Origin of the sequence: Paenibacillus sp. FSL R7-0204 (assembly GCF_038002225.1) — a bacterium.
GTDB lineage: Bacteria > Bacillota > Bacilli > Paenibacillales > Paenibacillaceae > Paenibacillus_AQ.
The window spans coordinates 634387-749729 of the sequence record NZ_JBBOCA010000001.1; the positions used below are offsets into that span (position 1 = coordinate 634387).

At 54.0% G+C, this 115343-nt stretch carries 93 protein-coding genes and 1 pseudogene (2 of these 94 only partly in view); 63 read left to right on the forward strand and 31 right to left on the reverse strand.

The features are described from left to right. The 3 genes from MKX42_RS02960 to MKX42_RS02970 all read right to left on the reverse strand — a co-directional run. Nucleotides 1–170 carry the 5' end (the start) of a DUF72 domain-containing protein gene (locus tag MKX42_RS02960; protein WP_340751097.1) on the reverse strand. The gene continues 676 nt to the left of window position 1, outside the view, so 170 of the gene's 846 nt are visible here — the first part of the coding sequence; its start codon is at nucleotides 168–170; its stop codon lies beyond the left edge, outside the window. Between the two features lie 265 nt (nucleotides 171–435). After that, nucleotides 436–2028, reverse strand: a complete 1593-nt coding sequence (locus MKX42_RS02965; RefSeq protein ID WP_340751098.1) for a histidine kinase N-terminal 7TM domain-containing diguanylate cyclase — start codon at nucleotides 2026–2028, stop codon at nucleotides 436–438. Then, nucleotides 1934–2923: a hypothetical protein gene (locus MKX42_RS02970; protein ID WP_340751099.1), complete on the reverse strand. Its 990-nt coding sequence runs from the start codon at nucleotides 2921–2923 to the stop codon at nucleotides 1934–1936. Before MKX42_RS02970 ends, MKX42_RS02965 begins: the two co-directional genes overlap by 95 nt. Before the next feature lie 352 nt (nucleotides 2924–3275). Between MKX42_RS02970 and MKX42_RS02975 the strand changes: the two genes are divergently transcribed. From MKX42_RS02975 to MKX42_RS03000, 6 genes are all read left to right on the forward strand, one after another. Then, nucleotides 3276–4058, forward strand: coding sequence for an ABC transporter ATP-binding protein (locus MKX42_RS02975; protein ID WP_340751101.1), 783 nt, complete (start codon nucleotides 3276–3278; stop codon nucleotides 4056–4058). A 2-nt stretch (nucleotides 4059–4060) separates the two neighbouring features. Next, nucleotides 4061–4873, forward strand: a complete 813-nt coding sequence (locus MKX42_RS02980; protein WP_340751103.1) for an ABC transporter permease — start codon at nucleotides 4061–4063, stop codon at nucleotides 4871–4873. Beyond that, a complete protein-coding gene (locus tag MKX42_RS02985) occupies nucleotides 4873–5727 on the forward strand; it encodes an ABC transporter permease (RefSeq protein WP_340751105.1) in 855 nt (284 codons plus the stop codon). The genes MKX42_RS02980 and MKX42_RS02985 overlap by 1 nt, the downstream gene beginning before the upstream one ends. Nucleotides 5728–5814: 87 nt before the next feature. Further along, on the forward strand, nucleotides 5815–6924 hold the full coding sequence (locus tag MKX42_RS02990) for an ABC transporter substrate-binding protein (protein ID WP_340751107.1): 1110 nt from the start codon (nucleotides 5815–5817) through the stop codon (nucleotides 6922–6924). A 100-nt stretch (nucleotides 6925–7024) separates the two neighbouring features. Then, nucleotides 7025–8488: a CoA-acylating methylmalonate-semialdehyde dehydrogenase gene (locus tag MKX42_RS02995; RefSeq protein WP_340751109.1), complete on the forward strand. Its 1464-nt coding sequence runs from the start codon at nucleotides 7025–7027 to the stop codon at nucleotides 8486–8488. Nucleotides 8489–8519: 31 nt separating this feature from the next. After that, the gene (locus MKX42_RS03000; RefSeq protein WP_340751112.1) at nucleotides 8520–9887 is read left to right on the forward strand and encodes an aspartate aminotransferase family protein; all 1368 of its coding nucleotides are present in this window, start codon (nucleotides 8520–8522) and stop codon (nucleotides 9885–9887) included. Here MKX42_RS03000 and MKX42_RS03005 read toward each other — a convergent pair. After that, nucleotides 9853–11541 carry a PucR family transcriptional regulator gene (locus tag MKX42_RS03005; RefSeq protein WP_340751114.1) on the reverse strand — a complete coding sequence of 563 codons (1689 nt, stop codon included), beginning with the start codon at nucleotides 11539–11541 and terminating at the stop codon, nucleotides 9853–9855. The two genes, MKX42_RS03000 and MKX42_RS03005, sit on opposite strands and share 35 nt — an antisense overlap. Before the next feature lie 303 nt (nucleotides 11542–11844). Here MKX42_RS03005 and MKX42_RS03010 point away from each other — a divergent pair, with 303 nt between their 5' ends. Genes MKX42_RS03010 through MKX42_RS03025 form a run of 4 tightly spaced genes read left to right on the forward strand, consistent with a single transcriptional unit; the run spans nucleotide 11845 to nucleotide 16225 of the window. Beyond that, nucleotides 11845–13236: an NAD(P)-dependent oxidoreductase gene (locus MKX42_RS03010; RefSeq protein WP_340751115.1), complete on the forward strand. Its 1392-nt coding sequence runs from the start codon at nucleotides 11845–11847 to the stop codon at nucleotides 13234–13236. Nucleotides 13237–13268: 32 nt separating this feature from the next. After that, nucleotides 13269–14558, forward strand: coding sequence for an NAD-dependent dihydropyrimidine dehydrogenase subunit PreA (gene preA, locus MKX42_RS03015; protein ID WP_340751117.1), 1290 nt, complete (start codon nucleotides 13269–13271; stop codon nucleotides 14556–14558). Between the two features lies 1 nt (nucleotide 14559). Then, nucleotides 14560–15987: a dihydropyrimidinase gene (gene hydA, locus MKX42_RS03020; RefSeq protein WP_340751119.1), complete on the forward strand. Its 1428-nt coding sequence runs from the start codon at nucleotides 14560–14562 to the stop codon at nucleotides 15985–15987. A 1-nt stretch (nucleotide 15988) separates the two neighbouring features. Next, the gene (locus MKX42_RS03025) at nucleotides 15989–16225 is read left to right on the forward strand and encodes a hypothetical protein (protein ID WP_340751121.1); all 237 of its coding nucleotides are present in this window, start codon (nucleotides 15989–15991) and stop codon (nucleotides 16223–16225) included. Between the two features lie 211 nt (nucleotides 16226–16436). Here the strand turns inward: MKX42_RS03025 and MKX42_RS03030 are convergent, their stop codons facing one another. Further along, the gene (locus tag MKX42_RS03030) at nucleotides 16437–17111 is read right to left on the reverse strand and encodes a cohesin domain-containing protein (protein ID WP_340751122.1); all 675 of its coding nucleotides are present in this window, start codon (nucleotides 17109–17111) and stop codon (nucleotides 16437–16439) included. A 412-nt stretch (nucleotides 17112–17523) separates the two neighbouring features. On the opposite strand from MKX42_RS03030, the gene MKX42_RS03035 reads away from it, so the two are divergent. From MKX42_RS03035 to MKX42_RS03045, 3 genes are read left to right on the forward strand one after another with little or no spacing between them, the layout of a single operon-like run. Continuing rightward, nucleotides 17524–18447: a YrpD family protein gene (locus tag MKX42_RS03035; RefSeq protein ID WP_340751124.1), complete on the forward strand. Its 924-nt coding sequence runs from the start codon at nucleotides 17524–17526 to the stop codon at nucleotides 18445–18447. Nucleotides 18448–18478: 31 nt separating this feature from the next. Further along, nucleotides 18479–19852 (forward strand): WG repeat-containing protein, encoded by a 1374-nt coding sequence (locus MKX42_RS03040; protein WP_340751127.1) that lies wholly within the window; start codon nucleotides 18479–18481, stop codon nucleotides 19850–19852. 33 nt (nucleotides 19853–19885) lie between these two features. Beyond that, nucleotides 19886–20599, forward strand: a complete 714-nt coding sequence (locus MKX42_RS03045; protein ID WP_340751128.1) for a DsbA family protein — start codon at nucleotides 19886–19888, stop codon at nucleotides 20597–20599. Nucleotides 20600–20775: 176 nt separating this feature from the next. Here MKX42_RS03045 and MKX42_RS03050 read toward each other — a convergent pair whose 3' ends face one another. Both MKX42_RS03050 and MKX42_RS03055 read right to left on the reverse strand, forming a co-directional pair. Next, the gene (locus MKX42_RS03050) at nucleotides 20776–21912 is read right to left on the reverse strand and encodes a response regulator (RefSeq protein WP_340751130.1); all 1137 of its coding nucleotides are present in this window, start codon (nucleotides 21910–21912) and stop codon (nucleotides 20776–20778) included. Next, nucleotides 21909–25043 carry an ATP-binding protein gene (locus MKX42_RS03055; RefSeq protein ID WP_340751132.1) on the reverse strand — a complete coding sequence of 1045 codons (3135 nt, stop codon included), beginning with the start codon at nucleotides 25041–25043 and terminating at the stop codon, nucleotides 21909–21911. Before MKX42_RS03055 ends, MKX42_RS03050 begins: the two co-directional genes overlap by 4 nt. Nucleotides 25044–25223: 180 nt before the next feature. Here MKX42_RS03055 and MKX42_RS03060 point away from each other — a divergent pair, with 180 nt between their 5' ends. Further along, nucleotides 25224–25862, forward strand: a complete 639-nt coding sequence (locus MKX42_RS03060; RefSeq protein WP_340751134.1) for a TVP38/TMEM64 family protein — start codon at nucleotides 25224–25226, stop codon at nucleotides 25860–25862. Here the strand turns inward: MKX42_RS03060 and MKX42_RS03065 are convergent. Beyond that, a complete protein-coding gene (locus MKX42_RS03065) occupies nucleotides 25848–27359 on the reverse strand; it encodes an aminotransferase class V-fold PLP-dependent enzyme (protein WP_340751136.1) in 1512 nt (503 codons plus the stop codon). The two genes, MKX42_RS03060 and MKX42_RS03065, sit on opposite strands and share 15 nt — an antisense overlap. 180 nt (nucleotides 27360–27539) lie before the next feature. Beyond that, the gene (locus MKX42_RS03070; RefSeq protein ID WP_076080972.1) at nucleotides 27540–28016 is read right to left on the reverse strand and encodes a DsrE/DsrF/DrsH-like family protein; all 477 of its coding nucleotides are present in this window, start codon (nucleotides 28014–28016) and stop codon (nucleotides 27540–27542) included. A gap of 241 nt (nucleotides 28017–28257) precedes the next feature. Between MKX42_RS03070 and MKX42_RS03075 the strand changes: the two genes are divergently transcribed. Then, a complete protein-coding gene (locus MKX42_RS03075; protein ID WP_340751138.1) occupies nucleotides 28258–29358 on the forward strand; it encodes a GGDEF domain-containing protein in 1101 nt (366 codons plus the stop codon). Between the two features lie 46 nt (nucleotides 29359–29404). Here MKX42_RS03075 and MKX42_RS03080 read toward each other — a convergent pair whose 3' ends face one another. The 4 genes from MKX42_RS03080 to MKX42_RS03095 all read right to left on the reverse strand — a co-directional run bounded on the left by MKX42_RS03080 (nucleotide 29405) and on the right by MKX42_RS03095 (nucleotide 35330). Beyond that, on the reverse strand, nucleotides 29405–29728 hold the full coding sequence (locus MKX42_RS03080) for a hypothetical protein (protein ID WP_340751140.1): 324 nt from the start codon (nucleotides 29726–29728) through the stop codon (nucleotides 29405–29407). Between the two features lie 83 nt (nucleotides 29729–29811). Continuing rightward, on the reverse strand, nucleotides 29812–31956 hold the full coding sequence (locus MKX42_RS03085) for a bifunctional diguanylate cyclase/phosphodiesterase (protein WP_340751142.1): 2145 nt from the start codon (nucleotides 31954–31956) through the stop codon (nucleotides 29812–29814). 258 nt (nucleotides 31957–32214) lie between these two features. Then, complete coding sequence (locus tag MKX42_RS03090) at nucleotides 32215–32838, reverse strand: acetate uptake transporter (protein ID WP_036692138.1); 624 nt, start codon at nucleotides 32836–32838, stop codon at nucleotides 32215–32217. A 122-nt stretch (nucleotides 32839–32960) separates the two neighbouring features. After that, a complete protein-coding gene (locus tag MKX42_RS03095) occupies nucleotides 32961–35330 on the reverse strand; it encodes a bifunctional diguanylate cyclase/phosphodiesterase (protein ID WP_340751144.1) in 2370 nt (789 codons plus the stop codon). Between the two features lie 171 nt (nucleotides 35331–35501). Between MKX42_RS03095 and MKX42_RS03100 the strand changes: the two genes are divergently transcribed. From MKX42_RS03100 to MKX42_RS03115, 4 genes are read left to right on the forward strand one after another with little or no spacing between them, the layout of a single operon-like run. Then, nucleotides 35502–36422 carry a prenyltransferase gene (locus tag MKX42_RS03100; protein WP_340751146.1) on the forward strand — a complete coding sequence of 307 codons (921 nt, stop codon included), beginning with the start codon at nucleotides 35502–35504 and terminating at the stop codon, nucleotides 36420–36422. A gap of 40 nt (nucleotides 36423–36462) precedes the next feature. Next, a complete protein-coding gene (locus MKX42_RS03105) occupies nucleotides 36463–37236 on the forward strand; it encodes a DUF6081 family protein (protein ID WP_340751148.1) in 774 nt (257 codons plus the stop codon). A gap of 32 nt (nucleotides 37237–37268) precedes the next feature. After that, a complete protein-coding gene (locus tag MKX42_RS03110) occupies nucleotides 37269–38222 on the forward strand; it encodes a 1,4-dihydroxy-2-naphthoate polyprenyltransferase (protein ID WP_340751150.1) in 954 nt (317 codons plus the stop codon). A gap of 14 nt (nucleotides 38223–38236) precedes the next feature. Continuing rightward, nucleotides 38237–39232, forward strand: a complete 996-nt coding sequence (locus MKX42_RS03115; protein ID WP_340751152.1) for a Gfo/Idh/MocA family protein — start codon at nucleotides 38237–38239, stop codon at nucleotides 39230–39232. Nucleotides 39233–39338: 106 nt separating this feature from the next. On the opposite strand, the gene MKX42_RS03120 is transcribed toward MKX42_RS03115, so the two are convergent. Next, on the reverse strand, nucleotides 39339–40709 hold the full coding sequence (locus MKX42_RS03120; protein WP_340751154.1) for a dicarboxylate/amino acid:cation symporter: 1371 nt from the start codon (nucleotides 40707–40709) through the stop codon (nucleotides 39339–39341). 234 nt (nucleotides 40710–40943) lie between these two features. Here MKX42_RS03120 and MKX42_RS03125 point away from each other — a divergent pair, with 234 nt between their 5' ends. From MKX42_RS03125 to MKX42_RS03135, 3 genes are all read left to right on the forward strand, one after another. Continuing rightward, nucleotides 40944–41744 carry an ABC transporter ATP-binding protein gene (locus MKX42_RS03125; protein ID WP_340751157.1) on the forward strand — a complete coding sequence of 267 codons (801 nt, stop codon included), beginning with the start codon at nucleotides 40944–40946 and terminating at the stop codon, nucleotides 41742–41744. After that, a complete protein-coding gene (locus MKX42_RS03130; RefSeq protein ID WP_340751159.1) occupies nucleotides 41737–43401 on the forward strand; it encodes a hypothetical protein in 1665 nt (554 codons plus the stop codon). The genes MKX42_RS03125 and MKX42_RS03130 overlap by 8 nt, the downstream gene beginning before the upstream one ends. A gap of 225 nt (nucleotides 43402–43626) precedes the next feature. Further along, nucleotides 43627–45636, forward strand: a complete 2010-nt coding sequence (locus MKX42_RS03135) for a putative bifunctional diguanylate cyclase/phosphodiesterase (RefSeq protein ID WP_340751160.1) — start codon at nucleotides 43627–43629, stop codon at nucleotides 45634–45636. Nucleotides 45637–45727: 91 nt separating this feature from the next. Here the strand turns inward: MKX42_RS03135 and MKX42_RS03140 are convergent, their stop codons facing one another. Beyond that, nucleotides 45728–47422, reverse strand: a complete 1695-nt coding sequence (locus MKX42_RS03140; RefSeq protein ID WP_340751164.1) for a methyl-accepting chemotaxis protein — start codon at nucleotides 47420–47422, stop codon at nucleotides 45728–45730. A 251-nt stretch (nucleotides 47423–47673) separates the two neighbouring features. Here MKX42_RS03140 and MKX42_RS03145 point away from each other — a divergent pair, with 251 nt between their 5' ends. After that, nucleotides 47674–48105, forward strand: a complete 432-nt coding sequence (locus tag MKX42_RS03145) for a MarR family winged helix-turn-helix transcriptional regulator (protein ID WP_340751166.1) — start codon at nucleotides 47674–47676, stop codon at nucleotides 48103–48105. A 66-nt stretch (nucleotides 48106–48171) separates the two neighbouring features. Here MKX42_RS03145 and MKX42_RS03150 read toward each other — a convergent pair whose 3' ends face one another. Next, on the reverse strand, nucleotides 48172–50034 hold the full coding sequence (locus tag MKX42_RS03150) for an LTA synthase family protein (RefSeq protein ID WP_445669293.1): 1863 nt from the start codon (nucleotides 50032–50034) through the stop codon (nucleotides 48172–48174). A gap of 281 nt (nucleotides 50035–50315) precedes the next feature. Here MKX42_RS03150 and MKX42_RS03155 point away from each other — a divergent pair, with 281 nt between their 5' ends. Together MKX42_RS03155 and MKX42_RS03160 are read left to right on the forward strand one after the other, a co-directional pair. Then, complete coding sequence (locus MKX42_RS03155) at nucleotides 50316–52631, forward strand: ATP-dependent DNA helicase (RefSeq protein ID WP_340751171.1); 2316 nt, start codon at nucleotides 50316–50318, stop codon at nucleotides 52629–52631. Between the two features lie 52 nt (nucleotides 52632–52683). After that, nucleotides 52684–53652 (forward strand): Gfo/Idh/MocA family protein, encoded by a 969-nt coding sequence (locus tag MKX42_RS03160; protein WP_076159248.1) that lies wholly within the window; start codon nucleotides 52684–52686, stop codon nucleotides 53650–53652. A 27-nt stretch (nucleotides 53653–53679) separates the two neighbouring features. On the opposite strand, the gene MKX42_RS03165 is transcribed toward MKX42_RS03160, so the two are convergent. Then, nucleotides 53680–54360, reverse strand: coding sequence for a CidB/LrgB family autolysis modulator (locus MKX42_RS03165; RefSeq protein ID WP_340757604.1), 681 nt, complete (start codon nucleotides 54358–54360; stop codon nucleotides 53680–53682). Then, nucleotides 54360–54731 carry a CidA/LrgA family protein gene (locus MKX42_RS03170; protein WP_036728241.1) on the reverse strand — a complete coding sequence of 124 codons (372 nt, stop codon included), beginning with the start codon at nucleotides 54729–54731 and terminating at the stop codon, nucleotides 54360–54362. Before MKX42_RS03170 ends, MKX42_RS03165 begins: the two co-directional genes overlap by 1 nt. A gap of 112 nt (nucleotides 54732–54843) precedes the next feature. Here MKX42_RS03170 and cidR point away from each other — a divergent pair, with 112 nt between their 5' ends. The 7 genes from cidR (at nucleotide 54844) to MKX42_RS03205 (ending at nucleotide 64983) form a co-directional block, all read left to right on the forward strand. Next, a complete protein-coding gene (gene cidR, locus MKX42_RS03175; protein ID WP_340751173.1) occupies nucleotides 54844–55761 on the forward strand; it encodes a cidABC operon transcriptional activator CidR in 918 nt (305 codons plus the stop codon). A 114-nt stretch (nucleotides 55762–55875) separates the two neighbouring features. After that, a complete protein-coding gene (locus MKX42_RS03180) occupies nucleotides 55876–56160 on the forward strand; it encodes an aspartyl-phosphate phosphatase Spo0E family protein (RefSeq protein ID WP_340751175.1) in 285 nt (94 codons plus the stop codon). A gap of 154 nt (nucleotides 56161–56314) precedes the next feature. Next, entirely contained in the window at nucleotides 56315–57709 is a 1395-nt protein-coding gene (locus MKX42_RS03185; protein WP_340751177.1) for a DNA-binding protein, read from the forward strand. Between the two features lie 406 nt (nucleotides 57710–58115). Further along, on the forward strand, nucleotides 58116–58502 hold the full coding sequence (locus MKX42_RS03190; RefSeq protein ID WP_339251986.1) for a MarR family winged helix-turn-helix transcriptional regulator: 387 nt from the start codon (nucleotides 58116–58118) through the stop codon (nucleotides 58500–58502). Continuing rightward, nucleotides 58495–60255 carry an ABC transporter ATP-binding protein gene (locus tag MKX42_RS03195; protein WP_340751179.1) on the forward strand — a complete coding sequence of 587 codons (1761 nt, stop codon included), beginning with the start codon at nucleotides 58495–58497 and terminating at the stop codon, nucleotides 60253–60255. The genes MKX42_RS03190 and MKX42_RS03195 overlap by 8 nt, the downstream gene beginning before the upstream one ends. Continuing rightward, the gene (locus MKX42_RS03200) at nucleotides 60252–62150 is read left to right on the forward strand and encodes an ABC transporter ATP-binding protein (protein ID WP_340751181.1); all 1899 of its coding nucleotides are present in this window, start codon (nucleotides 60252–60254) and stop codon (nucleotides 62148–62150) included. Before MKX42_RS03195 ends, MKX42_RS03200 begins: the two co-directional genes overlap by 4 nt. 604 nt (nucleotides 62151–62754) lie before the next feature. Next, on the forward strand, nucleotides 62755–64983 hold the full coding sequence (locus tag MKX42_RS03205; RefSeq protein WP_340751183.1) for an MMPL family transporter: 2229 nt from the start codon (nucleotides 62755–62757) through the stop codon (nucleotides 64981–64983). Between the two features lie 69 nt (nucleotides 64984–65052). Here MKX42_RS03205 and MKX42_RS03210 read toward each other — a convergent pair whose 3' ends face one another. From MKX42_RS03210 to MKX42_RS03220, 3 genes are all read right to left on the reverse strand, one after another. Continuing rightward, on the reverse strand, nucleotides 65053–65373 hold the full coding sequence (locus tag MKX42_RS03210) for an antibiotic biosynthesis monooxygenase (RefSeq protein ID WP_340751184.1): 321 nt from the start codon (nucleotides 65371–65373) through the stop codon (nucleotides 65053–65055). A gap of 39 nt (nucleotides 65374–65412) precedes the next feature. Next, a complete protein-coding gene (locus tag MKX42_RS03215) occupies nucleotides 65413–66132 on the reverse strand; it encodes a 3-ketoacyl-ACP reductase (RefSeq protein ID WP_340751186.1) in 720 nt (239 codons plus the stop codon). Nucleotides 66133–66305: 173 nt separating this feature from the next. Next, complete coding sequence (locus tag MKX42_RS03220; protein WP_340751188.1) at nucleotides 66306–67859, reverse strand: FAD-dependent oxidoreductase; 1554 nt, start codon at nucleotides 67857–67859, stop codon at nucleotides 66306–66308. A gap of 158 nt (nucleotides 67860–68017) precedes the next feature. Between MKX42_RS03220 and MKX42_RS03225 the strand changes: the two genes are divergently transcribed. The 15 genes from MKX42_RS03225 (at nucleotide 68018) to MKX42_RS03295 (ending at nucleotide 84331) form a co-directional block, all read left to right on the forward strand. Then, nucleotides 68018–69385, forward strand: a complete 1368-nt coding sequence (locus tag MKX42_RS03225) for a spore germination protein (RefSeq protein ID WP_340751190.1) — start codon at nucleotides 68018–68020, stop codon at nucleotides 69383–69385. Then, on the forward strand, nucleotides 69385–70485 hold the full coding sequence (locus MKX42_RS03230) for a GerAB/ArcD/ProY family transporter (protein ID WP_340751192.1): 1101 nt from the start codon (nucleotides 69385–69387) through the stop codon (nucleotides 70483–70485). The genes MKX42_RS03225 and MKX42_RS03230 overlap by 1 nt, the downstream gene beginning before the upstream one ends. Continuing rightward, nucleotides 70482–71600 (forward strand): Ger(x)C family spore germination protein, encoded by a 1119-nt coding sequence (locus MKX42_RS03235; RefSeq protein WP_340751194.1) that lies wholly within the window; start codon nucleotides 70482–70484, stop codon nucleotides 71598–71600. Before MKX42_RS03230 ends, MKX42_RS03235 begins: the two co-directional genes overlap by 4 nt. A gap of 72 nt (nucleotides 71601–71672) precedes the next feature. After that, nucleotides 71673–72074, forward strand: coding sequence for a Fur family transcriptional regulator (locus MKX42_RS03240; RefSeq protein WP_340751197.1), 402 nt, complete (start codon nucleotides 71673–71675; stop codon nucleotides 72072–72074). A 230-nt stretch (nucleotides 72075–72304) separates the two neighbouring features. Further along, nucleotides 72305–74359: a methyl-accepting chemotaxis protein gene (locus MKX42_RS03245; protein ID WP_340751199.1), complete on the forward strand. Its 2055-nt coding sequence runs from the start codon at nucleotides 72305–72307 to the stop codon at nucleotides 74357–74359. 91 nt (nucleotides 74360–74450) lie between these two features. Further along, nucleotides 74451–75263: a uroporphyrinogen-III synthase gene (locus MKX42_RS03250; RefSeq protein ID WP_340751201.1), complete on the forward strand. Its 813-nt coding sequence runs from the start codon at nucleotides 74451–74453 to the stop codon at nucleotides 75261–75263. 48 nt (nucleotides 75264–75311) lie between these two features. Beyond that, nucleotides 75312–75944 (forward strand): ThuA domain-containing protein, encoded by a 633-nt coding sequence (locus tag MKX42_RS03255; RefSeq protein WP_340751203.1) that lies wholly within the window; start codon nucleotides 75312–75314, stop codon nucleotides 75942–75944. A gap of 116 nt (nucleotides 75945–76060) precedes the next feature. Continuing rightward, complete coding sequence (locus tag MKX42_RS03260; protein ID WP_340751205.1) at nucleotides 76061–76429, forward strand: phasin family protein; 369 nt, start codon at nucleotides 76061–76063, stop codon at nucleotides 76427–76429. Next, nucleotides 76430–78100 (forward strand): ABC1 kinase family protein, encoded by a 1671-nt coding sequence (locus MKX42_RS03265; protein WP_340751207.1) that lies wholly within the window; start codon nucleotides 76430–76432, stop codon nucleotides 78098–78100. It abuts the gene before it with no gap. Between the two features lie 343 nt (nucleotides 78101–78443). Next, nucleotides 78444–80330: a DEAD/DEAH box helicase gene (locus MKX42_RS03270; RefSeq protein ID WP_340751208.1), complete on the forward strand. Its 1887-nt coding sequence runs from the start codon at nucleotides 78444–78446 to the stop codon at nucleotides 80328–80330. 237 nt (nucleotides 80331–80567) lie between these two features. Beyond that, on the forward strand, nucleotides 80568–81401 hold the full coding sequence (locus MKX42_RS03275) for a M15 family metallopeptidase (protein WP_340751210.1): 834 nt from the start codon (nucleotides 80568–80570) through the stop codon (nucleotides 81399–81401). 147 nt (nucleotides 81402–81548) lie between these two features. Next, nucleotides 81549–81887: a DUF3243 domain-containing protein gene (locus MKX42_RS03280; RefSeq protein WP_340751213.1), complete on the forward strand. Its 339-nt coding sequence runs from the start codon at nucleotides 81549–81551 to the stop codon at nucleotides 81885–81887. A gap of 192 nt (nucleotides 81888–82079) precedes the next feature. Then, on the forward strand, nucleotides 82080–82679 hold the full coding sequence (locus MKX42_RS03285; protein WP_340751215.1) for a methyltransferase family protein: 600 nt from the start codon (nucleotides 82080–82082) through the stop codon (nucleotides 82677–82679). Between the two features lie 36 nt (nucleotides 82680–82715). Next, nucleotides 82716–83738 carry an LLM class flavin-dependent oxidoreductase gene (locus MKX42_RS03290; RefSeq protein ID WP_340751217.1) on the forward strand — a complete coding sequence of 341 codons (1023 nt, stop codon included), beginning with the start codon at nucleotides 82716–82718 and terminating at the stop codon, nucleotides 83736–83738. Between the two features lie 116 nt (nucleotides 83739–83854). Further along, the gene (locus tag MKX42_RS03295; protein WP_340751219.1) at nucleotides 83855–84331 is read left to right on the forward strand and encodes a glutathione peroxidase; all 477 of its coding nucleotides are present in this window, start codon (nucleotides 83855–83857) and stop codon (nucleotides 84329–84331) included. Between the two features lie 124 nt (nucleotides 84332–84455). Here MKX42_RS03295 and MKX42_RS03300 read toward each other — a convergent pair whose 3' ends face one another. After that, the gene (locus tag MKX42_RS03300) at nucleotides 84456–85451 is read right to left on the reverse strand and encodes an RNA-guided endonuclease InsQ/TnpB family protein (protein WP_340757605.1); all 996 of its coding nucleotides are present in this window, start codon (nucleotides 85449–85451) and stop codon (nucleotides 84456–84458) included. 72 nt (nucleotides 85452–85523) lie between these two features. Beyond that, a pseudogene (tnpA, locus tag MKX42_RS03305) lies at nucleotides 85524–85912 on the reverse strand (IS200/IS605 family transposase); the annotation flags it as partial. Between the two features lie 373 nt (nucleotides 85913–86285). On the opposite strand from tnpA, the gene MKX42_RS03310 reads away from it, so the two are divergent. The 7 genes from MKX42_RS03310 (at nucleotide 86286) to MKX42_RS03340 (ending at nucleotide 94245) form a co-directional block, all read left to right on the forward strand. Further along, complete coding sequence (locus tag MKX42_RS03310; protein WP_340751221.1) at nucleotides 86286–87920, forward strand: formate--tetrahydrofolate ligase; 1635 nt, start codon at nucleotides 86286–86288, stop codon at nucleotides 87918–87920. A gap of 341 nt (nucleotides 87921–88261) precedes the next feature. Further along, nucleotides 88262–88585, forward strand: coding sequence for a hypothetical protein (locus MKX42_RS03315; protein ID WP_340751223.1), 324 nt, complete (start codon nucleotides 88262–88264; stop codon nucleotides 88583–88585). A 265-nt stretch (nucleotides 88586–88850) separates the two neighbouring features. Further along, complete coding sequence (locus MKX42_RS03320; RefSeq protein ID WP_340751224.1) at nucleotides 88851–90215, forward strand: FAD-dependent oxidoreductase; 1365 nt, start codon at nucleotides 88851–88853, stop codon at nucleotides 90213–90215. A 275-nt stretch (nucleotides 90216–90490) separates the two neighbouring features. Further along, nucleotides 90491–91318: a formate/nitrite transporter family protein gene (locus MKX42_RS03325; protein WP_036690401.1), complete on the forward strand. Its 828-nt coding sequence runs from the start codon at nucleotides 90491–90493 to the stop codon at nucleotides 91316–91318. A 474-nt stretch (nucleotides 91319–91792) separates the two neighbouring features. Continuing rightward, nucleotides 91793–93019: an MFS transporter gene (locus MKX42_RS03330; protein WP_340751226.1), complete on the forward strand. Its 1227-nt coding sequence runs from the start codon at nucleotides 91793–91795 to the stop codon at nucleotides 93017–93019. 46 nt (nucleotides 93020–93065) lie between these two features. Further along, nucleotides 93066–93590 (forward strand): GNAT family N-acetyltransferase, encoded by a 525-nt coding sequence (locus tag MKX42_RS03335; protein ID WP_340751227.1) that lies wholly within the window; start codon nucleotides 93066–93068, stop codon nucleotides 93588–93590. Beyond that, nucleotides 93580–94245 (forward strand): MOSC domain-containing protein, encoded by a 666-nt coding sequence (locus tag MKX42_RS03340; protein ID WP_340751229.1) that lies wholly within the window; start codon nucleotides 93580–93582, stop codon nucleotides 94243–94245. The genes MKX42_RS03335 and MKX42_RS03340 overlap by 11 nt, the downstream gene beginning before the upstream one ends. Nucleotides 94246–94610: 365 nt before the next feature. Here the strand turns inward: MKX42_RS03340 and MKX42_RS03345 are convergent, their stop codons facing one another. Continuing rightward, complete coding sequence (locus tag MKX42_RS03345) at nucleotides 94611–95159, reverse strand: GNAT family N-acetyltransferase (RefSeq protein WP_340751231.1); 549 nt, start codon at nucleotides 95157–95159, stop codon at nucleotides 94611–94613. Nucleotides 95160–95201: 42 nt separating this feature from the next. Continuing rightward, the gene (locus MKX42_RS03350; RefSeq protein ID WP_036690395.1) at nucleotides 95202–95447 is read right to left on the reverse strand and encodes a DUF2164 domain-containing protein; all 246 of its coding nucleotides are present in this window, start codon (nucleotides 95445–95447) and stop codon (nucleotides 95202–95204) included. Nucleotides 95448–95727: 280 nt separating this feature from the next. Here MKX42_RS03350 and MKX42_RS03355 point away from each other — a divergent pair, with 280 nt between their 5' ends. Beyond that, nucleotides 95728–97431: a glutamine--tRNA ligase/YqeY domain fusion protein gene (locus tag MKX42_RS03355; protein WP_340751233.1), complete on the forward strand. Its 1704-nt coding sequence runs from the start codon at nucleotides 95728–95730 to the stop codon at nucleotides 97429–97431. A gap of 145 nt (nucleotides 97432–97576) precedes the next feature. Here MKX42_RS03355 and MKX42_RS03360 read toward each other — a convergent pair whose 3' ends face one another. Then, the gene (locus tag MKX42_RS03360; RefSeq protein ID WP_340751236.1) at nucleotides 97577–98794 is read right to left on the reverse strand and encodes an MFS transporter; all 1218 of its coding nucleotides are present in this window, start codon (nucleotides 98792–98794) and stop codon (nucleotides 97577–97579) included. Between the two features lie 240 nt (nucleotides 98795–99034). Here MKX42_RS03360 and MKX42_RS03365 point away from each other — a divergent pair, with 240 nt between their 5' ends. From MKX42_RS03365 to MKX42_RS03375, 3 genes are read left to right on the forward strand one after another with little or no spacing between them, the layout of a single operon-like run. Further along, nucleotides 99035–100900: an ABC transporter ATP-binding protein gene (locus MKX42_RS03365; RefSeq protein WP_340751237.1), complete on the forward strand. Its 1866-nt coding sequence runs from the start codon at nucleotides 99035–99037 to the stop codon at nucleotides 100898–100900. Then, nucleotides 100830–101501, forward strand: a complete 672-nt coding sequence (locus MKX42_RS03370) for a response regulator transcription factor (RefSeq protein WP_340751239.1) — start codon at nucleotides 100830–100832, stop codon at nucleotides 101499–101501. Before MKX42_RS03365 ends, MKX42_RS03370 begins: the two co-directional genes overlap by 71 nt. A 2-nt stretch (nucleotides 101502–101503) precedes the next feature. Beyond that, nucleotides 101504–102571, forward strand: coding sequence for a sensor histidine kinase (locus MKX42_RS03375; protein WP_340751241.1), 1068 nt, complete (start codon nucleotides 101504–101506; stop codon nucleotides 102569–102571). A 214-nt stretch (nucleotides 102572–102785) separates the two neighbouring features. Here MKX42_RS03375 and MKX42_RS03380 read toward each other — a convergent pair whose 3' ends face one another. Then, nucleotides 102786–104288, reverse strand: coding sequence for an aminotransferase-like domain-containing protein (locus MKX42_RS03380; RefSeq protein WP_445669357.1), 1503 nt, complete (start codon nucleotides 104286–104288; stop codon nucleotides 102786–102788). A gap of 499 nt (nucleotides 104289–104787) precedes the next feature. Here MKX42_RS03380 and MKX42_RS03385 point away from each other — a divergent pair, with 499 nt between their 5' ends. Then, nucleotides 104788–105399 (forward strand): LysE/ArgO family amino acid transporter, encoded by a 612-nt coding sequence (locus MKX42_RS03385; protein WP_340751245.1) that lies wholly within the window; start codon nucleotides 104788–104790, stop codon nucleotides 105397–105399. A 47-nt stretch (nucleotides 105400–105446) separates the two neighbouring features. Here the strand turns inward: MKX42_RS03385 and MKX42_RS03390 are convergent, their stop codons facing one another. Beyond that, entirely contained in the window at nucleotides 105447–105836 is a 390-nt protein-coding gene (locus tag MKX42_RS03390) for a hypothetical protein (RefSeq protein ID WP_340751247.1), read from the reverse strand. Nucleotides 105837–106072: 236 nt separating this feature from the next. On the opposite strand from MKX42_RS03390, the gene MKX42_RS03395 reads away from it, so the two are divergent. The 3 genes from MKX42_RS03395 to MKX42_RS03405 all read left to right on the forward strand — a co-directional run bounded on the left by MKX42_RS03395 (nucleotide 106073) and on the right by MKX42_RS03405 (nucleotide 109364). Then, a complete protein-coding gene (locus MKX42_RS03395; protein ID WP_340751248.1) occupies nucleotides 106073–107458 on the forward strand; it encodes a helix-turn-helix domain-containing protein in 1386 nt (461 codons plus the stop codon). Between the two features lie 331 nt (nucleotides 107459–107789). After that, complete coding sequence (locus MKX42_RS03400; protein ID WP_340751251.1) at nucleotides 107790–107969, forward strand: aspartyl-phosphate phosphatase Spo0E family protein; 180 nt, start codon at nucleotides 107790–107792, stop codon at nucleotides 107967–107969. Nucleotides 107970–108041: 72 nt separating this feature from the next. After that, nucleotides 108042–109364 (forward strand): helix-turn-helix transcriptional regulator, encoded by a 1323-nt coding sequence (locus tag MKX42_RS03405; protein WP_340751253.1) that lies wholly within the window; start codon nucleotides 108042–108044, stop codon nucleotides 109362–109364. A gap of 87 nt (nucleotides 109365–109451) precedes the next feature. Here MKX42_RS03405 and moaA read toward each other — a convergent pair whose 3' ends face one another. Continuing rightward, complete coding sequence (moaA, locus tag MKX42_RS03410; RefSeq protein WP_340751255.1) at nucleotides 109452–110453, reverse strand: GTP 3',8-cyclase MoaA; 1002 nt, start codon at nucleotides 110451–110453, stop codon at nucleotides 109452–109454. Nucleotides 110454–110778: 325 nt separating this feature from the next. Here moaA and MKX42_RS03415 point away from each other — a divergent pair, with 325 nt between their 5' ends. After that, complete coding sequence (locus tag MKX42_RS03415) at nucleotides 110779–111474, forward strand: TorD/DmsD family molecular chaperone (RefSeq protein ID WP_340751257.1); 696 nt, start codon at nucleotides 110779–110781, stop codon at nucleotides 111472–111474. Between the two features lie 332 nt (nucleotides 111475–111806). On the opposite strand, the gene MKX42_RS03420 is transcribed toward MKX42_RS03415, so the two are convergent. Further along, nucleotides 111807–115007, reverse strand: coding sequence for an efflux RND transporter permease subunit (locus MKX42_RS03420; protein ID WP_340751259.1), 3201 nt, complete (start codon nucleotides 115005–115007; stop codon nucleotides 111807–111809). 59 nt (nucleotides 115008–115066) lie between these two features. After that, on the reverse strand, nucleotides 115067–115343 hold the 3' portion of the coding sequence (locus MKX42_RS03425; RefSeq protein WP_340751262.1) for a TetR/AcrR family transcriptional regulator. It continues 638 nt past the right edge of the window; only the last 277 of its 915 coding nucleotides appear in the window; the start codon falls outside the window, past its right edge; the stop codon is at nucleotides 115067–115069.

A 115343-nucleotide genomic window follows, 5' to 3' on the forward strand; every position in this document is an offset into this window, starting at 1 on the left:
GTCTGGTTGACCCATTTCTCGTAATTTCGGACCGGCTGAACCGCGTAGAAGGAACTGTCAATTTCCACAATGGGAAAATGGGCGCTGTAGGCGGGCAGGCGGTCGGCAGGTTTGATTTTGCCGTACAGCTCCTCATGGTCTCCGAAGCCGGTCAGCCCGATCTTGATCATAGAACCCCCTCCATGTCGCATGAACCTGAATTCTGCCGAACGGATCGGCTAACTCTTATTAAACTGAAAACCCGCCTATGCAAACAACAGGAGAACAGGAATGACGGAAATCAGTGCAGGGACAGGAAAGAACTGGAGAAAAAGGGGCTATGGAAGCTGGTATCACCAAAAGAGCAGGCGGATATACCCGGCGGGTGCCATTTATTCTTATGCTGAGGGAAAGCAGGAGGTGCCGCGCGGGGCAGGAAAAGAGGGCTTCCCTCCATCACATGGGCTTGAAGCGGGTGATGGAGGAGACGCCATACAGATGAACGCTATTGCGGCCGTTCCGCTTGGAGGAGTACAGGGCATGATCTGCTTCTGAGAGCAGCTCCTCCAGTGAGATCGAACGGCGGAAGGCTTCAGTCACGCCGAAGCTGGCTGTGATTTTAATTGTTCCTGTGAAGGTGGAGAAGGTGCTGTGCTCGATGTCCCTGCGGATGCGCTCAGAGATCAGGGCCGCTTCCTTCAAGGGGGCTCCCGGCAGGCTTAAGACGAATTCCTCGCCTCCGTACCGTCCGAAGACATCGCTCTCCCGGACATGCTGACGGCATACGCTTACTACATGCTGCAAGGCCATATCCCCGTGCTGATGCCCGTAGCGGTCGTTAATGCTCTTGAAGAAATCAATATCCAGCAGGATGACCGAGAAGGGGGCGGCGGAGTCCGCAGCCTCCTTCAGCCGCTGCCGGCTCAGCTCCATGAAGCGGGTCCGGTTGTAGATGCCGGTCAGGCTGTCGATGGTGGCGAGCTGCAGCAGCTTTTCCTGGAGCAGGGTGCGTTCGGTAACATCGATCAGCATGATCATCCGCCCGGCCAGATGGCCGTCATGCTTCTGCACCGGGGAGGAACGGACCTGATAATAGCGGACTTCTCCGCCGGAATGCCATACCAGCTCCTGCTCTTCGCTGATCTGCGGATTGGAGTTCATTACATAATCGACAGCGTCCTTGCCGGCAGGCAGGAAGAGCTGGGCCAGCGGCCGGCCGATGGCGGCGGCATCCAGATCCTCAAGCATCTCTGCAGCGGCCCGGTTATAGTCCACCAGCTTGTCGGAGAGGTCCGTGACCAGTACGCCGTCGCGCATGCTCTCGAACAGATTCTCGCGGGCAATCGGCGCGGCGGTCAGCATCCCTCTGGACAGAATGGCCCATATATACAGGGACGAGGTTACGCTCATCACTACGGGAACAGGGTCTGTTCCATACGGAGTCAGGTCCATCAGATAGAGGAAGGCCCCCAGTGCAGGCAGGAATTGTCCGACAAAAATAATCAGCATCTGCCGCAGATAAGCCCGCCGCATCCGCCCCCAGCGCCAGAAGATCAGGCACATACCGGCCAGCATACAGCCGAAGGTCAGACTGCCCTGCACGATATACCAAGGTCCCATGACGATATCCACCAGCGGTGTAGGTGCGTCTCCCCGGAAGTAGATAGACTTATAGAACAGGTGATGGGAGTCGTTGGTCCACACAAGCACCGTGGAGATCACGGGGACGGAGTAGAGGAGGACCAGCAGTTTTTTGGAGACCAGCTTCTCTAAGCCCACGAAATGCATGATCATCAGCAGACTGGAGGGCGCAATGTACGGCATTCCGAGATACTCCAGCTTGATCCAGAACTTAATCTGATCCATCGAGTTCCCTGAGAGCTCAAGTGCGAAGGCGAATGTGTATACCGCCGAGGCGGCGGAGCTGACGATGAATGCGCGCAGACCCGAGAAGTCAGTCTTCCTGTAAAAAGCAAACAGGGCGAGCAAGGCGTTCAGCACACCGGAGATCGAAACGATAATAATGTAGTTGGAAATCATAGATGCCATGGGGAGTGCCTCCATGGGTTAGGATGAGCATAGGACATAGGGAATAGTCTCCTGGACACAAAATGAAATGTAAGTAAAGGATAGCACACATCCGAATCAAGGGGATACATCCCAGGGCTCGGGCTGGTGCGGCTGTGGGAGAGAAGCGAGAAACATAGAATGTATGCGAAAAACCGAACACATTGTGCTGGTGCAAGGCCCGCAGGCCGAATGTAATCGAAAAACCGATCACATTCGGCGCGACGTGGGCGCGTGAACTAAATGTAATCGAAAAACCGATCACATTCGGCGCGGCGTGGGCGCGTGAACCAAATGTAATCGAAAAACCGATCACATTCGGCGCGGCGTGGGCACGTGGTCCAAATGTAATCGAAAAACCGATTACATTCGGCGCGGCGTGGGCGCGTGAACCAAATGTAATCGAAAAACCGATCACATTCGGCGCGGCGTGGGCGCGTGAACTAAATGTAATCGAAAAACCGATCACATTCGGCGCGGCGTGGGCGCGTGAACTAAATGTAATCGAAAAACCGATCACATTCGGCGCGGCGTGGGCACGTGGTCCAAATGTAATCGAAAAACCGATCACATTCGGCGCGGCGTGGGCGCGTGAACCAAATGTAATCGAAAAACCGATCACATTCGGCGCGGCGTGGGCGCGTGAACTAAATGTAATCGAAAAACCGATCACATTCGGCGCGGCGTGGGCGCGTGAACCAAATGTAATCGAAAAACCGATCACATTCGGCGCGGCGTGGGCACGTGGTCCAAATGTAATCGAAAAACCGATCACATTCGGCGCGACGTGGGCACGTGGTCCAAATGTAATCGAAAAACCGATCACATTCGGCGCGGCGTGGGCGCGTGAACTAAATGTAATCGAAAAACCGATCACATTGTGCTGGTGCGGGCCCGTGATCCAAATGTATATGTTTCACGCGAACACGTATCCCTCTGTTTCATGTAAGAACGGTACCTTTCCTGTGAGGACGGCAAAGCCGTTTCCACTTATAGTTACTTACTATTTTTATCGGCAATCTGTTCTATTATTTACACTGTAAGCGGCCCCTTAGACAAAGTGACGGAATTTCACAGCCTCAATGTTACGCTTTGTCTAATGTGGGATTCGCGGGCAACGTGTAACATGTTAATTAATACTACATGAAGACAGAAAAAATACTGAAATTGCGAATAATATGTTACGTTAGTTAACATTGAATAGATTCATGGATGGAGGGGGACTGGAGATGTCACTAGTAGCAGCAACAATTCCTGAAATACAGCTGGAGCATGTCGAAATGCGTTACCAGACGGAGACGGCAGACGTGCTGGCCCTGCATCAGGTAAGTCTTGATATTGCCAAGGGGGAGTTCGTCTCCCTGCTGGGCCCTTCCGGTTGCGGAAAGACTACGCTGCTGAGGCTGATGGCAGATCTTATCACACCAACGGCAGGAAATATCATGGTGGCAGGCAGAAGCGCCAAGGAGGCCCGGCTGGCCCGGAAATACGGTATTGTGTTCCAGAGTCCGGTGCTGTATGACTGGCGGAAGGTCAAGCATAATATTACGCTGCCGCTGGAGCTGATGGGCGTCAAGAAATCCGTCCGTGAAGACAAGGCGCTGGAACTGCTTGATCTTGTGGGCCTGCAGGGGTTCGCTGACAAGTATCCCTGGCAGCTCAGCGGGGGGATGCAGCAGCGCGTAGCCATTGCCCGGGCACTCTCCATGGAGCCGGAAATTCTGCTCATGGATGAACCGTTCTCGGCGCTGGATGAATTCACGCGCGAGCGGCTGAATGAAGAGCTGCTCTCCGTCTGGAGTAAGGTACAGAGCACAATTGTATTCGTTACCCATAGCATTCCCGAATCGATCTTCCTGTCGGACCGCGTGTTCGTCCTGTCTCCGCATCCGGGCAGACTCTCGGCGGTTGTCGATATTCCGCTGCCCCGTCCGCGAACGGCGGACATGAGGAACAGTCCGGAGTTCTTCGAGCTGATTGCCCGTATCCGCGACAGCTTCGAAGGGGTGTAGCTATGAAGCTGAACCGTGCGTTAATGCGGAGCCGCGTACTGCCGCTGCTTGTCTGGATCTGCGGGCTGCTGGTGCTGTGGGAGGCGGTCTCCTGGTGGCTGCTGCATGTGGCGAAGACGCCGCTGGCCCAGTCCAAGCTGCCTTATGTCCACGAGGTGGCGCTCACTCTATGGCAGTACAGCGGCACCCTTCTCCGGGAAGGGGGAGCCACCTTCGGCAATGCCGGGGTAGGCTTCCTGATCGGAGCGCTCTCCGGGGTGCTGCTGGCCGTGCTGATGAGTCTCTCCCGGACGATAGAGCAGCTTGCCTTCCCGTATGCCGTTGCTTCGCAGATGATTCCGATTCTGGGGCTGGCGCCGATCATATACGGAATTGTGCGTGATGAGCAGATGTCGAGGATCATCATCTCGGGCTATATCACCTTTTTCCCGGTGGCGCTGAATATGCTGCGCGGTCTGCGGAGTGTGGACCCTTCTGCCCTGGAGCTGATGCACTCTTATGCCGCTAAGCCGTGGGCTGTATATTGGAAGCTGCGCTTCCCGGCAGCGCTGCCGGGGCTGTTCAGCGGGCTGAAGATTGCAGCGACGCTGGCTGTAACGGGCGCAATTCTGGTTGAGCTGATGGGTGCGCAGCGCGGGATCGGGGTTATTATGCTCCGCAATCTCTATTATGGACCCTCCCATACCTACATGTTCTGGTCCACGGTACTGGTCGGTGCTCTGCTGGGTATGGCCAGCTATTGGCTGATGAGTCTGGTGGAACGTCTGGTAGCCCCTTGGCAGCCGGAATTCCGTCCCCAAGGAGGCAGCCGCTAATGGACAGCAATACGATTCGCGAATTTACATCATCTAACAACGTCATTTCACCAGATACAGAGCAAGGCGGAGATCCATGGAAATTCCTGAAATGGCTGAATCCCGGGTTCGTACTGCCGCTGCTTGCCGGAGCTTTGTTCCTGCTGCTGTGGGAGCTTCAGATCTTTCACCGCATTTTCGATCTGAAGAAATATCAGCTCCCCTTGCCCTCCGCCATCGCTGAAGCGATGCGGGATAATCTCAGTCTGCTGCTCTCTTACACCGGGTATACCCTCACTGAAGCTGTGCTTGGCATGCTGATCGGCTCCAGCTGCGGCTTCCTGATTGCCTTAGCTGCCACAGCCTGGCCCCGCTGGGGCGGCGGCAGTCTCACGATGGTAGCTGCACTCAATGCAGTGCCCATTGTGGCGCTTGCCCCGATCATGAACCTGTGGTTCGGAGACGGTATAGGCTCGCGGGCGGCGATTGTGACCGCGACTACGATGGCGGCTATGGCGATCAATGCCTACAAGGGCATGGCAGCTGTGGACCCGCTGGCGCTGGACCTGATGCATTCTTATGCGGCAGGCAAGCGGGCGGTATTCCGCCATCTGCGGATTCAGAACAGTCTGCCTTATGTATTCACCGCCTTGAAGATCAATGCTACAGCGAGCATGATCGGGGCCATTGTCGGAGAGTTCTTCTTCTCCTCGCGTGGGCTGGGTTATCTGCTCTCGAATTCCATCAAGGTGGCGAAGATGCCGCTGGGCTGGGCCTGCATCGTGCTTGCTGCGATTGCGGGAGTAATCTTTTACCTGGTCGTGGAGCGCTTGGAAAAGGTATTTATCAAGTGGCACCCTTCCCGGCGCGCGTAGTGTGTAATTCCTGCATAGAGCAACAAGAGCGCAATCATACTGTGTCAGGCTGTCTTACAAAAAACTTGAGTGGTAGGGGGAGTTGCTATGATGAAGGGCAAACAGGGCAAAACTCGTGGAGGATTATGGCTTGCGGCGGCTCTAATGCTGATCTCGCTGCTTGCGGGCTGCGGCGGCAACAACAACGCCAGTCCCTCCGCAGCAGAAGCGACTGCGGGGAATGCGGCGGCAGCTTCGCCGGAAGCGGCGGCAACCACAGAACCGGCGGCTGAGCCGGTCACCGTGAAGCTGCAGCTCAAATGGGTGCCGCAGGCCCAGTTCGCAGGGTACTTCCTGGCGCAGGACAAAGGGTATTATGCGGCAGAGGGCCTGAAGGTCGAGATTCTGCCGGGCGGGCCGGATATCGTGCCTGAGCAGCAGGTGGCCGGCGGCTCGGCCGATATCGGGGTGGACTGGGTGGCGAGCCTGCTGACCAGCCAGGAGCAGGAGATGCCGCTGGTGCAGATCGCCCAGATTTTCCAGAAGAGCGGGCTGGTGCTGGTCTCCAAGAAGGAGGCGGGCATCACTACACCTGCTGAGCTGAAGGGCAAGAAGGTCGGCAACTGGATGGGCGGCAATGAGTTTGAGATTCTGGCGCTTTTTGATAAATACAAGCTGGATTCAGGCAAGGATCTGAACTTCACCAAGCAGGGCTTCACAATGGACCAGTTCCTGGGCGGTGAGCTGGATGCAGCCTCGGCCATGACCTACAACGAATATCAGGTGGTGCTGGAGTCGGGCATTAAGGCAGAGGACCTCAGTGTTATCGACATGAATGACGAAGGGGTGGCGATGCTCGAAGACAATCTGTTCGCCAATAAGGAATGGCTGGAGGGCAACAAGGAGACGGCGGCCAAGTTCGTCCGCGCTTCTCTGAAGGGCTGGGCGGATGCGATTGCTGATCCCGAAGCGGCTGTGGACAGTGTGATGAAGCTGGCGGAAGCGGGCAGCACGACCCGGGAGCATCAGCTGACGATGATGACGGAGGTTGCCAAGCTGATCCAGCCGGAGGGCTTCGATGCTTCCAAGCTGGGCTATACGGATGCTGCCGCCTTCCAGCAGACCGCCGATATCGCGCTGAAATTCGGAGTCATTAAGACGGCTTCCAAGGTGGAGGAGGCCTACACGAACGAGATTGTAGAGATGGCTGCGAAATAACAGGTAACAGAATTCCTTCATAGCTGAAGCAGATGGCCGCCTGGTAAGGCGGTCATCTCTTCTAGGGTAGCGGACGAACACAGGGAAAGAGGTGCAGACGATGACACTGCTCACGGGGCAGGCCGGTAAAGTGATGAACTATGTGAACGGAGCTTGGGTGGAGTCTTCATCCGGGCGGCAGGAGGAAGTGTTCAACCCGGCGACAGGTGAGGTGATTGCCTATGTGCCGATCTCCAGCCGGGAGGAGCTGGATGCAGCCGTGCGGGCAGCTTCCAGAGCCTATTCCGAGTGGAAAAGAGTCGCTGTGCCGCGCCGTGCCCGCTATTTCTTCCAGTACCAGCAGCTGCTGGTGCAGCACAGCAAGGAGCTGGCCGAGCTAATTACGCTGGAGAACGGCAAAAGCCTGGAGGAAGCGCTGGGCGAGGTGCAGCGCGGCATCGAATGCGTGGAATTCGCCGCCGGCGCTCCCACGCTGATGATGGGCAGCCAGCTGCCGGATATCGCGACAGGCGTAGAGTCCGGCATGTTCCGTTATCCCCTGGGAGTTGTGGGCGGCATCGCCCCGTTCAACTTCCCGATGATGGTGCCCTGCTGGATGTTCCCACTGGCGGTAGCCTGCGGTAATACCTTTGTGCTGAAGCCCTCCGAGCGGACCCCGCTGCTGGTGAACCGGCTGGCGGAGCTGTTCGCAGAAGCGGGCTTCCCGCCGGGGGTGCTGAATGTGGTACACGGGGCGCATGAGGTGGTTGACGGCCTGCTGGCGCATAAGGAGGTGAAGGCGGTCTCCTTCGTCGGCTCCCAGCCGGTGGCGGAATATGTCTATAAGCAAGGGACTGCTCACGGCAAGCGGGTGCAGGCGCTGGCAGGTGCGAAGAATCATTCGATTGTGCTGAAGGATGCAGATCTGGACCATGCGGTGAAGAATATTCTATCCGCAGCCTTCGGCTCCGCCGGCGAACGGTGCATGGCCTGCGCAGTAGTGGTGGTGCAGGAGGCCATTGCCGATGAGCTGGTGAGCCGGATCGTGGAGGCTGCGGATGGATTGAAGATCGGGAACGGCAAGGAGGAGGGGGTGTTCCTGGGCCCGGTCATCCGGCAGGCGAACAAAGACCGGACGATCGATTACATTGAAGCTGGGCTTGCCGAGGAGGCGGTGCTGGTGAGGGATGGCCGTAAGGATGCTGCGGCCGCGGGCAGCGGGTATTTCCTGGGCCCGACGATCTTCGATCATGTGCGGCCGGGCATGAAGATCTGGCGTGATGAGATTTTTGCGCCGCTGCTGTCAGTGGTGCGTGTGAAGGATCTGGCGGAGGCGATAGCGGTCACTAATGAGTCACCCTTTGCCAACGGAGCGTGTATCTATACGGACAGCGCCAGGGCGGTCCGCGAATTCCGCGAGGAGATTGATGCGGGGATGCTGGGCGTCAATCTGGGCGTGCCGGCACCGATGGCATTCTTCCCTTTCTCAGGATACAAGAAATCATTCTATGGAGACCTGCATGCGAACGGGCGTGACGGTGTGGAGTTCTACACCCGCAAGAAAATGATTACCGCGCGTTACTAAAAGAAGGAAACCCAAGGGAGGAGAGTGTGCCGTGCAGAGTCTGGGCAAAGAAAGTGAGCTGGCGGTTAAGAAGGACCAGCGGTATTTGTGGCATAATATGACCCCTTACAGTGAGCAGCATCCGCCGATGATTGCAGCTTCCGCAAGCGGCTCATGGGTTACCGATATCGACGGCAACAAATTCCTGGACGGCATGTCCGGCCTGTGGTGTGTGAATGTGGGGTACGGGCGCAAGGAGCTGGCGGAGGCGGCGTATAATCAACTGCTGAGCCTGCCGTATTTCCCGCTGACGCAGAGCCATATGCCGGCCATCGCGCTGGCTGAGAAGCTGAATGAATGGCTGGAGGATGAGTATGTCATCTTCTTCTCCAACAGCGGGTCGGAAGCGAACGAAGCAGCCTTCAAAATCGCCCGCCAGTACCAGCAGCAGACCGGCCAGCCGGACCGCCATAAATTCATTGCCCGCTACCGGGGCTATCACGGAAGCTCGCTTGGCGCCCTGGCGGCGACCGGGCAGGCGCAGCGCAAGTACAAGTACGAGCCGCTGGGCGGCGGGTTCCTGCATGTGGCGCCGCCGGATAGCTACCGCCGTCCGCCCGGCATGACCGAAGAGGCCTTCAACCTCCAGTGTGCGCAGGCGATTGAGGATATGATCGTCTGGGAAGGTGTAGCCTCTGTAGCGGCGGTGATTATGGAGCCGGTCATTACCGGCGGGGGCGTGATCGTCCCGCATCAGGTCTATATGGACCGGGTGCAGGAGATCTGCCGTACCCATGGCGTATTGCTGATTATCGACGAGGTGATCTGCGGCTTCGGGCGGTCCGGCCGCAAGTTCGGTCACCACAATTTCGGAATCAAGCCCGATATTGTCACGATGGCGAAGGGGCTGACGAGCGGCTATCTGCCGTTATCCGCTACCGCTGTGCGCAAGGAGATCTATGAGGCCTTCAAGGATAACAGTGATGACTACGGGCACTTCCGTCATGTGAACACCTTCGGCGGTAATCCGGCTGCCTGTGCACTGGCCTTGCGCAACCTGGAGATTCTGGAGCAGGAGCAGCTTGTGGAGCGCGCCGGAATTCTGGGACGTATGCTGGCGGACGGGTTCGCCGGGCTGCTTGGGCATAAGCTGGTTGGCGATATCCGCAGCTTCGGGCTGGTCGTTGGGATTGAGCTGGTGGCGGATAAATCCACCAAACAGCCCGCCGAGCTAAGCATCGTCAAGGGGATTATAGCCGACTGCAAAGCCAAGGGGCTGATCATCGGCAAGAACGGCGATACGGTGGCTGGCTTCAATAATGTGCTCACCTTCGCTCCGCCGTTATCCTCGACGGATGAGGATGTGCAGTTCATCATCGATACCTTCACAGCTGTGCTGAACGGGAGCTGGGCAGAGTGAATTTCTCCGGGTACAGGAACTGGTAGGCGCGCAGAGCGACCTGAATGGAGATCCGGTTCTCCGGGAGCATGAAGTCCTCTCCGAGCAGCTCGGTGATTTTGTCCAGCCGGTAGTAGAGGGATTGCCGGACGATGAAGAGGCTGCGGGCGGCGATCTGCTTCGACCCGTCATGATCGAGGTAGACGCGCAGCGTCAGCAGCAGCTCGCTGCCTTTTGCCTCATCGTGGTCAATCAGCGGGCCGATATAGCTGCGGATGAAATTCTCCAGAGTCTTGCCGTCATTCAGGCTCAGCAGCAGCTGGAAGACGCCTAACTCCTCATACATGAGGACCGGCTTCTGGTAACAGGAATAGAGGGACAGCGCTTGTACGGCTTCCTGGTAACCGGCATGAGCATGCTTCAGGCCCCGGTGGGACTTGCTGACTCCGATGACGAGCTGCAGGTCCTTCAGCTTCTCATCCGCACGGATATGCTGCAGGGAATCAAGCGCCTGCTGCAGGCGCAGCTTGCCGGGCAGCTTGGACTGGATATCCAGCGCAATGACGGTCAGCCGGTTGTTCTTCAAGGTGATCAGCGGCCGGAGGGAGTGCTTCTCGAAGATGGAGCGCAGGATGAGCGAGAGATGGAAGGTGATGGATTCCCAGTCATTCTCCGAGCTGTTCCATTTGACATCCCGGGGATTCTCGATCTCGATCAGGCAGACCCGGTAGGGCAGCTCATTGACCAGGTTGAAGTCCGGGCCGACCAGTGCCTTGAGCCGGTTGTCGTCCTGAGTGCGTCCCCCTACCAGCTCATCCACCCACAGATTCTCCGAGAACAGCTTCCGTTCTTCCATGTACCGCGTGCGCAGCAGCTCCTGTGCGATGGATAAGGAGGCCGAATCGAGCAGCAGGCAGTCGAATTCCTGCGGCTTGTGATTACAGACCATCAGGATATAGGCCCAGGTCTGGTCCAAGGCTCCTACGGGCTTCACGGCGATGGTCTTGTGGCCGTATTCCCGGATATAGGGGGCGGCCTCCGGCGCTGCTCCCTCCATCTCTTCGCTGAAGGTCTCGAAGAAGCCAAGCAGCGGACGCTGCTCCTCGGGCGCAAGGGCCGGGAAGAAGAGAGGTTTGCCTTGCAGCTGCATATAGAGAATCTGTGTGCGGGTGCTTTTACATAACAATTGCAGGACCTTAAGGGTTCCCTGGGAGGTTAGGGTCAGCCGGTGGAATTCGCGGGAGATACTCTCCAGCTCTTGCAGCATCCGGTGGTGGCGGTTGATGATGAGGGAATGCAGATCGAGTGTAATGTCGACGAACCGTACAGTGCGGGTGAACTGGATCAGCGGAAAATCATGCAGGTTCGAAAGGGCGATCATCTCCTGCGGAATGGCACTGAAGTAGGCTCCCAGCTCGATGCATAGGCAGGCGGCGTTCTTATCAATCAGATTCTGCATGAAAGACAGGGCGGCGTCCAGATCCGTGCTTGCGCTCATTCCGGTGGTCAGAATCATCTCTTCCCCATGAATCAGACTCTCCAGGCTCGCACTCTCCAGCACATGCACCCAGCGGATGGCCCGGTTCAGGCCGTTTCTTCCCCCGATCAGCTCAGCTTCAGCGAACAGCGGCCGCTTCAGCGCGTCGCGGATCGTAAATACAAGTTCCCAGTCCATAAGCTTCCCCCTCATTCACTTCGTTCTCAGGCTATTCTTACACGTAAAAAATAGACATTTGAAATTAGACAATCTGTCTAATGTAACGAAAAAACGGATTGACTATAGTTTAAATATAATATGTCAGGAAACTTAACTTAAGTCAGAGTGTGATTAGCGAATTTATCGGCTTGAAGTTTATTTTACTACAATAATTCTTACAAGTATGCAAAACATTAAGGCAATCATCGTAATAATGTTATATTATATAACATAAATCGAAGCGAGAGTGGAAGCTACTCTGGCCAGAAGGAGGGGTACCCGATGGAGCAATCTTCACCGTTTACCACATTGACACCTGAGCTGTTCATGCGTAATTTTGCCGAGGCAGAGCCGGGGCTTACCCGCAAGGGGGCCACCGAGGAATCCAACCGCTGTCTGTACTGTTATGATGCGCCGTGTATCAAGGCCTGTCCGACCAGCATTAATATCCCTTCCTTCATTAAAAGAATCGCAACGGACAATCTCAGAGGATCGGCGCAGACCATCATGGATGCCAATCCGGTCGGCGCAAGCTGCGCACGGGTATGTCCTACGGAGGAGCTGTGCGAGGGAGCCTGTGTGTTAAACGGTACTTCTGCGCCGATTGAGATTGGCCTGCTGCAGCGTTACGCCACGGATTGGGCGATCCGCAGCGGGCTCCAGCTCTTCCGGGCAGGTGAGCCTAACGGCAAAAAAGTAGCGGTGATCGGCGGCGGACCGGCAGGTCTGTCAGCGGCCAGAGAGCTGGCGCGCGAAGGCTTCCAGGTGGTGATCTATGAGGCGAAGCCGCTGGCCGGCGGCCTGGATACCCACGGGATTGTCTCCTTCCGGCTGCCGCAGGACATCTCGCTCTGGGAAGTGGAGCAGGTGGAGAGACTGGGCGTAGAGATCCGCACAGGAATGAAGGTGGGAGTGGATATTTCCATAGAAGAGCTTAAGGCCGGATATGATGCGATTGTGCTGGCGGCCGGAATGGGTTATGTGCCTCCGCTGGAGATTGAAGGCGAGAAGCTGTCCGGTGTCTATGATGCAATCGAGCTGGTGGAGACCACCAAGACCGGGATTCCTGCCCTGGAGCTGATGGGACGGCGTGTTGCTGTCATTGGTGCAGGCAATACGGCCATTGATGCGGCCACCTGCTCGGTGCGGCTCGGCGCGGTGAACGTGAAGATGATCTACCGCCGGACGCGCGGGGAGATGACGGCTTATGATTTCGAATATGAATTCGCGAAGCAGGAGGGTGTGGAGTTCAACTGGCTGACCCTGCCGAAGCGGATTGTCGGGGATGGAGAGGGGAATGTTGCGGCGCTGGAATGTGTGCGGATGGAGCTGACTGGTGAGGCCGGGCCGGATGGACGCCCCTCTCCCGTGCCGGTGGCGGGCTCGGAATTCTTGCTCCCGGTGGATGCCGTAGTGGTGGCTATCGGCCAGAAACGGCGGATTGACCTCATTGAGGCGCTGGGGCTTAAGCATAAGCGGGGCGTAGTGGAGATTGATCCCGCGACCGGCCGTACCTCTGATCCACAGATTTATGCGGCCGGCGATATTGTTTTTGGCGCAGGGACGGGGGAGGCCATGGTGGTCTCTGCCGCGCAGCAGGGCAAGGATGCTGCCTATGCGATTGTGAAGCAGTGGTCAGGCCGTCAGGACGGCGTAATCGGCTCTGCCGTATAACACGGATTTCATAGAAGGGGGAGGGAATGGCAATGGCAGATCTCAGCATTGATTTTGCAGGCATCAAGTCACCGAATCCGTTCTGGCTGGCCTCTGCGCCGCCTACCAATACAGGCTATCAGGTGCAGCGCGCGTTCGAGGCAGGCTGGGGAGGCGCGGTGTGGAAGACGCTCGGGGAGCCGGTCATCAACACCTCGGCCCGGTTCGCCGCCGTTCATTTTGGCGGACAGCGTGTAGCGGGCTTCAATAACATTGAGCTGATTACCGACCGTCCGCTGGAGGTTAACTTGAAGGAAATCTATGAAACGAAGCGGAGATTCCCGCACCATACGATCATTGCTTCCCTGATGGTGGAGCCGAAGCGGGAGAAGTGGCATGAGATTGTGAAGCGCGTGGAGGCCATCGGCGTAGACGGGCTGGAGCTGAACTTCGGCTGTCCGCACGGCATGGCTGAACGCGGGATGGGTGCGGCTTCGGGCCAGCAGCCTGATCTGGTGCAGGCGCAGACCGCCTGGGTCAAGGAGGTGGCGACTACACCAGTCATTGTGAAGCTGACGCCGAACATCACCGACATTACCGTGGTGGCCCGGCATGCCGTCAAGGGCGGAGCGGATGCAATCAGCCTGATCAATACAATCAACAGTCTGGCCGGGGTGGACATCCACAGCTGGAATACGATTCCGAATGTCGGCGGCCAGGGGGCGCACGGCGGTTATTGCGGCCCTGCCGTTAAGCCGATTGCCCTTAGCATGGTGGCGGAATGTGCCCGGGACCGTGAAGTCGGCGTGCCGATCTCCGGCATCGGCGGCATCTCCACCTGGCAGGATGTCGTCGAATTCATGCTGATGGGCTCAACAGGGATTCAGGTCTGCACAGCGGTTATGCATCATGGCTTCAGGATTGTGGAGGAGATGATCGACGGTCTGAACCATTACCTGGACGAGAAGGGACTGGCTTCGGTAACCGAGCTGATTGGCAAGTCGGTGCCCAAGTATTCCAACTGGGGCGATCTTGATCTTAACTATCAAGTCGTTGCGCGGATCAACGAGGAGAACTGCATCAACTGCAATAAATGCCATATTGCCTGTGAAGACGCCTCTCATCAATGCATCGATATGCTGACGAATGCGGAGGGCAAGGCGATTCTGCAAGTGCGTGAGGAGGATTGTGTAGGCTGCAATCTGTGTTCGATTGTCTGCCCGGCAGACAGAGCCATTGATATGATTGCGCTGGACAATGGAGCGGCCCCGATGAGCTGGAATCAGCGCAGCCGGATCATCAGCGGGGTCAACGGTGCTTATTCGGAAGCGGAGGCGGGTTAAGATGAAGAAGATCATCAAGCACGGAATGATCGTTACAGCGGCAGATACGTATACGGGGGATGTCCTGATTGAGGATGGAATCATCAGCGGCATCGGCCTGAATCTGGAAGCGCCGGGAGCGGAGATCATTGATGCTTCCGGCTGTTATGTCTTTCCGGGAGGGATTGATCCCCACACCCATCTGGATATGCCCTTCGGCGGTACGGTTACCGCCGATGACTTCGAGACCGGTACGATTGCCGCTGCTTACGGCGGAACCACCACGGTCATCGACTTCTGCCTGACCACGAAGGGGCAGCCGCTTCAGCAGGCCGTAGATACCTGGCATCACAAATCGCAGGATAAAGCGGTCATCGACTACAGCTTCCACCTGATGGTGTCAGAGCTGAATGACAAGGTGCTCAGCGAGCTGCCGCAGATTATCGAGCAGGAGGGCATCACCTCGCTGAAGGTGTTCATGGCCTACAAGAACACGTTCCAGGCGGACGACGGGGTGTTGTATAAGACGCTTCAGGCGGCGAAGCGCGAAGGGGCGCTGGTCATGGTGCATGCCGAGAACGGGGATGTCATTGAGTATCTGGTGGACCAGGCGCTTGCCGCAGGCAACACCGATCCGCTCTATCATGCGCTGACCCGCCCCCCTGAACTGGAGGGCGAGGCGACGGGCCGGGCGGCTTATTTGACCGGGCTGACGGATTCACAGCTCTATGTGGTGCATGTTACCTGCGCCGAGGCAGCCTGGAAGATTGCCGAAGCCCGCAAGAAAGGGCTGCGCGTCTACGGCGAGACCTGCCCGCAGTATCTGGTGCTCGATCAGTCGGCGCTGGCGAAGCCGGACTTCGAAGGCGCCAAGTATGTCTGGTCTCCTCCGCTGCGCGAGCAGTGGAATCAGGAGGTCCTCTGGGATGCCCTCTGGAGCGGGACGCTGCAGACCATCGGCTCTGACCAGTGCTCGTTCAACTTCAAGGGGCAGAAGGAGCTGGGACGGGGAGATTTCTCGAAGATCCCGAACGGTGGACCCACCATCGAAGACCGGTTCAGTGTCCTCTACTCCGAAGGGGTGCAGAAGGGGCGGATCACGCTCAACAAATTCGTGGATATCATCGCCACCTCAAGCGCCAAGCTGTTCGGCCTGTTCCCGCAAAAGGGTACGATTGCCGTGGGCAGCGATGCCGATATCGTGATCTTCGATCCTGCAGTGGAACGGACACTGTCGGCAGAGACCCATCATATGAATGTGGACTACAATCCGTTCGAGGGGCTTATGGTCAAGGGCGAGCCGGTCTCTGTGCTTAGCAGGGGAGAGTTCGTGATCCGTGACAAGGTATTTGTCGGTGCCGCAGGACAGGGTAAATACCTGCACCGCAAGCGCTTCGAGGCCGAGGCTCCCCATCCGGCCCAGACTGAAATCAGCGGAGGAGTGGTCTGAGATGTCAGCATTTGCAGAGTTCGACCGGGAACGGCAGGAAATCGACAATCTCATCGGGCTGGGCTATACCATTGCCGGAATCTATGAAGATCTGGACGGTGCCAGGGTTACCTTCATCCGCAGTGAACCGGCCGGCGGACCGGTGGAGCTGCTGCTGCTCACAGCGGACGCGCGCAAGCATGTGACGACCCTGCTTGTTGGCCGAACCCGACAGACTGCGGCTGAGATTCATAGGTGAACCCGCATTACATTTATCAATCCTCCTTATATTCCTGACGAAGGATCGACATGATGGTCAGCGATTCAAATCCACCCTCCGTGTATACATTCGCGGAGGGTGCCTTCCTTTTTGAAACCGGACGCTTCATAAGTACAAGAATTATAGACGGCAGCCAATTATGTAAGGGATATGTATGTGGATGAAGCTGCCGCAGTTGCAGGGTACACTGCTACGTCAGACGGTTAACGGACTCCAGTGCAGAGAAGACGGAGACGGACGGAGATTGGGTAATTTCGATCCTTGCCGGGGCGTTCGCAGTGACATCGGGCGAGTAGAGATAGATGCTATTCGCGGCTTCAGAGGTGCGGATTCTGGTGAATTCATTGGCCAGGCTGATCGTTGCGGAGGAGGCAAGCGTAAGTTCTTTGACCCTCAGCTTGAACGTGACCAGCGTCTGATCTACTGCCGGAATCGCCTGCTGCCCGCTGCGCGCTTCAACCTGAATATCAATGCCGCGCATATTTGTGTTCTTACCGAGATAGATACTGCCATCCACGGGACTCTGGAAATTGAACTGGAACAGGTCATCTACCTCACTTCCAGCCGTATAATTTCCTTCCGCATAGACCGAATCCTGTGTATATTCAAGGTTATCAAATACCTGGCTGTCATATTGGATAATGAAGTTAAGATAGCTGTAGCCACGGTCATTTGGCGCGAAGTCTTTTAAATGCACCAGCACGGTAACTTCATCCCCCGGATTATAGGCCTCTTTGTCAGTGGTCACCTCAACAGACATCACAGGAGCGGTGTTATCCACTGCAGCCTCACGAATCATGGACATCATAAGCGGCAGTACCTTCATCCCTCTGATTGCACGCTTGAACCTATTCCTTTTATTCATGTTACATCCCCCATTGCCATCATAATGATGCATCCCTATGCACGAATGATCTTGTATATGAACAATGGTAACAATTGTCACTGATAAAACACTGATAAACGTCGAAATGTGGCGTAAAATATCGAATATTTTTGTATTGTGAATACATATAAGTATAAAAAAAGTTATTTTTCTCTGTAGCATCATTCCTTTAGACAACTTTCTTATGAAAAACTGCAAGTATAATGTCGTATTTTACAATATATTGATATAGTTGTTTAAAAACTTTGTAAAATCTATATTTTAAAAAAAAGTTTGCAAGATAGAAAAAATGGAATAGTATGGACTCTTTAATTACAAATATTTCTTTTTATGAGAGGATGATTTAATAAAAGGATTTTTATTAAAAAAATTAAATTATAAGGAGAAAAAAATGAACTTTAAAAATGCGGCAATGTCAGTAATAATTATGAGCTCGTTGTTATTTTCTTCATCTGTAGGAGCAGAATCAGCAAATCTCTTAGAAGTAGCTAATGATCCAGCAAATGGTGTTAAGATTCTAAATGAGATAGGTATTTCACAGAATGTGGTTGATCAATTTATCTCGGAGGCTGCTAGCGAGGTTCAGAAAGAGAAGCTTATAAAAAGTTTAAAAAGATTTGCTACTGCATCATTTTCAGAGCAAGTGTATGATTATATAAGTGTTGCAGAAGATGGTTATTATTTTTACGAGGAAGATGTTAATCATGAAAAGAAAGCGTTCTTTATTCCCGTTGATCACTCGGAATTAAATATATCAACTTCTGGAACTATTGCTGCACCATCACAAGTAGTCAAAGAGTCTGGTGAGAATGCTTATACCTATATTGGTTTTATGGCTGGAGCTAACTCTGCTGATATGGGATTAATGTATGATGATTCTGTGGGTATAGGTAATGCTGAGAAAGGGTGGAAGCCTGCAATTCAAATTAATGGTAGTACCACTAATGCTTCATTTGAAGCGCCTTATAATCAAGTTCAGAGTGCTAATGCCTACATGGCAGGTTCTCAAGTTACTTTTTATGCATGGTACAATAATAATAAGAAAATCCGTTTGAAAATTGATGGTACTGCTATTTGTGGTGATATTGGGTGTAGTAGTTCAGCTGATAAACCGTTGACAACAATAGTAGTATCCAATACCGATTATAATATTCAATCATCAAGTTTTCAGAAGTGGAAGCTCTTATCAGTAGTGACTGGAGATGAGGACGGAAGAAACAAGTCGGAATTTACTAATATCAAAGTTGACGGAGTGCCTGTGCCTAGTATTTGGAATATTAGGGAGTTGGCTATATCACTTAAGATTCTTCGATGAAATAAAAACCAAAGGAGCTGAATTGTAAGATATGAGCAAATCAATAAAAGTGCTGTTCTCATTTTTCCTTGTTATATTCTTTATTGCAATGGTCAGTAAAGAGTCTGCTTTTGCGAAAAATGGAATTAGAGTGATTTTGTATGGAAATCCCATTCAAGAAAAGCACTCACCAATTATGAAGAACAACACGGTATTGGTTCCATTTAAAGGGATATTCGAAAAATTGGGTTTTAATGTTAGTTACGACTCAGCAAGCAAAACAATTTCTGTTCAGAAGACAGGCACTACTATTAAATTAGTAATTAATCAAAATACGGCTTGGATAAATGATACTCCAACTATACTTCAAGTAGCTCCACAGATAATTGATGGGGCAACGTTTGTACCACTTCGTTTTATTGGGGAAGCCAGCGGACTCGAAGTGAAGTGGTACGGGGACTCTCAGATTGTTTCATTATACTCTAAGCAAAATCTTTTTCCGGTATCACGCGGAGGGAAATTTGGCTATATTGATACGGAAGGCAAAATTGTTATTGATTATCAAACAAAATTTACAGATGCCTATGCCTTTAATGAAGGGCTAGCCATTGTTTATTCAAATGCTAAATTTGACGGATTCATCAATCAACAAGGGAATAAAGTAATACCTAAGGGAAATTATTATGATGCCAAGGAATTTTCAGAAGGACTTGCAGCGTATAGAACGCTTAAAACTGCAACTGATTTTGCTGTATCTAACTATGGTTATATGGATCTTACAGGAACTAGTGTTATTAAACCGCAATTCAAAAAAGCTAATAATTTCTCCGAAGGATTGGCTGCTGTCCAAGTGGGAAGTGGATATGGATACATTAATTCTTCCGGGAAAATAGTAATAAAAGCCCAATATAACAGCGCTGAGGATTTCTCTGAAGGTGCTGCTCTGGTTACAATAAATGGAATATCCCATTATATTGATAAGAAAGGGAAGTTTTTGTTCAATTCAAGTTATAAAAATGGGGAGTCTTTTTCAGAGGGATTGGCGGCTGTTAAAGCAGGAGCTAACTATGGCTTTATTAATAAGAAAGGAAAATTAGAGATTCCTGCTATTTATGAGGAGGTCCACTCTTTTTCGGAAGGATTGGCGGCTGTTAAAATAAATGGAAAGTCAGGTTATATAGATAACAAAGGAAAACTACTTATTCCTAACCAATTTGATGCAGCGAGTGACTTTCATGAAGGACTTGCAGTTGCCGAATCGGGAGGGAAGACCGGATTCATTAATAAAACAGGGGCTTGGGTTATTCAACCAACGCTTGATTGGGCTGGACGCTTTTCTAAGGGGCTTTCTTACGCATATAGTGTTGATGGAGAAGTATACATTAATAAAAATGGTCAGATTGTGTGGAGAAGAAGCCAACCTTAACAGAGGAATGAGAAATGATGAAAAAGCCACAATATGAACAAAATTAATTTTCGTAGCAAGTCTTTATATGCAACTATTTCTATATTTTCTATTCTTGTAATATTTTTAGTGCTTATTGTTGTGTACAATAGTAATTCGCCTGAAATATCCGCATTGGAGAAGATGCCAAACTATACAGAAATTAAAGGGAAGTATAATGCTGAAGGATTGAAATATGAAAAACAACCGCGTATGGGAAATGCCAATGCAAAAGTAAAGATTATTGAGTTTGCAGATTTTAAATGCCCCGCATGTAAAAAATGGAAGGAGGCAAATTGGGATAGTTTAAAGAAGGAGTTCTTAGATACGGGAAAAGCGGAAATTTATTTTGTTAACTATGCATTCATAGACCGTGATTCTATTCTTGCGGCAAGCGCAGGAGAAGCTATTGCCAAACAGAATAATGAGAAGTTTTGGGAATACTATGAAAAGCTGTATGACCATCAAGGGGATGAAACTGAAATTTGGGCAACTCCAGGATTCCTTTTGGATTTTGTGAAGAATAATATTGATGGCATTGATTATAAATTATTTGAGGAGGATTTCAAAGGCCATAAATATATGTTGGATGTTAAGGAAGATTATAAAACTGCTGGACATTATGGAATTAATGGTACACCACAGTTTATGGTTAACGGGAAGCTCCTTCCTGATGCCTCTTATCAGGGTTTGTCCTCAGCTATCGAAAATGAATTATCATCTAAATAATACAAGTGAATAAAAGAAAGTTCATGATAAAAAAGACTGACTGTAAACGTAGATGTATTTTAAAGGGACGATAATCATTCGCCAAGTTCGAGTGATTATCGTCTTTTTTACTGTTAGCTTCCTAGAGTATATGATAAAAAATATTTCTCATTGTCTCGAAAGCATTCTCAGCCCCCCTATCTCCCCAACCTCCGGTACGCTTCCACGAACCAGTCCGGCAACGCATCGCCGGTCTCTGCGATGTAGGATTCGCTGAATTGGGTGAATTTGCGCTGGGCGCGCAGGGGCTTGTCGGTCTCGTAATAGATGGCGATCAGCCGCAGGGCGTAGCTCTCCTCCAGCGGCTCCAGCTCCGTCAGGCGCACGGCGTAATCTTCGGCCTCGTGTGGCCGTGCAGCCTGCACCAATCCCAGCGTAAGCTGCTCCAGCAGCTTGAGGTACAGCCGGCGGTATTTGTCACGGGCGGAATACACCCAGAGGCTGTCCAGTGACTGAAGCAGATCACCGGTGTACAGGGCGCAGGCCTTCTGCAGTTCCTCCAGTTGGCTATTCTGCATTGCAAGGGCCGCAGCTTCCTGGAATTTCTCAATGTCCCCCTCAATCCCCCTCGATTCCAGCCTGTAATTCTCCCTGCCGAAGGTCAGCTCAATGCGATCCTCCAGCGCAGCCTTCTTTAAGGTTTTGCGGATCTGATAGACTGTGGTGTGCAGATATTGCTTTCCCTTCTCATAGTTCCATTGCGGAAACACATCATTCAGAATTACGCTTACGCTGCCCTGCCTGTGAATCCACAGATACGCAAATAATTCCTGTGCTTTATGAGTCCTCCACTTCACTAAGCCCTGAGGGCTGGTCAATTTATAATCCCCCAGGAGGCGGAACGCGGTTGTCATCCCGGCTGCTCCGGCTGCTCCGGTTGCCCCGGCAGCTTCGGCAGCCGCCGGCGATAGACGCTTACTGAGCAGCTTGTTCCACGTCTTCAGCAGGCGGGAGGGGGCTACGGGCTTCAGGAGATAATCCATTGCCGACAGCTCGAAGGCTTCTACAGCATAATTCCGGTAGGCCGTCACAAATACGATATCCGTACCCGGGGAGAAGGGGAGCAGTTTCTCGGCAAAAGCCAGGCCGGATAGCTCAGGCATCTGGATGTCCAGGAACAGAACATCCGGCTTCAGTTCCGCAGCAGCAGCGAGGGCTTCGCGCGGGTTATCATACGTCAGGACAGAGGAAATTCCTTCACACTGGAGCAGCAGCTCCTTCATTTGCTCCAGTGCCGGCCATTCGTCATCAATTACCATTACAGAGATGCTCATACTCTGGTGACCTCATCCTTCCATGGGATTGTTATCACTACATCTATACCTCCGCTCGCTCCCCGTGTAAGGATAAGCGGTCGCCCGAACTGTGTCAGCAGCCGGCGGTTAATGTTCCGCAGGCCGATTCCGGTGCCTTCTCCATGTGGAGAACGGTAATCGTCCTTCATCCACGAGGACAGCTGTTCATCGCTCATTCCCTTTCCGTTGTCCGAGACGGTAATCAGGATATCATCGCCCTCCTGCCGGGTGGAGATGATAACCGTTCCTCCGCCGATCTTCTCCATCAGTCCGTGACGGACGGCATTCTCCACGATGGGCTGCACAATCAGCGGCGGCAGCGGGAATTCACTAACCCCGATATGATACTCGGTGTTCAGCCGCTTTCCGAAACGGGCCTGCTCCAGCGACAGATAGGCTTGGATCAGCTCCAGCTCCTTCTCAAACGGTATAGCGGTCTCCTGATTGTTGAAGTCGAAGCTGCCACGCAGGAAATGGCTCAGATCATATAACAGCAGCTGAGTCTTCTCGGTGTCACGCGAACTCATCCAGATGATTGTATTAATCGCGTTGTAGAGAAAATGCGGCTTAATCTGCGCACGCAGCATGGCGATCTCTGAACTTAGCCGGTCGGAGACGGATCTTCTCAGCTGTACCAGCGTATTGACACGTCCCTTGAGATCACTCCAGGCATAAGGCTTATGGATGAAGTCATTGGCTCCAGCGCGGAAGGCCGCCTCATTGAAGTGAAGCTGCTGCCCGGCTGTTGCCATCAGGACCGGCAGATCCAGCGGAGTGAAGGTCTGGCGGATAATCCTGCACAGCTCAAGGCCCGACATTCCCGGCATCATGACATCGATGATGCAGAGGTCGAAATCACGGTTCTCCGCCAGCAAAGCCAACGCTTCCTTACCGCTGCCCGTACTGGAGATCTTGTAATTCTCCAGCGACAGCAGGTTAGTCAGTGCCTTCAGATTGGCGTAATCATCATCCACAACCAGAATGCGGGGAGCGTATGGATCTGCCTGTCCGATGGAATGCACTAATGGAATTCTCCGGTACTTCCAGTCATCTTCCATGGCTTCCGGCGTTGGTTTTACCGGCATGATCAGCAACTGCCGGTCGTCTAGCTCCCGGGCAACTGGCATGTCAGCCTGCTGAGCGGGAAGCGTGAAGGTGAAGCTGCTTCCGAGGCCAAGCGCGGAGGACAAAGTAATGCTTCCCCCGTGCAATTCTACAAGCTTGCGGGTGATAGCCAGCCCCAGCCCCAGCCCGCCTGTCTCCAGCGAGTCAGCTTCATTGACCTGCTCGTAATCACGAAAGATATTCTCGAGCTGTTCCTCGGGAATGCCCCGACCGGTATCGGAGACCGTGACCGAGATGGAATCATCGAGCTGAGCAGCCTCAATAATCACACTGCCGCGATCTGTGAATTTCAGTGCATTATCCAGCAGGTTGTAGAGGATCTGCATCAGCCGTTGTTCATCGGCATGGACCAGGAACGCAGCAGGTGGAATGCGGTTCTTGATGCGGATCTCGCCGTTCTTGTTCAGAAACCGGAAGACCTCAATTACAATCTCCGCAACGCCTTGAACATCGACGGTATCCCGGTGCAGTGTAATCAGCTCCCGCTTGATCTGTTCATAATCGACGATATCCCTCACCAGGAAGGCGAGCCGTCTTCCGGTTCCGAGAATGAGCCGCATATCCTCGCGCTGGGATGGGCTGAGCGGCCCGCCGGCACCCTCATACATGGATAGCGAAATATTGATTATGGCATTTAGCGGTGTACGCAGCTGGGTTGAGGTCCTGAACAAGAACTCATCCTTGTCTCTGTCCTTACGTTCGAGCTGAAGGGAGAGCTGCTTGATCTTCTGATAGGCATGCGCATGGCGTGCAGACAGGAACAATCCCTCGGCGAGGATGAAGATCGGGCCGGATACCGGCGGGATTGCATATAACCCCGTGCCCAGAAACAAATTGGCTGAGAGCGAGGTGGTAAACAAAAACGCAGCGATTACGCCGATGAGCAGATAATAAGAACCGGTCTCCCGCCGCCAAGCAGCCTTCGCCATGACGTAGAAGGTGTAGCAGATGGAGATGAGGCTGAAAATCAGTAGTATGTTTGTGACACGGGAGTATACACGGATTGTACTTGTAAGTACGATCACACAGAATCCCAGTGAATACACAAGGGTAATCCGCCGGAAGAGCAAGGAATAGATTGAAGGAAACAGGGAGTATGTATAGCTTGACACGAAATAGAATCCGACTACACTGGAAATCGACTGCAGCTTGCTGAATACCTCATATGAGATCGATGGGAAATATTCAAAAAGCAGCTTCTCGCTGTGTGTCATCATGTAGAGGGCGATCGTGAAGCAATACATCGCCAGCTGCAGCGAAGAGTTGTCCTCTTTACGCTGGAAGCCCTGTCCGAGAAAGTAGAGCCCGATAAAAGCAAAACCTGCTATCAGCACAATATCATAGGTACTGTTCCGCTTGTCTAAGGTTCCAATGGAAGAGGGAGTACCGATCCGGATGGATTCAGGGATTCCCCCATTAGTATAGGTGAAGTTTGCGGTATGAATCAGAATCTCCGCCTGATGAGTATTGTTGGTGCTGAAGGCAAGAAAGTACGGGTTATTACGCGGTTCAGTACTTTGACTGGATGTCCCTGGTGTTCCGCTTGCTCCAAGAGAATTGCCGTTCACAAACACCGTGCTGGCAAAGCGGATACTGGTTACCTTGAGAGCAAAGGCGTGGATATCCGGCGGGAGCTGGACCAGCAGACGGTAAGTCGCGTAGCCGTAACGGGAGAACCCGGTAGCCTCGGAACGCGGGGTCCAGATTCCTGGTACACTCAAATAGGCTGGTGCTTCCGCAGTCCCTGAGATGTTCTCCTGCGGGTCCAGCAGCTGTTGCCAGTAGAACTCCCATTCTCCGTCCAGCGTGAAGATGGAAGAATCATCAAAGGTACAGGAGGATAAATCGATTTCCCCGGGCTGCTGAGTAGCGCAGGCGGACTGAGAACTGCCCAGCAGCGGCACCAGTGCGGCTGCGGCGAGCAGGCAGATGCAGATTAGGGCCAATGCTCTTTTAGCCAGCAGACTATAATCAAATGGTTTCATGAATACCTCACTTCTGGCTGACTGTATCACTTAGAAATTCACTTTATCATATCTCCGGCAGCTTGCACTTGTCTAGTCTGCAGGCATTTTAGCGTCAGGCGGGGAGAAGTATTGTATAATTGAAGCTCATTGCTATGTATAACGACAACTATTACAGACTGTATGAGGAGCGCTGAAGAAATGTTCTATATAGAAATTATGTCATGGCTGACTGAGGAGCGCCTGTTGCAGCTGCTGGAGCAATACCGCTCGTTCGGGCCGCTGCCCGGGGTGGGGCTTACCTTCTTGAAATCGTTCGTGCCCCCGCTGCCGACCATTGCGATTGTGGGGCTTAACGGGGCGGTGTACGGATTATGGCTGGGGTTCCTGTATTCCTGGATCGGTCTGGTCGCAGGCTGCACAGTCACCTTCCTGATTATCCGCAAAATTGCCGGACATCCCTACCTCACCAAATGGGCCAAGCGGCCCAAGGTAGCCAAAGCGATGACCTGGGTCCGCCAGAGCGGGTTCAGCTATGTGTTCCTGCTTAGTCTGTTTCCGGTGGGTCCGTTCGTGGTGATTAATATGGCGGCGGGGCTAGCCGCAATGCGGCTGCGTTCCTACCTGATTGCGCTGTGTGCCGGCAAAGCCATCATGGTATTTGCGGTATCCTACATCGGCAATGATGTGCAGCGGTTCATCCGTCATCCGGCGGAGATCCTCTATGTGCTGCTGTTTATCGGAGCTTCTCTGTGGGGGGTTAAAGCGATTGAAGCCAGGTTTGCCCGGCTGGCGCGGGAGCGGGAGCTGCGCAGCCAAGCCCCGCTACAGCACAAATAATTCACGAATCTCCTCCTGTGTTGCGCCTCTCTCTCCGGTATGAATCCAGCTGTTGGTGACCGCATTGTAGTGGTAATCCTGGCTCCATTCAGCAATATTGCTGACGATAGACTGTACGGCAAAAATCATATGCTCCACCTCGCGCCCGGTCATAATCGGGTGTAGGGACAGGCGGACCCAGCCCGGCTTCAGCGACTGGTCCCCGGCGTGGATCGCCTGGATGAATGCCTGGGACTTCGCAGGGTTCAGCCCGAGCAGCTGGTGGCCGTACGGACCGGCACAGGAGCAGCCGCCGCGTGCCTGAATGCCGAAGCGGTCATTGAGCAGCCTTACCGCGAGATTGTAATGAATCTCCTTCAGCGTGAAGGAGACAATGCCATGCCGCTTACGGTGCGTGCCCTCCAGCACAGAGCAGCCGGGAATCTGCTCCAGCCCTGAGAGCAGCCTCCGGCATAGCTCCTGTTCGCGGATGATCATATATTGTCCGGTTCCGTTCATCTGCTCCTTCAGCTTCACGCAGAGGGCGGTGCGGATCGCCTGGAGGAAGCCGGGGGTGCCCCCGTCCTCGCGCACCTCAACATCATCAATGTAGCGGCGTCCGCCCCAGCGGTTCACCCATACCACGGTGCCGCCGCCGGGCTCATCCGGCAGCCGGCTGGTGCTAAGCGCGGTGTCGAACAGCAGCACGCCGCCGGTTCCCGGGCCGCCGAGGAATTTATGCGGTGAGAAGAAGATGGCATCCAGCTTCTCCAGCGGGGCTGCCGGATGCATATTGATCTCCTGATAAGGGGCACTGGCTGCGAAATCGACGAAGCATACCCCTCCATACTGGTGCATGAGCGTAGCAAGCTGGTGATATGGGGTCTCTATGCCGGTGACATTGGAGCAGGCGGTGAAGGACCCGATCTTGAAGCGGCGGTTCCGGTAGACCTGCAGCAGCTCCCCGAGCCGCTGTAGGTCTACTTCTCCGCCCGGCCCGGAGGGGACGGTAACCACATCGCCGAAGCTCTCCTGCCAGGGCAGCAGATTGGAATGATGCTCCATATGGCTGACGAAGATGACCGGGCGATCCTCCGGTGTGCAGAGGTACTCCTGCTTCAGCCATTCCGGCAGCTTCAGGCCCATGATGCGCAGCAGCTTGTTCACCGCGCCGGTGGTGCCGTTGCCGCAGAAGAGCAGTGCATCTGCGGGAGCGGCATTCACATGATGCCGGATGATGCTCCGTGCTTCGTGGTAAGCGAGGGTCATGGTCAGGCCCGTGGTGTTGGAGTCGGTATGCGGATTGCTGACATAGGGGCCGAAGCTCTCCTGTATTTTGCGCTCGATCGGCTCATACAGACGGCCGCTGGCCGTCCAGTCGGCATACAGCAGCGGCTGCCGTCCGTAGGGGGTGGAGATCAGATGGCGGCTGCCGACCGTGTGCTCACGGAATGCCGCGAAATGCACTTGCAGTGAAGACGGCGCGTCTGCCGCAGCGGCGCGGTGAATACTCAGCACGGACAATCCCTCCAGGCAATGAATGCTCTATCAATCAGACGGATTCCGGCAGGCGCTGGTGCTGCGCAAGGCAAGTATCGTATGAGTCGCAGCCTCTGCGTGCCCGCCGGGCGTAACCGATCCGTCTTCGTCTGCCTCAGTATATGCCCGGTGGTGTAATTAGGTTAAAGCCCATAGCCATCAGATAAAGAGCTGGATATCACTCTCCAGCGCATCCTTCAGATACGCGGCGGCATCGATAATCTCCACCTCGGGCAGCAGCTCCTCCGGCTTGAAGCCCATGATCTCCACCGAGAGCTTGCAGGCGTAGAACTTGATGTTCTTTTTGCGTGCCCCCTTCAGGAAATGGATCAGCTTCGGTGCCCCCTGATCCTCCATCATCTCCTCCAGCATCAGCTTGCCAAGCCCGCTGAAGTTCATCCGCGAGAGCGGCAGCTGCTCCGGCCCCTTGGGAGTAATGACATCCATCAGCTTCTCGTAGATACTCTTATCCTCTAGCGTCATAGTCTCCGGGTCGCGGACGAGAAACAGCCCCCAGAACGAGAAGAACATCGTAACCTCCACCTCAATATCCCTTGCCGCATTCGCCAGAATCAGCCCGGCCATCGCCTTGTCATACTCTCCGCTGAACATTAGCAGATTTAGTTTTTTGCCCATTCATCAGCCCTCCATCAGTATCCATAGAATGTCTTTAGTATGGTTAGGGAGAGGGGAAGTATGCCTGCGAAAATGTCAAGCTGCAAAATCCTGAAGTTAGGAAGCGTTGAGCAATATGGCTCTTATACTGGCTATAGGAAATGATGGGAAACGTCCGGAAATGGATGTATAATCTAGGAAAGCTGCAACAGGTGACGGAATTCAGTTAATAAGTACAGGACGGGCTGGTGGGGATAAAGATATGACAGCTACTATTGTTGAGAATACCCTTGGTATATTTTCCTTATGCTTGACCATCAGCTTTGCGAAGAAGAATAACGTCGTTAACCGTCAAAAAACCAAAATTTATTTGTGTGCGGCGGTTACCACCATTGTTTTGCTGTTGTTGGAGACCGGAACAGTCTATCTTGGGAATAACAGTAGCGCAAGCTATGTAATTCCGCACCGGATTATGAATAGTCTGGGCTTTTCTCTTAGCCCCCTTGTGCCCTTGCTTTTGCTTTATCTAAACAGGAACAGCAAACGTAGCGTCCTTAGTAGCCTGCTGCTGTGGACACCGCTCCTTATCAATGCATGTATATGTATGCTTAGCTACCGGACAGCTTGGGTTTTTGATGTAGATGCCACAGGCCATTATATACGCGGGAGCTTCTTTATGTTGCCGGCAATCGTAAGTACGTATTATGTTATTGGGCTCACCACGGCTCTTCTGAGAAATCACGCAGGATACGAACAGGAGGATAATAAGGTATTAATCCTCATTTTACTAGTGCCTGTCCTATGCATGGTGATCCAAATCATGTATGCCGATATCATCGTGATATGGGCAAGCGTCGCAATATCCCTGTTGATGTACTATATTTATCTGCGTGAGCTGCAGTTTACTTATGATGCACCTACCCTGATCAAGAATCGTGCTGCATTTGAAAAGGCTATAGAACATTACGGAAATACCAGCGAGCAAGTGGTGGTTGTGGTCATAGATTTGAATCAATTAAAGACAATCAATGACTGCTTTGGACATACTGCCGGAGATGAAGCCATTCTGGATTGTGCAAATGTCATTAAACAGAGCTTCAAGGGCATCGGCAGCCCTTTTAGAATCGGCGGTGATGAATTTTGTGTGCTGTGCAAGGATATACCGGCGGCGGAAGTGGACAGGGCTTTGAATGAGCTGGATCATGCGGCCAAAGATATCAACCGCAACCGGGTATTCCCCATTGTGCTTGCGTATGGATACTCTGTTTTTATTACAAGGGGCCGGGATAATATTCATACCGTTTTTACGTATGCCGACAAGGCAATGTACGAGCACAAGTCCATGCTCAAGACTTCTGTATAGTAACAGTACAGCATATTCGATGCTTGAATTCACTTCATATCGCGGGTTATTCTTTATTGTTCTCCTGCTGATCTGCTGCAGACTGGGTCTGACGGGCATTGTCATAGCGGCGGGCGGACAGCCAGATGCTGCCGGTGAACAGGACGATCAGGCCGAGGATAATGCCGAAGCGCCAGTCTCCGGCCTTGAAGTTGAGCTGAAGGACGGTAAGCACCAGGGCGACCTGGGTCCAGACGAGGGTCCGTTTGCGGAAGGCGGTAATGTCTCCGGCCATCTTCGGCATGCCGCGGATAATCCGGTACGCCAGGAGGGCGAGGATCAGCGCAAACAGGGCGGTTCCGGCCATTTCGCCGGTAGTCAATTTATTCATGGTCTCAGAATCCTTTCGGGTTAACATCGGATGAAGCTAATTATAACGATCCCCATACCCGCGTGCAAAGCATCCTGACAGCTTCAGGAGACCAGCTTGCGGATCTCATCAGCAGGCAGCGGAGGGAAGAACAGGAATCCCTGAATATGCGGGCAATTATGCTGCACCAGGAAGGCCAGCTGCTCCTGCGTCTCGACCCCTTCGGCAATCAGGTCATAGCCAAGCTGGGAGGCGACGAAGACGATCGATTTGATAATGGTCTCATCTATGGAGCTGACGCCGATGCCGGTGATGAAGGTGCGGTCAATCTTGATTTTGTTCACGGGAAAATGCTTCAGATAATTCAGCGACGAATATTTTGTGCCGAAATCATCGATGGAGACGATGATCCCGTGATCGCGCATCTGCTGCAGCAGCGGATAATGCTCCTCCAGCAGTGCGGTGCTCTCGGTAATCTCGAATTCCAGCACACCGGTATCCAGCCCGTACTCGTCAAGCACGGCGAACAGATTCTCGATCAGGTTGCGGTTGTAGAACCAGCTGTTGGAGATATTGATTGAGGTCCGCAGCACCGGCATCCCCAGGCTGCGCCACTCGCAGAGCTGGCGGCACACCTCACGCAGCACCCAGTCGGTCAGCTGGATCATCAGCCCGGCTTCTTCGACGGCAGTGATGAACGTCCCTGGTCCAATCAGTCCCTTCTCGGGGTGATTCCAGCGGATCAGCGCCTCTATGCCGATCATTTCCCCTGTGATGGCGTTGATCTGGGGTTGATAATACAGCACGAATTCTTCCCGTTCCAGGGCGGAGTGCAGATATTTGGCGATCATCGTCTTCTGCTCCAGCTTCTCGCGCAGCTCCCAGTCGAAGATGAAGTAATTGGTGTCCTCCTGCGACTTGGCCTGATACATCGACATATCGGCGAATTTCAGCAGATCATCCGTATTCTGCGAATGCTCGGGGTACAGGGAGATGCCAATGCTGGTGGACAGGCTCAGATGTGCTCCCGAGATCAGGAGAGTCTGTGCGATCAGCGTGCTGATCCGCCCGGCGATCACAGGAATATCCGTGTGCGGCAGACCCGCGAAGATCATCACGAATTCATCTCCGCCGGTACGGGCGAACAGCTTGAAGGGCAGGCTCCCGGATTTGAGCCGTCCGGCCAGGGTCTTGATCACCTGATCCCCCGTAGAGTGGCCGAGCGTATCATTAATCTCCTTGAACCGGTTCAGGTCGAAAAAGAATAAGGTATAGGTCTGTGTGGGCTCCGAGCTCTGCAGCAGACGCTCGAATTCGTCCATGAAGAACCGCCGGTTGGGGATCTCCGTCAGACTGTCGTAGTGCGCAAGCTTTTCATAGAGACGCTTGGAAATACGCAGGTCCCGGGTCCGGATTCTGACCACCCGTTCCAGCTCGCGGTTGAAGCGGCTCTGATACCAGAAAATATATAGAATGAAGGCAATCACCAGCAGAAAAGCAATATCGATCCACAGCACGCTGAGCAGCACCTGCCATTTCTTGTGGGAGGGCAGGGAGATCCCCATCAGCCAGTGCTGATTATAGGTGTTCACGGGAACGGTGAGCTGCGGGTCCTTCGTATGGGCTTCATTGCCGAACAGGAAGGTATGATCCTTGGCAGTGACATAGATATTGCTGTCCTTATACACCAGCTGGTTAATGATATTATCGATCTTCACGGTAACGGAGACGATGCCCTCCAGAGAGTTGTCCTTATAGATGGCCTGCCGGATCACCATGCCATAGCCGCCCTGGGCAAGTGTACGCGGACCGTCTATTGTAATGCTGCGGGAACGGATCGTTTCTTGGATCATGCCGGGAGAGGCCAGGGAGGAATCCAGCAGCAGGCTTCTGCCCAGCAGTGACGAATTGCCTTCAAGCGGGTAGAGGTAGCGGATCAGACCATCCGGAGCGATCATGATATTCGTGACGTTGCTGGTGTTCTTGGCGTGCGCGGTGACCAGGTAGCTCTGGATTAGTGCGGGGTCGGCATCGAAGCCGACGGTTTGGATAAAGGAGCTGACCCCTTTCACAATGGCCACCCGCTCTTCGATGTTCGAGGCCAGCATGACCGCCTGTGAGGCCAGATCCGCCTTCTCGGCTCTATATTCCCGGGCCAGGGATACGGAATAGTAATAGAACAGGCAGAGCTGCAGGACGATGATGAAGCCGATAATGATGCTTAAAGGCTTTTTACTAAGGAAAGCCATGGATTGCCCCCGATACCGGAAAAATAAAAGCCGCAGATGTCAAAGTGATAATAAGCGGTTCCTAGACCGCAGGGAGATGTCGATAAATGTCGTTTGGGTTTCTATAGCATGTCATTATTATCGTGTTTGCGCAAGGGAATTCCTAACAAAACCCGCCTGAATCCAAAAACGGATAAACACCGTCTGCATAAAAGGGCAGTAAGCATTTATCCGAGTTTTTTGACAGAGGGCATGGCCCTGCCCGGCTGGAAACCGGAGCTATTTTTTGAAGATGCCCAGCGGGGCCCCAATCGGCAGGAAGGTACGTCCGAAGTGGGCGTTGAGCACAGATGCGCCGCAGCCGTATAGGGATACGATACCGATCGCCATTTCCGATACGGCAGCCAGCTTGTGGAAGAATTCCGCAGCGACGCCGAAGGCATCCATCGAGAGTCCGAGGAACAGGAAGTCGATCAGGATGAAGATAATGAGCAGTACGCGGTTCGCCTCAACGGCGCCGAGCGTCATGAAGAGGGTGAACACAAGATATCCTGCAAAAACAAATCCCAGCTGCTTGGGGTCAACGCCCTCTGCCAGCACTGCACCGAATACACCGAGCTTGATCAGCCAGCTTGCTCCCATGCCGAACCAGAAGAACGCATAGGCGCCGAAGGCAGTCATGCCGAAGGTGTTGTTGTGCTTGGCATCCTGGATGGATGCGAATAGCTGGGCGAAGGCTCCAAGGAAGATAGCCCAAGGAATACAGTAGCTGAGACCTGTTGTAATTTCGAGCTTTTGTGAAGAAGCGACCAGGGTAACGATGGCTAGTCCGAATAAGCCGATGGCGCTGGGGTCGGCGGTAACGATTTTGACGGACTGTGCGGTGTGCGGTTGCGCTGACATAACAATGAAAGCCTCCAATTTTCATAAGTGTTCGCATAGGATAACAGCACCCTAAGCCGGGTGCTGTTATCAGCCTGCCTATCATATCATATCGCCAGTAGCTTGCCTATAAAAGAAGTCGCTTATCGCCCGGTGTAATAATTACCTTGCTCCAGAAAAGAATACAGCGCCTGGGCCTGAAGCGGCCGGCTGATATAGTAACCCTGAAGCTCGTCGCTGCCCAGCTCCCGCAGCATATCGAATTGCTCTCTATGCTCGATGCCTTCCGAGACTACGCGCAGCCCCAGATTATGGCTCAGCTCGATTATCGCCTTGACGAGCACATCCCCTTGGGCCTCCCGTGACATCTCGGAGATGAAGGAGCGGTCAATCTTGATCACATCCACCGGGAAGCGGCGCAGATAGCTGAGGGAGGAGAAGCCGGTACCGAAATCATCCAGCGAGATCCGGAACCCGTGGGCCCGAAGCTGCTGCAACGACAGGAAGATGCCGTCCCCGGAGACGAGCACGCTCTCCGTGATTTCCAGCTCCAGGCTGGAGGCCGGCAGCTCATATTCATCCAGCAGCTCTAAGAGCAGCTCCAGCAGGCCCGGCTGCATGAGCTGCAGCGCGGAGATATTCACTGCGGCGGTAAGCTCAAGCCCCCGGCTGCGGAAATCGCGCATATCCGAGCAGACCTGGCGCAGCACCCAGCTGCCGATGCCGACAATGGAGCCGCTGCTCTCCGCCAGCGGAATGAATTCGGCCGGAGAGATATTGCCATAGCCCGGATTGTTCCAGCGCAGCAGGGCCTCCACCTTGGATACCTGCAGCTGTCCCGTGCTGAGAATCGGCTGGTAGTGCAGCTCGAACTCGTTCCCGGCGGCAGCGGAGAGGAGCTGCTGGGCCAGTACTTTTTTGCGCCGGATGCCTGCTTCGAGATCCTCTGAATACTGGAAAATGTTATTGCGGCCGGTCTCCTTAACATGGAACATGGCCAGGTCTGCCTGCTTGACCAGATCATCGGCGTCTTCCCCGTTCTGCGGATAAATACTGATGCCGATGCTGGCGGTATTATATAGAAGATGTCCCTTGATCCGGTGCGGCATGGACAGGGCTTCCTGAATCCGGGAGAGCTGCCGGGCAATGCTGCCTTCATCAGGCACATCGTAGAGCAGAATGGTGAATTCATCCCCGCCTAGACGGGAGACCACATCATGCTTGCCGACAACCTGTGTGATGCGGAACGCAGTCTCCTTCAGAATAGCATCGCCGAAGTCATGGCCGAGGGTATCGTTCACCGTCTTGAAATGATCCAGATCAATGAAGACCAGCACAATTTGGCGGTCACTGCCCTTGACGGCGGCAATTGCTTCATTTAATTTGTCAAAAAACAGCGAGCGGTTGGGCAGCCGGGTCAGCGGGTCCAGCATCGATTGCTGCCGCAGCTCGTCCTGGGTCTGCTCCAGCGAATCAATCATCCGGTTGAATTCGACCTCAACCTCGCTGAATTCATCCTGCCCGGAGCTGGGAATCCGGATTGACAGATCCTTGCTGCTGCCGATTCTACGGATGTTGCGGACCAGAGAAGACATTCTTCTCAGAATGAACCGGTTCACGAAGAGGATGCTTGCGCCCAGCATTAACATAATGGAGATAAAATAGAACATACGGAAGGTGGAGAGCGACTTGAGCCCGCTGTTGTAGAACTGGCGGGGCTCCTTCAGGGTGAGGACCATTCCGGGATCGCCGAACAGATCGTCTAGTACAGTATGAATGCACATCTGCCCTTCCGAGACAGGGCTGGTCCAGACGCGTTGACCTCCGCTGTCCGCAAGCAGAGGGGTGGTAAGGCGTGACATCTTCATCGTGGACAGGGTATCCTCCCAGATCTGCGCGATTCCGTCCTGGTGCAGCATCCGTCCGGCAATGGCCGTTCCGATGAACGGCTTGTCCTTGCTGCTGTTAAGAATAGGGGTAAGAGTAATTAGCATAGTCCCCTTGTCCAGATTAACGAAGCCGCTCCGGCTCTCGCCGGGAGCTTGCGGCACAGGCAGACGGCTTCGGACCAGCTTCATTAGCGTTAGCTGCTCCTGGGTTAACGGGGTGACTATTCCTGCCGTCAGATCATAAGAGCCGCCATACAGCGGTTGTCCGTCTAGATCAAGCAGGGCAATCATATCGAAATGATTCTTTGGATAAGTAGCCGGTTCAAGGCTGCTGCGGATGAAGGCGGCAGCCGTACTGCCGGAGTCAGCAGAGCCGGTAGCCGCTGCGGTCTCCATGAACCGATAGGTTTCATCCCGGACAGCAACATCGAGGAGTCCCGTTCTCAGGTTCTCCAGCTCTTGATGATAAGCAGCGGTAGCCTTGCTCAGGTTGCGCTTCAGCTCTGCCTCATCCAGCTTCTCGAAGCGGTTCAGCAGAATCAAATGAAGCATCAGATAGGTGGCACCAATGCCGAGGATAGCGACAAAACTAATGAAGATGATTATTTTTTTGCGGAGTTTCATCTGATCCCCTTCATTATTTAAGATTTAATAGGAAATAAGTACCATAGATTATAGTGTACCACGATAAGGGAATATTTTGCAGCGTAAATCTGCCCAAAGTGTCGAATTTTGATGTATAATAATTTAATGATAATCATTATCAAATCATAATAAAAGGAGATATTTCTTGGCATGATGGAGAAGTGGACCATATTTAAGAAAGCCTCACGGTTTGGAGTGATTCCCGTTATGCTCATACCGGTTGTCCTGGGAACAGCCGGGGCCTATGTATGGCAGGGAGTATTCCATCCGTTTTTATTTGTAATAACGTTCATTGGAGCGGCTGCAGCGCATTTATTCTCCAATATGGTAAATGACTTGTGGGATTTCCGCAACGGAACCGATACAGAGGCCCAGCATACTCCTGGAGCTATCTCCACGAACTCCGGGTTCCTGTCCGGGGGCGTTATGCGTGAGTCGCTGTTTGCCCTGCTGACCTGGGGGCTGCTGGCCGTTGCGGCTGGCTGCGGCCTGCTGCTCAGCCTGTACAGCGGCTGGGAGATTCTGTGGTTCGTGGCCGGAGGGGCGCTGATTGCTTATTTCTATGTGGCGCCGCCGCTGCGGTTCGGTTACCGGGGCAAGGGCTACAGCGAGCTGGCCATCTTCCTGGCCTTTGGATTAATGCCGGTGCTCGGCGCGTATTTCGTTCAGACAGGAGCGTTCAGCCTGAAGCCGGTACTGCTGTCGCTGCCCAGCGGGCTGCTTACTACCCTGCTGCTGTTCAATCATCACTTTCTGCACTGGAGAGCTGACAAGCAGGCCGGCAAGCTTACACTGGTCGTGGTATGGGGGGAACGCAGAGCACTGATGTTCTCCCGGGTGCTGCTCTACATCTCTTATGCTTCACTGATTGCGTGTGTGCTTCTTCATATCTTGCCGGTATATGCGCTGCTCGCTCTGCTGACAGCCATTGCCCCGATACGGATCTACCGCAGCCTCCAGCCGGAGAATCCTTCTGAAGCCTATCTGCCCCTTATGGGTGCTTCACAGCGCGCATCGGTACGCTGCGGGGCGGTCATGACGGTGGCGCTGCTGATCCAGGGTCTATTTTGAAATTTGAAAGGCTACTACACTACAGAAAGCGGGAGAATTCATGGACAAGCATCTGCCAGCGAACGAAGATATGCCTGCAATACAGGGCAAGCAAACGGTGATCGGGGATTTCCATACCATTCTGGAAGAGGGAAAGGTCTGGCAAACGGGCGGCTTCAAGCTGCCGGACGGCTCGTTCTGGGCGTATCGTGAGCCGGAAGCGGTGGTGATCGTGCGTAATGATCATCTGTACGTGCGGGCTCAGCTGAGCCGCCGTCATGATCAGGTGCAAATTCTGGATAATGCCAAGCATATGTATTATTCAGCCCGGCCGGTAGATATCCCGGAGGAAGGCGAAATCCGCTTCGAGCTCCAGATCCGCGCCCGTACACAGGGCACTGCTCCGGGGGATCTGTATGACGGCTATGTGTCGCTGAATCTGCTGGACTTCACCACAGGCGCTGCGCTTGATTTCTTCGCGGGCAACGATAAATATGCGAGTGTGTACGGCATCCTTCCGTTCCCCGGGGTAACTGTACCCGAGACGGGAGGAACCAAATACTTCTGTATTTTCAAGGAGGATACGGATTTCAAGCCGCGTGAATTCAACACGTACGCTATCACCTACCACCGGGGCAACAATGAGGCTGTCTTCTATGTAAATGGCAATGAGGTGCGGCGCGAGCGGAATGTGCCCGTGAAATTCAACAGCTTCACCATCGCTCTGGGCATTATGACGGAGAAAGACCTGACCCCGGAAGGCAGCGTGTCGGCGCACGGACAGACGGTTATCGCTGAATGGTCGCCGATTACTATTACAACCACCGCACAGTAACGTGCTCATATGACTGATAAGGATGAATGGCCGTGAATATAAGAACTTTCTTCAAGTTTGTTGAGCTGCCGACGAAGGTGGCCAGTATGCTCCCGCTGCTGCTGGGAACGCTGTATGCCCTGTACCGGTTCGAGGACTTCTATATCCTGCGCTTCGTGCTGATGCTGGTGTCCCTCTTAAGCTTTGATATGGCAACAACAGCGATCAACAACTATTATGATTTCAAAAAGGCCGCCAAAACCCATGGTTACGGGTATGAGACCCATAATCCGATTGTCCGCTTCAAGCTGAAGGAGTCTACGGTGGTGGCGCTGATCGTCATTCTCCTTGTGCTGGCGGCAGGCGGGGGCATTGCCCTGGTATTCCAGACCGGACTGCTGGTATTCCTGCTTGGGGGACTCTCTTTCCTGATAGGCATCCTTTACTCCTTCGGACCGATCCCCATCTCGCGGATGCCGCTCGGTGAGCTGTTCTCCGGGCTGTTCATGGGGTTCGTCATTATTTTCATCTCGGCCTATATTCATTCGGATCAGGCGGTGGTCACTCTGCTGCTGAAGGGCGAATGGATCAGCCTGCATATCAATTTTCTTGAGGTGCTGTATCTGTTCTGGTTCTCCGTCCCGGCCATTCTGGGTATTGCCGGAATTATGCTGGCGAACAATATTTGCGATATTGAGGATGATATCGAGAACCGCAGATACACGCTGCCGGTGTACATCGGACGGGAGAATGCGCTGCTGCTGTGGAGGCTGCTCTATTATGTGTCTTTTGCCGATCTGATTGTGCTGGTGCTGCTCGGGGTTCATCCGGTACTGGTCCTGCTGCTCCTGCTGACCCTGATTCCGCTGCGCCGCAATATTGCACGCTTCTATCAAGAGCAGCATAAAGGCACGACCTTCATTCTGGCGGTCAAGAATTTCGTACTTATGAGTGCGGCAAGAATCCTTGTGCTGGGTATAGCTGTTATATGGGTCACACTAAGATAAGGAAGGTGATAACTTTGGCAGAGAAGCTTCGCTGGGGAATTATGGGGTGTGCGCAGATCGCTACAGGTTCGGTAATGCCGGCTATCCAGGAGTCCGAGACCGGGGTGATCCGGGCGGTGGCCAGCCGCGGACTTACGAAGAGCAGCAGCGTAGCTGCCGAATTCGGCATTGAGCAGGCTTACGGCAGCTATGAAGAGCTGCTTGCGGACCCGGAGGTGGATGCCGTCTACATTCCGCTTCCGAATCATCTGCACTGTGAGTGGGTGATCCGCGCGGCTGAAGCGGGTAAGCATATCTTATGCGAGAAGCCGATTGCGCTGAACAGCCGTGAGGCCGCCGAGATGGTAGAGGCTTGCCGGAAGGCGGGCGTTCACTTGGCGGAGGCTTACATGTACCGCCATCATCCGCGTATCAATGAGCTGCGGGTGATTATCGCCAGCGGTGAGATCGGCGCGGTGCGTACCATCCGCGGCACGTTCACCTACAACGATGCTACGGATACCTCCAACATCCGCTTCAATGCTGCCTGGGGAGGCGGATCGCTCTATGATGTCGGCTGCTACCCGCTCACAGCCGCACGGCTGCTGTTCGGTACAGAGCCGGAGGCGGTAACCGTGCACGCGCTGTTCTCGCCGGAGCATGATAATGTAGATATGATGGCCTCCGGGCTGGTGGAGTTTCCCGGCGGGAAGAGCCTGATCTTCGACTGCGGGATGTGGGCGTATAACCGCCAGCTCCTGGAGGTGCTCGGTACGCAGGGACGGATCGAGATTCCGATGCCGTTCAATGCGAGATTCGATGATGCAGAGTTCTTCGTGTACAGCGGAGGAGAGCCCCGGCGTGTCGAGGCCTTCGGAGCCAACCCTTACGTCCAGCAGGCCGACCATTTTGCCACGGCGGTCTTCAGCGGCAAGCCCTGGATTGGGGAAGAGGACCCGCTGCTGAATATGAGGCTGATTGAGAGCTGCCTTGCGTCAGCCCGGAGGCGTGAGCGGATCAGTATGACGTAATCACTTGTTCCATCTGATAATAACGCCAAGCAGCGATTCTTCCAGTCACGGAGGAATCGCTGCTTTTTGGCGTCTTTATGCTTTTACCGAGAAGAGAGGGGCTTGCTTAGATTGGGTTCAGGAGGAGCTCATCATCCTCTTTGTCGCCACGGTTGAAGGCCTCGCGGTCGAATTCGCCCTCTGAGTTAGCCACCAGCAGGGCTGTCACGGTAGTCCCGGTAGCATTCACTGCGGTGCGGCCCATATCGATAAGGGCTTCCACCCCTGCAACGATGGCTATACCCTCAAGCGGCAAGCCTAGCGCGGTCAATACAACGGTGGTGGAGATTACAGCCGGTCCAGGCACTCCCGCTACCCCAATAGAGGAGATAATGCTGACTAGTACCAGCGTGATATAGTCGGTTCCGGTAAGCTGAATCCCGTAGACCTGGGCGGTGAACACAGCCACAATGGCCGGCCATACGCCGCCGCAGCCATTGAAGTTCACGGATGCACCCAGCGGAGCCACGAAGCTGGCAATGCGCGGTGAGACATGCAGCCGTTTCGTGATGACCTCCAGATTCACCGGCAGGGTGGCGTAGCTGCTTCTGGTGGTGAAGGCCACGGTCAGCATCGGGTAGATTTTGCGGAAGAAGCGGATAGGGCTCACCTTGGCAACAAACAGCACCAGCCCGCCGAAGATCAGGACAAAATGCAGAATCAGTGCGGCGTAAGAGGTTAGGATGACACTGCCCAGCTCCTGAAGGGTATCCCAGCCGTAGCGCGCCGTGATTCCGGCAATCAATGCGAATACGCCGTAGGGCGTCAGGCGGATGACGAATTTTACAACCTGGTGCAGCACTGTCGTCAAGGATTCAATAAGATCGCGGACAGGCTTCACGGCCTCCGGCTTCTTGGAGCCGACCTTGATAATGGCTACTGCCAGGAAGATAGCAAAAATCAACAGAGGCACCACCTTGCCGGTAGCCGCTTCATTCACGGGATTGGAAGGGACAAGGTCGAGGATCACCTGTGAGAAGGTAGGAATTTCACGGGCGGTGAAGTCCTCGGGAACGGTCTGCTGGATGCCTTTGCCCGGGTTGAACAGCAGAGCTACAGACAGACCGATGATGGAGGCAACACCGGTGGTGCCTAGGAACCAGGCGAAGGTCTTGATTCCGATTTTGCGGAGGTATTCAAGGTTAGTTAAGGAGGAGATGCTGTTGAGCACCAGAATGAACACCAGCGGCACAACAAGCATACGGATCAGACTGACATAGATGCTGCCGAACGTGCTGATGGCCTTAGTCTCCAACGTGAAATATTGAAAAAATATTCCCGCAATCAATCCGATGCCCAGCCCTGTCAGCACACGGGTGCCGAAGCCGATTCTCTTGCGGGCCATGAAGAACAGGATGGCGAAAACGATAATAGAAACCACGAAGCCATACCAGTTCGTCTCAATGGCTGATAATAAATTGTTGTCGATATTATTCATGCTGCTCTAAAGCCTCCTAATAATAGTTTTTTGGTCGGAATTATGGGTTTAAATGTATATGGAAATTTTATGAATGTCAATGTATGAATATGTTAATTTTCGTTTTCGGGTCGATGCAGAATTCCCGCTGCGATAAATCACAGGAATCAAGTGCTAAAATTTGCTAGAATAGGGTTAATGGTACTTTCTGTTGCTGGATGGAAGAGTATGCTTACCGAAGGGAGAGAGACGTCAATGGGTTTAACTGAAGAGCCGGTGATTTCAATTGAGGGCTTGTGGATGAATTACAGTGACCGGATGGTGCTGCGGGGGATTGATCTGAAGGTATACCGCGGACAGATTATCGGATATATCGGACCCAATGGGGCCGGCAAAAGCACGACAGTCAAGATTATGCTCGGGCTGGTGGAGGGTTATAACGGAACGATACGGATTTTTGGCAGGGATATCTCAGACGGGGATACAGCGTACAAAAGAAGGATCGGCTACGTGCCCGAGGTGGCAGAGCTGTATGACAGTCTGACGGCGCGGGAGTATCTGACCTTCACCGGTGAGCTGTATGGACTGAAGCAGGCCGATGCCGATGACAAGGCGCGGAAGCTGATGGGGCTGCTGGGAATGGAGAAGGCCTATGATATGCGGATTGCCTCCTACTCCAAGGGGATGAAGCAGAAGGTGCTGCTGATTGCCAGCATGCTGCATGACCCGGATATTCTGTTCCTGGATGAGCCGCTCAGCGGGCTGGATGCTAATAGTGTCATGGTGGTCAAGGAGATCTTCGCCACGCTTGCCGCCAGGGGCAAGACCATCTTTTATTCCTCGCATATTATGGATGTGGTTGAGAGAATCAGCAGCCGGATCATCCTGCTGGACGGAGGCGATATTGTCGCGGACGGAACCTTCACGCAGCTGCGGGAGCAGAGCCGGGAGGGATCACTGGAGGAGATTTTCAATCAGCTGACCGGGTTCGATCAATACAGGGATATTGCAAGCGAGTTCGTGGCTGTGATAGGCGAGGGTGCGGGGCATGAATGAATTCCTGATTCTGAAGCTGCTTGACCGGGTACAGTGGATCTTTAAGAGCCTGGGAGCCGATTATGCGCTCATGCGCCGTATTCTTCAGGTCAAGCTGACGATGGATGGCAGACGGACACCTACCCTGTTCTCCGGGTCGCACAATTCCAAGCTGGAGATGGAGGGATCGCCCTTTAGAGTACAGTGGCTCTATCTGCTGCTGGGGCTGATGCTGATTGCCATGGTTGCGCCTAGAGACCACCATATCCTGATGATGAGTCTGCTGTTCAGTATAGTGATGTTCCTGATCACCACCACGCTGATCTCCGATTTCTCGACGGTGATGCTGGATTTGCGTGATAAGAACATCCTCTTCTCCAAGCCGGTGGACCGCCGCACGCTGAATATGGCCAAGAGCTTACATATTCTGATCTATCTGCTGACCTTAACACTGACCTTCACCGGACCCTCACTGCTGTTCTCTCTATTCCGGCACGGGCCGGGCTTCTTCTTCGTGTACGCAGCTGAGATTCTGCTGATGGACGGCTTCATTCTGGTGTTCACTGCGCTAATCTATCTGCTGATTTTGAGGTTCTTTGACGGGGAAAAGCTCAAGGACATCATCAACTACGTACAGATTGTCCTGTCTGTGGCAGTAACTGTCGGTGCCCAGCTGGTAAGCAGGATGTTCAATCTATCGGCGCTGGGCCTGGACTTCACTCCCGCCTGGTGGCATTTCCTGCTGGCTCCGGTCTGGTTCGGGGCGCCGTTCGAGCTGCTGGCCGGCGGAACTGGAAGCCGGTCCGTGATTATTCTGGCAGCGCTCTCTGTGGTGGTGCCTGCCTTGATGTTCGCCGCCTACATCCGGCTGATGCCGGTATTTGAACGCAGCCTTCAGAAGCTGGCTGAGCATGGCGCAGAGGGCCGGGATAGCGGATGGCTTGCCCGTGTGCTGTCCGAGACCGTATGCCTGAACAAAGCGGAGGCCATGTTCTTCCGCTTCACCTGGTCGATGATGAAGAATGAACGCGAGTTCAAGCTCCGGGTATATCCGACCATCGGCTTCTCGCTGATCTTTCCCTTTATCTTCATCTTCAATCAGGTGTGGAGCGGCGATCTGGCCGGGATCAGAAGCTCCAAGTCCTTCCTGTTTATCTATTACAGCGCGCTGCTGCTGATGACAGTCGTGCAGATGGTCCGTTACTCGGCCAGCTATAAGGGTGCATGGATCTATCAGGTGATTCCTTTGCCGGGCAAGGGGCTGGTCTACCGGGGAATGCTGAAGGCAGCGGTCGTGAAGCTGCTGGTGCCGCTCTTCCTGCTGGAGGCGGCAGTGTTCATCGCTCTCTTGGGCTCCTGGATTATTGCAGATATGGCAGTCGTCCTGCTGGCTCTGCTGCTGTATGCCGTGATTTGCTTCCTTACGTTCCCGAAGGCGCTCCCGTTCTCGGAGAAGTACGAGGCGGCGCAGCGGAAGGAATTCACCGGCAGTGCTTTTGTGCAATTGTTCATTCTTGGGGGGCTGGCCGGAGTGCACTATGTCTTCACCCTGATTCCTGCAGGAATATACATCTACATGGTAATTCTGGTAGCTGCTAATGCCTGGATCTGGCGCAGGGCGTTCCTGCCGGACACCTCCCGGGACAACGGATTTCCAACCCTTCGCGCAGGCGGCTGAGGACAAATATGGACAATTTTTGCCGGCGTTCAAAAAAGGGTCCAAGTTCCATTATTTACTTAGACAGCCCGGTGAATACAAGGTAAAATACAGCTAAAGTTAGTTTTCAGAGAATACCTGCAATCATTATATACTCTTCCATTTATCCGCTATTCGTATATTGATTTATAACTTAAGATAGACCCTGAAACGACGCTGATACTATAACCAGTGAAGAGGTCAACTATGGATCAAATGGGAATCCACTATAATATCTGGATCGTTTTACTATCCTATGCGCTTGCTGCCGCAGCAGCGTATTCCGCGCTTAATCTGATTTCGCAGGTTTCCCATTCCGCGGGCCGGGTCAGACGTCTCTGGGTGCTCTCGGGTGCCTTTGTGCTTGGCGGCGGGATCTGGGCCATGCATTTTATCGGCATTATGGCCAGCCGCCTGCCCTTCAAGGTCAGCTACCATCCGGTGATGGCTGCCGTGTCTCTGCTCATTATTATGTCCTCCTGCTATGCAGCCCTGCAGATGGTTACGGCTCCCCGCCAGAGAAGCTGGCGGCTTCTTGCGGGCGGCGGCATACTCGGCAGCGGCATATCGTTCATGCATTATGCCGGAATGTCCTCCATGGAGATGGAGGCCAGGATTCATTACAGGGCAATGGATCAGGCTGTATCGGTACTAATCGCCCTTGCCGCTTCCTACATCGGCATTCTAATGCTTCGCAGATTCAAGGATCATACGGGCTTCAGCCGCTGGAAGCTGTATTCGGCACTATTCATCGCTCTGGCGGTTACCGGTATGCATTATACGAGTCTGAGAGCAAGCGACCTGCATAGTTACAGCTGGCAGGCGCCCGCCCCGATGCTGATGGAGACCGATGTGGTTCTGCTGACAGGGATTTCACTGGTTACCCTGTTCGTGCTGGCAGTCTCCGGCGGGACTGTGTTTCTGGACAGGGATGTACTGGAGCGCATGGCCTATCATGACCCGCTCACCGATCTGCCGAACCGGCATGGTCTGGAGCGTTACTTCAAGGATGATTTCTTCGGCGGGGTGTCCGGCGCCGTGTTTTTTGTTGACCTGGACCGCTTCAAATCGATTAATGATACGCTGGGCCATGATATTGGCGACTTGCTGCTGCGGGATGTATCTGCGAGGCTGACCTGCTGCGTGGGCGGGAAGGGGAAGGTGTTCCGGCTTGGCGGGGATGAATTCCTGATTGCGCTGCCGGATTGCACCGCCGTGGCGGCGGAGGAAGTAGCACAGCATATCCTCCAGGAGCTCAAGAAGTCTTACAGTATTGAAGGTAACGAATTGTACGTAACTGCGAGTGTGGGAATCAGCATGACTCCGGCGCACGGCACCGACCGTTCGGCGCTAATGAAGGCAGCCGATACGGCGCTCTATACCTCCAAGGATTCGGGCAAGAATAAATTCAGTGTGTTCGATCTGGAGATGAACCGTCATCAGGTCCGGCGGATGTCACTTGAGAAGGATCTGCGCAAGGCGCTGGCCCGCTCGGAATTCATGGTGGTCTACCAGCCCAAATGGGATTCGCTGCTGAATGTCACCGTGGGGCTTGAAGCGCTGCTGCGCTGGAGACATCCGGAGCATGGCGTCATCTCTCCGGGAGAGTTCATTCCGATCGCCGAGGAGACCGGCCTGATTGTCCCTATTACATACTGGATGCTGCATGAGGTGTGCGGACAGAATATGCTCTGGCATCAGGCGAAGGTTGCCAGTGTAGCGGTCTCGATTAATATGTCGGCGCGGATGTTTGAAGGCGGAAGCCTGTATGAGGTAGTGGAAGAGGCGTTGTCGCGTTCGGGCCTTGCGCCGCATTTCCTTGAACTGGAGATTACCGAGTCGATTGCGATGAACAATATGGAAGAGACGGTAGCCCAGCTCTCCAAGTTGCGGGATCTCGGTGTGCGGGTGTCCCTGGATGATTTCGGAACCGGTTTCTCTTCGCTCGGCAATCTCGATGAGATTCCAGTGAACACCCTGAAGATTGATCAGGTCTTCATCCGTAAGAGCAAGATGCATTCCAAGAAAGCGATCATCAGCAACATCATTGCCATTGCCAGCAATCTGAACATGGAGGTTGTGGCGGAGGGCGTGGAGACTACGGAGCAGATTGAGCTGTTGCAATCATTGGGCTGCCGGGTGATGCAGGGCTTCTACTACGGGCGTCCGATGCCGGTAAACGAATTGGGCCAATGGTTCATTGAGAATACGGCATAATGTATCTGGTTGCTGTTGCACAAAAAGGCTGTCCTGGATGTGGAGGGTTTTTCCGCATCAGGGCAGCCTTTTTAATGTATGAGACTCCGGTCTAGATTTTGAAACTCTCGACCAATACCTGCAGCTTCTCTGCGAGGGAGGAGAGGAATGCGGCGGAGGATTCGACCTCCTGCATGGCCGCAAGCTGCTCCTGGGAGGAAGCGGACAAGGTCTCCGCGCCTTCTGCTGTCTGATTGGAGACCGCTACGATCTTCTGGATCGAAGCGACAAGCCCGTCAGAGAGCAGGGCCAGCTCACGAACTGTGGCTGAGATCTGCTGGCTATGTGCAGACATATCGGATACGGAAGACTCAATCTCGGAGAAGGAATGCCCGGCAGCCATAATCATCTCTTTGCCGTGATGCATCTCTTCCGTGGAGTGCTTCATGGTCTCTCCGGCCTTGTCCATCTGCTGGACAATCAGACTGACCAGCTCACCGATCTGACGGGCAGATCCGGCCGAACGTTCAGCCAGCTTGCGTACAGAACCTGCCACAACGGCGAACCCGCGGCCTTCTTCTCCGGCCCGTGCGGCTTCAATCGCCGCATTGAGGGATAACAGGTTTGTCTCCTCGGCAATACTGGCAATGGTGCCGACAATATTCTCAATCTCTTTGGAATGGCTGCCCAGCGTCTCGATAATGTCGGAAAGATCCGAGATGCTTGCACCCACAATAGCCATCTGTGAAGTAGTCGAGTCCATAGATTCCCGGCCTGTCCGGGCCTTCTGGGAGTTGATGGCTGCCTGGTTCATTGCGCTGTCCGCATTGCCTGCAATTTTGGTAATGAAATGCGACATATCCTGTACGGCCTTGAAGCTGCCCTCGAGATTCTGCAGCTGGGTATGTGCCCCGTCGGCCAGATCCAGCGTGACATTAACACTGTGCTCTCCGGCCCGGTTAGTCTCCTGGGCACTGGCGGACAGCTCCTCTGAAGAGGAGGCAACCAGCATGGACGTTTCATTGACCTGTGTAATCAGGTCACGCAGATTCAGGGTCATCGCATTGAAGTCGCGGGCAAGCTCGCCGATCTCGTCCTTGGCCGTGAAGAGCAGCGGTTCCCGGGTCAGATCGCCTTTGGCTACCGTGTTGACGGATGCGGACAGCTTGGTCAGCGGGCTGACCATCCGGCGGATCAGCAGATAGGCGGCGAGAATCGCGATAATCAGAATGGAGCTGCCAATCAGGAAGGGCTGCGTGATGATATCCATGGTCCGGGATTGAATTAACGGGCCGTCGAAGTTAATCGCCATTAATGCAATGATGGGTTTGGTAGGGTCGTGGTCCTGATAGATGGGGCCGTAGCCGGTTTTGAGGGAGGTGCCCTGATATGTATACACCTTCGAGTAGGCGGAGTGCTTCATCTTGATAATCATTTGTTTATCTTCATCTGAGAAGTAGAAGGAGTCTCCAGCTTTGTAGCCGCGTTTTTTGAAGTTTTTGTCAGCGGCCAGCACCTTGCCGTCCAGTGAAAGAATGAAGGCTTCTTTGAAAATAGGCTTGTGATCACTGATCCATCCGATGCGGTCTTCAATCGCAGTCAGCTTGCTGGTATCGCCTGCAGCCAGAGCAGTTATATCGGCAGGATCGATAAGGCCGGTAGTTATATTGGCGCAGCCTACCAATTCAATGCCTGCAGCTTCATCGATCTGCTTGTACGCAGCATGATAACCGAAGAAGCCTATGGATGAACCAACCAACAGCAATACAATCAGCATCATCCATGTTAATTTTGTTGCCAATTTCATAACAAATATCACCAGCCCTGACTCTAAAAGATTAAGTGAATTTTGGGGTTCACTGCTACGATTATAGCGCATACGCTTCGGTTTGAGCAGACGTCAGAAAAAAAGAATTTTCGTGTCGGAAAATGATGAATTATGTATAAAAAATCATTGAAAATAGGCGCCTAATCCTATTTCAGTTTCAAAAAATATTGTATGTCTAACTGGTATAATGTTACGCTTGAAGCAGAACAAACGGACTGGGAGCTGAAGGGATGTCACAAGAAGTCAATCCTTTGATCGAACGTGTGGGATTATCCATGTGGAAGGTTCAGCGCAGAATCATGTCGAAGATGTCAATGCATAAGGAATTGGGGCTGACTGTGCCGCAATTCGGGCTGTTGCATATGATCTTTCAGGAGCAGCAGGCACGGGTGATTCAACTGGCGGACAAGATGGAAGTAAAATCCAGTGCAGTCACCGTCATGCTGGACCGGCTGGAGCTGCTGGAGCTGATCGCCCGCGTGACGGACGAGAATGACCGCAGAGCGGTAATTGTCACGATCACCAGCAAGGGGCAAGAGGTATTGGAAGAAGCACAGCGCCGGTCACTGCTGCTGCTGGAAGAGCATCTGGCCATTCTGGAGCCGGCAGAGCTGGAGAACTTCGCGGATTATTATCTCATGCTGGAGAATCAGGAGCGTTAACATAAGCATTACAAAGAGGCAGCGCTTCTCCCGTTACGGAGAGGCGCTGCCTCTTGTCTAGTCCGGCTATTTTGCGGCAGGTTCTTTGTCCGGCAATTGTGTAACGTAGCTGTCAGACAGCTGGCGCAGCCGCAGAGCGCGGTTGTATTCATCCTCGTTGCCGGCCGGAGCAGTACCTCCGGTAGCCAGCGGATATTGGGTATTATCCTCGAAGCTGTTGCCCGGAATCAACAGGGCAGAGCTGGAAATGAAGGAGCCGGTAGGCAGGTAATACCGTTGCGGCAGCAGATTGTAGGACTGGCTGAGCAGATCCTGGCCGAAATAAATATTGTTATCCATCGATACTCCCAGCAGGCTGGCGGCCGTAGGCATAATATCGACTTCTCCGCCTACCTGCGCAAGCTTCTGCGGAGCAATTCCTTCGCCATGAATAAGCAGCGGAATGTTGAGCATATTGGCGTAGCTGTAATCATATCCGTAGATTTCCTTCATTAGCTGCTTGTCGTCATGATCCAGCGAATAGATCGGCAGTCCCATATGGTCGCCGTAGACCATAACCAGACTGTTCTCCCATAATCCATTCGCCTTCAGTTCATCTACAAACTGTCCGAAGGCATAGTCCGCATAGTTCTGCGACCGCACATAATCGCCGACAAAGGTGCCTTCATACCGCTCAGGAAGCTTCATCTTGTGCTTCTCTTCAGGAATAGTGAACGGGTGATGCGCCGACATGGAGATGACCTGGGCATAGAACGGCTGGCCCGCATCGCTCATTTCCTTCAGCTTCTCCGAGGATTTGCGGTAAAGCACCTCATCGGAAGCGCCGAAGAAGAAGGCATCCTCGTCACCGAAGAATTGGTGATCGTAATACTTCTGCCAGCCGAGGGCCTTATATAGCTCGCCCCGGTTCCAGAATTCCACCACATTGGTGTGGAACGTGGCCGTCTGGTAGCCGTTATCTCCCAGCAGACGGGGCAGACTCGGCAGCTGCTTGTCGATATAAGACATGGTAGCCGCACCCTGCGGAGGAATATAGAAGGACGAATTGACCACGAATTCCGCATCGGAGGTGTTGCCCTGGCCGACCATCTGATAGAAATTCGTGAAGTACAGGCTCTGCTCCATCAGACGGTTCAGATTAGGGGTAATCTCCTGGCCGTCTACCTTCAGAGCAAGCAGGAAGTTCTGGAAGGACTCCAATTGGATCACAATCAGATTCTTGCCCTTGGCGGCACCGGCATAAGCCGAGACTGCTGAAGGGTCGATGCCCTTGAGCTGGTTAATCGTGCTCTGTGTGATTTCACTGGCCTGGACCAGCTCGGTTTTATCTTTGGCAAAGATCGTGTATGCTTCATAATTAAGGATGCCCATCTCCTGGGCCTTCTTGATCTCATTCATGCTCGCCTTATTCGGAAGAATATTGAACAGGCAGAGTCCGAGCGAGACTGCGAACAGTACGACATGCAGCGTCCGTCCGTTTGGCCGGTTGATCTGGTCTTTTTTATAAGTGCGGCCGTTCTTGTTAATGAAGAAGTAGAAGCCCAGCACAATGATATCGGTGAAGATCAGCAGATAATAAGGGTCCATTAATGAGAACACGCTGTTCTTGACGGCCGTGACCTGGTTCACCTGCTCGGCGGCATGGTAAGTGACAATGACCCCATAATATTTGAAGTACATAATGGCGGCAAAAAAGATCGCGGTAACCAGCAGATTGACCGTCATGTAATAGCCGAGCTTCCGTCTGGAGGCAAAGCGCTCAATCAGGAAAAACAGGGCCCAGACAAAGGGCAGCTCCGTCAATACGGATTGCCAGAACTTTAAATCATCAAAGATTACACCCCAGGCCAGCAGGCTTTTGAACAGAAAAAGAATGGAAAAGAACACAAATGGCTTAAGGAGCCATCGTTTTACAGTTTGGGATGACACAGCTTCGCCTTCTTTCTGAAGAATGAACAGGTTTCCCGGCTGATAGGAAACAGCAGCATGAGAACAGAAGAATACCATTATCAATAGAACTTATTATGAAGTGCCAGGGAAGGAATGTCAAAAATCAGAAGCGGCCGTATACTCCCTGAAACTCGCGTAAACTACGGCTAGAATGAATCCGGCGCAGGCCACTCCCTCAGGGCGGGGAAATATCGGCGTTAAACGAAGAATATGAGCCATACGCAGCGGAAGCTGGCGGAAATTATTGGAGGTGGGGACGGATGGAGCATATAGAAATCACACTGTCCGTGAGGGCGCTTGTGGAATTTGCCTACAGCAGCGGCAGTTTGGAGCCGGGCTTCCGCAGCGGTGCCGCCATGGTGGAGGGGACGCGCAGCCATCAGCTGATCCAGAAGCAATACAAGGAAGGGGACCGCAAGGAGGTCTATTTGAAGACCGGAATCCCTTACGGAGATCTGCTGTTTCAGATTGACGGGCGCTGCGACGGCCTGCTTACGGCAGCGGATGGGAGCCTGACGGTAGAGGAGATTAAGTCCATGGCCGGAATCCCGGACCCTGCGTTTGAAGGGAAGGAGGTACACTGGGCCCAGGCTTACATGTATGCTTACATGCTGGCAACGGATCTTGAGCTTCCCGACATCCAGGTGAAGCTCACCTATGTGCAGCGGGGAAGCGAGGCACAGTACAGCCTCTACCGGGAGATGTCCCGCGAAGCGCTGACGGCCTTTACGCTAGAGACCGTAAGCAGGTATGCACCTTATGCCGAGATGATGGTTCGTTACAAGGCGAAGAGAGGGGAGAGCATCACGGCCCTGTCTTTTCCGTTCTCGGCCTACCGGCCCGGCCAGCGCCATTTCGCTGCCGCAGTATATACCTCCATTGCTGAGGGGGCGAACCTCTTCGCCCAGGCACCGACAGGCATCGGTAAAACCATGTCTACCCTGTTCCCGGCGGTCAAAGCGCTGGGCGAAGGCAAAGCAGCCGGTATCTTCTATTTGACCGCCAAGACTGTTACACGGATCGCGGCGCAGGAGGCGGCCTCGATGCTGAACCGCCGGGGGCTGCATCTGCATGTCATTGCGCTGACGGCGAAGGAGAAGGCCTGCTTCCGGGAGGAGGGAATCTGCGGAAATGATTCCTGCGCTTATGCGGAGGGGTATTACGACCGGATCAACGGCGCGCTGATCGATATGCTGGAGCATGAGACGCTGATGACCCGGGAGACGATTGCCGGCTATGCCCATAAGCATCAGGTCTGCCCGTTTGAATTCTCGCTGGATGCCGCCTATGCCTGCGATGTTGTTATCTGCGATTACAATTATATCTACGACCCGCGCATCAGTCTGAAGCGCATGTCCGAGGAGCGCAAGAAGAACACTGTGCTGCTGGTGGATGAAGCGCATAATCTGGTGGACCGGGGCCGGGAGATGTATTCTGCTTCGCTTTCCAAGGCGCCCTTCCTGGCGCTTAGCCGGACCTACAAAACAGCGAATCCCCGGCTCGGCACTGCCGCCAAAGCAGTGAACACTTTCTTCATCGCGCTGCGCAAGAGCTGTAGCGACAAGGGTGCGGGAGAGTGGGCGGCCTATCCGGAGAAGCTGCCGGAGCTGCTGGAGAACTTCGCCGCTGAAGCCGAGCTGGAGCTGCTGAATCCCTCTTCTCCTGTAGGCTCTGCGCAGGCAGAGGAAGAGGGGGAGAACAGCCTGCTGGATACCTATTACGCGGCACAGGCGATGCTCCGTACCTTCAAAACCTACGATGAACGTTACATCACCTATGCCGAGGTGCGCAGCGGAGATGTGTATCTGAAGCTGTTCAATCTCGATCCGTCGCATCTGCTGCAGCAAATGGGCAAGAGCTTTCGCAGCCAGATTCTGTTCTCTGCGACCCTCTCGCCGCTCTCGTATTACAGGGATATGATCGGTGCAGGCGCGGAGGACTACAGTCTGAGCCTGGCCTCACCTTTTCACAAAGAGCAATGGCAGGTATCTGTGCTGCCGGTATCCACCCGGTTTCATGATCGTGAGGCTTCTATACAGCCGCTTAGTGATGCGCTCAAAGGTCTGGTCTCGAAGAAGGGCAACTACCTGGTCTTCTTTCCCTCCTATCTCTACTTGAAGCATGTCTATGAGGTGTTCACTGAGAAGTACCCTGAAGTCCCCACGCTGTTGCAGGGCAGCGGGATGAGCGAGCCGGAGCGGGAGAGCTTCCTGGCGGCCTTCCGCCCGGATAACCCGGAGCCGCTGCTTGGCTTTGCCGTGCTGGGCGGTATTTTCTCCGAAGGGGTGGATCTGCCCGGTGACCGGTTGAACGGGGTAATGGTGGTAGGGGTCGGACTCCCGCAGGTGGGGCTGGAGCGCAATCTGCTGCGGAGCTATTTCCAGGCGCAGGGCAAGAACGGCTTCGATTATGCTTATATCTACCCTGGCATGTGCAAGGTGCAACAGGCCGGAGGACGGCTGATCCGCAGTGAGAGCGACAGCGGGGTCATTGTGCTCGCTGACGACCGCTTCATGCAGCCTTCTTACCGGCAGCTGCTTCCAGAGGAGTGGCGGGACTACTCTGTGATGACCTAAGCGGGTATAATCTTTGACAAGGCATTCACCAGACAACTCAGGAGGTAATGACATGACGCTTAATATCGGACTTGTTGGAACAGGCTGGTTCTCCAAGGTACATGCGGATTTGCTGGCAGGCATGGAGGATGTGTCGCTGAAGGCAGTCTGCGGCAGCAGCAAGCTTAAGGGAGAAGAGATGGCCCGCCCTTACGGGGCCGAAGGCTATGGGGAGATTACCGAGATGCTGGACAGCCACAAGCTCGATGCCGTCTACATCTGTGTGCCGCCACAGTCGCACGGGGCGATTGAGCGGGCGCTGATCCGTAGAGATATCCCCTTTTTCATCGAGAAGCCGCTAGGCTCAAGTACGGCCATTCCGGCCAGTCTGCTTGAGGATATCAAGCAGCATCAGCTGCTGACCTCGGTAGGTTATCACTTCCGCTATCAGGAGAATATCCAGCGGCTGAAGCAGACGCTTGCCGGAGACAAGGTAGGGATGATTACCGGAGAATGGATGGGCGGAATGCCCGGTGTGGCGTGGTGGCGTAATCAGGAGCAGTCCGGCGGGCAATTCACGGAGCAGACGACGCATATTGTTGATCTGCTGCGTTATCTGGCCGGGGAGGTGACAGAGGTCTACGGCATGTTCGGCAACCGTATTATGCATGAGAAGCATGAAGGGGTGACCGTAGCCGATGTCGGCACTGTGTCGCTGAAGCTTGCAAGCGGCATTATCGCCAGCATCTCCAATACCTGTGTGCTGCCCGGTGAGGTGAACAAGGCCGGAATCAGCTTCTATAATGACAACGGCATGCTTGACTGGAACCCGGAGCGTCTTCTTGAGGTCCGCAGCGGGGACAGCAAGGAATACAAGAATACGGGCAACCCTTACGCGGTAGAGAGCGAGGCATTCCTGTACGCTGTCCGCACCGGAGACCGCTCCCGTATTCTCAGCGATTATGAGGACGGGTACAAGACGCTGAAGGTAACCTGCGCCGCGTATGAATCTGCCCAGAGCGGATTGCCTGTGAAGCTGTAGGACTCTGTCTTAGGGCCAGGGGGCTGCTTAATGAATGAACAAGGCGATCAGTGCGGGTGCCAGTCCGATGGAGAACAGCGCCGCCAGAATCATTGAGATACTGGAGATGGTGCCCGTCAGCGAGCTGAGCTCGAAGGCCTTGGAAGTGCCGGTGCCATGCGCTGCGGTGCCAAGCGAGACTCCGCGCGCCACTTCATTCTCAATGTGGAAGAGTCGCAGCACCGAGGGTCCCATCATGGTTCCAAGTACACCCGTGAGAATGACGAAGACTGCGGTGATGCTGGGAACTCCGCCGATGCTCTGCGAGATGCTCATGGCAATCGGCGTGGTTACCGAACGGGGGACCAGGCTGGTGGCGAGATCTCCGCTCAGGTGCATTAATTTGGCCAGCAGCATGGAAGACAGTACAGCCATTACCGTTCCAGACAGCACGCCTGCCGCAATTTCGGCGGCGTGCTTTTTGAGCAGCTTGAAGTTCTTGTGCAGCGGAATCGCGAAGGCGATTGTCGCCGGCTGAAGCAGGTCTGACAGCCATTTGCCGCCTGCATTGTAGGATTCATAAGAGCTGCCTGTGATTAACAGGAAGCCGATGATTACCAGCGGGGTGATGATCAGCGGAGAGGTATACATTTTGCCGCTGGCCGCATAGATCCGTTTGGTTATAAGATATACCGTGATGGTAAGTCCAAGGAATAATAGTCCAGTCATCATGAGCTTCTACGCTCCTTTACTTTATAGATCATACCTGTCAGCAGGCCTGAGCTGGCCATGACAGCAAAGGTGCCCACGAGCACAACAGCCAGTACCTGCAGGCCGAAGGATTCGAGCAGCTTCGAATAGTTCATCACCCCGATAGCCGATGGAATGAAGAACAGCAGCAGCTCAGCCAGCAGCCACGAAGCTCCTGCCTCCACCCAGTTCAGACGGATCACGCCGGATTCGAGCAGCAGGAATAATAGAATCATCCCGATAATGCTTCCGGGAAGCGGAATATGCAGTAGTGAGGTTAATCCGTTAACCAGCAGGGAGAACACGGTTAGTCCGGCCACCTGCAGTAAGCCTAAGGCAATCTTTTTCATCATGATTACCTCCTTTCATCTCTTACTGAAATTTTACATCTAATTCTTTCATAGGTACAATGAATAGATTGAATAGCTCACATTCTAATTGTCTATACATGGAGGGTGCCTAATGGATATCAGACAGCTGGAGTATTTCGTGCAGGCCGCCAGGCTGAACAGCTTCTCCAGAGCCGCAGAGTCGCTGTATATCACCCAGCCGACCATCAGCAAGATGATCCGTAATCTGGAGACGGAGCTGGGGGCCGATCTGTTCTACCGCGAGGGCAAGAGCATCCGCCTGACGGATGCCGGAGAGCTGCTGCTCATCAAGGCACAGAACATTGTAGAGTCCTTTGCCAGCCTCTCCTCCGAGCTGGACAGCCTGCGCAATCTGAAGCAGGGGCACATCCGTATCGGACTGCCGCCCATGGTGGGGGCGAGCTTCTTCCCGGCGGTCATCGGGGAATTCCACCGCAAGTATCCCGAGGTGACGATCCGGCTGCATGAGGACGGGGCGAAGAAAGTGGAGGATGACGTAGAGTCCGGCCTGCTCGACATAGGAGCGATTGTGCTGCCGGTGGACCAGGCACGGTTCCATAGCTTCATCTTTGTGGAGGAGCGGCTGGAATTGCTGGTTCCCGCCGGACACCGGCTGGACGGAACGCAGCAGGTGCCGCTGAAAGAGCTGGCCGAAGAGGAGTTCGTCCTGTTCCGGGAGGACTTCGCCCTGCATGACCGGATCATCTCGGAATGTGTCAAAGCTGGCTTTCAGCCCAAGGTGGTCTATGAAAGCTCCCAGTGGGATTTGATCAGCCGGATGGTCGCCGCCGGGATGGGCATTGCGCTGCTGCCGGAGACCATCTGCCGGGATATCGACCGTTCGCGGATTGCAGTTATTTCCCTGACCGAGCCGGTGATTCCCTGGCAGCTGGGCATGATCTGGCGCAAGGACCGCTATCTCTCCTTTGCCGCCAGGGAGTGGATTTCCTTTGCGATGAATGTACTCGGGGAACGGTATTCGCCGCCGGAACCTCCGAAGGATATATAAATAGCAAAGCTTATTTATACTTCCGCCGACATTTTTTTCTTTTTTTGCAAATTTTGTTTTTTGGCATCATGATTTATGATAGGGGAGAAGTTGATAGAGAGAAGGTGAGTAACTGTGAACCTTTACCAGAATTCTCCTGATGCCAATGGCCGGGATTACAGAGAAGATGAGCTGTTCCTTACTATAGAGAATTTAAGAAGCGAGCTGCTGGAGGTAGCCCAGGAGCGGAGTCTGAGCGATCATACGGTGCTGGAGCTAAGCCAGCGGCTTGATGGATATATTGTGATGGCCCAGAACCTGATGATGGAGAGCCTGCGCAGCCGCAAGAATGGAGCCGCGCCTTACGGCAAGAATAAGAAGAGCCAGCGGATCAGGAATCAGGCGGCTTTGCAGCAATAATCTATGTACACCCGAGTATCTGACGGTGTTTGTTATCATGGTCCTACTAAATGTGGGGCCATTTTGTTGTGCTTTTCATAGTGTTGTCCTATAATGGCAATTAATAGAAGGATAACCTGAATGATGGATAGGGAGGTGCCGGGTGGAGGCGAAGTTGACTACATTACGTACGGAAATCGAGAAGAGTCTGTCCCGCTCGGGCCATAATCTAGCCTCATTTGCCAAAGTCTCCGGTCTGAACCGCGGCAGTCTCAGCGCCATTCTTCACGGCAATCCGCCGAAGCCCATCTCGCTGGGACAGCTCGATGCCATGATCCGGGCCTTCGGCTTCCCGGAAGGCTGGCTGTATCCGCTATATGTGGATGAGTGCTTCAGTGAAGAGCGGATCTCCCGCCGCCGTATCGAGCCCTTCCTGGTCAAATGTGCCGAGATGGGCAAGCAGCAATGCATTGAAGAGGTCTTAAGGCGGATTATGGAATATCAGCGGCCGCTGGATATCATCTACAGGGTGGCAGAGAGGCTATTCTGCAGCGGCAAAGTACAGGAGTCAACCGTGTTCTACAAGCTGATAGTAGACCATGAACAAGACAGCTATTCCGAGCGCATGGCGATTAGCCAGTACCGTATCTTCAAGTCGCTGCAGTCCACTCCCGATGTGGATATGGAGCAGAAGCTGCGTGCTGTAATCAGCTTCGAGCCGTACCGTGGACTGCTTCCCGAGGAGATGCAGCTGGACGGGCTGCTGAAGCTGGCGAAGGTATGCTTCGCGCTGCACCGCTGGAAGGATGTAGAGAAGTTCGCCGACGAGCTGAGGGCATTAGCAAGCGGGATCTACCGTGAGGAGCTGCGCCGCAGTAAGGGGAAGAGGGCAGAGGCTTTTCAGGCGGAACGTCCGCTGGTGGTCTATTACGGGCACGGCTACCTGCTGAAGGCATCGGCGCTCACCAAGCAGGGGGAGTATGAGAAGGCCAAGAAATATACCGCCGGGTACGCGGACCTGGGATGGTTCGAGATGCTGGATGACGAGGGGCGCAGCAGTGTGGACAGCTTCAAGCTGTTTGCCACGGCCAACGGGTTCACGCTGGAGATTCTGATGGGCAACATCTCTGTATTGCCGTCCTATATCGCTTTCTTGTCCGAGCATCCCGGCGAGATTCTATCCGGCATGGTAATCATTATGGAGTCGGCCAACCGCTTCGGGTTCTCTGCTGATGCGGTGATGTCGCGTTTTTCCCGGGAGATGCTGCGCTTTGAACAATTCCAGGATACGATTAATGTAGACCGGGTGTATCGTCTCTATTATCAGATTGCGATCTACCATATCTCCCGCATGCAGTATACCAGGGGAATTGACTATATTATTCATTGCCTGCGCCTGACCATCAGGCTGAACAGCGGCAAGGACTTTATTAATTGTGTAACCTTATTTGAAGTGAACAGAGACTACGCTTCGGATACCCAGCAGAATGCGTACCGGGAGCTGATCAGGGAGGTGAGAGCGCATGAAGAGATCACTGTTGATGACGGCCAGCGTTTTGGTATTGTTTAGCTTCATTCTTGCGGGTACAGGAACAGATCAGAAGTCCAAGGTAAGAGGCTTTACCACTGTTGAACACGGAGTGGAATTCTAGAGCAGATCAGAGCACTTAATTGTATAGCTAAGAGAGACTCCCCGGCCCTCTGTGTCGCGGGAGCGTTTGCGCGCGGTAATGTGAATTAAATTACATAGTGAACGTGTATATTCAGGAATTGACAAATGCCAGGCACGAAAATATAATTAGGTAGCCTAATTAATACATGGTTTATTTATTTGGAAACCTAACTAAAAATGGGGTGGAAGCATTGGGATAAATCGCGAAGGTGAAAACTCAGTCGGACACAAGCTGTTCTCTGCACTCCGGAAGCTGCGCAAAGGGCATTGGCATCACTCGGTGGAGGGGCATAAGCCAAGTGAGATGACTTTACTGATATGTATTGCACGGGCGTCGCATACTTCAGATCTGGGACTTAAGGTGTCGGAGATCAGCCGTTTCTTAGGACTGACTCCGCCAACGGTAACCCAGCTGATTAACAGTCTTGAAGCCAAGCAGATGGTAGAACGGCAGGCTGATCCTTCTGACCGGAGGGTAGTGCGCATCAAGTTGACTGAACAGGGGAAAATTATTACCCGCAGGGCCAGGGACCATATGGACGCCACACTTAACAGGATGGTGGAGTATTTAGGTGAGGAAGAATCTGATCAACTGGCGGAACTGCTGCTGAAAGTCTATGCCTTTATGGAGGATAATCCTCCGCCTAATCTAGACCGGTTACAAATGAACGGAGATGAGAAGCATGATTAAATTAATGAAACAACTGAAGCCCTTCCGCTTGGCCATCGCAGGGGTACTAATTCTGGTATTCCTGCAGTCCATGGGCGATCTGTATCTTCCCACCCTGATGAGTAACATTATCGACAAAGGGATTGTGGAGGGTGACCAGCCGTATATCTGGAGAATTGGCGGCTTCATGCTGCTGGTGGCGGCTGGGGGTGTGCTATGCTCTATTATTGCCAGCTATCTGTCAGCCAGAGTGGCGGCAGGCTTCGGAAAGAATACCCGTTCGCGGGTGTTCAATCATGTGGAGAACTTTACGCTCCATGAATTCGACAAGCTGGGCACGGCCTCATTAATTACACGTACCACTAATGATATTACACAGGTTCAGACGGTCCTGACTATGATGCTCCGCATGATGGTCGGTGCTCCGATGATGATGATCGGCGGGATTATTATGGCGGTGTCAGAGGACGCCAAGCTCTCGCTGATCTTTGTAGTGGTGATTCCGCTGCTGGTTGGAGCGATATTTTTCATCGGAATGAAGGGTCTGCCGCTGTTCAAGGCGATCCAGATCAAGCTGGACAAATTAAATCTGGTGCTGCGTGAGCATCTGACCGGTATCCGCGTCATCCGCTCCTTCAACCGGATTGAGCATGAGAACAGACGCTTCAGCCTGGCCAACGCAGATCTTACGGATACTGCAATCAAAGTCAACAAGGTAATGGCGGGACTGATGCCGCTGATGATGATCGTCATGAACTTCTCGATGATTGCTATTCTGTATTATGGCGGAATCCGTATTGGCGATGGGGATTTGAAGGTTGGCTCCCTGATGGCATTCATTCAGTATGCGATGCAGATTATGTTCTCGCTGATCATGGTATCGATGATGTTCGTGCTGATTCCAAGAGCTTCTGCCTCAGCGCTGCGCATTAATGAAGTGCTGGATATGCAGCCAGAGATTAAGGACCCTACCTCTGCAGAACTGAAGACTACGGCTACAGCTACCCATGCGGACGGCCGAGACGGATTGCGCGGGTATGTGGAGTTCGACAATGTATCCTTCGCTTATCCGGGTGCAGAGCAGGCAGCCTTGTCGGGAATTACCTTCAGTGCGCGCCCCGGTGAGATTACCGCCATTATCGGCGGAACGGGATCAGGCAAGTCCACGCTGCTGAACATGATTCCGCGATTCTATGATGCTATTGAGGGTACGGTAAGTGTGGACGGTGTGGATGTGCGCCAGATGACACAGGAGGATCTGCGGAGCAAGATTGGGTATATTCCGCAAAAAGCCGTGCTGTTCACCGGTACCATCAACGAAAATATCCGTTACGGCAAAGAGGATGCTACCGAGGAAGAGATTCTTCATGCCGCCAAGGTGGCACAGGCCTATGACTTTGTCACAGCGATGAAGGAAGGCTTCGATTCAAGCATCTCTCAGGGGGGCGGCAACGTCTCCGGCGGCCAGAAGCAGCGCCTGTCGATAGCCCGTGCCCTCGTCCGCAAGCCGGAGGTATATCTGTTCGATGACAGCTTCTCCGCGCTGGACTTCAAGACCGATGCCAAGCTGCGTGCCGCGCTCAAGGAGGAGACTACGGAATCTACTGTCCTTATCGTCGCACAGCGGGTAAGCACGGTCATGGATGCAGACCGGATTATCGTACTGGATGAAGGTCAAATTGTTGGTATGGGCACGCACCGCGAGCTGCTGGACAACAATGAGGTGTACCGCGAGATCGTATCCTCGCAGCTGTCAGAGGAGGAAATAGCATGAGTGAGCAGAACAAAGCAATGAAGCCGCCCGCCCGCAGACACGGCGGATTCGGCCCCGGCCCGGGCGGACCCGGCATGGGTATGCCTCCCGAGAAGGCGAAGGATTTCAAGGGTACCCTGCGCCGCCTGGTCCGGTATTTGCGCCCGCGCCAGGTACAGCTGATTATCGTATTCGTAATGGCGATTGCCAGTACCGTATTCAGTATTTTCAGCCCTAAGGTTATGGGGAAGGCAACGACCAAGCTGTTCGAAGGCGCTTATGGCAAGATGATGGACGTGCCTGGGGCGGCGATTGATTTTGGCTATGTGAATGATATTCTGATCCTGCTGGCAGGTCTGTATCTGTTCAGTGCGCTGTTCAGTTATATCCAGCAGTATGTCATGGCTGGTGTGGCGCAGAAGGTTGTATACGATATGCGCGAGCAGATTAACAGCAAGCTGGAGCGGCTGCCGCTGAAATATTTCGATTCCCGGACCCACGGGGAGATTCTCAGCCGGGCGACCAATGATGTGGATAATATCAGTACCACCCTGCAGCAGAGCTTGACCCAGCTGATCACCTCCATTGTGACGATTGTCGGGGTTATTGTGATGATGCTGACGATCAGTCCGTGGCTGACCCTGATCACGATCGTTACGCTGCCGCTGAGCTTCGTGGTGATTATGCTGATCACCAAGCGCTCCCAGACCTATTTCGTCGGACAGCAGAAATCGCTGGGCCAGCTGAATGGTCATGTGGAGGAGATGTATACCGGGCACCGGATCATTAAGGCTTTTGGACGGGAAAAGAACTCCCTGAAGGACTTCAATGCCATCAATGAGGACCTGTATAACTCCGGCTGGCGCTCCCAGTTCATCTCCGGGATTATTATGCCGCTGATGATGTTCATCGGGAACCTGGGGTACGTGCTGGTATGTGTGGTCGGCGGGATCTTCGTGACCAAAAAAGCGATCGACGTCGGCGACATTCAGGCATTCATCCAGTATTCGCGCCAGTTCACCATGCCGATTACACAGACTGCGAATATTGCCAACATCATTCAGTCCACCATCGCTTCGGCAGAACGTGTATTTGAACTGCTGGATGAGGAAGAGGAAGTCCCTGAAGTGGCGGCTACACTGGCGAAACGTTCAGCAGCTGCAGAAGAGGGCTCTGTGGAATTCCGTCACGTGCAGTTCGGCTACAAGCCGGGTGAACTCCTGATTGAAGACATGAACATCGAGGTCACTCCGGGACAGACCATTGCGATTGTAGGGCCAACCGGAGCCGGCAAAACCACGCTGATCAACCTGCTCATGCGCTTCTATGAGATCAGCGGCGGGGAGATTGTTATTGGCGGTGTGAACATCACCGATATGAAGCGCAGCGAGCTGCGCAGCAAATTCGGTATGGTGCTCCAGGATACCTGGCTGTTCAACGGGACCATCCGCGATAATATCGCTTACGGCCGGGAAGGGGCTACGGAGGCTGATGTGGTGCGGGCAGCCAAGGCTGCGCATGCCGATCACTTCATCCGTACGCTGCCGCTCGGGTATGACACGATTCTGAATGAAGAGGCCTCCAACATCTCCCAGGGTCAAAAGCAGCTGCTTACCATCGCCCGGGCGATTCTGGCAGATCCGTCCATCCTTATTCTGGATGAAGCAACCAGCAGCGTAGATACGCGGACAGAGGTGCAGATCCAGAAGGCGATGAACACGCTGATGCACGGCAGAACCAGCTTTGTGATCGCTCACCGCCTGTCCACCATCAAGGACGCCGATCTGATCCTAGTGATGAACCAGGGCAGCGTCATTGAGAAGGGCACCCATGTGGAACTGCTGGAAGCCGGCGGCTTCTATGCCGATCTCTATAACAGCCAGTTCTCCGGGGATGACCTGCCAGACGCAGGCTGATCTGAATAGAACAGGTACCTGATATAGCCGCTGTAGACCACAGCCAGGCATAACCCAGCGTTCATGCAGAGCGTCTTCGGACATTCTCTGTATGGACGCTTTTTTATTTGCTGTTGAGAAGGCCGAAAGAGTAAATGCGGAGCCACCACTCAACTCCACCAACTGAACCTTTCCTGCACAAAATACAACTTTCCCCGCATCCAATTGGTCTAAATCTCAAATTGTCGCAAGAAAGCATCAATTCTACCTATCAATCGGCTGCCAATAACAATTCCTGCATTTTGTGCAGCAATCCTCCAAATATCAGCTTATCTGTGAGCGGAAGTTGCAATTTCTGCAAGATTCCCGTGTGCAGGGTTCAAGTCAAAGTCTCTAGCCGCCTGTGTATTATATAGTATTTTCCAGATTATACTAGGAAAAGAGTCCGGAATCCCCCTGCGTCCACGGCACAAGTTCAGGCATTCCAGGGGGCAAGCAACGGTAGTGATCACACTAGTTTTTCGAAATTTCAGAAAAAAGATTTGCTTAAAAATTTCGGGGTATATATGATAAGGATATCAAAATGACCCGTGGCTCATTTTTGGGCGGACGGATAGGAGAGAGGATGAAAGGTATGTCGGGCTACGGAAAATGGGTAGCAGGGAGCAAGACCAAATGGATCACTCTGCTGGTGTGGATTGCACTGGTCGGGGTGCTTACAATGCTATGGCCTTCGGTGAATTCACAGGTTGCCAATAATGCCTCCAATCTGCCGGAGGATTCACAATCGGTGCGGGCATTGGTCGTTGCCGAGAGAGAATTCCCGGCCGGAAGCGGAGTGCCGGCACTGCTCGTATGGCATCGTGACGGAGGAATCTCAGAGGAGGACCTCGTACATATAACCGCATTATACGGCAAGCTTGAGCAGCAGCCTCTTGCGCATCAGAACTTCGTTCCGCCCCTGGGCAAGCTGCCGCCGCAGGCGCTGCAGGCGTCCTTGTCGGAGGACCGGAGCACGCTCGTCACTCCGGTGCTGTTCGACAAGACGGCGGACAGCGACCAGCTCGGGGAGTCGCTCAAGAGCCTGAAGGAGCTGGTCCGGACGGAGACGGGGACTGACCCGTCTGCCGCTAAGCCGGACAGCAGAGACTTAAGCCTGCGCGTATCCGGCCCGGTTGGAATCTCGGTAGATGCTACAGGGCTATTCAAGAATGCCGATGTGTCGCTGCTGATTGCCACCGTCATTCTGGTGCTGGTCTTCCTGCTGCTGATCTATCGTTCACCCATTCTGGCGTTGATTCCGCTGGTTGCTGTAGGATTTGCTTATGGCGTAACCAGCCCGGTGCTTGGTCTGATGGCCAGAGAAGGCTGGATTACAGTGGATTCGCAGGCGGTCTCAATTATGACAGTGCTGCTCTTCGGGGCAGGGACAGACTATTGCCTGTTCCTGATCTCGCGCTTCCGCCAGATGCTGAAGGTAGAGGAGAATAAAGGGCGTGCACTGCTGAGCGCCATTTCCCACTCCTCCGGGGCGATTGCGATGAGCGGCTTCACCGTGGTGCTGGCCCTCTTCGCTCTGTTGCTGGCCAAATACGGCGCGTACCACCGGTTTGCAGTGCCGTTCAGCGTATCCATTCTGATTATGGGAGTAGCCAGTCTGACCCTGGTTCCGGCCTTGCTTGCGATCTTTGGACGGACCTCCTTCTTCCCGTTCGTACCGCGCACGCCGCAGATGGAAGCAGAGCGGGCCAAGGCTAAGGGCAGACCGGTGCCGCAGCCGCAGCCTGCCCGCCGCAAAGGAATCGGATACCTGGTGGTATCCCGCCCGTGGGCCATTGTCGGAATCACGGTAGTGCTTCTGGGAGTGCTGGCCTCATTCTCCAGCGGAATTAAGTTCACCTATGATATTCTGTCGTCGTTCCCGAAGACTATGGAGTCGCGGGAAGGCTTCGACCTGATCGGCAAGCAATTCTCCCCTGGTGAGCTGGCACCCGCCAAGCTGATGGTCGATACGGAAGGGTTATCCGGCGGGGAAGACCTGAAATCCGTGCTGAGCAGCCTGTCCTACGTGGATGTGGTCTCAGATCCGCAGCAGGGTGCCGTCAACCCGAAGATTACTGCCTATGATATCGAGTTCAAGGACAATCCGTATTCGATTGAGGCGATGGACCATATCCCGGCACTTCAGGCTACGGTTGAGTCGGCCCTGACGGAATCCGGGATTGAGAACGCGCAGGATAAGGTATGGATCAGCGGCCAGACTGCTACCCAGCACGATACCAAGGAGCTTGGAGAACGGGATACTGATCTGATCATACCGGTCGTTATCGGCCTGATTACGGTGCTGCTGCTGGTCTATCTCAGATCTGTGGTAGCCACAGTATATCTAGTGGGGACGGTAATCCTGTCATTCTTCTCGGCACTGGGCCTGGGCTGGATCATCATTCATTATGTGCTTGGAGCAGATGCGATTCAGGGCTCCATTCCGCTATATTCCTTCGTCTTCCTGGTGGCACTCGGGGAGGATTACAACATCTTCATGATCTCGAATATCTGGAAAAAGCGTAAGCATATGCCGCTGAAGCAGGCGATTGCAGAAGGTGTGAATGAGACCGGCTCGGTCATTACCTCCGCCGGACTTATCCTGGCCGGTACGTTCGCCGTGCTGGCAAGCCTTCCAATTCAAGTTCTGGTTCAGTTCGGGATCATCACTGCGATCGGTGTCCTGCTGGATACCTTCGTTGTCCGTCCGTTCCTGGTCCCGGCCATCACCGTCCTCTTTGGCCGCGTGGCCTTCTGGCCAGGCAAGCATCAGGAGATCAGCGAAGCCTCTGCTTCGGATACACAGCAATAACAACAGGGATGCCCCGCTAAGCCTGAACGGCTGGCGGGGCATCCCTGTGTCCATATTGCTTATGAAGTTCTAGTCAGCCTGGACATCGGGAGTCCGGCTGTGCAGCAGCTCGTACTTGTCGAGCGAGGAACCGACAATGGCTTCGTTCCGGCCGGCACCTCGGTGCGAGTCCCGGAAGGCGGGACTTGAGGTCCAGCCGTTCAGCGCTTCCTCATTCTCCCAGACCGTGCAGATCTTCAATTCCTCCACGCCTTCCTTAGGAGCGGCGTGCCACACCTCCATGCGGATGAATCCGGGGATGCTCTGTACCCCGTTATCTGCGCTGAACCGTGAGGCCAGCGCTTCACCATGCCCTTCCTTGATCTTAATTGTATTGGTAACTACCAGCATGCCAAGTCCTCCTTGTGGGGCTGTAAGTAATGTCTGTCGTTATTGCGGATTCGTGGTCCAGATGCCTGCCGTCTTCAAGAAGACGCGGTCAGGCAGCTTAAGCGCAGCGAGCGTAAGCTCTGCAACGTCCTCCGGCTGCATCATCCGGTCCTCGTCCCCGATCTTAAGACCCGCATCGGAAGCAAGGCCTGTATTAACTGTGCTTGGGGTCAGCGCTACGACACGGATATTATGCTTGCGTACCTCCATCGCCAGTGACTCCGTCATGCCCATTAGAGCAAACTTGGAGGCACAGTAGGCGGAGCCTGTGGCGAAGCCGCGTTCTCCTGCTGTGGAGGAGATGTTAATGATATTTCCGCTCGAACGCTCAATCATCGCAGGCAGGGACGCGCGGGTTACATAATAGGCCCCGAACAGGTTGATCTGCATATGCCGTTCCCAGTCTGCCGGGTCCATCTCCAGGAACGTGCCGAACTGGGCGATCCCGGCGTTGTTAATAAGCGCGTCGAAGGGTCCAAGATCCTTCTGCAGGGCTACTACCGCCCGCTCTGCTTCTTCACGGACTGCAATATCGGCGACGGCGATACTTACCTTGATGTCGTACACCTCGGTCAACGCCGCCTTCAGCGCCTCCAGATCCGCTGAGGTTCTGGAGATTAGTCCCAGGTTGGCACCTTCCTTAGCGAGCGCCATAGCGAGCGCCTTGCCGATTCCCTTGCCTGCACCTGTAATGACAATACTGGTTCCTCTCAAATCCATAACCTGTCGTCACGCTCCTTATATATAGAATGATGGGTAATTCTAGAAGATACTGTCTATTATACCTGAGCGGCCGGGCACAATCACGCCGGAGCCGCAGCTCCGGCAGTGCTGGCCACCTGGACCCCGGGCCGTTTGTGCCGCTAATGCCCCGCAGCGCCCGGTCTACTGCTTTAGTCTTCCGGCGTAATTGTCTTAAGCGGTACGGTCGCGGGACCTTCAAGCACATCGCCTTCGTAGGAGAAGCGGGAGCCGTGACACGGGCAATCCCAGGAGCGCTCGGCGTCATTCCATTCGCATTCACAGCCCATGTGGGTACAGGTTCTGTCCACAAGATGCAATTGGCCCTCGGGGTCGCGGTAGGCACCCACACGTTTGCCGTCATGGAAGACCACGGCACCCTGATCCGGCTCCAGATCCTTCGTCTTGGTGTGCACAATCTCCACTTTTCCGGCGACCAGCTCCTTGGCGACCGAGAAGTTCTGCACGATGAAGTTCTTGATGGCAGGTACCGCCTTGAAGCGTGAGGGATCATATAACCCGGTGTAGGGGTTGCTGCTCCCCAGAATGCCATCTGAGATCAGGCGGGCAGCCACGGTTCCGTTCGTCATGCCCCATTTCCCGAAGCCGGTGGCGATATAGACCTCCTCATCCCCGGCGCGCTTGCCGATATAAGGAACCCGGTCCAGCGTGATCAGATCCTGGGTGGACCAGCGGAACGGAATACTGCGGATGCCCAGCAGCTCCCCGGCGAACCGCTCCAGATTCTCATAATGGCCGAACGTACAAATGCCTTGACCGGTCTTATGGTTCTCTCCTCCGGCAATGACCAGCTTCCGGCCGCCCCATTCCACTGCCCGCAGCGAGCGGGTTGGTTCACCGGCACTCAGATACATGCCGCCCTCATAATCCGTCTCCGGCTCGAACGCCAGACAGTAGGAGCGTTCGGCATGCAGCCGCGAGAAGTAGAGGGACCCGCCGTCATAGAAGGGGAAGTGGGAAGCCGACACGGCATGGCGGCAGCGGATCTGGAACTTCTCTCCTTCAGTATGCAGGGTTAACTGTCCGTCTGTATCCACTTTCTCTCCGATCATCGTATGCTCAAATACAGTGCCGCCCCTGTCCAGAACCGCCTGCAACAGACCCTTCAGATACTCCAGCGGGTGAAAACGGGCCTGATCCGGCATCCGGATGGCCCCGCCCGCGCGCAGCGGCAGGGGTACCTGATCCAGCCACTCTCCGGGCAGTCTCAGCTTGCCATAAGCCTGGAATTCCTTATTCAGCGCCTTCAGCGTCTTCTCGTCGCCTTGATCCGCATACAGGTAGGCCGCCTCCCGCTTCATCCCGCAGGACAGGTCCAGCTCCTCCGCTGTGGCAATCATCCACTCCATGGCCTCGCTGTTCGACTGATAATACATCCGGGCCTGCTCCTCGCCGAAATGCTTCATCAGATCACTATAGATCATCCCGTGCTGGGCGGAGATCTTGGCGCTGGTGTTGCCGGTAGCTCCGGCGAGGATCTTTCCCGCTTCGAGCAGGGTGACTTTATAACCGGCCCTGGACAGCAGATAAGCTGTGGTAATCCCGGCAACTCCTGCCCCTACGATGGCTATGTCTGTGACATGATCTTCCGCAAGTCTCGGAAAAGACGGTAGCCCGGTGCTGCCGAGCCATAACGATTCCGGAAATTGGGGAAGACCTTGCGGGCGGTGCTCCTGCGAGTGCATTGTAGTTGCCTCCTTCAATATCTCTATCCATCTCATTTATTACCACTCCGCGGGGAAAAGAAACGCACCCGCTCCGCAGCACGCGCATGAAAATGTGCAAAAAGTGCCAGTCTAAGAAGAAGTCGGATGCAGATGCGGGCTTAGAGGGGGGAGAGTTCATGTCCGAGCAACAGCATAAGCAGGAAGCTTCCCTGGAGTGGATCAGAAGCCAGCTAAGCGGATTCGCCGATCTGGAGGACAAGAGCATGTCCGTTCCGGCCGGGGAGCTCAGGCTGCTGTATATCAAAAGCGTGACGGATGCACAGGCGATCAGCCGGAATCTCATTGCACCGTTCTATGAGATGAACAATCCCGCAGCGTATTACAGCTACCTCGCCGGTTACCCCGGTAGTGAGGAGGTCGCGGAGGGAGCGCGCGCGCTGGAGCTTCTGCTCAGCGGATATGCCTGTATAAGCAGGCTGGGCAAGCTCTGCTTCTTCGATGTGATTAAGTCCGAGGTCAGCGCGATTAGCGAGACGATTACGGAGAGCATCAGCCAAGGCCCTTCCGATGCGCTGGGGGAGAGCCTGGCGGTCAATCTGAACATGATCCGGCGGCGTTATCAATCCTCTGCGCTCAAGATGGAATTCACCGTGATCGGCCATGTATCCAAAACCAAGGTGGCGATTCTCTATGACAAGGACCGGGTGAATCAAGAGGTTCTGGCGGAGCTGCACGAGAAGCTGGACTCGCTTAAGCTGGATGTCCTGCAGGCTGCCGGTGAGCTGGAGAAGTATATCAGCAGCGACAAGCTGCGCATTTTTCCCAAGACGATTGTTACCGAGCGCCCGGACCGGGTTGTATTTAATCTGGCCGAAGGCAAGGTAGCGCTCCTGCTGGATACTACCGGGTACGCGATTGTGCTCCCCTCCATATTCAATGATTTCTTCACCGCGATGGATGACAAAATCCACCTTCCGTTCGTAGGCCGCTTCCTGAAGCTGCTGCGCATCATGGGGGTGGCGATGACGCTGTGGCTGCCGGCCCTGTACATTGCCTTCACCTCCTACAATCCGGAGATTGTGCGTGTGCAAATTGCCCTGCTGATCGGCGGAAGCCGCGCGACGGTGCCGTATCCTTCATTCGTTGAGGTACTTCTGATGATGCTGATGATGGAATTCCTGAACGAGGCCAGCTTGCGGTTGCCCAGGGCGATTGGCCCGACGGCCACGACGGTCGGCGGGCTGATTCTCGGACAAGCGGCTACAGCAGCGGGGCTAATCGGGAATATTATGATTATTCTTGTCTCCGTAGTGGCCATATCCAATTTCCTGGTGCCGCTGAATATGATGAGCTTCTCGATCCGTGTCCTGAAATATTTCTTTGTCGTCGCTGCGGCCATCTTGGGGCTGGTCGGTGTCGTCGTCTGTCTGGTGGGCTTCACAATGTATTTATGCAGCCAGCGCAGCTTCAGCCAGCCGTATTTTAAGATGTTTGCCCTCGATACACTGGGAGCTGCCCTGAAGAAGAAAAGAAGGGGTCCATAATGGCGAAGAGCCGCTATTTCTATTGTCTGTTTCTCATGAATTCCCTAATCAATATCATCAACTTCACCCCCCGGGAGCTGATCGATGCCCGCTTCGATGGCGCGCAGTCCTCCATTCTCGTTGCGGTGGTTACAGGGACCCTGTTCATCTATCTGTTCACTAAGGTGATACATAAATTCCCCGGGCAGGGACTGCCGGAGATTCTGAGATCGGCCCTGCCCAAGCTGCTGGCTTCTCCGCTGATTCTAGCATTTGCAGTGCTCTGGTATATGGCCGGGGCGCTGATTATCCTGTCGTTTGTGGATATTACCCTGCGGTTCATCAGCCCGGATACAGACCCTACAGCAGTCCTGCTGGGGTTCCTGGCGGTGGTCTGCCTATGCTCACGCATAGATTCGCTGTCGCTGCTCTATGGCCTGGAGGTGATGCTCAGCATCACGCTGCCCTTGATTCTGTATTCGACCGTCAAGGCGCTGGTGAATCCGAATTTTAGCTGGGATGCGGTATTGCAGGTGATGACCCATGCCTTGCACGCCCCGGATTTGAACAGTGTTGCGGCTGCGACGTTTACATTCAGCGGCTATATTAATTTAGCCATCTTCAACCGGGTATTTCATGGCTTGAAGCTGAAGCATGTGTGGATTCTGAGCCTGGAGGGCCTGCTGGTGCTGGCGATCACTTTTTTTGTGCCCATCGGCTATCATGGGACGGTTGGCATTGAACGGCATGTATATACATGGTTCACCACGGCGGATAGTATCCACATTGAGGCATTTTTGATCGAGCGGATGCTCTTTATCTTTTATTTTGCGTATAGCACGCTGTCGCTGGTCAGTGCGATTATCCAGTGGCATGTCGGCAAGGAGCTGCTCTTCAGCCTGCTTCCGTCTGCGGCAGACAAGCCCAAAACCAGGCTGTGGCAGGAGAGCATCATTCTGGGCCTGTTCGCTGTAGGCACTATGTTCCTGATGCGGTTGGATCAATATGAACTTAACATGCTGGGAGTCATGCTGCTGCATGTGCGCTGGTACGGGGAGCTGCTGATGATCCTGCTGTTGTTCTGGTGCTATTGGGTAGTCGTAAGGAGGCGCAGAGCATGAGAGTACAAGCTGGTGCCGGCAGGGCGGGGATGCTGCTGCTGTGCATGGTGTTGGCCATAACAATGACCGGGTGCAATTTCAAGGATATCGACCGGCGGATCTTCGTGGTGGCGATCGGCGTGGATTCCGGCCAGGTGGAAGGGAAATTCAAGGTCAGTCTGAAGCTGGCGATCCCGCAAGGGGATGTTACGAAGATTGACGAGAAGATGCAGATCCTCACCGAAGAATCGGATAGTATCTCCGAGGCGCTCCGTAGAATGAAGTCCAAGGTGGAGAAGGAGCTTGACTATGTGCACTGCAAATCGGTGATTCTGGGTGAAGGTCTTGCCGCCAGGGATATCCGGCATGTAACGGACTGGGCGGTCCGGCGCAGAGACATCCAGCTGATTCTAAATTTTGCCGTGGGCCGGCCCGATGCGCTGGCGGTGCTGATGGTCAAGCCGCCCTCCGAGCGCATTCCGTCCAATTCGCTGATTCTGGCCATGAGCGGGCAAGGAACAGAGTCGCCGTTCATCTCCAGTGTGTACTCCTACCAACTGATGAGGAACATCTATGAGGTGGGGATAGATCCCATCCTGCCGATCATTGAAGCACAGAAGAAGGATCAATTCCTCATTAATAAAATTGCTCTGTTCGATAAGAACAAAATCCAGCTCGTGCTTACACCTGATGAGACCCGGCTGTTTAATCTGTTGTCCCGCCCCGATCTGCGGACGAACCTTCCCGCCCATCTGGGCAATGGAATGTATCAGTACTACACCGAGAGCTCCTCCCCCGGCTACCGGATCGTCACTCCGCCGGAGGGAGAACCGTATATCCGTTACACCATCAAGATCCGTGCGATTCTGGAGGAGACCAGCACAGAGGAGATGATTACCGAATCTATGCTGAAGAAAATTGGACAGGCAGGGGAGGGCGAGCTGAACGCAGCCGTGACTGCATTGCTGAATAAGATCCGGGGCAGCGGCTTGGACCCGCTGGGCTGGGGGCTGCATTATGGTGCACGGCACTGGAATAATGATACGGAGATGGCTGACTGGGAGCGTCTGTATCCGCGGCTGCAATTTCAGGTCAAGGCCAAGGTGGACATTAAATTCTCGGGAATGATCAAATAGAGTCGCAGCGGATTGACGCTTCCGGCATCAGGACTTATACTTGATCTAAAAACAAATCAGAGGATGATCAAGATGAGAACCCTGAACCTTACCTCTCAGCGTCAAGCCGTATACGATATCGTCCGCAATTCCCATGATCACCCTACCGCTGCCGAAGTCATGAACCGGCTGGTCGAGCAGGGGCATAACCTGGCCTATGGAACGGTCTACAATTCCCTGCGCTATCTTACAGATAAGCAGATGATCCGCGAGCTGAAGCTGGGCGAGGCGGCCAGCCGCTATGACGCCCGTCTGGACGACCACCAGCATATTGTCTGTGAAATCTGCGGTGCTGTGGATGAAGTAATGAGCCAAGTCCCGCAGGAGTGGAGCGATTCGGTAGCGGCGGATACGGGCTATTCGATCACTCATACGCATGTGGTATTCGGTGGCGTATGCCCGGCCTGCCAGAGCAAGAATTCACGCCAGAACTAGGACGTTTGTATGAGCTGCGATGGTCCGCATAGTAACGGAATATAACAAAAGACCGTTTACATTGGAACGGTCTTTTTGCTGTGCTCCTATAAAAATCATCAATAAATATAGGGAAATTATCATCAATTACGGGAAAAAAGAGGGTTTCGGGGGCTGATATTTAATTATATATTAAGCCTGCTGCCATGATCCATCTTAAGACCCATGAAGAAAGAGAGTGAGTCCATCATATGAATAAAAAGGTGCGTCTGAACATCCGTACGAAGCTGATTACTACCTATCTGCTTGTCTTGCTGGTACCGAGCATCATTATAGGCTGGTTAACCTATCAATCGGCCAGCAGCACCATGGAAGAGCAGCTTACTAATAATGCCCAGGAAAGTGTAATTGCAGTGAACCAGATCATAAGTTCCAATATTCAGTCGAAAATAGATGATATCCTCTATTTTGCCGGACAGCTTCCGGCAGATTCCATTAATAACGAGGCGGCTGGTCTGACGGCCCCTGAGCTGGAGAGCAGATTGAGGGAGTATGCGGCGCTGCATCCCGATGTGCTTGATATTTATGCCGGAACCAGCAAAGGCAAGAGCATCCGTGCGGCAGAGCTGGAGCTCCCGGAGGGTTATGATCCCCGCAAGGAAAATACATATATCAATGCGCTTAAGCAGGGCAGCGGCACAGTGATCTCCCCGGTATTTCAGACGGTGAAGGGGGAGAGCGCCATTGCGGTATCGGCGGTGCTCGCGGGCGGAAACGGTGTAGTCAGCCTTGATCTGAATTTGTCCTTCCTTGCTGGTATGACGAACATCAAGGTTGGCCAGGAGGGCTACATTCTGATTATCGACAGCAGCAAGAAATTCCTGGTTCACCCCACAGAAGCGATTGGCGCGGAATCCTCGCTTGAGTTCGTGAAGCAGATGTTCGGGAGCGAGAGCGGAAGCTTCGATTATGTATATAAGGATGCACCCAAGAAGATGACCTTCATGGTGAATGAGCTGACGGGCTGGAGAATCGGGGGCACCATCAGCTTGAATGAGATTACACAGGCAACCAGCGATATCCGTGAGACGGTCTGGCTGGTCCTCCCTATATCCGTGCTGCTGGCGCTGGTGCTGATCTATTTCAACACCGCATCGATTCTGAAGCCGCTGATCCGCCTGCGCAAGGCAACCGAGCGGATTGCCGGCGGCGACCTGTCGCAGGATATCGGGGACTTCCGGGGGGATGAGATCGGTCTGCTGGCCGTGAATTTCCGCCAGATGGTGGATAATCTGCGGCAGATGATTATCGGGGTACAGACTATGACGGATAATGTCTCTTTCTCCGCCGAGCAGCTGAGCGCTGGGGCAGAGCAGACGACCAAAGCTATAGAGCATGTTACAGTGGCCATCCAGGAGATGGCGGCCGGCACGCAGCAGCAGGTGGGCAGTGTGCATAAAGGGATGGCAAGCACAGCTGCCACCACAACCGAGGTAGCCCATATCTCGGATTTCATGAAGCAGGTGTCGGTAATGATGGACAAGACCTCGCTGTCGGCTTCGGAGGGAAATGATTCGGTCATCAGCGTAGTCGACAAAATCAACGGGATTCATGAGACCGTGGAGGAAATGGGTACCGTTATCGATCAGCTGAGTGAGCGGGTCGGGCAGATCCAGGGGATTACCGGTGTGATCTCGGGAATCTCGCGGCAGACGAACCTGCTGGCGCTGAATGCGTCCATAGAAGCGGCCAGAGCCGGTGAACAGGGGCGCGGATTCGCTGTGGTAGCCTCGGAGGTCCGCAAGCTGGCCGAAGAATCCGGGAAGTCGGCCAGCCTGATCTCCGAACAGGTAACCTCTATCCATGCAGAGATGATCCGGGCTACGGCATCTATGGAGGAGGCGAAGAGCAAGGTAATGGACGGCATTATGGCTGTAGATACAACGGGACGTTCGTTCTCGCGCATCCGCAGGGCAATTAGGGGGGCCGCGGAGACCATAGGCGGGATGAATGAAGGCGTTCAGACCCTGACTGCAGAAGCAGACAGTCTGGACCAGGCCATTAGCGAGATCCGCGGCATCACCGAGGCTGCGGCAGGCAGTACCGAGACGATCTCGGCAGCAGCCCAGCAGCAGCTTGCCTCGGTGGAAGAGATCGCCTCTTCCTCAGCCGACCTTAGCCGCCAAGCCGATGAATTACAGCAGCTGGTGGGACGCTTCAAGCTTTACCCTGGTAACGAGGCTCCTGCCGTACCGGAAGCGGTCAAACCGGGGGAGACCCGCGCTGGGGGTCAGCAGAATTCATGAGGCCGAATATGCGGTCTGGTCTTTTCTTTTACCTCACTTTGCAAGTATACTGATAAGCAACAATACGGGGTGATGAAGGGGAGAAGCGTTCATGGCAGAGCAATTAAAGGGCATTACCGTGGCCCTGGCCGGTCCGCGTAAAGCGGAAGACATGGCCAAGCTGGTAGAGAATATGGGAGGAACCGCGCTGCACCGTCCCGCTCAAGGGACAACCTTTCTGGATGATGCCGCCCTGCGTGAGGGGCTGATTGCCTGGACGGAGCAGCCGCCGGATCTGGCTATTCTGACTACCGGTATGGGGCTGGACGCATTGTTCGAGACGGCTGCGAAGCTTGCGCTTGCAGACCGCTTCCTGGAGGTTCTCTCTGCCTCACCTGTTGCTGCCCGTGGCTATAAGACAGTAAACGCCCTGAAGAAACGGGGACTTGAGCCGGTCGTGCGTGACGATGACGGCAGCTCTGCCGGACTGATCCGCGGCCTGCAGGACTATGATCTGCAGGGTAAGCGCGTCATGCTTCAGCTGCACGGGGAGACTGCCCCGCAGCTGGTCGGATGGCTGGAGCAGGCAGGCGCAGCTGTAAGCTGTGTGCAGCCTTACCGGTATACTCAACCGGAGCCTGGAGCGCTGGATCTGCTGCTTACAGAGATCACGGAAGGTCAGGTGGATGCGGTGGCGTTCACAAGTGCGCCGCAATTCCGCTTCCTGGCACAGCATGCGCGGGAGCAGGGGCAGCTTGCGGCGCTGGTGCAGGCTTTTGAAGACAAGGTGCTTGCGGTATCTGTCGGCCGAATGACTTCGGAGGCCCTGAAGGAAGAAGGCGTGAAGCGGATCGTCATGCCGGAGCACGAACGGATGGGCAGCATGTTCGTTACCCTGGGCCGCTATATTGCGGCTAACCGCTAGCAGCGGACGTTCAACTACAACTACAGAGAGATATGGAGGAGGAGACCTATGGATAAGAGAAAATGCCTGTTGTTAGGCGATTACACACACCCCCGGTTTCACCCGTTGCAAGGTGTGGACAAGCAGGTCAGTGAAATTCTGAATGAGCTTCTGACTGTGCAATGCTCGGAGAACAAGAAGCTGATGCTGAGCGAGCATTTGTCCGGATATGATCTGTGCATCGCATATAATGAATTGTGGAATGAAACCGTATCTCCGCAGCAGACGGCAGGTCTGCTGAGCTATGTCAGCGGAGGAGGCGGTCTGATTGTCTTGCACACCGGGGTATCCCTGGCGAAGCGTTATGAGCTGGCCCAGCTGATCGGTGCCAGATTCACCGGCCACCCGGCCTATACTCCGCTTCAGTTCAAGGTGCAGGAGCATGATATTACCGAAGGCATCGAAGACTTCCAGCTCGATGAAGAGCCGTACCGGTTCGAGTTCGATCCGTTCACCGAGAAGCAGATTCTGCTCGAATACGAAGCGGACGGGGAGATGCTGCCTGCGGCCTGGTGCCACAGCTATGGCCTGGGACGGGTAGTCTATTTGATGCCCGGCCATCATGAGCCTTCGTTCCGGCATCCGGCGATCCGTCAGCTGATTCTGCGGGCAGCCACCTGGGCGGCGCGTATCCCCAGATAACCGGCAAATAATCAGCAATATCGGAAGCCAAGCCCCACTTTGTGGGGTTATTTTGTGAAATGGCAGGCGAAGGGGTATACTTTATCCATAACTGCAATCTTTGGGAGGGAAGTACCATGAGTGATCTGTTGAAGAAAGCTATCTCATTAGGCGTAGGCCTCACCATTGTCAGCAAGGAAAAGGTTGAAAAGGTCGTAGACGAGCTGGTGAAGCGGGGCGAGCTGGCCCCGTCGGAATCCAAGGCGCTGGTGGAACGGCTGGTAGAGCGCGGAGATGAAGAACGGGGTGTGTTCAAGTCTGCCGTGCAGGAGCAGGTTCAGCGGGTGCTGAAGGAGCTTAAGGTACCTGTACAGGAGGATATCACCAGGCTGGAGTCGCGCATTGCCCAGCTTGAGGGCCGTGTTGCCGAGCTTGAGGGCCGTGTTGCCGAGCTTGAGGGCAAGTCCCCCCAGGAGACCACCGTGCCGGAACAGCGTACGGAATAAATGGCTGTCCGCATAAGGCATGCCGGACGTTACCGGGCAATCGCCATGGCGCTTATGCGTCATGGCTTCGGCTATATGGTGGAGGAACTGGGCCTCTACCATCTTCTGTCGCTTCCCCGCCGGATCATCACACAGGAGGTTCATGAAAGTGTGACCCTCGCTGAACGGGTCCGCAGGGTGCTGGAGGAGCTGGGGCCGACCTTCGTCAAATTGGGCCAGCTTGCCAGTACGCGCTCCGATCTGCTGCCTGATGCGATTATTCAGGAGCTGGTCAAGCTGCAGGACAATGTGCCGCCGTTCTCAGCCGAGACGGCCCGCAATATTCTGGAGCAGGAGCTGGACCAGCCTATTGATGCGGTCTTCGAATACTTCGAGAACAATCCGCTCGCTGCCGCCTCCATCGGCCAGGTGCACCGTGCTGTGCTGCATGGCGGGCAGAGTGTTGCGGTCAAAATACAACGTCCAGGCGTCATGCGGACGATGGGCAGGGATCTTGAGATTCTATCGGATCTAAGCCTGCTCGCCGAGCGCAAGATGGACTGGGCCAGGCAATACGGATTAGCCCGGATGGTCGAGGAATTCTCACGGGCCCTGATGGCGGAGCTGGATTACGCCCAGGAAGGGCGCAATGCCGAACGTATAGCCGGGCAGCTGTCCGCTCAAGATAACGTATATATTCCGGCCATCTATTGGGATTTCAGCTCCACCAGGATTCTAACCATGGAGTACATGGAAGGAATTACGCTTAACCGCAAAGACGAGCTGCTGGGCTCGGGCGTGAAGCTTAAGACGATCGCCCAGCAGCTCGTTGAGATGATGCTGAATCAAATTTTTATTCATGGCTTCTTTCATGCCGACCCGCATCCCGGCAATATTATGGTGCTGAAGGACGGGAAGCTGGCTCTGATCGACTTCGGAATGGTCGGGCGGCTTAGCGAGGAGATGAAGGACGGGCTATCCGCGCTGGTGATTGCACTCATGCGCAAGAATACGGACTCGATGGTACGGGCGATTCTGCGCCTGGGGGTGATCCCGGAGGATGCTGACCGGATGGCGCTGCACGAGGATATGGACCGGCTGCGCGAGCAGTATTATGATATTCCGTTCAAGCAGGTCAGCATCGGCAAGGCGCTGAATGATCTGTTCAGCATTGCCCGCAAGCACCGGCTGGTCATTCCGCCGGATCTGGCGCTGCTGGGCAAGACGATGCTGACCCTGGAGGGTATGGTCGCCAGCCTGGACCCGGCATTCAGCATTATGCAGATGGCCGAGCCGTTCGGCAGACGTCTGGTCAAGCAGCGCTTCAGCGGAAGCCGCCTGCAGCGCAAGCTGCTGGGCGGAGTAGCTGATCTTGCCGAGAGTCTGGTCGAGCTTCCCGCCCAGGCCAGGCAGCTCTCCTCGCTGATCAGCAAGGGGAAGCTGAAGGTAGAGATCGGGGTACCCGAGCTGCAGGACCTGGAGCATAAGTTCAGCCGGATCGGTAACCGCCTCTCCTTCAGTATCGTACTGCTGGCCTTTAGCATCATCATGGCCGGACTGATTGTTGCCTCCTCCCTGCGCGGCGAGCCGTCGCTGCTCTGGGACTTCCCGATTGTGGAGATCGGTTCGGTCATCGCACTGCTGATGATTCTGTGGCTGCTGTTCTCCATCTTCAAATCGGGAAGATTCTAGCCGGAAGAGCCGGATAAATAATTATTCTTCGCCGGATGCACACAAAGGCTGCAAAATCAAGTACAATATTAAGATAACTTGCCACAATTAAAGTGTAATGGAACGCAAATGGAGTGCCGTCTGAACGTCCGGTGGATCGCTGCTGCGCCGTATAAACCGAACGTTTGACCGCTGCCTTGCGGGCCCATGGGACGGAAGGGCTCCGGTGACGGGGTGCTTCCGCTTTTATTTGAAACGATAAGAATGTGAATATAAGTTATGGACTGACAGGATGAACTGAAAATTTAGGGAAATTAGTGAGGTGGAGCAATTGCCGGGTTTTAAAGATTTAGGAGTATCAGAAGTGCTGATCGATCTGCTCAAGGGGCAGGGCATCGTGAAGCCGACGCCGGTGCAGGAAGAGGCGATTCCGCCGCTGGTGCAGGGTTTGGATGTAATTGCGCGGGCGAAAACGGGAACGGGGAAGACGCTGGCTTTTCTGCTGCCGATTATGGACAAGATCCGGGTCGAGGCCGCGTATCCGCAGGCGCTGATTCTTGCGCCGACGCGTGAGCTGGCGCTGCAGATTACCGAAGAGGCGCGCAAGCTGGCCCGTCATACGGGTGTGAAGATTCTGGCGGTCTACGGCGGCCAGGATGTGGAGAAGCAGCTGCGTAAGCTGGAAGGCGGCAGACATCTGATCATCGGTACGCCGGGACGGCTGCTGGATCACCTGCGCCGGGAGACTCTGGACCTCAGCGGTGTGAAGATGCTGGTGCTGGATGAAGCGGATCAGATGCTGCATATGGGCTTCCTGGAGGATGTGGAGACGATCATCACGGCGGTGCCTTACCGCCGCCAGACGATGCTGTTCTCTGCGACAATGCCGGACCCGATCAAGCGGCTGGCAGCGAACTATATGAAGGAGCCGCTGGATGTCATTATTAAGAGCGGCTCGCCGATCCCTCTGGATAATATCCGCCAGCAGGTGGTGGAATGCTCGGACCGCAATAAGGAAGAGGCGCTAATCTCCCTGATCGAGCGCGACCGTCCTTACCTGGCGATCATCTTCTGCCGGACGAAGCGCCGGGCCATCAAGCTGAACGAGGCGCTGCAGGCGGCCGGTTATGAATGCGACGAGCTGCATGGCGATCTGTCGCAGGGCAAGCGCGAAGCCGTCATGAAGCGGTTCCGTGACGCCAAGCTCCAATTGCTGGTGGCTACGGATGTGGCTGCACGCGGCCTGGACGTTGAAGGAATCACCCATATCTTCAACTATGATCTTCCGCTGGATGCGGACAGCTATATTCACCGGATTGGCCGCACGGGCCGCGCCGGAGGCAAGGGCCTCGCAATCACGTTCGCTTCGCCGCGCGAGCGCGACGGGCTCGAACTGATCGAGCACGGCATCTCCCAGCGGCTGGACCGCCGCCGGTACGAGAAGGATGAATTCGGCGTAGGCGAATTCACCTCTGTCCAAGGCGGCGGCTCGCCGCGCAGCCGGCAGAGCGCGGCGCCTGAAGCAGCGCGCGCCGGTCGTGGCGGCCGCGGGCAGGGCCGCAGCGGCGGTGCGCCGCGCGGCGAAGCCGCAGGGCGTCCGGGCGGGCGCGGACGCGGCGGCAAGGACGCAGGCGGCTGGGGCGCGCCTGCGGAAGGCGGCGGCCGCAGCCGGAAGGACGCGGCCGGAGGCGGCAAGCGCAGCGCGTACAGCGCAGCTGCGGCGCCGAAGGGCGACTCCGCCGGGCAAGGCGCGGCGAAGAAGCCGAGACCTGGCGGCGGCTACGGCGCCTTCGCCAGCGGCGGCGACAGCGCAGCGGCCAGCGGCTATGCTGCGGGTGCGGGTGCAGGTGCCGCAGGCGGGCGCGGCGGCAAGGGCGGCGCTGCGCGCGGCGGTGCCGCGAGAGGCAAGGCCGCCCAGGGCGGGCCGAGCAGCGGCTACAGCACCAACGTATCCCGGGGCGCAGATGCCGGCGGCTTCAGCTACGGCGCTTCGAAGGGTGCCGGCTCAGGTGCCGGGTATAATCCCGGCGGCGCGAAGTCGAGCCCGAAATTCCGGGCGCATGTAGCGCGCAGCAACGATGCCGGTGGCGAAGGCGCCTCCGCTCCCAAGGGCGGCTCTCGCGGCGGCTCCAAGGGCGGTAAGGGCGGCTTCAGCTCAGGCGGACGCAGCAGCGGCGGGAATTCATCGCGCGGCGGGCGCAGTGGAGGCTCTGGCGGCGGTTCACGCGGCGGACGCGGCTCCTCCAGATAAAGGCGCTTTACATGCATAGCTAATCCTTGTTACCATAGGGCCGTTGGCGTAACAGCCAATGACTCTATGGTAATATTTATTTACTGAAACCTTTTGGCTATTAGGCATGTCTATTAGATACCGGGACAACCGGGTACAAGTATAGAGAGATATAGAATGTAACCTGCACTTTTGCTACAACAGGTTCTGCTGAATTCAGGAGTGCGGGGTACACAACGTTTAGGAGGATTACACAGCATGTCCAAAACCGCCAAAATTGTCATTCTACTCATCGTCGTCATTGCGGTCGGCTGGGGAATCGGGAAGTACACGGCACCGTCCGCTTCCCAGGAGAACGGAACCAATATAAATGCAGGCACAGATCTGGGAGCCGGGGGGCCGGAGGCAGCGCCTGAAGCTTCGGCAGTGCCTGAGCCTACGGATCAGCCAGATCCTGGCGGTTCAGGCAATGGCACATCCGGGAACAATGCTGCGGAGATGGTGGTAGCCGAGCCGGAGAGCATCGCGGTCATGGTCAATAAGCAGTACAGCCTGCCGGAGCAGTATAAGCCTTCCGATCTGGTCTACCCGGATGTTCCTTTTATTTTCTCGGAAAAGATTGAGAAGCGCATGCTGCGGCGTGAAGCGGCTGCGGCGCTGGAGGAAATGTTCGCGGGGGCTAAGGCGGACGGGGTCTATCTGGCCGGTGTATCCGGCTACCGTTCGGAATCGACCCAGAAAAGGCTGTTCAATAACTATGTCGCCAGAGATGGTGAAGAGAAGGCCCGCACCTACAGTGCCATGCCGGGACACAGCGAGCATCAGACGGGACTGGCCATTGACCTGTCCGGCAGAGACGGGAAATGTGCAGCCGAGAGCTGCTTTGCAGGGACGAAGGAAGCGGAGTGGCTTGCCGCCCATGCCGCTGAATACGGCTATATCATCCGGTTCCTTGAGGGCAAGGAGGCCATTACCGGGTACAAGTACGAGCCTTGGCATGTCCGCTATGTAGGCAAGGAGATTGCCGCTTCCATCGCCGAAAGAGGGATTACACTCGAAGAATATTATGACGCCGTCCCGGTGTCGAATTAACCCTACACTATAATCAGGCGGTCCCGCGATTCGCGGGGCCGTTTGTGTCTCCGGGCGGGCGTTGGCTCGTCACCAGTATGGTTCACCCCCGGGAACGCTGGTTAAGTAGTGGGAAACTACACACTATGAAATGGGAGGCGTTTCTTGATGTCTGAACATAATCATGTGGTGAGTAAGGACGGCAGTGTGACCATGAACCGGGTAACGGAGGCGCTGGACCGGATCGATCCGGGGCAGAAGGAGATGATTCTGGACAACTTCGAGCATTTCAAGGCGTATTTAGGAAAGCGCATTCAACTGGCGCAAAAAATCGGTCTCAGCGACGAACAGCTGGCACTGGCCGCCGAGAAAATTGCCGGTTACCTGGCAGCGTATGAGGAGCCCCGCAATAGTGAAGAGAAGCTGCTGCTGGAATTGTGGAAGGCCGGCAACAAGGAGGAGCGCCACCGGCTGGCGCATATGCTGGTGAAGATGGTGCAGCAGTAGAGAAAGCAGAAGCAGCGCCGGTAAGCTGCAGAAGCAACATGGCTCCCTGGAAAAGTAGTATTAACAGCGTTGCTGCACTCCTTTCAATAAAGTAAATAAACCTAAAAGTACACCAGCTTGAAGTTAAGCAGGCGGGTCCGTGATTGTTGCGGAGCGGCCTGTTTATTGTGTAAGAAACCTTTGACACATCCAATGACTACCCTCAACCTCCTGTCCCTGATCTTATTCTGTACGTTCCTTGCCTCTTATGTGTTAAAGCTTGTAATTCTCAACAGAAAGAACAACATCCAGGCCAATGTGCTGGGCAAAGGTAAGAAGATTACGGCCATTAAATCAACCGAATGGTTTGTCAAAATCGCTACGCTTCTGTGGGGCGCTACATGGTTCCTGATGTCCGTAGCTGAGCCGTATCTTGTGAGCTTGCTCGGGCGCCATTATAATCTTCCGGTTGTGAATTATATCGGTATGGGTATAGTTAGTATAGGGTGTGCGGTATTCATTCTTGCCATGGCAGCGATGAGTACCTCATGGAGAGTCGGAATTGATAAGTCCACAGCTACCAAGCTGGTGACACGTGGGGTGTATAAGTACAGCCGGAACGCTGCCTTCGTCGGGTTCAATCTGATGTTCGCAGGTCTGTATCTCATGTATCCGAGCTGGCTGACGCTGGTTATTCTAGTATTAAATGCTGTGGCTATTCATCTGTTGATTCTACAGGAGGAGAAGCATCTGCGTCTTGTGTTTGGCGGGGAATACATGTCCTATAGTAGCAAGACGCCAAGGTATCTCTGAAGCCTCGAAAATCCAACCCATTGGAGCTGCTCTCATATGAAATTAAGCATTCTCGATCAATCCCCGGTGCCGGAGGGAAGTTCACCGGCCGAGGCGCTCCGGCAGACGGCGCTACTGGCCCGCGAAGCGGAGCGGCTCGGTTATCACCGCTTCTGGGTCGCGGAGCATCATGCGGCGCCGGGCCTCGCCAGCTCCAGCCCGGAAGTGCTGATGGCGCATCTTGCTGCGTTGACCTCAACGATCCGCATCGGCTCGGGAGCGGTGCTGCTCCCCCATTACAGTGCGTTCAAGGTCGCAGAGAATTTCCGCGTCCTGGAGGCGCTCTATCCCGGGCGAATCGACCTCGGAATAGGGCGGGCGGCAGGCGGCGGTGCTCTGGCCGCCAAAGCACTGCAGGATACCCGTGTCACTATTGACGACGTTGACCGGTATGAGCAGCAGATCCAGGAGCTGGTGGCCTATCTCTATGAATCTGAGGGCGGAGCATCCCCGCAGCGTTATGCCGGATTACGGGCAACGCCTGCGGTGGACTCAGCGCCGGAGGTCTGGCTGCTGGGCTCAAGCCGGGAGAGCGCGGCGCTCTCGGCCCGGCTGGGAACCGGGTATGCTTTCGCCCGGTTCATTGCCCGGAATGGAGGAGCAGGCGCGGTGCATGAGTACCAGGATAGTTTCGCGCCGTCCGTGGCTGCTGCATCGCCGAAGCCGCTGCTTGCGGTGTTCGCCGTCTGTGCGGAGACATCGGCTGGGGCAGACCGGCTGGCTGCCAGTATGGATCTCTCGCTGGTCAGCCTGGAGAGGGAACACCTCTCTTCTCCGACCCCGTCCGTAGAGAATGCGCTGAACTATACATATACCCCGTACGACCGCTTCACCATTACAGATAACCGGAAGCGGATGGTCATTGGCTCGCCTGCTGAAGTCAGGGAGCAGCTTCAGCTGCTGGCGGAAGAATACCGCTGCGGGGAGCTGATGATTTCTTCGCATATCCATGACTTCGCGGACAAGCTGCAATCCATCCGGCTCATCGCCGAAGCCTGCGGGCTGGAGCGCAGGTCGTAGCATCCCCGCCGGAATTTGGTTTTGGCTGAGAATAGGTTAGAATGAAGAGGTTACTTATATAAAGCTTAAAGCGCACTTAAGAACTGGCCATACAGCCGAAAGGAAGCGAAGCAGAAATGTCGATTTATAGTTTTGCCGGAGTGAAGCCTTCGGGTACAGAAGTGCCGTTTAAGGACTATGAGGGCAAGGTGCTGCTGATCGCCAATACGGCCAGCAAGTGCGGACTGACCCCGCAATACGGAGATTTGCAGAAGCTCTACGAGCAGTACGGAGACCAGGGGCTGGTGGTACTGGGCTTTCCGTGCAACCAGTTTGCCGGCCAGGAGCCGGGCACAAGCGAGGAAGCGGAGTCCTTTTGCCAGATTAACTATGGAGTCACGTTCCCGGTGTTCGCCAAGGTCGATGTGAATGGTCCGGAGGCGAGTCTGCTGTTTCAATACTTGAAGGGCCAGCAGCCGGGTGAAGGCGAGAGCAGTGATATCCAGTGGAACTTCACGAAGTTCCTGGTCGACCGCAGCGGCAATGTAGTGGCCCGTGTCGAGCCGAAGGAATCACCGGAGAGTATGAAGGAGCTTATCGAATCCCTGCTTTGAACTTCCACACCCTTAAAAGGGCGGGATTCTTAGCTAGTTAGCGGGCGCATACGTTTCCGCTTTGCCCTACTGCTAAGTTAAGGGCGAGTTCATTCGCCCATCCTAGATCAGAGCCTATAGCTATCTAGGCTGGCAGACTGTTACCATCTGCCACAGGTTGACGCATGATGTTGATGGCACCGACCCGATCTCGATGTGCTGTATACCCGCAATCGCACTGATACGTTCGATCCTTTGCTTTGTTCCGCTCTCCACAAGAGGGACAGGTTTGCGAGGTGTATGCCGGATTCACTTCAACCACTTGGATTCCAGCGAGTGCCGCCTTATATCCAATGAACATTTGCAACTGATAGAACGACCAATGATGCAGATTTTTAGCGTTTTTACGACTTGTTCTTGTCGTCTTACGGATATCCTTCAGCTTCTCTAGCTTGATGACAGATACCCTTTCTTGAATCGCCATATTTACGATCTGGCGGCTAATTTTGTGATTCTGATCTTTCATAAAACGACTTTCCTTGTCGTTCTGTTTGCGGATCACTGATAGCTTTTTAAGCTTTCCTAATTTGCGGCGATAGCTATGGTACTTACGGCGAACAAACTTGTTTTGACGTCCATTTCCACAAAATTTGGTCTTTCCGCTAGAGGTTACGACAACAGCAGGTACTTTCAAGCCTAAATCAATCCCCATCACTTCATGACCCTCGGCTGGCTCAGTGGGGCGTTCGATTGAAATTTGAACAAACCATTTCGCTGATTTTTGAACCACTCGCAGAAGTCCAAGTTTCCCATTCGAAAGCATGTCACGCTCCCGATCCGAAAGAAGCACAGGAACCACCAGACATTGTACTTTTCTTTCCAGCATCACTGGAAAAGAAATGTGGTTGCCCCAAATCGTATAATTTTGATTGTTCACGTAGTACACCCTCTTTTGGAGAAGAGGCCGCTTTTTCGTTTTCTTGAACCGCTGAAATAGGCTTTTGGCATCTCGAATCACTTGATTCTTTACGGCAGAGGGTAGATTGGCATGAATGGTTTTTGAAGTTAGTTTGGGAAACGTTCCGGACCTTTCGGCTTGCTCCGTTAATTCGTTGACGGTTCGGATGTATTCATTGCCCATATCCACCAATACAGACGGATGGGTTGGAAAAATGCGGATTTGAATCGTTAAGGTTTGCAGGGTTTCAACCCCCTTTTTTTGTTCTTCAACATATCGTTTGATCGTTTTGCTTGAAACGTTCTCTGCCGTACTGACCAAGTAGGCACGAGTCCAGAGGGAAGGTAAGTGGTTCAAGTGCTTAAATTGTTCACGGAGGCGCAGGGAAGTGATTCTTTTCAGTATCGCCATAAGTTCTGCGGGAGCATCGGTTGGCAGTGCGTTTAGAAAAATATACACATGATCAGGCATGACTTCCATTGCGAGTAGCTGCCAATCCTGTTCGGTACATATCTCTATAACAATTTTCTTAAACTGAATCTCCACTTGATCGACTGTACTTTACGTCTGTATCTAGGGCAAAAAACAAAATGATAGTTAATGAATGATACGGTTGTTTTGGTATTTCTGTAGGATTGTCTCATACCTAAATTGTAGCATTTAAACAATTTAACTACTACAAGAACACGCGCTCATTTAGTACAATTTTCACAACATAAGGATGTTCCTTGATTAAAGAAGATTCAACCCACCCCTAAAGGAGTGGGCTTTCTCGACCAACTTCTTTAATGAAGTCGAAATCATCCGCTCTGAAGGCTGGAGCCAGGCTATACGTGTTCTCCCGGATAGTGGTGCAGATGCGCCCGGTCCGGGAGTTTTCTATAATGTATGAAAATTATCCTTGAATCTTTTCAGAGACCCTGTATCCTTTGAAGAGACATGTTTCGCTTGACGCCATGAATGGCTTACAGGAAGCAAGGATGCAGGATAATAACGGCAGGAGGGTTACATACAGGCATGAGGTTAATTACAGAGGTAGCATCGGCAGCGGGGATTAAGGAAGAGCATCTGGAACTGTACGGCAAATATAAAAGCAAGTTGGCGCCCTCGCTCTGGGCAGAGCTGAAGCATGAGCCGGACGGTAAGCTGGTTCTGGTTACCGCAATGAATCCTACACCGGCAGGTGAAGGCAAGACGCTGACGACAATCGGACTTGCCCAGGCAATGAATGCAGCGGGTGTACGCACGGTAGCAGCGCTGCGGGAGCCCTCGCTTGGTCCCTGCCTGGGGATGAAGGGCGGAGCGACCGGGGGCGGCAAGGCGCAGATCGTTCCGGCAGATGAAATTAACCTGCATTTCACAGGGGATATCCATGCGGTGACGTCAGCGCATAACCTGCTCTCGGCGATGATCGACAATCATATGTTCCAGGGCAACAGCCTGGGGCTTGATCCGCAGCGGATCGTCTGGAAAAGGGTTATGGATATGAATGACCGCAGCCTGCGGAATATCGTGACCGGCATTGGCGACGGCAACGGAACTGTGCGGGAGAGCGGTTTTCAGATTACAACAGCCTCCGAGATTATGGCTGTGCTCTGCCTGTGCAGCGACCTTGCGGATCTCAAGCAGCGGCTCAGCCGCATTCTGGTCGGGTATGACCATGCAGGTCAACCGGTAACCGCCCAGGCTATTGGAGCTGTGGAGGCGATGACCGCGCTGCTGAAGGAGGCGGTGAAGCCGAATCTGGTGCAGACGCTGGAAGGAACCCCGGTTATTGTGCATGGCGGCCCGTTCGCCAATATTGCCCACGGCTGCAGCAGTGTGATCGGAACCCGCTACGCGCTGAAGCTGGGCGATGTGGTGGTGACCGAGGCAGGCTTCGGCGCGGACCTCGGCGCGGAGAAATTCATGGACATCAAATGCCGTCAGGCGGGGCTTGCTCCTGCGGCTGCTGTCCTGGTGGTTACGGTGAAGTCGCTGAAATACAACGGCGGCGTCCGCAAGGAAGAGCTGTATGAGGGCAACCGGCCGGCACTGCTCTCCGGATTGTCCAATATGGAGCGGCATATTGAGAATCTGCGTAAGTTCGGCGTGCCTGTGCTGGTGGCGCTGAATCATTTTGAAGGGGATGCCCCTGCTGAAGTGAATGAGGTGCTGGAGGCCTGCGGGCGGCTGGGGGTACCTGCTGCGGTATCCAAGGTATGGGCGGAGGGAAGCGCGGGCGGACAGGAGCTGGCGAAGGAGCTGATGAAGCTGCTGGACCGGGAGGAGCCTGTGCAGTACGCACCGCTGTATGAAGACCATCTGGATATTCCGTCCAAAATCAACCGCATCGTCACAGAGATCTACCGTGGAGCGGGAGTAGCCTTCTCTCCGGCTGCCAAGCGCAGTCTGGCGGTTATTGACCGGCTGGGCCTGCACCATCTTCAGGTCTGCATGGCCAAAACCCCGTATTCCTTCTCGGATCAGCCCCGGCTGCTTGGAGCCCCGGAAGGCTTCACCATGGGTGTCCGGGACATCACCCTGTCCCTCGGGGCGGGATTCGCTGTAGTGATCACCGGTAACATGGTCACGATGCCGGGTCTCCCTGCCAAGCCTGCGGCAGAAAGCATACTGGTGGATGAGGATGGCGTAATTTCCGGTCTGGAATAAGACACTTCCGATCGTGTGACTACCAGCAGCATAGGACCATAGGGCTGTATAGCGAGTAGCGATTAGCAAATAACAATGAGTATAGCTTGGCCTTACTTTATCGTAGGTATGCTGCGGGAGTGAGGCTTTTTTGTATGCGAAAAAGCGAATACATTGTGCAGCCGCGAGGGTGAGTGACCGCAATGTAATTGGAAAACCGATTACAATGGGCTGGCGCGGCGGATACGGAGCAAATGTAATTGGAAAACCGATTACAATGGGCTGGCGCGGCGGATACGGAGCAAATGTAATCGAAAAACCGATTACAATGGGCTGGCGCGGCGGACACGGAGCAAATGTAATTGGAAAACCGATTACAATGGGGCTGGCGCGGCGGATACGGAGCAAATGTAATTGGAAAACCGATTACAATGGGCTGGCGCGGCGGATACGGAGCAAATGTAATCGAAAAACCGATTACAATGGGCTGGCGCGGCGGATACGGAGCAAATGTAATTGGAAAACCGATTACAATGGGCTGGCGCGGCGGATACGGAGCAAATGTAATCGGAAAACCGATTACAATGGGCTGGCGCGGCGGACACGGAGCAAATGTAATCGAAAAACCAGGGCTGCGGTTCTGCCTGGCTGCCCCTTGTGCTCCTCCTGCTGTTTCCTGCTCCTGACAGACATAATGCCCCTCCTTCGGGGAAAACTAACTCAAGGTTGAAGAGCGCAGCGGCGGCACAAATGGAGTGGATGAGGCGGTGAAACTCCAAAGTTATTAAAATTTGAAATTGTGAACATTGTGAGAAAAGTCACAAAACTACTTGTAATGTGATAAATATCACAATATAATCAGTGTATAAAGTGAAAACAATCACAAATGTAAATTAAACGTAAACACAGGCCCTACTAAATAAGCTTTTCAACTTGGAGGAGGAAGAAATCATGAAAGTAGCAGTCATTGGATGTACCCACGCCGGAACGGCCGCCATTGTAAATACCGCACAGTTATACCCGGATGCACAGATTACGGTGTATGAGCGCAACGATAATATCTCGTTCCTGTCTTGCGGCATTGCCTTATACGTTGGCGGTGTGGTCAAGGACCCGCAGGGACTATTCTATTCCTCCCCGGAACAGCTGGCTGCGCTGGGTGTGCAGACGAAGATGCGCCATGAGGTAATCAACATTGACACTGCCCGCAAAACTCTAAAAGCCCGCAACCTCATGACCGGCGAGGAAATGGAAGATACGTATGACAAACTAATTATGACAACAGGCTCATGGCCGATTGTGCCTAAGCTCGAAGGAATAGACATGGAGGGCATCCTGCTCTCGAAGAACTACAATCACTCCAACACCATTATCGAAGAAGCGCAGAAGGTGAACAGAATTACTGTGGTCGGTGCCGGATATATCGGGGTCGAGCTGGTGGAAGCTTTTCAGATGAACGGCAAGGAAGTTACGCTGATTGACGGGGAAGCCCGCATCCTGAGCAAATATCTCGATGAAGAGTTCACCGCACCGATCCAGCAGTCGCTTGAGGATCACGGCATTAAGCTGGCGCTGGGCGAGAAGGTCGCCTCCTTCGCAGGTGAGAACGGCAGAGTGACTAAGGTGATCACGAGCAAGGGTGAGCATGAGACGGATCTGGTGATTCTCTGCATCGGCTTCCGTCCGAATACCGAGCTGCTGAAGGGCCAAGTCGATATGCTGCCGAACGGCGCGATTATGGTTAACGATTATATGCAGACCAGCCTGCCGGATGTCTATGCTGCCGGTGACAGCTGCGCGATTCATTACAATCCGACCGGTAAGCACGCATACATCCCGCTGGCCACCAACGCAGTGCGTATGGGAACGCTGGTGGCCCGCAATCTGGTCTCGAACACGATCCCTTACATGGGTACGCAAGGAACATCGGGCATCAAGATCTATGAAGACAATATTGCCGGAACCGGACTGACGGAAGAGGCTGCTGCAGCCGAGGGAATGGATACGGAAAGTGTGATGCTGATCGACAACTACCGTCCAGAGTTCATGCCGACCTTCGAGCAGGTTCAGGTAAAAGTGGTCTTTGACCGTGCCACCCGCCGCATTCTGGGCGCGCAAATTATGTCCAAGATGGATCTGACGCAGTCGATCAATACCGTATCGGTCTGCATCCAGAATAAGATGACGGTTGACCAGCTGGCCTTCATCGACTTCTTCTTCCAGCCGCATTACAACAAGCCTTGGAACTTCCTGAACACCGCAGGCCTTCAGGCTCTGCCGAAACCGGCTCCAGTCAAAGAACCTGTACACGTATAAAAGCTAACATTTTGCGGAGCCCGCTTAGGGCTCTTTTTTTTCTCCATCACAGAAACAACTCCCCGGCTGCTGGGATGAAGGCAATCGGTCCAATGTATGCAGATGTTTTTTTATTTTCTGCTGCGCCGCAGCGGCTTTTATGGTAAATTTGACATGTCAGTGAAAACTTTCACTTGGTTTTTCGGATAGTGACTTTTATCACGTAAATGTGATTAGGATCACGTTACAATGGCATAAAGGAACAAATTTTAAGTAATTAGAAGGGGATAGGAATCATGGCTTATAACAAACCGCAGGGAATCGCTGAAGTGACGGTAGAGAACGGAGTCAAGAAGGCACATAATCCGCTCAGCACTGTACTCATTCTTGGTTTTCTGGGAGGAGCGTTTATCGCGCTCGGATTTTTGCTGGATATTCGTGTCATTGCCGGTGCGCCTGCCGAGTGGGGGTCCATTGCTAACTTCATCGGGGCTGCGGTCTTCCCGGTAGGACTCATTCTGGTGCTGCTTGCCGGAGGGGAACTGCTGACAGGCAATATGATGGCGGTGCCGCTGGCGTTCATTGCGAAGAAGATCTCTTTCTGGGAAGTGATGAAGAATCTGGTGCTAATTACACTAAGCAACCTGGCAGGCGCCTTGTTCGTCGCTTATTTCTTCGGTCATATCGTTGGCCTTACATCAGATGGTGTGTATCTGGAGAAGCTGGTAAGTATGGCGGAGCATAAGATCGATGCTACGTTCCTGCAGGCTTTTATCTCCGGGATCGGCTGTAACTGGCTCGTAGCACTGGCGGTATGGCTGTCGTACGGGGCAGACAATTTCAGCGGCAAAATCCTCGGTATCTGGTTCCCGACCATGGCGTTTGTGGCCATCGGCTTCCAGCACGTTGTAGCTAACATGTTCCTTATCCCTGCAGCGATCTTCGAAGGACATTTTACCTGGGGCCAGTATGTGGCCAACTTCGTTCCGGTCTGGCTGGGCAATCTGACGGGCGGCGCGATCTTCGTGGCTGCTGCGTACTGGATGGCCTATCTGCGCAAAGAGCCGGGAGCAGTGAACTCGGCTGCAGGCGTCCCTGCTGCGGGCTTGAAGAAACACGCTTAATGAATACGGACTTGACCCGGTGTGAATCACATCGCCGGACTGTAACATAGCTTGGCCTAGCACTTCCTGCTTCTCGGCACCCTGCTTCAAGGGATTCGTAGAGACAGGGAGTGTTTTTGTGCCTTGTACAGCAGGATCATTCTCCGGACAAAACAAAATTCACCGTGCAATCCGATTCGGGGGAACGAAATCGGATCTCACGGTGAATAAAATAGGGAGTGTTTCATATGGATCATTACCCCGGGTTCCGGGGAACGAATCAGTGCCGGCAAGGTATTTTTGTTTACGTGTGAAAGAGCGGGTTATAGAATATTAATATCGCTGGCGGCGGTGAAGACAGGATTGATTTTCAATAGGATAATTCCCTGGTTTCCCGCGATAAAGCATTAACGCGAATGCTTGCCCTGCCCCCTGTGTTGGGATGATACTGGATGGATTAATGACAGCTATCTTACAGGGGATGACAGACTAGAGATGAGATTCTTGCAGGCCTATCCGAAGGAAATTAAAGTATTCTTGATTGCCAGTCTTATTAATGCTACCGGCAGTGCGCTGATGTGGCCGCTGGTTACAATGTATGTATTCGATGAACTGGGACGCAGTATGAAGGACGCGGGAATTGTTCTGCTGGTGCAGTCCCTTGGCGGGATTGCCGGTCAGCTGCTGGGCGGTTCATTGTACCATAAGGTAGGGGTCAACCGCTTGATTGTCGGCGCTTTGGCCATGAATGCCCTGACGCTGTTTGCCCTCCCGTGGGCGAGTGGAAGCTGGAGCGTATTCATTATCGTGATGGGGCTGATGGGATTGTTCAATTCCCTGTCCCTCCCGGCCATTCAGGCGTTTATCGGCTTCCGGTTCGCAGAGCAGCGCGCAGAGCTGTTCAATATCATCTATGTTGCCAATAATATAGGGGTAGCCCTGGGAACCGCGCTGAGCGGCTTCCTGGGCAATTATATGCTGAGCTTTGTGCTCAACGGGGTCACCTCAGCCGTATTTGCCGGATTCTTCTTTGTCTATCTGCGCAAGGTAGGGGCGGCACCGGCTCAGGGCCAAACGGCTAAGAAGCAGCCGCAGAATGAAGGTTCCGGCTGGAAACTTCTCGGCCATATACGGATCTACCTGTTCATGGCGCTGGGCTCGATGTTCCTGCTGATCGGCAATTCGATCTGGAACAGCGGAGTCTCGCCGTTCATTATCTCGGAAGGCTGGTCGAAGCAGCTATACGGCTTCCTCTGGACGCTGAATGGTGTACTGATCTTCGCGGCGCAGCCGCTGGTCAGCCTGATCAAGCGCGGGTTCGCGCAGACGTCAACCGCGCAGATGACAGCCAGCGCCGTCTTTTACCTGAGCGGGTATGCAGTAATTCTAATGATGCCAAGCTATCCGGGAATGCTGCTGGGCATGGTGCTGGCTACCCTTGGGGAGATGCTGATCTCTCCGGCGATGCCCTCCTTCATCTCGGAGCATGCCCAGCGCAGCGCACCGTTCTATCTCGGACTTAGCGGCGGAATCGGCGCAATTGGCCGTGTCATCGGGCCTTATCTGATGGGCATTCAGTTCGACAGGGGCGGTCTTGTGCCTACCGGCTGGCTCGCTTGCGGTATGGCCGTGCTGTCTGTTGGATTCTTCGCGGTCCACGCCTATATGAACCGTTCAGTCGTGCAGCCTGAGCACAGGACTGCACAATCGTCCACGCTGTAACTAAACCTTTTACTATATGCTTAGTAAGGCAAGGGGGGTATAAATAATGCAACCAATCAACAGAGATGCTGCACTGCTTATCCGGCCCTCCGAAATCAGGGATGCCCGTGAGCTGATCGTGCTGGATAATATGATCTGGACAGAGAATACTACCCCGGGTCCGCTGATGTGGCGCTCGCGGGAGGACTATCTGCTGCATGCACCGCCCGGCTCCCAGCTGGTGGCCTTGCAGGACGGGGAGCTATGCGGTTATGTCGGCTTCGGCTGTCCCAGCGGGATGGAGAGCAACCGCCATGTATGCGAGGTGAATATCGCTGTGCACCCGCGCTTTCAGCGGCTGGGTGTAGGCACCCGGCTGATCGCAGAGATCAAGCGCCATGCCGCGAAGCATGGCATCCGCAAGCTGCGGCTGCGTGTGCTGTCCTGCAATACACCGGCGCTTCAGTTCTACCGCAAATGCGGATTCGAGGAAGAGGGACGGCTGCGGGAGGAATTCTACTTAAGCGGACGTTATGTAGATGAAGTATTCATGAGCTGCTGGCTGACGGGAGGAGAAGGGGATGGAGACTGAAGTGAAGAAGATGCAAGTCGTCTCGCTGAATGTAGGTAAGCCTAAGACGGTGGAATACCGCGGTAAGCCGCTGGACACCGGAATCTACAAGCTGCCGGTAGCCGGGCCGCTTGCGCTTCGGGTGGGTGGATTCACCGGGGACGGGCAAGCGGATCTGGTCAACCACGGAGGCCCCGACAAGGCGGTCTGTGTCTATCCGCTGGAGCATTATGCCCACTGGGAGGAGCGGCTTGGCCGGAAGCTGGAATATTCCGCCTTCGGCGAGAATATCACGGCGCGCGGACTGCTGGAGACCGAGGTGTGCATCGGGGATATCTTCGAGATCGGTACAGCCCTGCTGGAGGTCAGCCAGCCGCGCTTCCCGTGCTTCAAGCTCACGCAAAAGCATGGCCCGGCAGATATGCCGGCCCAGGTGCTGTCCACCGGATATAGCGGCTTCTACCTCCGCGTGCTGCGTGAAGGCAGCCTTGCGGCCGGGGACCGGATCGTGAAGCTTGCGAGCGGAGCAGGCGGTATCCCGGTGAGACAGGTCCTGTACTCGATGGAGCACGGACGCAAGGATCATACCGGACTCGCGGAGCTGGCCGGACTGGAGAGCCTTGCAGCTGGCCTCCGGGAGCGGTTCCGGGGCTGGCTGGATGCTGCGGAGAGCTAGGGTGTTGAAGGGTGGAGGGGGGGAGCGGAGTAGGCAGAGCAGTTAGGAAAGCTGGGCCACCCGCTCTGCCCTGCAAAGTAAACAAATGGAAAATCGTATCTTAATCCGCCGACTTCAAGCAAATAACCGCAAACAAGTGGAAAAAGTCCAACTAAAATAGTTAGTTTCAATCCTGATAGACGAAAGGCGAGAAATTAAGTGTTGTTTATCCAACTCCAGTCCGCGCACGGGCAAATCGTTCATCAGTAAGTGGGCAAAATCCAACTATATCCGGTGTGCCCCCGAATCCGCCAAAAGCGACCCGACCAACACGTTCCCCTGGATGCTCCGCGCACCCGTGCTCTATTATCGGAATCCCTCCCTGCTCAGCCCAGCAGTTTCCATTCGCTGCGCAGCAGGCCGTAGACTGCGTGGTTCACATAACCGGCAGGCAGCTTCTCGGCCTGGCGGATGACTCCTTCGAAGATAAATCCCAGCCGTTCGGGGATCGCTCTGCTGGCCAGGTTGCCTGTAGCGCAGCGGATCTCGATGCGGTTCAGCTCAAGCTCCAGCAGGGCGTAATCGACAAAGACCCGGCAGGCACTGGTCATATAGCCTTGTCCCTCATAACCCTCGCCCAGCCAGTAGCCGATGCCGACCGAGCGGTTATGCCAGTCAATCTCGTGATAGCCGATAATTCCGGCCAATTCCTCCCGGACCCACAGTCCGGCAGTGAAGCCGCCGTTATCAATGCCCTGCTTCACGGAGTTCTTGATGAACGTGGTAAGATGAGCCTGCTCGGCTACGCCATCCACCCAAGGCAGCCACTGCCTGAGCCGGTGGCGGGAGCGTTCCACCAGGGCGAACATCTGACGGGCATGCTCCGGCATGAGCAGCTTCAGCTTCAGCTCTTCATCTATGACATAATTGAACATGCGGCTGCCCCCTATGCGTTGTGAGTTATAAGCATCGCTGAACTAACGCTTCTGCCACTCCAAAGCGTAGATGTCTTCCTCCAGGGCTTGCATGCGCTGCAGGGCAAGCGTACGGCAGTCGCTAAGCGCCCCGTTATAGATCGCCGGCCCCAGCTCCTTCAGGAAGAACTCCAATAGATTGTCTGCGGCCAGGTGGCCGATCGTTTCCCCGCGCTCCGCCTCGAAGTAGGCACGGATATTCTCCGTAATCATCTCCCGCTGCTCTTTAGGCAGTTTTACCGGTTGCATAAGCATCCCCCTTTAGCGAAATATTCCTATATTTATCATGCTACTCCATCGCCGGGAGAGAAGTCAAAGGATGCGGGGGCTGCTTAACTTTTAAAATATAAAAATTTATATGTTGCACACGATAACTTATCTTTCTATTTCTCGCTGAAACGGTACCGTCCTTTAAAAGGACGGCAATGCCGTTTCCACTTGTTGAACATTCCCTGCTTAACGGGTATATTAGTAGGAAACATGTTCATACAAGGAAGTAGTTATATTACAGAATGAAAGGTTGATCAATGTGGAGAACCAGGGTACACCCTCCAATTTCATTAAGAACGTCATTACCGAAGATCTCCGCTCGGGTAAGGTTAAGGAAGTCGTCACCCGCTTTCCGCCGGAGCCGAACGGTTATTTACATATCGGACATGCCAAGGCGATCTGGATTAACTTCACGCTGGCGGATGAGTTCGGCGGCAAGACCCATCTGAGATTCGATGACACGAATCCGCTCAAGGAAGATACCGAATACGTCAACTCCATCCAGGAGGATGTGAAATGGCTCGGGTATGAATGGGAGGAGTTGCGGTTCGCCTCGGATTATTTCGGGGAGATGTATGAGCGTGCCGAACTGCTGATCAAGAAGGGCAAGGCCTATGTCGATGATCTCAGCGCCGAGCAGATACGTGAATTCCGGGGCACGCTGACGGAGCCGGGGCAGAACAGCCCTTACCGCGAACGCGGAGCAGAAGAGAACCTTGATCTGTTCCACCGCATGAAGGCGGGAGAATTCAAGGACGGCGAGAAGGTTCTGCGCGCCAAAATTGACATGTCCTCTCCTAACATCAATCTGCGTGACCCGGTCATCTACCGGATCTCCCACTCTCATCACCACAATACGGGTGACGCATGGTGCATTTATCCGATGTATACCTTCGCACATCCGCTGGAGGATGCCATTGAGCATGTCACCCATTCCCTCTGCTCCCTGGAGTTCGAGGATCAGCGCCCGTTCTATGACTGGGTTGTCGCGGAATGTGACATGGAGGCTTCGCCGCATCAATACGAATTCGGACGCCTTAATCTGGCCCAGACGGTTACGAGCAAGCGCAAGCTGAAGCTGCTGGTCGATGAAGGCCATGTGGACGGCTGGGATGATCCCCGCATGCCGACGATCTCCGGGCTGCGCCGCCGCGGCTATACGCCTGAGGCCATCCGCAGCTTCGTGCATGAGACCGGTATCTCCAAGAGCCAGGGGCTCGTGGACCTGCAGATGCTGGAGCACTTCATCCGTGAAGATCTCAAGCTGACGGTTCCCCGGACGATGTCTGTGCTGCGGCCGCTGAAGGTGGTTATTACGAATTATCCCGAAGGCGAGACCGAATACTTCGAAATTGAGAACAATGTGGAGAACCCGGAGATGGGCAACCGCCAGATTCCGTTCTCCCGTGAGATCTATATTGAACGTGATGACTTCATGGAGATTCCGCCGAATAAGTATTTCCGCTTGTTCCCCGGCAATGAAGTGCGCCTCAAGAATGCTTATTTCATCAAGTGCAACGACTTCATCAAGGATGAGAACGGCGAAGTGGTGGAGCTGCATTGTACCTATGATCCTGAGACGAAGAGCGGCAGCGGGTTCACCGGCCGCAAGGTTAAGGGAACGCTGCACTGGGTAGATGCAGGACAGGCTGTACCGGCGGAATTCCGCCTGTATGAGCCGCTGATCTCTGCTGAAGAGGCGGAGACGGATGCTGAATTAGAAGGTCTGGAAGCTTCCGCTGACAAGCCGGAGCCAACCTTCCTGGATCAGCTGAATCCGAAGTCCATCGAGATCCTGCAGGGCTTCGTGGAGCCTGGGCTGAAGGACAGTGTGGCGCAGGACAAGTTCCAGTTCTTCCGTCACGGGTACTTCAACGTAGACAGCAAGTATTCGTCGCCGGAGCACCTGGTGTTCAATCTGATTGTATCCCTCAAAAGCTCCTTCCAGCCTAAGAAAGGCTAGAAGAGCTGCATATAAGCAAACAGGCTTGGTCTCCCGCCGGGAGGCCAAGCCTGTTTGCTGTATCCAAATATAAATTATCCTTCTATTTCTCGCTGAAACGGTACCGTCCTTTGAAAGGACGGTACCGTTTCCACTTGTGCGTATGCTAGTCTTCTGCCGGCTCATCCTCGGGATCAGCCGGAGGGCGGTAGCTGCCGCGAATGACAGTGAGCCACATCATTCCGAAGCCGATCGCCCCGAACAGGGCAAGAAGCGCACCGGATTGATACATCGTCTGTGCGCCGAGGGTCTGATACATCCAGCCGCCGAGGACGCCGCCAAGAATGCCGGAGATTCCGCTCCAGGTGAGCGTGTAGAGAGCCTGTCCCGAGGAACGGTAGGGCCTTGGCACCAGCAGCATGGTCAACTGGGTTCCGACATAGAAGAAGCCGCCGAAGGTAATGGAGTGCAGCACCTGAATGAGTGCGACCTGCAGCGGAGTCGTTGCATCGGCCATCAGCCACCACCGCAGGAAGAAGAGCGCGCTGACCAGCGTGAGCGAGGCCAGCAGGACCGGGATTTTGCGCCGGAGAACAATATTGCACAGGAGCAGTACCCCCATCTCCAGGATGGAGGACAGGAATACAGCGAGACCGATCATAATCTTGCTTCCGCCCAGCTCCGTGATGTACAGTGACACAAAGGTGTTGTTCATCGTATTCGGGATCGAGACCAGGATGCCGAAGAGGATGAAGCACAGGAAGAACGGGTTATGGAAGATCTGGCTCATGCCTTTGAAGGGCAAGGGTGCGATTCCAATCGAATGGTCCAGCTTCGGCAGCGTGATCAGTGCAATCATCGCCGCACAGAGCAGTGATGCAAACAGATAGGACAGCACAGAGATGCCGGCCCATTCAATCACGGGACCGGCAAGGATGGCGGTGAAAGCCCAGCCTAGTGATCCCCATAGCCGGAAAGAGCCAAAGCTGCGGCTGGTTCCGTCAATATAGCTGAGAATCATCGTGTTGCTCTGGGCGAACAGGGGCCCCTGGAAGAAATAGAAGAACAGAATGGATATGTAGATCATTTCATATGTATTCGCCTGAAAGACAAGTTGGGTCAAGACCAGCGTTCCCGTCAGCATGACGAGGACAATCCGCCGGATATTCTGATACCGGTCACTCCAGATGCCCCAGAAAGGATTGGCTATAATGGAGACCAATGCGCCTACAGACATCAGGCTCCCGATCTCCAGCTTATTCATTCCTACATCCTGCAGATATAAGGGAAAGAAGCTGGTGAAGAGGACAACCGTTCCATATACGAAGAAGTTGAACCATTTCAGAGAGGTGAAAGACAGCTGCTTATCGGATTGATCCCGCAAACTTTGCACTCCTTTCCCGCTAGGATGCCTTGCATTCTTGCTGTGGCCGCCTTATTATGCCGCTGATATCACTGTAACATTTGTTGAAAAGGGATACAAACCAACTTTTATGGGGAATTACAAATCAATGGAAAAATATCTGTTTAACTTCAGTTTACATAGGCCAGTTATTCTGGGTTCTAAGGCGGAAGCGGGGCCCTACTGCTCCATATATCTATCTGCCGGAAAAGGGGATTTCTTATGAAAAACAAGCAAGCACCGCAGAAGCAGAGCGCGGCCATGAAGCCCTTCCTGAAGCTGCTGCACGAAACCAAGCCATCTTATCTGCTGCTGGCGCTGGCCCTTGGCCTCAGCATCATTTCGACCCTTGTCGGTCTGGTAATTCCCATGTTCACGAAGAATCTGGTGGACGGCTTCTCGCTGGCTTCGGTCAGCAAGCTGCAGATTGCAGCCATTGCCGGAGCGTTCATTGCGCAGACCGTGGCCGGCGGAGTCTCGATTTACCTTTTGAATGCCGTCGGGCAAAAAGTCGTGGCCGGGCTGCGTGACAGGCTGTGGCGCAAATTCCTGGTGCTGCCCGTATCCTACTATAATGAGAACCGGACAGGCGAGAGTGTCAGCCGGATGACTAATGATACAGGAATTCTCAAGACACTGATCTCCGAGCATCTGGCCAGTCTGTTCACCGGCCTCATCTCTATTGTCGGCTCTGTCCTGGTGCTGTTCTATCTGAACTGGAAAATGACGCTGGTCCTGTTCACGGTGCTTCCGCTGTCGGCGCTGATTCTGGTGCCGCTGGGGCGGCAGATGTACAAGATCTCCAAGGGCACGCAGGACGAGACGGCCTCCTTCACCGCTGTGCTCAGCGGCGTATTGTCCGAGATCCGGCTGGTGAAGTCCTCGGGAGCGGAGCAGAAGGAGTATGAAGCCGGACGGAAAGGAATTATGAACCTGCTGGGCTTCGGGATTCGTGAGGGCAAGATCAGCGCCCTGATTAGCCCGTTGATCTCCTTCGTCTTCATGATGCTGCTGGTGGTTATTATCGGCTATGGCGGGATGCTGGTATCCTCAGGGGCGCTCACCGCCGGTGAACTGGTCGCCTTCATTCTGTATCTGATTCAGATTATTATGCCGCTGACACAACTGACGCAATTCTTCACCCAACTCCAGAAGGCCAAGGGGGCCTCCGAACGTATTATAGAGACCCTTGCAGCAGAGGAAGAGGTATATGATGGCGTGGAAGAGGCTGAGGGCACAGAGGGGCCGATTGCTGTGGAAGACCTCAGCTTCGGATACAAGACGGGGGAGAAGGTCCTCAGCAAGGTAAGCTTCACTATGCAGCCTGGGCAGGTGACTGCCATTGTCGGTCCGAGCGGAGGCGGTAAAACAACCCTGTTCTCGCTGCTGGAACGGTTCTATGAGCCGCAGAGCGGAGTCATCCGGCTGGACGGCAAACCGGCGTCGATGTTTTCCCTGAAATCCTGGCGGAAGCAAATCGGTTATGTCTCTCAGGAAAGTCCGCTACTGGCCGGTACCATTGCTGAGAATCTCGGATACGGGCTGGACCGCGAGATCAGCAAGGAGGAGCTGAAGCGGGCTGCGGCCATGGCCTACGCTGACGGCTTCATTGAAGAGCTGCCTGACGGGTACAACACGGATGTCGGTGAACGCGGGGTGAAGCTGTCCGGCGGACAGCGGCAGCGGATTGCCATCGCCAGAGCGCTGCTGCGCGATCCGAAGATTCTCATGCTTGATGAGGCTACCTCAAGCCTCGACAGCCAGTCGGAGGCCGTGGTGCAGAAGGCACTGGGTAATCTGATGCAGGGCCGGACCACGATTGTAATTGCCCACAGATTAGCTACGGTGGTCAACGCGGACCAGATTATTTTCATGGAGAAGGGCCGGATTACCGGCAAGGGTACGCATGAGGAGCTGCTGAGGGACCATGAGCTGTACCGTGAATTCGCCGAGCAGCAGCTGCAGCTGAACACACCTGAGCTTCTGAGCCAAGGAATAGAGGAGGGTTCTACAGACTATGGTCAAAATACTGGTAGTGGACGACGATCCGCACATCCGCGAATTGGTGGGAGTGTTCCTGAGAGCTGAAGGGATGGCCGAGGTGCTGAGCGCTTCTGACGGACTGGAGGCGCTGCAGCTGCTTGAAGAGACTGCGGCGGATATGGCGATCATTGATATCATGATGCCGAATATGGACGGCTGGGAGCTGTGCCGGGAGCTGCGGGGGCGGTATGATTTTCCGATTCTGATGCTGACGGCCAAAGGAGAGACCTCGCAGATTGTCAAAGGCTTCGAGCTGGGCACAGACGACTATCTGGTCAAGCCGTTCGAGCCGCCGGTGCTGATCGCCAGGGTCAAGGCCCTGCTGAAGCGTTACCAGATTTCGGCCGCCCAGAGTGTTACCGTTGGCAGTCTGCGGATGAACCGTGCAACCTATGAAGTGCTGTCCGAGCATGGCGGGTTCACGCTGCCGCTGAAGGAATTCGAGCTGCTCTTCAAGCTGGCCAGTTACCGGGGGCAGACGCTGACCCGTGACCGGCTGATTGAAGAGATCTGGGGCTACGATTACGAAGGCAATGAGCGGACGCTGGATGTGCATGTGGGTCGTCTGCGCGAGCGGTTTCCGCAGGAGAAGTTCGGATTCTCCATTCGCACGATCCGGGGGCTTGGCTACCGGCTGGAGGGATAGGCATGAAGCGCAGAGTCATGAAGATATGGGAGGAAATCGGAATAGTTGGACCTATAGCCGGAATGTTGATTATGCTCTATATCTCCTGGAACGGGAGCTATTTCGGATCTAGACTGCTGCTCCGTCATTTCGGCTGGTCCTTCTCTGAATACGGGTATCACCTGTTTGTGATGGCGATGCAGATTATCATCTTTTTCGTCTGCGGGGCGATGATTGCCTTTGCTACACGCGGCAAGGATCAGAACTTCTACAGGCCGATCCTTACAGCCATGCGGCAGATCTCTCAAGGCAACTTCAAGATTGAACTGGAGAACAGCGGCCAGTACCGGCAGTTCGGAGGGATTGTGGAAGGGATCAACGAAATGGCGAGTGAGCTGAGCCGGATGGAGCTGATGCGGCAGGACTTCATCGCCAGCGTATCCCATGAGATCCAGTCGCCGCTGACCTCGATCCGCGGGTTCGCTGCCGCGCTGCAAGAGGAGAATCTCAGTCCGGATATCCGCAAGCATTACCTGGATATTATTGAAGCGGAGAGCCGCCGTCTGTCCGGCCTGAGCGACAATCTGCTGAAGCTGTCCGTGCTGGACGCGGAGAGCTTCCCGTTCGAGCGGAAGCCCTATAGGCTGGATAAGCAGGTGCAGGCGATGATTCTGGCCGCAGAGCCACAGTGGCTCGGCAAGGAGATTGAAGTAGAGGCTGAGCTTGGGGTGACCACTGTGACTGCGGTACAGGATCTGCTGAGCCAGGTATGGACCAACCTGCTGCATAACAGCATTAAGTTCACCCCGCAGGGCGGACGGATCACCATCATTGTGCGCAGTATGGGGGAGCGGGCGGAAGTGGAGATCAGGGATAGCGGGATCGGCATGACCGAAGAGGAGCTGGAGCGGATCTTCGAACGGTTCTACAAGGCGGACAAGTCCAGAAGCGTCAGCAGCGGAAGCGGAAGCGGTCTGGGCCTCCCGCTCGTGAAGAAGATCGTGGAGCTCCACGAAGGCAGCGTACACGTAACAAGCCGTCCCGGAGAGGGGGCGGCGTTCATCGTGCGTCTGCCGCAGCAGAGCAGATGAACCATGAACCCGCCGTTCAAGCGAATAATCAGCGCCGGTACTTCAGCCGGACATTCACTGGCCAGGAGGCCGGTTATGCCGCCGGTGATGTCCTCCGGTTCACCCAGGCATCCGAACAGCATAGCCCCGTACCCAGGACAGACAGATCATACTGTCATGGGTGCGGGGCTATTTACGCAGCCGTATTCGCTTAAATCCGTCTGTGCTGTCTCAATCACAGTCCCCGCCGGATTAGCTCAGCCAGAAGGGGAATTCCGTGCTCCAGTTCTGCCGCAGAGGCATAAGCATAGGACAGTCTGAGATGCCTGCCGTCGCTGCGGTCATACAGATCGCCAGTATTCAGCAGCAGTCCGGCACGCAGCGCTGCGGTGAACAGCTTGCGCGGGGAGACAGCCTGGCGGAGAGACAGCCAGATATAGAAGCCTCCTGCCGGTATGTTCCAGGTTGCCAGTCCGCCGCAATGAAGCTGCAGCAGCTCAACCATATGGTCACGGCGCGCACGTAGTCTGCCGCGCAGGACATGCAGATGCTCCTCATGATAGCCGCCCGTAAGCCAACTGGCGGCCGCCAGCTGTGACAGGGAGCTTGCGCCGTAATCGCTCTGCATCTTGATGTCGGCCAGCCGCCGGACGACCGGCTCCGGTCCGGCGATCCAGCCGATGCGCAGGCCGGGGCTGGCTGCTTTGGACAGGGTGCCCAGATGCAGGACCCGTCCCTCGTGGTCCAGCGCCTTCAGCGGAGGTGGGGGCGGGGCGTCCAGCCATAATTCCTGGTAGGCCCCATCCTCCAGGATGGGCAGCCCGAGTCTGCCTGTGACCTCCATCAGCTCCCGGCGGCGCTCGGCATCCATCAGGATTCCGGTAGGGTTATGAAAAGAAGGGATGCTGTAGAGCATCGCCGCCTTAATGCGGACCGCCTCGGCTGCAAGCTGCTCCGGGATCAGACCCCGCCCGTCCATAGGCAGGCCGCTGAATTTCACCCCGGCAGACTGAAAGGCATGAATCGAATACAGATAGGACGGCTTCTCCAGCAGGATAGAAGAGCCGCGCGGCAGCAGCCCGAGGGCAATGAGCTGAAGCCCCTGAAGGGCACCTGAGGTAATCAGGATGGATTCCGGGCCGGCGGTAATGCCACTCCGGGCCAGTAACCGGCTGACCGCCACCCGCAGCGCCGGATTGCCGAGCGGCTCCTCATAGGAGAGAGGAGGAAGAACGCGCTGCGCGAGTCCGGCCAGCACCTCGTTCATCGCCGCTCCGGGCAGCAGCTCAGGCGCTGGCTCACCCGTGCCAAGGCGGATCAGGCCCGGCTCATATTCGAGCCGGTTAATATCCTGTACGGTGGGCAGATTGGGATAGTGAGTCCCCTCCTCCACATAATCGTTCCAGTTGCCGGAGTGCTCCGGCTTAGAGGGCTCCGCTTCCCCGGCTTTTCCGGATTTTCCGGCGGAACCACCGGAAGCCGGGAGCACAGAACGTGTGCCCGTAACTATCGTTCCGCCCCCGCGCCTGCCTTCAATCAGGCCCAGAGCGGTCAGCTGACCCAACGCTGTAACCACCGTACTGCGGTTCACTCCAAGCTGGCGGGACAGCTCCCGCTGCGGGGCCAGCCGCATGCCGGGCGGCCAGGCCCCGGTGGTGATCTTGATTAGGAAGTAGCCGGTGATCTGACCATGCAGCGGCAGCGGAGAAGCCGGGTCCGGCTTCCAGTTCTCCGGCAGGCCGGAGACGGCACCAGCCTGCTGCGCTCCAGGAGCTGCGGGCCGGGAATCGTCCGTATATACGGATGGGCCGGGCGTGCATAGGTCTGTATGGTTGGGCCGTTGAGGATGTGTCAAGGGCAGGCTCCTTCCGGACGGATTATTGTACAAAAGCGAAAAAGCGAACACATTGTGCTTCAGCGCAGGCAACCGGCCCCAATGTATGCGAAAAACCAAACACATTGTGCCACTGCGAGGGCTACCGAGCGATTGTCGCTCCTCATAGCCGCTATTGACTAGCATAGCCCTCATTTCTTTCTTTCTTTCTCTCTTTCGTTCTTTCTTCCAGTCTATCATGATTCCTCCGCTTTCATTCGTCTTGGTTGGTAAGTGGCGAAGAACTTGGATGGTTACGGAAGTTACTAGGTCAGGGTACGATCATTAGGCTATAACCGGAGGAAGCCTGTGAAGCTTGGTTTACCCTGGAAGCATCATAAGGAAGATAGAAGGGGGAAAAGAAATGGTACAGGCCATTATTCATGGAATCATCCTGGCCTTCGGGCTGATTCTGCCGCTGGGCGTACAGAATATATTCGTCTTCAATCAAGGGGCACAGCATATGAGATTCCGCAGTACGCTGCCTGTCGTTCTGACAGCGGCAGTCTGCGATACGCTGCTTATCGCTGCGGCAGTCGGCGGAGTTTCCTTGGTCATTCTTTCGGTGAGCTGGGTCACGCCTGTTATATATGGAGCGGGCATTCTGTTTCTCGCCTTCATGGGCTGGAGAATCTGGCACTCCGCTCCGGCGAAGGATGAGTCGGGCCGTCTCTCGCCGAAGGGACAGATACTCTATGCGCTGTCTGTCTCCCTCCTGAACCCGCATGCCCTTCTAGATACGGTGGGCGTGATCGGGACCAGCTCGCTGCAATACGATGGGGGGGTGCGTTGGATCTTCGCGGCGGCGACAGTGACTGTCTCCTGGCTCTGGTTCCTTGGTCTTGCTGCAGCGGGCCGCCAGCTCGGCAGGCTGGATGCTTCCGGCAAAGTCATGAAGGGGCTGAATACCGTTTCCGCCCTGTTGATTTGGGGGATCGCCGTTTATATGGGAGTTCAGCTGTGGGGGCTGTTGTAATGCATACGAAGCTGGCTCCAGATATTCAAGTCATTGAACTGACTATTTTAGTTTGTATTTACTTTACTCAATAGGTCTGTTAATTCTTTAGAGCTGCGATCTTTTAATTTCAACATTTTTTCGCTATTACTATCTTTAATCAGAAATCCACTTTTGGTTTTAAAATCTAAATAAAGGCTGAATCTCACAACTTCGGTATCCGCGTAAGTAACATTCATTCGATACGTTGGTGGACCCACATCAACAGCCCCGCGTACTTTTTTCACAGTTCTCATAGCATCGTTGAATACCCGGATACTATCGTTATCAGTGTAAGTAGTTTCAGCGGTTTCAGAAATAAGACTGACGCTAACAATCTTAGGATTTGGTTTGACTAAAACATATATTAAAACAAGTAATATTATTAAGGAAATTGAAATGATGCCGATTCTTTTCATAAACGCTCCCCTTAATGAAATGTTCTTGGCCTTTATTCAATAACTTCTAAATTATTGATTCAGCCCTTATCCGTAAGATTCGGCAAGCCCGTTGCCAAACTGTTTCGAATTCTTCACACTTTCGAGCTATAGTTGTTTTATTTGACTCTATTCTATTGACGGTTGAAATCCCATCCCCTACCATACAGATATAAACATAATGTTCTAAATTATGGAATGTGGAAGGTGGTGTTGCTTTGAAGCCTGCAGTCATGATTCGAGACCAGCTTGCAGATTATTTAACCCAGCATGGGCTGTCCATTAATCAGTTTGCCATAAGATCCGGCATTAATTCCGGGACGCTGAGCCGGATTATTAATGGCCATCAGCCCATTGCTATGAGCCATCTGGAGTTAATCACTGCGGGAATGGGGGTGAGCGAGGATTTTTTTTACAGTCTGTATGTGGAGGAGTGTTTCTATTATTCGGCACCGACCTGGCGGCGGCTTCGCCCGTTCATTGTGAAGTGTGCGGAACTGGGGCGAACGGATTGTATCGGGCGTCTGGTGGAGAACCTGCTGGATAATCTGACCTATGTTCCCATGCTGTATGAAGTAGCGGAAGGCTTGTTCCAACAGGGCCACTGGCCGGCGGCGGCACTCCTCTATGAGAACGTAAGCGCCAGCGAGAAATACCAGTATTCCGAACGCTTGGCCACCTGCCAATACCGCCTGTTCCAGATTGCCCTGGGTGATGACCAGAGCACGAACCTGCGCGCGGCCACCCTGTTCGAGAGCTACATCCCGCGCCTGAATGAGGCGGATCAGTTGGATGGGTTGAAGGATTTGTTGGAAGTCTATTATTCCTTGCAGCAGTGGCGTAAAGTTGATGAACTCGCAGAGAAGATGCTTGGACTGGCTACACTCCGTTATAATCTCCAGCTCCAGTCAAACCTTAATCGGGGTAACATTAAAACTCCACTATATCTCTACATTTTGCGCGCTCATCTCTTTCTCTCTAGTATTTGCATGGAATACGGGGATTATAAATCTGCTATAGAACTTGTGCCGCGCTATATGGACGGAAGCTGGATAAAGGAAGATGATGAAGAAGCAAGACGAACGTTAGTTCAGTTTAGAGAGTGGGGTACTGCGAATATTTACTTATACCGCATGCTGGACGGACAAATAGAAGTGCTAGACGAGTATGTCGAATATATATCTGCACAAACCGACGAGATATTTACGGCGATGTACAATATTATCCGATGTGCAAATTGGTATGATTGGAATGTTGATCACATTCTGGAGCGCTTCTCTGCCTATATCCCATATCGAACATATAAATCAGAATTCGGTCAATACAACTCACAGATTATGGCAGACAAATACGCTAGATTTCTCGCTGAATTGGCAAACTATTATTTACATAATAAGAGAAACAGAGGGATTGAATTCTTACTACAAAGTTTGGAATCTTCGTCTATTATAAACAATGAGAGTGTAGCAATCACTTGTGTCAATTTGTTTGAACAATACAGGGATGTTGCCAGTTTAGAAGAGTTGGAAAGATACAAATATTTAATGAGAGAGGTGTGCAAACCAAATGAAAAAACAATTTATCAAGCTTCTGGTTCTATGTAGCTTATCCGTTGTAATTTTGTCTACAATTTCAACTAGTGGGATTGTAAAAGATAGCAGCATTCAGTCATTAATCCAAACTAATTCACATGGTATTGGTGGTTAACTGATTCATCAACCAACGTTCCCGTTTATTCCGGGAACGTTTTTTATTTGCTGATTTTTAAAGGGGATATATTCAGAACCTAGCCTGTCGGGTAGACGGTTTAGTTTGGTTGCGCTATAGTTTTGAAATTATTGTATCTATAACCAATATAGTGAATAATGCAAAGAGACCTATTTTTTGCAATTTTACATAAAAATCTATAATGTTGCATAAGGAGGCGGGATTCCCATGCATAGTCCAGCAATCGTTAGAATTCGTATAGAGCAAGCTAGAATTAAGCTTCATAAATTACATATTCAATATGGCAGCTTGAATCATCCGGAGGTTTTGCGGCAATCTATAGTGCTGGATGAGCTGCTCAATACCTACGATAATGCCTATCGAATGAACAAGCGGCCGCCTGCTTAAATATTGATTTAGAAAATAACTTTCAAATATAAAATCCAATGGACACGTTTACAAAAAAAGGTGGTAACTGAAGTGGAGCATACAGTCAAAATCCGGGACGAGATAGCGGCGTATCTCACAAAACATAAATTGTCTATTAATCAGTTTGCGATTGCCAGCGGAATTCATTCCGGCACACTCAGCCGGGTGATGAAAGGCCAGCAGGCCTTGGCGATGAATCATTTGACCCGTGTGACCAGCGGGATGGGGCTGCCGGAGGATTACTTTTACAGTCAATATGTGGATGAATGTTTATATGATTCGACACCGACTTGGCGGCGTTTACGGCCGTTCCTGCTGCAATGTGCGGCGTTATCGCGTCTGGATTGTATTGAGCGGGTGGCGCAGAATTTACTGGATAATCTGTTGTATGCACCGCTGCTGTTCGAGGTTGCCGAGGAGTTATTTGAGCAGAAGAACTGGCAAGCCGCTGCATTAATCTATGACAATGTGGGAGCCAGCGAGAAATACCAGCATTCCGAACGGCTGGCGCTCTGCCAATATCGGCTATTCCTGATTAATCTGGGCGATGATCCGCAGGAAAATCTAATTGCTGCTACGTTATTAGAGAATTATGTCGATAAGCTGGATGAAGTCAATCAGTTGGATGCGCTGAAAGAGTTGGCGGATATCTATCTTGCGCTTCAGAAATGGGACAAGGTATCTGAGGTTGTAGAAGAAATGCTCCGAGTGGCCTCCGTCCATTATGACCTTCATGGTGAATCAGGCCGTAGGCATAGAGATCATAAGTTATATAAAAGGCCGCTGTATACATATATATTATATGCTCAGCTTATGAGATCCAGTGTTTATGAAGAGATTGGAGATTACAAAACTGCACTCGATATGATACCTATATATATGGATCATAGCTGGATACGGGAAGATGACGAAGAAGCATGGCGTATTAAGGCTCAATATATAGATTGGGGAACGGCTAATACGTATCTTTACCGCTTAATGGATGGGCAGATTGAGGTTCTTGATGCATATGTCGAATACATCTCAAATCATGAAAATGAAATATTCATGGCGCTGTTCAAAATTGTTCAAATGGCTAATCAGTATAAGTGGGACGTGGATCATGTTTTACAGAGATTTGCGGATTATATTCCGTACCGGAAGATTTATAGTATCTTTGGTGAACATAACAAATTCCTCCATGAAAAAAACTACACCCAATTCTGCAGCGAGCTGGCAACCTACTATCTCACCCGCAAACGGTATAAAGGCGACGATGTGATTATGCAAAGCGTAGACCTATCCGCCAAACTAGACAGTGAGCATAATGTGATCCGGGGGACGATATCCGTGGATTTCGAGATTGCGATTTCGGAGTTTCCGAAGTCGGGCTGAAGCACACACTTGCTTCGACAACTATGAATGTGTTATAAAACAGGCCCATGAACTTGTTCATGGGCCTGTTACATTTGTCTCCGTGCACTACCCGCCAATCTGCGACATGCGGCGCGCGGTGGGGGTGTGGCTCTGGGCTTTGTGCTCCAGGGCCAGGGCCATTTCATGGTTATGCGGCTTGTTGCCGAGCGCCTCGCGGAACAGGGCCTGCACCGCCGCAGGGTGGCTGATCAGCGGGCGCACATTATATTCGTCCTGCCAGTACAGGCAGGCTTTGATGTTGCCGTCGGCGGTCAGGCGCAGGCGGTTGCAATTGTCGCAGAAATGCTCGCTGACCGGATGGATCAGCCCGAAGGTTCCCTTCGCGCCGGTGACACGCCGGTTCTGGGAAGGGCCATTCCCGGAGGGCATGTCGGCCTCCTCGATGGTCCAGCCAGCTTCCTTGCAGGCCTCTACTACAGTCTCCAGCGGCAGATAGGTCTGCCGCCAGGCATCGCTGGCGCTGCCAATCGGCATGTATTCAATGAACCGCACATTCAGCGGGCTGTTCAGGGTCAAGGCGATGAAGTCCTTGATCTCGTCATCGTTAATGCCTTTCATCAGCACGACATTCAGCTTGATCGGGGACAGGCCGGCGGCTTCAGCGGCTTCAATTCCCTTCAGCACCTTGGCAACATCGCCGCCGCGGGTAATCATCGAGAAGCGGTCCGGCCGCAGCGAATCCAGGCTGATGTTCACCCGGGACAGCCCGGCCTGCTTCAGGATAGCCGCTTTGGCAGGAAGCATCAGCCCGTTCGTCGTCAATGAGATATCTTCAATGCCGGGTATAGCGGAGATCATGGCTACCAGCTTCTCCAGATCCTTACGGACCAGCGGTTCGCCCCCCGTCAGCCGGACCTTCCGCAGGCCCAGGGGCGCAAGTGCCTCCACCACAGCGGCAATTTCCTCGTAGCTCATAATCTCGTCCTGCGGCTGGAATTGCATTCCTTCGGCGGGCATACAATAGATACAGCGCAGGTTGCAGCGGTCTGTAACCGAGATACGGAGGTAATCATGTATGCGTCCAAAAGGGTCAGTCAGCGGCTCCATAGCGTTGCTCCTTCACCTGTTGATTTTAGTTTAAATTTTAAAGAAAGCAGCCCGCTGCGTCAATGCACAAGCGGACAATCTAAAGCATAGGGGGACAGAAGGCCAAAGCAGCAGCCTAATTATGACAAAAGTGCGACAATTCCAGGGAATGGTCATAGAATGCTCACCGAAAGCGTTTAACATATTCGATATAATTTAGGTGCGGAAGATTCAAACTTTAGATACTTTTACTTTTGCGAAGCACAGCTATGATACCGGAAGGCTAGGCGGCAATCCCTAAGGATACCCTGGGCATCCGGCAAACTAAGTAGGGAGGATTTGCAAAATGACCATACCAACTGTTCCATCGCTTGTTGTGCCGGAGGCTTGTAGCCGCTGGCTGGAGAGCCGGGGATTAATATATCAGCTGCTGGTGGACTTCTATGGAAGAAAACCATCTCTCTCACTGGTCGCCCAGTGGAGCCGTAACCGTGAGATGAGTGTCGCTGCGGAGATGACCGAAGGCGGCCGTGAATTGAAGCGTTACCTGTGCAGCCAGGAACCGTCGATGCTACCGGCCATCTGCGAGAAAGAGAAAATCGAATACAAGCGTCTGATGAACGAGCGCGCAGTCAGCTCCTTCGTAGCCCGTGAAGCGGCTCAGCTGGGCCGTGAGGAAGAATTCTGCAACGTGCTCTCAGATGTGTACGCATCGGCGGGTATTGTCTTCAAGAAGTGTAGCGGCGAAGCCGACGACCACATTGCCATTGAGCTGGAATTCATGGCGGTGATGCACGAGCGGATGCTGTACAACAGCTTCTCAATCCGCAGTGCGATGGAGCTTCTGGAGATTCAGGAGAGGTTCCTCGAAGAGCATCTGTTGAAGTGGACTCCACAATTCTGTGCGAGAATGAACGCTGCAACCGACAGCCCTCTGTATCTGGGTCTCAGCCATATGCTGGAGGAATTCCTGCCGCAGGATCTGCACATGCTGCGTGCCTGGAAGGCTTCGCTGGAGAGCAGCGCGGCGGCCATGGCTTAATAAGCATCCATACTCAATCAACAAGGCGCCCTTCCAACAATCGGAAGGGCGCCTTATTTCTGCTCGGGGGTCTTGAACTTAAGCTTTCACTTTAATAGGTTGTGATCTGGAGAATCCCCTTCAGGGAGAGTGGCGGAGGAGAAGTTTGGAACTGTAGGAGCGATAGCGTTCGCCTTTAGGTTGGAAATTCTACCGCGAAGAGCGGTTCGAATCAGGAATTTCCAACCTAACAGCGACCGGAAGTCCAAACATTCTCTGCAGTCACGGTCCTGCCTGAAGCGGAGGTTCCCCAGTTCACTCCATATAACTGAAACTGAAGTTCATCCCCCTATTTATTCGTAAGTCTTCTTACTCCGAAACTTCATCAGGAACTCATACACCACCGGTACAACGACCAGGGTCAGCAGCGTGGAGCTGACCAGGCCGCCGATGACGGTTACGCCAAGCCCCTTGGAGATGATTCCGGCACTGTTCTCAAGGCCTGTAACCAAAGGCAGCAGGGCTCCAATGGTCGCGAGTGCAGTCATGAGAATCGGGCGAAGACGGGTAGCCCCGGCCTCAAGCAGCGCCTTGCGGGTAGACATCCCCTCTTGCTCCTTATGAATTACGCGGTCAATTAAGACAATCGCATTGGTGACCACGATCCCGATCAGCATCAGTGCGCCCATTAGTGCCGAGACGTTCAAAGTCTCGCCAGCCAGGAGCAGGGCAACAAGAGCGCCGATGACTGTGAACGGCAGGGAGAACAGGATGGCGAACGGTGCCAGACCGCCGCCGAAGGTGACTACGAGCACGAAGTATACAATCGCTATAGCCGCCAGCATAGCAATGCCAAGCTGTCCGAAGGTCTCATTAATCTGCTCGGTGACTCCGCCGAAGGTGATGGTCACGCCGTCCGGGAGATCAAGAGCATCTATTTTGTCCTGCACAGCCTTGGAGGCACTATTAATGTCACTGGAGATAATGTCGGCGGTTACCTCGACTTTCATTTTTCCGTCTTCACGGGTAATGGAATCCGGGGACTGGCCCTGTTCGATGCTTGCTACCTCGCCAATCGGTACAGTAATACCCAGCGGCGAAGTGAGCGTGGCGGCCTTCATTTCTTCAATACTATTGTAGGAATCCTTGTCCGTCTCAATGTAGACCTTGTAATTCTTGCCGTCCAGCTCTACCTCAGTCAGTACAGGCCGGGTTCCGGCAGGGCTCAGCTTCATCGCAAGCTGTCCGGCCGTTAGGCCCAGTGAGCTAAGCTTGGCCTGGTCAGCGACGATGGTGTATTGATCATAGGCTTCAGAGAGGCTGGTCTTCCCGTCTTTGAAGTTCTTGGTATCTCCCTGAACGATCCCGGCAATGTCATCGGCTACCGGTTTGAGCTGTTCCAGCGTATCGCCATAGATATTGACAGTAAGGGTGCTGCCGCCGAGCCCGCCTCCGGCCATGCCGGACAGATCGCCCCACACGCCATCCGGCACCTCTTGGCTTAAGCCTTCAATTAACTTCTCCTTCACCGTGTCAAAATCAGGCGTGTTGCTGTCATACGTGACATAGAACAGCCCGGAATTGCCTGAGCTAAGTCCGAACGGGCTGCTGCCTCCGATAGAATACTGCATTTTGTCCAGATGCTTCTGGGCCAGAATGAACTTCTCAGCCTTCAGGCCCAGCGCCTTCACATCCTCCAGCGTCTGACCGGCCTTCGGGGAGAAAGTAAGCGTAACATTCTTCTCTTCCTGGGAAGGCAGGAAGCTGACGCCGATTGGCTTGATCAGGAACAGACTGCCTGCCAGCAGCAGGACAGCAACACCCAAGGTAATCAGCTTATGCGAGAGACACCAGTCCAGGATTCGGACATACCCGCCCGCCAATGCGCCGGGCTTGTCTTCGTGACCCTTTTTCCCCTTCTTGAGTCCATTACGGAACAGGGTATGGGCCAGTGCAGGCACCAGGGTAATGGCAACCACCAGTGAAGCCAGCAGCGCGAATACCATAGTGAGGGCAAATGGCAGGAACAGCTCACCGACCATCCCGCTGACAAAGGCGAGCGGCAGGAAGACGGCAATCGTCACAATGGTTGAAGACATAATCGGCACAAACATCTCACGGGTAGCCGCGCTGATCAGCTCTCTGCCGCGCAGCTTCTCGCCGGACAGTGTAAGCCGCCGGAAAATGTTCTCAATGACGACGATGGAGTCATCGACTACCCGCCCGATGGCTACGGTCATGGCGCCGAGCGTCATCATATTCAGCGTAATATCCATTTGCCGCAGGCATAATACTGCAATCAGCAGTGATAATGGAATCGAGATAATAGAAATAATGGTAGAACGGATATTGCGCAGGAACAGCAGGATGATAAGCACGGCGAACAGGGCGCCGAAGGCAGCCTTGGACAGCATCGTGTTCACGGAATCCTCAATCGGCTTGCCTTGATCCAACAGCACGGTGAGGTCCATCGACTTGTATTGTTTCTTCAGTTCTTCTGTCTTGTCCTTGACCCCGTTCACGACATCGACGGTGTTGGCATCATTGGCCTTCACAATCTGAATCCCGATGGATTCCTTGCCGTTGGTGCGGGAGATTGATTCCGATTTGCCGACTACCTCGATAGTGGCAAGCTCGCTCAGCTTCACCGTCGGCAGCCCGGTCATGGCGCCCGCGCCCGCGGCGGTATTGCCAGTTGCAGCTCCGGTACCGCCAGTCCCGCCAGCCGCAGCACCACCTGAAGCTGCACCGCCAGCGGCCCCGGCTCCCGCACCAGCAGCTCCTGCCCCGGCAGCACCAGGGGCGGAAGGAACCAGCGGAATGCTGACATTCTGCAAGTCCTCTACTGTAGTGATGTTGCCGTCAACGACAACAGCCTTCTGTGCTTTGTCCATCTCGAACAATCCAAGCGGTACCCGCAGGGAGGAGGCCTGGATGATGCCTTTGATCGTATCCTCGGTCAGTCCGTACTGCTTCAGCTTCTCCTGATTGAACTTCAGGGACACTTCTTTGACATATTGTCCGGCAATCTGCACAGAGGCGACGCCTTCGATATCCTCCAGCGCCGGGCGGATATCGTTCTCGGCAACCCGGGTCAGCTCCTCCAGATCGCCGGAGCTCTCATCAGAGATACTGAGCGAGATGACTGGCAGCGAGCTGAGGCTGAAGCGCGAGATTTGCGGCTTTTGCACATTATCCGGCAGCTTCACCTCGTTCAAGGCTTCCCGCACTGCTGCTGTTGCATTGTCCAGGTTCGTGCCGTAGTCGAATTCAATGGTAACGCTGGAGGCGTTCTCCAGAGAGGTGGAGGTCAGCATCTTCACGCCGTCTACATTGCGGAGCTTCTGCTCCAGCGGCTTGCTGACGTCATTCACGACCCCTTCGGGTGCGGCTCCAGGATAAATAGTAGTAATGCTGAGATAAGGGATACTAATGTTAGGCAGGGTCTCCTGCTTCATAGTCAATCCGCTGTACAGACCGGCGAAGACAATAATGATCGTCAGCAGCCAGACGGCAAATTTGTTGCGGAGCGAGAAATTAATTAGGCTTTTCATCAGTAAAGGGAACCTCCAATATAATTATTCTTGATCTTACAGGCGTGCCGCCTCTGTCCTTAATGAATTCCGCAGGAAGTGTGCATATAGGGTGTGAATAACATCTTCAATTGACTTAGCTCGCCGGACAGCCCGGGGTATCCCTCAAGATTGGCAATCATCCCTTGAATGATCACTTTCCGGGGCTGGGTGCTGAGGATTTCGCTCTCCAGAATGCCCAGGGACTCCAGAGCGTCTTCGGCATGCTCCGGGCTGATTCCGTCCGCTTCACTGAGCAGGAGCTTCATCGCCTTGATCAGCTGAAGCGGGCTCTGGCCCGGCCCTTCTCCTTGACTC

Excerpts from the sequence above, each read along its gene's own strand:
- MKX42_RS02965 (WP_340751098.1), bottom strand. The coding sequence starts at position 2,028 with ATGGCATCTATGATTTCCAACTACATTATTATCGTTTCGATCTCCGGT.
- MKX42_RS02975 (WP_340751101.1), top strand. The coding sequence starts at position 3,276 with ATGTCACTAGTAGCAGCAACAATTCCTGAAATACAGCTGGAGCATGTC.
- MKX42_RS02980 (WP_340751103.1), top strand. The coding sequence starts at position 4,061 with ATGAAGCTGAACCGTGCGTTAATGCGGAGCCGCGTACTGCCGCTGCTT.
- MKX42_RS02985 (WP_340751105.1), top strand. The coding sequence starts at position 4,873 with ATGGACAGCAATACGATTCGCGAATTTACATCATCTAACAACGTCATT.
- MKX42_RS02990 (WP_340751107.1), top strand. The coding sequence starts at position 5,815 with ATGATGAAGGGCAAACAGGGCAAAACTCGTGGAGGATTATGGCTTGCG.
- MKX42_RS02995 (WP_340751109.1), top strand. The coding sequence starts at position 7,025 with ATGACACTGCTCACGGGGCAGGCCGGTAAAGTGATGAACTATGTGAAC.
- MKX42_RS03005 (WP_340751114.1), bottom strand. The coding sequence starts at position 11,541 with ATGGACTGGGAACTTGTATTTACGATCCGCGACGCGCTGAAGCGGCCG.
- MKX42_RS03010 (WP_340751115.1), top strand. The coding sequence starts at position 11,845 with ATGGAGCAATCTTCACCGTTTACCACATTGACACCTGAGCTGTTCATG.
- preA (WP_340751117.1), top strand. The coding sequence starts at position 13,269 with ATGGCAGATCTCAGCATTGATTTTGCAGGCATCAAGTCACCGAATCCG.
- hydA (WP_340751119.1), top strand. The coding sequence starts at position 14,560 with ATGAAGAAGATCATCAAGCACGGAATGATCGTTACAGCGGCAGATACG.
- MKX42_RS03025 (WP_340751121.1), top strand. The coding sequence starts at position 15,989 with ATGTCAGCATTTGCAGAGTTCGACCGGGAACGGCAGGAAATCGACAAT.
- MKX42_RS03030 (WP_340751122.1), bottom strand. The coding sequence starts at position 17,111 with ATGAATAAAAGGAATAGGTTCAAGCGTGCAATCAGAGGGATGAAGGTA.
- MKX42_RS03035 (WP_340751124.1), top strand. The coding sequence starts at position 17,524 with ATGAACTTTAAAAATGCGGCAATGTCAGTAATAATTATGAGCTCGTTG.
- MKX42_RS03040 (WP_340751127.1), top strand. The coding sequence starts at position 18,479 with ATGAGCAAATCAATAAAAGTGCTGTTCTCATTTTTCCTTGTTATATTC.
- MKX42_RS03045 (WP_340751128.1), top strand. The coding sequence starts at position 19,886 with ATGAACAAAATTAATTTTCGTAGCAAGTCTTTATATGCAACTATTTCT.
- MKX42_RS03050 (WP_340751130.1), bottom strand. The coding sequence starts at position 21,912 with ATGAGCATCTCTGTAATGGTAATTGATGACGAATGGCCGGCACTGGAG.
- MKX42_RS03055 (WP_340751132.1), bottom strand. The coding sequence starts at position 25,043 with ATGAAACCATTTGATTATAGTCTGCTGGCTAAAAGAGCATTGGCCCTA.
- MKX42_RS03060 (WP_340751134.1), top strand. The coding sequence starts at position 25,224 with ATGTTCTATATAGAAATTATGTCATGGCTGACTGAGGAGCGCCTGTTG.
- MKX42_RS03070 (WP_076080972.1), bottom strand. The coding sequence starts at position 28,016 with ATGGGCAAAAAACTAAATCTGCTAATGTTCAGCGGAGAGTATGACAAG.
- MKX42_RS03075 (WP_340751138.1), top strand. The coding sequence starts at position 28,258 with ATGACAGCTACTATTGTTGAGAATACCCTTGGTATATTTTCCTTATGC.
- MKX42_RS03080 (WP_340751140.1), bottom strand. The coding sequence starts at position 29,728 with ATGAATAAATTGACTACCGGCGAAATGGCCGGAACCGCCCTGTTTGCG.
- MKX42_RS03085 (WP_340751142.1), bottom strand. The coding sequence starts at position 31,956 with ATGGCTTTCCTTAGTAAAAAGCCTTTAAGCATCATTATCGGCTTCATC.
- MKX42_RS03090 (WP_036692138.1), bottom strand. The coding sequence starts at position 32,838 with ATGTCAGCGCAACCGCACACCGCACAGTCCGTCAAAATCGTTACCGCC.
- MKX42_RS03095 (WP_340751144.1), bottom strand. The coding sequence starts at position 35,330 with ATGAAACTCCGCAAAAAAATAATCATCTTCATTAGTTTTGTCGCTATC.
- MKX42_RS03100 (WP_340751146.1), top strand. The coding sequence starts at position 35,502 with ATGATGGAGAAGTGGACCATATTTAAGAAAGCCTCACGGTTTGGAGTG.
- MKX42_RS03105 (WP_340751148.1), top strand. The coding sequence starts at position 36,463 with ATGGACAAGCATCTGCCAGCGAACGAAGATATGCCTGCAATACAGGGC.
- MKX42_RS03120 (WP_340751154.1), bottom strand. The coding sequence starts at position 40,709 with ATGAATAATATCGACAACAATTTATTATCAGCCATTGAGACGAACTGG.
- MKX42_RS03125 (WP_340751157.1), top strand. The coding sequence starts at position 40,944 with ATGGGTTTAACTGAAGAGCCGGTGATTTCAATTGAGGGCTTGTGGATG.
- MKX42_RS03130 (WP_340751159.1), top strand. The coding sequence starts at position 41,737 with ATGAATGAATTCCTGATTCTGAAGCTGCTTGACCGGGTACAGTGGATC.
- MKX42_RS03135 (WP_340751160.1), top strand. The coding sequence starts at position 43,627 with ATGGATCAAATGGGAATCCACTATAATATCTGGATCGTTTTACTATCC.
- MKX42_RS03140 (WP_340751164.1), bottom strand. The coding sequence starts at position 47,422 with ATGAAATTGGCAACAAAATTAACATGGATGATGCTGATTGTATTGCTG.
- MKX42_RS03145 (WP_340751166.1), top strand. The coding sequence starts at position 47,674 with ATGTCACAAGAAGTCAATCCTTTGATCGAACGTGTGGGATTATCCATG.
- MKX42_RS03155 (WP_340751171.1), top strand. The coding sequence starts at position 50,316 with ATGGAGCATATAGAAATCACACTGTCCGTGAGGGCGCTTGTGGAATTT.
- MKX42_RS03160 (WP_076159248.1), top strand. The coding sequence starts at position 52,684 with ATGACGCTTAATATCGGACTTGTTGGAACAGGCTGGTTCTCCAAGGTA.
- MKX42_RS03165 (WP_340757604.1), bottom strand. The coding sequence starts at position 54,360 with ATGACTGGACTATTATTCCTTGGACTTACCATCACGGTATATCTTATA.
- MKX42_RS03170 (WP_036728241.1), bottom strand. The coding sequence starts at position 54,731 with ATGAAAAAGATTGCCTTAGGCTTACTGCAGGTGGCCGGACTAACCGTG.
- cidR (WP_340751173.1), top strand. The coding sequence starts at position 54,844 with ATGGATATCAGACAGCTGGAGTATTTCGTGCAGGCCGCCAGGCTGAAC.
- MKX42_RS03190 (WP_339251986.1), top strand. The coding sequence starts at position 58,116 with ATGACTTTACTGATATGTATTGCACGGGCGTCGCATACTTCAGATCTG.
- MKX42_RS03195 (WP_340751179.1), top strand. The coding sequence starts at position 58,495 with ATGATTAAATTAATGAAACAACTGAAGCCCTTCCGCTTGGCCATCGCA.
- MKX42_RS03200 (WP_340751181.1), top strand. The coding sequence starts at position 60,252 with ATGAGTGAGCAGAACAAAGCAATGAAGCCGCCCGCCCGCAGACACGGC.
- MKX42_RS03205 (WP_340751183.1), top strand. The coding sequence starts at position 62,755 with ATGAAAGGTATGTCGGGCTACGGAAAATGGGTAGCAGGGAGCAAGACC.
- MKX42_RS03210 (WP_340751184.1), bottom strand. The coding sequence starts at position 65,373 with ATGCTGGTAGTTACCAATACAATTAAGATCAAGGAAGGGCATGGTGAA.
- MKX42_RS03215 (WP_340751186.1), bottom strand. The coding sequence starts at position 66,132 with ATGGATTTGAGAGGAACCAGTATTGTCATTACAGGTGCAGGCAAGGGA.
- MKX42_RS03220 (WP_340751188.1), bottom strand. The coding sequence starts at position 67,859 with ATGCACTCGCAGGAGCACCGCCCGCAAGGTCTTCCCCAATTTCCGGAA.
- MKX42_RS03225 (WP_340751190.1), top strand. The coding sequence starts at position 68,018 with ATGTCCGAGCAACAGCATAAGCAGGAAGCTTCCCTGGAGTGGATCAGA.
- MKX42_RS03230 (WP_340751192.1), top strand. The coding sequence starts at position 69,385 with ATGGCGAAGAGCCGCTATTTCTATTGTCTGTTTCTCATGAATTCCCTA.
- MKX42_RS03235 (WP_340751194.1), top strand. The coding sequence starts at position 70,482 with ATGAGAGTACAAGCTGGTGCCGGCAGGGCGGGGATGCTGCTGCTGTGC.
- MKX42_RS03240 (WP_340751197.1), top strand. The coding sequence starts at position 71,673 with ATGAGAACCCTGAACCTTACCTCTCAGCGTCAAGCCGTATACGATATC.
- MKX42_RS03245 (WP_340751199.1), top strand. The coding sequence starts at position 72,305 with ATGAATAAAAAGGTGCGTCTGAACATCCGTACGAAGCTGATTACTACC.
- MKX42_RS03250 (WP_340751201.1), top strand. The coding sequence starts at position 74,451 with ATGGCAGAGCAATTAAAGGGCATTACCGTGGCCCTGGCCGGTCCGCGT.
- MKX42_RS03255 (WP_340751203.1), top strand. The coding sequence starts at position 75,312 with ATGGATAAGAGAAAATGCCTGTTGTTAGGCGATTACACACACCCCCGG.
- MKX42_RS03260 (WP_340751205.1), top strand. The coding sequence starts at position 76,061 with ATGAGTGATCTGTTGAAGAAAGCTATCTCATTAGGCGTAGGCCTCACC.
- MKX42_RS03265 (WP_340751207.1), top strand. The coding sequence starts at position 76,430 with ATGGCTGTCCGCATAAGGCATGCCGGACGTTACCGGGCAATCGCCATG.
- MKX42_RS03275 (WP_340751210.1), top strand. The coding sequence starts at position 80,568 with ATGTCCAAAACCGCCAAAATTGTCATTCTACTCATCGTCGTCATTGCG.
- MKX42_RS03280 (WP_340751213.1), top strand. The coding sequence starts at position 81,549 with ATGTCTGAACATAATCATGTGGTGAGTAAGGACGGCAGTGTGACCATG.
- MKX42_RS03285 (WP_340751215.1), top strand. The coding sequence starts at position 82,080 with ATGACTACCCTCAACCTCCTGTCCCTGATCTTATTCTGTACGTTCCTT.
- MKX42_RS03290 (WP_340751217.1), top strand. The coding sequence starts at position 82,716 with ATGAAATTAAGCATTCTCGATCAATCCCCGGTGCCGGAGGGAAGTTCA.
- MKX42_RS03295 (WP_340751219.1), top strand. The coding sequence starts at position 83,855 with ATGTCGATTTATAGTTTTGCCGGAGTGAAGCCTTCGGGTACAGAAGTG.
- MKX42_RS03300 (WP_340757605.1), bottom strand. The coding sequence starts at position 85,451 with ATGGGCAATGAATACATCCGAACCGTCAACGAATTAACGGAGCAAGCC.
- MKX42_RS03310 (WP_340751221.1), top strand. The coding sequence starts at position 86,286 with ATGAGGTTAATTACAGAGGTAGCATCGGCAGCGGGGATTAAGGAAGAG.
- MKX42_RS03320 (WP_340751224.1), top strand. The coding sequence starts at position 88,851 with ATGAAAGTAGCAGTCATTGGATGTACCCACGCCGGAACGGCCGCCATT.
- MKX42_RS03325 (WP_036690401.1), top strand. The coding sequence starts at position 90,491 with ATGGCTTATAACAAACCGCAGGGAATCGCTGAAGTGACGGTAGAGAAC.
- MKX42_RS03330 (WP_340751226.1), top strand. The coding sequence starts at position 91,793 with ATGAGATTCTTGCAGGCCTATCCGAAGGAAATTAAAGTATTCTTGATT.
- MKX42_RS03335 (WP_340751227.1), top strand. The coding sequence starts at position 93,066 with ATGCAACCAATCAACAGAGATGCTGCACTGCTTATCCGGCCCTCCGAA.
- MKX42_RS03340 (WP_340751229.1), top strand. The coding sequence starts at position 93,580 with ATGGAGACTGAAGTGAAGAAGATGCAAGTCGTCTCGCTGAATGTAGGT.
- MKX42_RS03345 (WP_340751231.1), bottom strand. The coding sequence starts at position 95,159 with ATGTTCAATTATGTCATAGATGAAGAGCTGAAGCTGAAGCTGCTCATG.
- MKX42_RS03350 (WP_036690395.1), bottom strand. The coding sequence starts at position 95,447 with ATGCAACCGGTAAAACTGCCTAAAGAGCAGCGGGAGATGATTACGGAG.
- MKX42_RS03365 (WP_340751237.1), top strand. The coding sequence starts at position 99,035 with ATGAAAAACAAGCAAGCACCGCAGAAGCAGAGCGCGGCCATGAAGCCC.
- MKX42_RS03370 (WP_340751239.1), top strand. The coding sequence starts at position 100,830 with ATGGTCAAAATACTGGTAGTGGACGACGATCCGCACATCCGCGAATTG.
- MKX42_RS03375 (WP_340751241.1), top strand. The coding sequence starts at position 101,504 with ATGAAGCGCAGAGTCATGAAGATATGGGAGGAAATCGGAATAGTTGGA.
- MKX42_RS03385 (WP_340751245.1), top strand. The coding sequence starts at position 104,788 with ATGGTACAGGCCATTATTCATGGAATCATCCTGGCCTTCGGGCTGATT.
- MKX42_RS03390 (WP_340751247.1), bottom strand. The coding sequence starts at position 105,836 with ATGAAAAGAATCGGCATCATTTCAATTTCCTTAATAATATTACTTGTT.
- MKX42_RS03400 (WP_340751251.1), top strand. The coding sequence starts at position 107,790 with ATGCATAGTCCAGCAATCGTTAGAATTCGTATAGAGCAAGCTAGAATT.
- moaA (WP_340751255.1), bottom strand. The coding sequence starts at position 110,453 with ATGGAGCCGCTGACTGACCCTTTTGGACGCATACATGATTACCTCCGT.
- MKX42_RS03415 (WP_340751257.1), top strand. The coding sequence starts at position 110,779 with ATGACCATACCAACTGTTCCATCGCTTGTTGTGCCGGAGGCTTGTAGC.
- MKX42_RS03420 (WP_340751259.1), bottom strand. The coding sequence starts at position 115,007 with ATGAAAAGCCTAATTAATTTCTCGCTCCGCAACAAATTTGCCGTCTGG.